This is a genomic window from Methylobacterium isbiliense, assembly GCF_022179325.1.
Taxonomy (GTDB): domain Bacteria; phylum Pseudomonadota; class Alphaproteobacteria; order Rhizobiales; family Beijerinckiaceae; genus Methylobacterium; species Methylobacterium isbiliense.
This window is the reverse complement of record NZ_BPQQ01000037.1, coordinates 1-95,681: the sequence shown is the minus strand read 5'-3', so window position 1 is coordinate 95,681 and position 95,681 is coordinate 1. Positions and strand designations below refer to the sequence as shown.

The 95,681-nt window shown below is 72.3% G+C and carries 99 protein-coding genes and 1 pseudogene; 55 read left to right on the top strand and 45 right to left on the bottom strand.

The features are described from left to right. The 5 genes from MFF61_RS16925 to MFF61_RS16900 all read right to left on the bottom strand — a co-directional run. A partial coding sequence (locus tag MFF61_RS16925) for a PAS domain S-box protein (RefSeq protein ID WP_238236360.1) occupies positions 1-1,459 on the bottom strand: 1,459 nt, incomplete at its 3' end. Positions 1,460-2,512: 1,053 nt separating this feature from the next. After that, positions 2,513-3,682: a zinc-dependent alcohol dehydrogenase gene (locus tag MFF61_RS16915; RefSeq protein WP_238236359.1), complete on the bottom strand. Its 1,170-nt coding sequence runs from the start codon at positions 3,680-3,682 to the stop codon at positions 2,513-2,515. Positions 3,683-3,696: 14 nt separating this feature from the next. After that, entirely contained in the window at positions 3,697-4,299 is a 603-nt protein-coding gene (locus MFF61_RS16910) for an SRPBCC family protein (RefSeq protein WP_238236358.1), read from the bottom strand. A 1,156-nt stretch (positions 4,300-5,455) separates the two neighbouring features. Further along, positions 5,456-6,067, bottom strand: coding sequence for a GNAT family N-acetyltransferase (locus MFF61_RS16905; RefSeq protein ID WP_238236357.1), 612 nt, complete (start codon positions 6,065-6,067; stop codon positions 5,456-5,458). Continuing rightward, positions 6,067-8,412, bottom strand: coding sequence for an Orn/Lys/Arg family decarboxylase (locus MFF61_RS16900; RefSeq protein WP_238236354.1), 2,346 nt, complete (start codon positions 8,410-8,412; stop codon positions 6,067-6,069). The genes MFF61_RS16905 and MFF61_RS16900 overlap by 1 nt, the downstream gene beginning before the upstream one ends. Before the next feature lie 75 nt (positions 8,413-8,487). Here MFF61_RS16900 and MFF61_RS16895 point away from each other — a divergent pair. After that, positions 8,488-9,042, top strand: a pseudogene (locus MFF61_RS16895) (IS630 family transposase); the annotation flags it as partial. 173 nt (positions 9,043-9,215) lie between these two features. On the opposite strand, the gene gyrB reads toward MFF61_RS16895, so the two are convergent. The 3 genes from gyrB to MFF61_RS16880 all read right to left on the bottom strand — a co-directional run bounded on the left by gyrB (position 9,216) and on the right by MFF61_RS16880 (position 13,418). Then, positions 9,216-11,642 (bottom strand): DNA topoisomerase (ATP-hydrolyzing) subunit B, encoded by a 2,427-nt coding sequence (gyrB, locus tag MFF61_RS16890; protein ID WP_238236351.1) that lies wholly within the window; start codon positions 11,640-11,642, stop codon positions 9,216-9,218. 166 nt (positions 11,643-11,808) lie between these two features. Next, positions 11,809-12,771, bottom strand: a complete 963-nt coding sequence (locus tag MFF61_RS16885; RefSeq protein ID WP_238236350.1) for an aldo/keto reductase — start codon at positions 12,769-12,771, stop codon at positions 11,809-11,811. A gap of 5 nt (positions 12,772-12,776) precedes the next feature. Next, entirely contained in the window at positions 12,777-13,418 is a 642-nt protein-coding gene (locus MFF61_RS16880) for an MBL fold metallo-hydrolase (RefSeq protein WP_238236349.1), read from the bottom strand. A 197-nt stretch (positions 13,419-13,615) separates the two neighbouring features. Between MFF61_RS16880 and MFF61_RS16875 the strand changes: the two genes are divergently transcribed. Then, the gene (locus tag MFF61_RS16875; RefSeq protein ID WP_238236348.1) at positions 13,616-14,317 is read left to right on the top strand and encodes a glutathione binding-like protein; all 702 of its coding nucleotides are present in this window, start codon (positions 13,616-13,618) and stop codon (positions 14,315-14,317) included. 19 nt (positions 14,318-14,336) lie between these two features. Here the strand turns inward: MFF61_RS16875 and MFF61_RS16870 are convergent, their stop codons facing one another. Further along, positions 14,337-14,831, bottom strand: coding sequence for a GNAT family N-acetyltransferase (locus tag MFF61_RS16870; protein WP_238236347.1), 495 nt, complete (start codon positions 14,829-14,831; stop codon positions 14,337-14,339). Then, a complete protein-coding gene (locus tag MFF61_RS16865) occupies positions 14,816-16,417 on the bottom strand; it encodes an OpgD/OpgG family glucan biosynthesis protein (RefSeq protein ID WP_238236345.1) in 1,602 nt (533 codons plus the stop codon). The genes MFF61_RS16870 and MFF61_RS16865 overlap by 16 nt, the downstream gene beginning before the upstream one ends. A gap of 650 nt (positions 16,418-17,067) precedes the next feature. On the opposite strand from MFF61_RS16865, the gene MFF61_RS16860 reads away from it, so the two are divergent. Together MFF61_RS16860 and MFF61_RS16855 are read left to right on the top strand one after the other, a co-directional pair. Continuing rightward, positions 17,068-18,234, top strand: a complete 1,167-nt coding sequence (locus MFF61_RS16860; RefSeq protein WP_283206007.1) for a type III PLP-dependent enzyme — start codon at positions 17,068-17,070, stop codon at positions 18,232-18,234. Positions 18,235-18,413: 179 nt separating this feature from the next. Further along, positions 18,414-18,977, top strand: a complete 564-nt coding sequence (locus tag MFF61_RS16855) for a GNAT family N-acetyltransferase (protein WP_238236341.1) — start codon at positions 18,414-18,416, stop codon at positions 18,975-18,977. Positions 18,978-19,011: 34 nt separating this feature from the next. Here MFF61_RS16855 and MFF61_RS16850 read toward each other — a convergent pair whose 3' ends face one another. From MFF61_RS16850 to MFF61_RS16825, 6 genes are all read right to left on the bottom strand, one after another. Continuing rightward, the gene (locus tag MFF61_RS16850) at positions 19,012-20,376 is read right to left on the bottom strand and encodes a hypothetical protein (RefSeq protein ID WP_238236340.1); all 1,365 of its coding nucleotides are present in this window, start codon (positions 20,374-20,376) and stop codon (positions 19,012-19,014) included. Positions 20,377-20,380: 4 nt separating this feature from the next. Further along, complete coding sequence (locus MFF61_RS16845) at positions 20,381-22,468, bottom strand: caspase family protein (protein ID WP_238236339.1); 2,088 nt, start codon at positions 22,466-22,468, stop codon at positions 20,381-20,383. Positions 22,469-22,597: 129 nt separating this feature from the next. Then, positions 22,598-22,762, bottom strand: a complete 165-nt coding sequence (locus MFF61_RS16840; RefSeq protein ID WP_238236338.1) for a hypothetical protein — start codon at positions 22,760-22,762, stop codon at positions 22,598-22,600. A 9-nt stretch (positions 22,763-22,771) separates the two neighbouring features. Continuing rightward, entirely contained in the window at positions 22,772-23,041 is a 270-nt protein-coding gene (locus tag MFF61_RS16835; protein ID WP_238236336.1) for a hypothetical protein, read from the bottom strand. An 83-nt stretch (positions 23,042-23,124) separates the two neighbouring features. Continuing rightward, positions 23,125-23,700, bottom strand: coding sequence for a L,D-transpeptidase (locus MFF61_RS16830; protein ID WP_238236335.1), 576 nt, complete (start codon positions 23,698-23,700; stop codon positions 23,125-23,127). A gap of 129 nt (positions 23,701-23,829) precedes the next feature. Next, a complete protein-coding gene (locus MFF61_RS16825; RefSeq protein ID WP_238236333.1) occupies positions 23,830-24,708 on the bottom strand; it encodes an alpha/beta fold hydrolase in 879 nt (292 codons plus the stop codon). Between the two features lie 617 nt (positions 24,709-25,325). Here MFF61_RS16825 and ssb point away from each other — a divergent pair. After that, entirely contained in the window at positions 25,326-25,862 is a 537-nt protein-coding gene (gene ssb, locus MFF61_RS16820; RefSeq protein ID WP_238236331.1) for a single-stranded DNA-binding protein, read from the top strand. 107 nt (positions 25,863-25,969) lie between these two features. Here ssb and MFF61_RS16815 read toward each other — a convergent pair whose 3' ends face one another. Continuing rightward, on the bottom strand, positions 25,970-27,163 hold the full coding sequence (locus MFF61_RS16815; RefSeq protein WP_238236330.1) for an MFS transporter: 1,194 nt from the start codon (positions 27,161-27,163) through the stop codon (positions 25,970-25,972). Positions 27,164-27,494: 331 nt separating this feature from the next. Here MFF61_RS16815 and MFF61_RS16810 point away from each other — a divergent pair, with 331 nt between their 5' ends. After that, positions 27,495-27,698, top strand: coding sequence for a hypothetical protein (locus MFF61_RS16810; RefSeq protein ID WP_238236329.1), 204 nt, complete (start codon positions 27,495-27,497; stop codon positions 27,696-27,698). A gap of 98 nt (positions 27,699-27,796) precedes the next feature. Here the strand turns inward: MFF61_RS16810 and MFF61_RS16805 are convergent, their stop codons facing one another. Continuing rightward, positions 27,797-28,453, bottom strand: a complete 657-nt coding sequence (locus MFF61_RS16805) for a GntR family transcriptional regulator (protein WP_238236328.1) — start codon at positions 28,451-28,453, stop codon at positions 27,797-27,799. A 371-nt stretch (positions 28,454-28,824) separates the two neighbouring features. Here MFF61_RS16805 and MFF61_RS16800 point away from each other — a divergent pair, with 371 nt between their 5' ends. After that, positions 28,825-30,234: a malonyl-CoA decarboxylase gene (locus MFF61_RS16800; protein ID WP_238236361.1), complete on the top strand. Its 1,410-nt coding sequence runs from the start codon at positions 28,825-28,827 to the stop codon at positions 30,232-30,234. A gap of 47 nt (positions 30,235-30,281) precedes the next feature. Then, the gene (locus MFF61_RS16795; protein ID WP_238236327.1) at positions 30,282-31,808 is read left to right on the top strand and encodes a malonate--CoA ligase; all 1,527 of its coding nucleotides are present in this window, start codon (positions 30,282-30,284) and stop codon (positions 31,806-31,808) included. A gap of 13 nt (positions 31,809-31,821) precedes the next feature. On the opposite strand, the gene MFF61_RS16790 is transcribed toward MFF61_RS16795, so the two are convergent. The 4 genes from MFF61_RS16790 to ubiE form a co-directional block, all read right to left on the bottom strand. Beyond that, a complete protein-coding gene (locus tag MFF61_RS16790; RefSeq protein WP_238236325.1) occupies positions 31,822-32,028 on the bottom strand; it encodes a hypothetical protein in 207 nt (68 codons plus the stop codon). Between the two features lie 93 nt (positions 32,029-32,121). Further along, positions 32,122-33,342: a bifunctional phosphopantothenoylcysteine decarboxylase/phosphopantothenate--cysteine ligase CoaBC gene (gene coaBC / locus MFF61_RS16785; protein WP_238236324.1), complete on the bottom strand. Its 1,221-nt coding sequence runs from the start codon at positions 33,340-33,342 to the stop codon at positions 32,122-32,124. 167 nt (positions 33,343-33,509) lie between these two features. After that, on the bottom strand, positions 33,510-35,063 hold the full coding sequence (gene ubiB / locus MFF61_RS16780; RefSeq protein WP_238236322.1) for a 2-polyprenylphenol 6-hydroxylase: 1,554 nt from the start codon (positions 35,061-35,063) through the stop codon (positions 33,510-33,512). 28 nt (positions 35,064-35,091) lie between these two features. Beyond that, positions 35,092-35,850 (bottom strand): bifunctional demethylmenaquinone methyltransferase/2-methoxy-6-polyprenyl-1,4-benzoquinol methylase UbiE, encoded by a 759-nt coding sequence (gene ubiE, locus MFF61_RS16775; RefSeq protein ID WP_238236321.1) that lies wholly within the window; start codon positions 35,848-35,850, stop codon positions 35,092-35,094. A gap of 134 nt (positions 35,851-35,984) precedes the next feature. On the opposite strand from ubiE, the gene mutM reads away from it, so the two are divergent. Next, positions 35,985-36,878: a bifunctional DNA-formamidopyrimidine glycosylase/DNA-(apurinic or apyrimidinic site) lyase gene (mutM, locus tag MFF61_RS16770; protein WP_238236320.1), complete on the top strand. Its 894-nt coding sequence runs from the start codon at positions 35,985-35,987 to the stop codon at positions 36,876-36,878. A gap of 93 nt (positions 36,879-36,971) precedes the next feature. Next, complete coding sequence (locus MFF61_RS16765; protein ID WP_238236318.1) at positions 36,972-37,820, top strand: tetratricopeptide repeat protein; 849 nt, start codon at positions 36,972-36,974, stop codon at positions 37,818-37,820. Between the two features lie 62 nt (positions 37,821-37,882). Here MFF61_RS16765 and map read toward each other — a convergent pair whose 3' ends face one another. From map to MFF61_RS16745, 4 genes are all read right to left on the bottom strand, one after another. Continuing rightward, a complete protein-coding gene (map, locus tag MFF61_RS16760; protein ID WP_238236317.1) occupies positions 37,883-38,635 on the bottom strand; it encodes a type I methionyl aminopeptidase in 753 nt (250 codons plus the stop codon). A 114-nt stretch (positions 38,636-38,749) separates the two neighbouring features. After that, entirely contained in the window at positions 38,750-39,469 is a 720-nt protein-coding gene (locus MFF61_RS16755; RefSeq protein WP_238236315.1) for a glutathione S-transferase, read from the bottom strand. Then, a complete protein-coding gene (locus MFF61_RS16750; RefSeq protein WP_238236313.1) occupies positions 39,466-39,753 on the bottom strand; it encodes a hypothetical protein in 288 nt (95 codons plus the stop codon). The genes MFF61_RS16755 and MFF61_RS16750 overlap by 4 nt, the downstream gene beginning before the upstream one ends. A 3-nt stretch (positions 39,754-39,756) precedes the next feature. Continuing rightward, positions 39,757-40,770 (bottom strand): WD40 repeat domain-containing protein, encoded by a 1,014-nt coding sequence (locus MFF61_RS16745; RefSeq protein ID WP_238236312.1) that lies wholly within the window; start codon positions 40,768-40,770, stop codon positions 39,757-39,759. Positions 40,771-41,007: 237 nt separating this feature from the next. Here MFF61_RS16745 and MFF61_RS16740 point away from each other — a divergent pair, with 237 nt between their 5' ends. From MFF61_RS16740 to MFF61_RS16695, 10 genes are all read left to right on the top strand, one after another. Then, complete coding sequence (locus MFF61_RS16740; protein WP_238236311.1) at positions 41,008-41,421, top strand: response regulator; 414 nt, start codon at positions 41,008-41,010, stop codon at positions 41,419-41,421. Positions 41,422-41,442: 21 nt separating this feature from the next. Then, positions 41,443-41,799 (top strand): photosystem reaction center subunit H, encoded by a 357-nt coding sequence (locus MFF61_RS16735; protein ID WP_238236309.1) that lies wholly within the window; start codon positions 41,443-41,445, stop codon positions 41,797-41,799. A 106-nt stretch (positions 41,800-41,905) separates the two neighbouring features. Next, entirely contained in the window at positions 41,906-43,009 is a 1,104-nt protein-coding gene (locus tag MFF61_RS16730; protein ID WP_238236308.1) for an ROK family protein, read from the top strand. 278 nt (positions 43,010-43,287) lie between these two features. Continuing rightward, positions 43,288-43,758, top strand: a complete 471-nt coding sequence (locus MFF61_RS16725) for a Tat pathway signal protein (protein ID WP_238236307.1) — start codon at positions 43,288-43,290, stop codon at positions 43,756-43,758. Between the two features lie 59 nt (positions 43,759-43,817). Continuing rightward, positions 43,818-44,501, top strand: a complete 684-nt coding sequence (locus tag MFF61_RS16720) for a MotA/TolQ/ExbB proton channel family protein (protein WP_238236303.1) — start codon at positions 43,818-43,820, stop codon at positions 44,499-44,501. Positions 44,502-44,606: 105 nt separating this feature from the next. Further along, positions 44,607-45,071: a protein TolR gene (tolR, locus tag MFF61_RS16715; protein WP_238236302.1), complete on the top strand. Its 465-nt coding sequence runs from the start codon at positions 44,607-44,609 to the stop codon at positions 45,069-45,071. 7 nt (positions 45,072-45,078) lie between these two features. Further along, positions 45,079-46,143 carry a TonB family protein gene (locus MFF61_RS16710; RefSeq protein WP_238236301.1) on the top strand — a complete coding sequence of 355 codons (1,065 nt, stop codon included), beginning with the start codon at positions 45,079-45,081 and terminating at the stop codon, positions 46,141-46,143. A 25-nt stretch (positions 46,144-46,168) separates the two neighbouring features. Then, a complete protein-coding gene (locus MFF61_RS16705) occupies positions 46,169-46,690 on the top strand; it encodes a metallophosphoesterase family protein (protein WP_238236300.1) in 522 nt (173 codons plus the stop codon). A 139-nt stretch (positions 46,691-46,829) separates the two neighbouring features. Next, the gene (locus tag MFF61_RS16700) at positions 46,830-47,150 is read left to right on the top strand and encodes a hypothetical protein (protein ID WP_238236299.1); all 321 of its coding nucleotides are present in this window, start codon (positions 46,830-46,832) and stop codon (positions 47,148-47,150) included. A 95-nt stretch (positions 47,151-47,245) separates the two neighbouring features. Further along, positions 47,246-47,392 (top strand): hypothetical protein, encoded by a 147-nt coding sequence (locus tag MFF61_RS16695; protein ID WP_238236297.1) that lies wholly within the window; start codon positions 47,246-47,248, stop codon positions 47,390-47,392. 34 nt (positions 47,393-47,426) lie between these two features. On the opposite strand, the gene MFF61_RS16690 is transcribed toward MFF61_RS16695, so the two are convergent. Continuing rightward, complete coding sequence (locus tag MFF61_RS16690; protein ID WP_238236294.1) at positions 47,427-47,675, bottom strand: hypothetical protein; 249 nt, start codon at positions 47,673-47,675, stop codon at positions 47,427-47,429. Between the two features lie 176 nt (positions 47,676-47,851). On the opposite strand from MFF61_RS16690, the gene flaF (MFF61_RS16685) reads away from it, so the two are divergent. Both flaF (MFF61_RS16685) and MFF61_RS16680 read left to right on the top strand, forming a co-directional pair. Beyond that, entirely contained in the window at positions 47,852-48,217 is a 366-nt protein-coding gene (gene flaF / locus MFF61_RS16685; protein WP_238236293.1) for a flagellar biosynthesis regulator FlaF, read from the top strand. 85 nt (positions 48,218-48,302) lie between these two features. After that, positions 48,303-48,506 carry a Trm112 family protein gene (locus MFF61_RS16680; RefSeq protein ID WP_238236292.1) on the top strand — a complete coding sequence of 68 codons (204 nt, stop codon included), beginning with the start codon at positions 48,303-48,305 and terminating at the stop codon, positions 48,504-48,506. A 129-nt stretch (positions 48,507-48,635) separates the two neighbouring features. Here MFF61_RS16680 and MFF61_RS16675 read toward each other — a convergent pair whose 3' ends face one another. From MFF61_RS16675 to MFF61_RS16665, 3 genes are all read right to left on the bottom strand, one after another. Next, on the bottom strand, positions 48,636-50,825 hold the full coding sequence (locus MFF61_RS16675) for a primosomal protein N' (protein WP_238236291.1): 2,190 nt from the start codon (positions 50,823-50,825) through the stop codon (positions 48,636-48,638). Positions 50,826-50,911: 86 nt separating this feature from the next. Then, positions 50,912-51,247, bottom strand: coding sequence for a DUF2293 domain-containing protein (locus MFF61_RS16670; protein ID WP_238236290.1), 336 nt, complete (start codon positions 51,245-51,247; stop codon positions 50,912-50,914). 63 nt (positions 51,248-51,310) lie between these two features. Continuing rightward, positions 51,311-51,916, bottom strand: coding sequence for a cysteine hydrolase family protein (locus MFF61_RS16665; protein ID WP_238236289.1), 606 nt, complete (start codon positions 51,914-51,916; stop codon positions 51,311-51,313). A gap of 110 nt (positions 51,917-52,026) precedes the next feature. Here MFF61_RS16665 and MFF61_RS16660 point away from each other — a divergent pair, with 110 nt between their 5' ends. The 8 genes from MFF61_RS16660 to MFF61_RS16625 all read left to right on the top strand — a co-directional run bounded on the left by MFF61_RS16660 (position 52,027) and on the right by MFF61_RS16625 (position 59,565). Next, on the top strand, positions 52,027-52,929 hold the full coding sequence (locus MFF61_RS16660; RefSeq protein WP_238236288.1) for a LysR family transcriptional regulator: 903 nt from the start codon (positions 52,027-52,029) through the stop codon (positions 52,927-52,929). A 50-nt stretch (positions 52,930-52,979) separates the two neighbouring features. Then, complete coding sequence (locus MFF61_RS16655) at positions 52,980-53,282, top strand: hypothetical protein (RefSeq protein ID WP_238236287.1); 303 nt, start codon at positions 52,980-52,982, stop codon at positions 53,280-53,282. A gap of 16 nt (positions 53,283-53,298) precedes the next feature. Further along, entirely contained in the window at positions 53,299-54,249 is a 951-nt protein-coding gene (locus tag MFF61_RS16650) for an ABC transporter ATP-binding protein (protein WP_238236285.1), read from the top strand. Between the two features lie 82 nt (positions 54,250-54,331). Further along, complete coding sequence (gene trpA, locus MFF61_RS16645; RefSeq protein ID WP_238236284.1) at positions 54,332-55,171, top strand: tryptophan synthase subunit alpha; 840 nt, start codon at positions 54,332-54,334, stop codon at positions 55,169-55,171. A 10-nt stretch (positions 55,172-55,181) separates the two neighbouring features. Then, positions 55,182-56,081, top strand: a complete 900-nt coding sequence (gene accD, locus MFF61_RS16640; protein ID WP_238236279.1) for an acetyl-CoA carboxylase, carboxyltransferase subunit beta — start codon at positions 55,182-55,184, stop codon at positions 56,079-56,081. A 254-nt stretch (positions 56,082-56,335) separates the two neighbouring features. Continuing rightward, positions 56,336-57,661 carry a bifunctional folylpolyglutamate synthase/dihydrofolate synthase gene (locus tag MFF61_RS16635; protein ID WP_238236278.1) on the top strand — a complete coding sequence of 442 codons (1,326 nt, stop codon included), beginning with the start codon at positions 56,336-56,338 and terminating at the stop codon, positions 57,659-57,661. A gap of 333 nt (positions 57,662-57,994) precedes the next feature. Then, positions 57,995-58,240, top strand: a complete 246-nt coding sequence (locus tag MFF61_RS16630; protein WP_373324719.1) for a hypothetical protein — start codon at positions 57,995-57,997, stop codon at positions 58,238-58,240. 644 nt (positions 58,241-58,884) lie between these two features. Beyond that, a complete protein-coding gene (locus MFF61_RS16625; RefSeq protein ID WP_238236276.1) occupies positions 58,885-59,565 on the top strand; it encodes a response regulator transcription factor in 681 nt (226 codons plus the stop codon). Positions 59,566-59,577: 12 nt separating this feature from the next. On the opposite strand, the gene MFF61_RS16620 is transcribed toward MFF61_RS16625, so the two are convergent. Then, complete coding sequence (locus MFF61_RS16620; RefSeq protein WP_238236274.1) at positions 59,578-59,877, bottom strand: PilZ domain-containing protein; 300 nt, start codon at positions 59,875-59,877, stop codon at positions 59,578-59,580. A 166-nt stretch (positions 59,878-60,043) separates the two neighbouring features. Between MFF61_RS16620 and MFF61_RS16615 the strand changes: the two genes are divergently transcribed. The 17 genes from MFF61_RS16615 (at position 60,044) to MFF61_RS16535 (ending at position 74,482) form a co-directional block, all read left to right on the top strand. After that, positions 60,044-60,679, top strand: a complete 636-nt coding sequence (locus MFF61_RS16615) for a hypothetical protein (protein ID WP_238236272.1) — start codon at positions 60,044-60,046, stop codon at positions 60,677-60,679. A gap of 65 nt (positions 60,680-60,744) precedes the next feature. Next, positions 60,745-62,031: a DUF1217 domain-containing protein gene (locus MFF61_RS16610; protein WP_238236271.1), complete on the top strand. Its 1,287-nt coding sequence runs from the start codon at positions 60,745-60,747 to the stop codon at positions 62,029-62,031. Positions 62,032-62,033: 2 nt separating this feature from the next. Continuing rightward, positions 62,034-62,759, top strand: coding sequence for a flagellar basal-body rod protein FlgF (flgF, locus tag MFF61_RS16605; protein WP_238236269.1), 726 nt, complete (start codon positions 62,034-62,036; stop codon positions 62,757-62,759). 3 nt (positions 62,760-62,762) lie between these two features. Next, positions 62,763-64,097 (top strand): flagellar protein export ATPase FliI, encoded by a 1,335-nt coding sequence (gene fliI, locus MFF61_RS16600; protein WP_238236267.1) that lies wholly within the window; start codon positions 62,763-62,765, stop codon positions 64,095-64,097. Between the two features lie 92 nt (positions 64,098-64,189). Then, on the top strand, positions 64,190-65,416 hold the full coding sequence (locus tag MFF61_RS16595) for a flagellar hook protein FlgE (protein ID WP_238236266.1): 1,227 nt from the start codon (positions 64,190-64,192) through the stop codon (positions 65,414-65,416). An 89-nt stretch (positions 65,417-65,505) separates the two neighbouring features. Then, positions 65,506-66,960: a flagellar hook-associated protein FlgK gene (gene flgK / locus MFF61_RS16590; RefSeq protein WP_238236264.1), complete on the top strand. Its 1,455-nt coding sequence runs from the start codon at positions 65,506-65,508 to the stop codon at positions 66,958-66,960. A gap of 5 nt (positions 66,961-66,965) precedes the next feature. After that, positions 66,966-68,012 (top strand): flagellar hook-associated family protein, encoded by a 1,047-nt coding sequence (locus MFF61_RS16585; protein WP_238236262.1) that lies wholly within the window; start codon positions 66,966-66,968, stop codon positions 68,010-68,012. 273 nt (positions 68,013-68,285) lie between these two features. Then, positions 68,286-68,633, top strand: a complete 348-nt coding sequence (gene flaF / locus MFF61_RS16580) for a flagellar biosynthesis regulator FlaF (RefSeq protein WP_238236260.1) — start codon at positions 68,286-68,288, stop codon at positions 68,631-68,633. Beyond that, on the top strand, positions 68,630-69,064 hold the full coding sequence (flbT, locus tag MFF61_RS16575) for a flagellar biosynthesis repressor FlbT (RefSeq protein WP_373324716.1): 435 nt from the start codon (positions 68,630-68,632) through the stop codon (positions 69,062-69,064). Before flaF (MFF61_RS16580) ends, flbT begins: the two co-directional genes overlap by 4 nt. Before the next feature lie 47 nt (positions 69,065-69,111). Beyond that, complete coding sequence (flgD, locus tag MFF61_RS16570) at positions 69,112-69,522, top strand: flagellar hook assembly protein FlgD (protein WP_238236256.1); 411 nt, start codon at positions 69,112-69,114, stop codon at positions 69,520-69,522. 22 nt (positions 69,523-69,544) lie between these two features. Further along, the gene (locus tag MFF61_RS16565) at positions 69,545-69,811 is read left to right on the top strand and encodes a flagellar biosynthetic protein FliQ (protein ID WP_238236255.1); all 267 of its coding nucleotides are present in this window, start codon (positions 69,545-69,547) and stop codon (positions 69,809-69,811) included. Between the two features lie 75 nt (positions 69,812-69,886). Then, positions 69,887-71,968, top strand: coding sequence for a flagellar biosynthesis protein FlhA (gene flhA / locus MFF61_RS16560; RefSeq protein WP_238236252.1), 2,082 nt, complete (start codon positions 69,887-69,889; stop codon positions 71,966-71,968). Positions 71,969-72,033: 65 nt separating this feature from the next. After that, a complete protein-coding gene (gene fliR, locus MFF61_RS16555; protein ID WP_283206008.1) occupies positions 72,034-72,720 on the top strand; it encodes a flagellar biosynthesis protein FliR in 687 nt (228 codons plus the stop codon). Between the two features lie 4 nt (positions 72,721-72,724). After that, positions 72,725-73,123: a hypothetical protein gene (locus tag MFF61_RS16550; protein ID WP_238236250.1), complete on the top strand. Its 399-nt coding sequence runs from the start codon at positions 72,725-72,727 to the stop codon at positions 73,121-73,123. Positions 73,124-73,211: 88 nt separating this feature from the next. Continuing rightward, positions 73,212-73,670, top strand: a complete 459-nt coding sequence (locus MFF61_RS16545; protein ID WP_238236249.1) for a rod-binding protein — start codon at positions 73,212-73,214, stop codon at positions 73,668-73,670. A gap of 20 nt (positions 73,671-73,690) precedes the next feature. Further along, the gene (locus MFF61_RS16540; RefSeq protein WP_238236248.1) at positions 73,691-74,026 is read left to right on the top strand and encodes a flagellar protein FlgN; all 336 of its coding nucleotides are present in this window, start codon (positions 73,691-73,693) and stop codon (positions 74,024-74,026) included. 9 nt (positions 74,027-74,035) lie between these two features. Further along, complete coding sequence (locus tag MFF61_RS16535) at positions 74,036-74,482, top strand: hypothetical protein (protein ID WP_238236247.1); 447 nt, start codon at positions 74,036-74,038, stop codon at positions 74,480-74,482. A 148-nt stretch (positions 74,483-74,630) separates the two neighbouring features. Here the strand turns inward: MFF61_RS16535 and MFF61_RS16530 are convergent, their stop codons facing one another. Beyond that, positions 74,631-75,203, bottom strand: a complete 573-nt coding sequence (locus MFF61_RS16530) for an SH3 domain-containing protein (RefSeq protein WP_238236246.1) — start codon at positions 75,201-75,203, stop codon at positions 74,631-74,633. Between the two features lie 332 nt (positions 75,204-75,535). On the opposite strand from MFF61_RS16530, the gene MFF61_RS16525 reads away from it, so the two are divergent. Next, positions 75,536-76,540, top strand: coding sequence for a 2-hydroxyacid dehydrogenase (locus MFF61_RS16525; RefSeq protein ID WP_238236245.1), 1,005 nt, complete (start codon positions 75,536-75,538; stop codon positions 76,538-76,540). Between the two features lie 81 nt (positions 76,541-76,621). Here the strand turns inward: MFF61_RS16525 and MFF61_RS16520 are convergent, their stop codons facing one another. After that, complete coding sequence (locus MFF61_RS16520) at positions 76,622-77,383, bottom strand: SDR family NAD(P)-dependent oxidoreductase (protein WP_238236244.1); 762 nt, start codon at positions 77,381-77,383, stop codon at positions 76,622-76,624. A gap of 109 nt (positions 77,384-77,492) precedes the next feature. On the opposite strand from MFF61_RS16520, the gene MFF61_RS16515 reads away from it, so the two are divergent. Beyond that, positions 77,493-78,263: an endonuclease/exonuclease/phosphatase family protein gene (locus tag MFF61_RS16515; RefSeq protein ID WP_238236242.1), complete on the top strand. Its 771-nt coding sequence runs from the start codon at positions 77,493-77,495 to the stop codon at positions 78,261-78,263. After that, complete coding sequence (locus tag MFF61_RS16510; protein WP_238236240.1) at positions 78,263-79,258, top strand: lysylphosphatidylglycerol synthase transmembrane domain-containing protein; 996 nt, start codon at positions 78,263-78,265, stop codon at positions 79,256-79,258. The genes MFF61_RS16515 and MFF61_RS16510 overlap by 1 nt, the downstream gene beginning before the upstream one ends. A 7-nt stretch (positions 79,259-79,265) precedes the next feature. Here MFF61_RS16510 and MFF61_RS16505 read toward each other — a convergent pair whose 3' ends face one another. From MFF61_RS16505 to MFF61_RS16490, 4 genes are read right to left on the bottom strand one after another with little or no spacing between them, the layout of a single operon-like run. Continuing rightward, positions 79,266-80,108 carry a methyltransferase domain-containing protein gene (locus tag MFF61_RS16505; protein WP_238236239.1) on the bottom strand — a complete coding sequence of 281 codons (843 nt, stop codon included), beginning with the start codon at positions 80,106-80,108 and terminating at the stop codon, positions 79,266-79,268. Beyond that, entirely contained in the window at positions 80,105-81,160 is a 1,056-nt protein-coding gene (locus tag MFF61_RS16500; protein WP_238236236.1) for a glycosyltransferase family 4 protein, read from the bottom strand. Before MFF61_RS16500 ends, MFF61_RS16505 begins: the two co-directional genes overlap by 4 nt. Beyond that, positions 81,157-81,561 (bottom strand): 6-pyruvoyl trahydropterin synthase family protein, encoded by a 405-nt coding sequence (locus MFF61_RS16495; RefSeq protein WP_238236234.1) that lies wholly within the window; start codon positions 81,559-81,561, stop codon positions 81,157-81,159. Before MFF61_RS16495 ends, MFF61_RS16500 begins: the two co-directional genes overlap by 4 nt. Beyond that, a complete protein-coding gene (locus tag MFF61_RS16490) occupies positions 81,561-82,520 on the bottom strand; it encodes a zinc-dependent alcohol dehydrogenase (protein ID WP_238236232.1) in 960 nt (319 codons plus the stop codon). Before MFF61_RS16490 ends, MFF61_RS16495 begins: the two co-directional genes overlap by 1 nt. Positions 82,521-82,568: 48 nt before the next feature. Between MFF61_RS16490 and mdoH the strand changes: the two genes are divergently transcribed. Continuing rightward, positions 82,569-84,398 (top strand): glucans biosynthesis glucosyltransferase MdoH, encoded by a 1,830-nt coding sequence (mdoH, locus tag MFF61_RS16485; RefSeq protein ID WP_283206006.1) that lies wholly within the window; start codon positions 82,569-82,571, stop codon positions 84,396-84,398. 36 nt (positions 84,399-84,434) lie between these two features. Here mdoH and gor read toward each other — a convergent pair whose 3' ends face one another. The 6 genes from gor to MFF61_RS16455 all read right to left on the bottom strand — a co-directional run bounded on the left by gor (position 84,435) and on the right by MFF61_RS16455 (position 89,480). Then, complete coding sequence (gene gor / locus MFF61_RS16480) at positions 84,435-85,829, bottom strand: glutathione-disulfide reductase (protein WP_238236228.1); 1,395 nt, start codon at positions 85,827-85,829, stop codon at positions 84,435-84,437. A gap of 13 nt (positions 85,830-85,842) precedes the next feature. Continuing rightward, positions 85,843-87,063: an O-antigen ligase family protein gene (locus MFF61_RS16475; RefSeq protein ID WP_238236227.1), complete on the bottom strand. Its 1,221-nt coding sequence runs from the start codon at positions 87,061-87,063 to the stop codon at positions 85,843-85,845. A gap of 4 nt (positions 87,064-87,067) precedes the next feature. Next, on the bottom strand, positions 87,068-87,634 hold the full coding sequence (locus MFF61_RS16470; protein ID WP_238236226.1) for a DUF2059 domain-containing protein: 567 nt from the start codon (positions 87,632-87,634) through the stop codon (positions 87,068-87,070). A gap of 109 nt (positions 87,635-87,743) precedes the next feature. After that, complete coding sequence (rpiA, locus tag MFF61_RS16465; protein ID WP_238236225.1) at positions 87,744-88,454, bottom strand: ribose-5-phosphate isomerase RpiA; 711 nt, start codon at positions 88,452-88,454, stop codon at positions 87,744-87,746. A gap of 131 nt (positions 88,455-88,585) precedes the next feature. Continuing rightward, entirely contained in the window at positions 88,586-89,047 is a 462-nt protein-coding gene (locus tag MFF61_RS16460) for a hypothetical protein (protein WP_238236224.1), read from the bottom strand. A 58-nt stretch (positions 89,048-89,105) separates the two neighbouring features. After that, positions 89,106-89,480, bottom strand: a complete 375-nt coding sequence (locus MFF61_RS16455; protein ID WP_238236223.1) for a hypothetical protein — start codon at positions 89,478-89,480, stop codon at positions 89,106-89,108. Positions 89,481-89,698: 218 nt separating this feature from the next. Here MFF61_RS16455 and MFF61_RS16450 point away from each other — a divergent pair, with 218 nt between their 5' ends. Beyond that, positions 89,699-90,718, top strand: a complete 1,020-nt coding sequence (locus MFF61_RS16450) for a TRAP transporter substrate-binding protein (protein WP_238236222.1) — start codon at positions 89,699-89,701, stop codon at positions 90,716-90,718. A 260-nt stretch (positions 90,719-90,978) separates the two neighbouring features. Further along, positions 90,979-92,187: an acyl-CoA dehydrogenase family protein gene (locus tag MFF61_RS16445; RefSeq protein ID WP_238236220.1), complete on the top strand. Its 1,209-nt coding sequence runs from the start codon at positions 90,979-90,981 to the stop codon at positions 92,185-92,187. Between the two features lie 6 nt (positions 92,188-92,193). Here the strand turns inward: MFF61_RS16445 and MFF61_RS16440 are convergent, their stop codons facing one another. Together MFF61_RS16440 and MFF61_RS16435 are read right to left on the bottom strand one after the other, a co-directional pair. Then, entirely contained in the window at positions 92,194-92,421 is a 228-nt protein-coding gene (locus tag MFF61_RS16440; RefSeq protein WP_238236219.1) for a hypothetical protein, read from the bottom strand. Between the two features lie 138 nt (positions 92,422-92,559). After that, positions 92,560-92,922: a PIG-S family GPI transamidase component gene (locus MFF61_RS16435; RefSeq protein ID WP_238236217.1), complete on the bottom strand. Its 363-nt coding sequence runs from the start codon at positions 92,920-92,922 to the stop codon at positions 92,560-92,562. A 339-nt stretch (positions 92,923-93,261) separates the two neighbouring features. On the opposite strand from MFF61_RS16435, the gene MFF61_RS16430 reads away from it, so the two are divergent. Together MFF61_RS16430 and MFF61_RS16425 are read left to right on the top strand one after the other, a co-directional pair. After that, positions 93,262-94,917 carry a L,D-transpeptidase family protein gene (locus MFF61_RS16430; RefSeq protein ID WP_238236212.1) on the top strand — a complete coding sequence of 552 codons (1,656 nt, stop codon included), beginning with the start codon at positions 93,262-93,264 and terminating at the stop codon, positions 94,915-94,917. Between the two features lie 109 nt (positions 94,918-95,026). Beyond that, complete coding sequence (locus tag MFF61_RS16425; RefSeq protein WP_238236210.1) at positions 95,027-95,641, top strand: Dps family protein; 615 nt, start codon at positions 95,027-95,029, stop codon at positions 95,639-95,641. Positions 95,642-95,681: the final 40 nt, after the last annotated feature.

Below are 95,681 nucleotides of genomic sequence, written 5' to 3'. Positions count from 1 at the left end.
CCTTGAGCGCGCTTGCGGTCACCAAGCCGCTCGCTTCCTCCAGATCGAGCACGACGCAGCCCGGCAGCAGCGAGCCGGCGATCGTGAGGAGGGCCTGACCGCTCGCAAAGGCCTGCACCTCGTACCCGGCGGCCTGCAGGGCGGCCGCGAGGCCGTGCCGGGCCTGATCCCCGGCTGCGACCACGTAGGCGCGCAAGGCCGTGTCGGTCGTGACGTCCTGCGCGATCCCGCCCACGAAGCGGATGTGCCCGTCGATGCCGGGGATCGGGAAGAAGGTGTCGCGGATGCGGCGCACCGCGCCGTCCGAGGCGCGCAGGACGCGGTACTCCAACACCAGTGTCTCGCCACCCCTCACCCGCTCCAGCGCTCGTGCCGCGGCGTCGCGGTCCTCCGGGTGGACGCTGGCGAGCCAACCTGCGAGGTCCGGCATGTGCCCGGCGGGCATGCCCCAGACCTGCGCGAAGGCGGGGCTGAGATAGTCGAGCTGCCCGCTCTGCAGGTCGGCGAGCCAGAGCACGTTGGCCGTATGTGCGGCGAAGCGCCGGAAGCGCTCCTCGCTCTCGCGCAGGGCCGCCTCGGCCCGCTTCTCCCGATCGATGTCCTGCATCACGATGATGGCCAACGGAATACTGCCATTGCGTTCCCGCACCGGGATGGCGCTGACGCGCATCCAGCACTCGCGTCCCTCCTCGGAGCGGTGCAGGAAGCTCATGTCCTGCACGACCTCGCCCCGCATCGCCCGCGCGAAGGGGTAATCGCGCGGACCCAAAACCCGCTCATCCGTGTCGAAGCCGGTCCACTGGGACTGCATGTCCAGATCCAGGGTGGGAGCCCTGCCGCGCGGAAGGAACCGCCGACACAGCGGATTGGCGAGCAATGCCCGCCCATCCGCCCCGAACAGGCCAGCCGCGAAAGGGAGATGCTCGATCAGTGTGCCGAAGCGCGCTTGCTGCGCCTCGATCTCCCGCAAGGCGGCTCGGAGTCGCTTCTCCGTGGAGATTCGCGTGGTGGTTTCGTACACATGACAGAGTACGCCTTGCACGCTGCCGCGTTCGTCCCGGACCGGTGAGTAGGCAAAGGTCCAGAGGGTGTCCTCCGGAGATCCGTCACGGTCCACCGTAACGGTATAGTCCTCCAGATAGCTTGGCTCACCGCGAAGCGCGCGCTCCGCCACCGGCCCGACTTGGTCCCATGCCTCGCCCCAGACCTTGGAGAACGGGCGCCCGAGCGCCTCGGGCTTAATGCCCAGGATGGGCCGGTACGCGTCGTTGTAGAAGCTGATGAGGTCGGGCCCCCAGGCGAGGTAGGTCGGAAAGGCCGAGTTGAGCATGATGCTCAATGTGGACTGCAACGCATCCGGCCACGCGTCGACGGGGCCGAGGGACGTGGAGCTCCAGTCGTGCTCGCGAATGCGGATGGCCATTCGGCCACCACCCGTGAGGAAATTTCCGGATTCCATGGCGGCTCCTGCCTGTCCCGTGGCGACGTGGCCGACCCAGGTTCCAGGCTTGAACCGGCAGCCACCGTCTTCAGTCAGGCCGCTGTGTCCAATGTGCAGAAAGATCAATTAGCCATGATACTTCCTGATGAATAAATCCAGGATTTCATTCCTAGTCAGCAATTCTCTTTGGACCAAACCTGCTGCACGCAATTTTCATGCGCTGCCCTGAAGCCGCTTCGGCATAGCGCCACCTGACCTTAGCTTTCGACATCGCGCTCTATGCCTTCGTGCCCGAGCGAGCACATGGCTAGGCTGCGCTCAACGAGAGCGGATGATTGCGCTGCATACATCGCTTTGGCGAGGCTGAACGATGGCCTGTGATCGCTTGAGCCACCACATGGGGGGCGTTTCGCCGCTCTTGAGCGAGGAGGAGCGATGCTGTCGGACGGGCTACGGGGCGAGTTGGAGCCACTCGTCGAGGCCTGTCGGCCGAAGGGCAGGACGACGCCCAGGATCGACGCCGCTCATGCGGTGGAAGCGGGCCGGCGTCGGGTTATGGCTCCTGAGCGTGGTCCAAGAGCGCGGCGTGACCCCGGTCAGGTGTTGGTTGCCCCGCTTGCCACTGCCTGTCGCCCTGTCCGCGAGCGGACGGATTCTCACGACGCACGTACCCGTTCCCCGCAGCGTGCGGTGACGGCTCCAGCATGGGGCTGGCCCGATCGGGCCTGATCCTTGCCCGACGAGGTTCGACCGTGGCTTCCGACAACCTCACCGGCGTGAAGGTGGCGAGTCCGATCGCGAACGGTTTCAAGCCGGTCGAGATGAGCAAGTAGCGCCGGGCGCTCGATGATGCGGGCGCCGATACCGAGAACGTCCCCCGCCGCTGGAGTGCGGAGTTCGACGACCAGCGTCTATCGTCCAGTCGAACCGCGCTCCCGCGCATGCGAGGGCCGCGATTGTGGTCAGGGCGCTTCAGGTTTCCATGCCTGACGTGCCACAGACGCTCGAGGCTGCGTCCTGCAGCTCAATCGACATCGGAGCCATATTGTTTCTCAAGAGGCGGCCGACTGTTCAGGGAATGAAGACGGAACGAACGCAGCCGTCATTCTTGTGCTTGAACATGGCGTAGCCACGCGGTGCATCTTCGAGCGGGAAGCGATGCGTCGCCAGGAACGACGGGTTCAGTTCCCCCTTCTGGGCATGGTCGAGCAGGCGGTCCATGTAAGCCTGCCCATGCTGCTGGGCCGTGCGCACGGTCAGGCCCTTGTTCATGATCGCTCCGATGGGAAATTTGTCCATCACGCCGTAGACGCCCAGGATCGACAGTATCCCCCCTTTGCGGCAGGCCAGGATTGCCTCGCGCAGTGCTTGGCCGCGATCCGTGTGCATGAACGCGAGTTGCTTGGCGCGGTCGTAGGCGTATTGCAGACCGGTCCCGTGCGCCTCCATGCCGACGGCGTCGATGCAGGCGTCGGGGCCCCGGCCGCCCGTCATCTCCCTGAGCACCTCCAGGACGCTGTCGACCTCCGCGTAGTTGATGGTTTCGGAGCCGACATGCTCGCGGGCCATCTGCAGCCGCTCGGGCAGGCGGTCGACCCCGATGACCCGTTCGGCCCCCATCAGGAAGGCGCTTTTCTGGGCCATCAGACCGACACCGCCGCAGCCCCAGACGGCCACCACATCGCCGGGCTGGATGTTGCAGAAGTCCGCCCCCATGTAGCCGGTCGGGGCGGCATCGGACAGAAACAGCACCTGCTCGTCCGGCAGGCCATCCGGCACCTTGAAGCAGTCGTTGTCGGCAAACGGCACGCGCACATACTGGGCGTGTGCCCCGGCATAGCCGCCGAATGCGTGGGTGTATCCGTAGATCCCGGCGGTCGGATACCCGAAGACGGGCTCTTGCAGCTCGGGTTTGGGATGCGTGTTGTCGCACAGCGAATACAGTTTGCTCTTGCAGTACCGGCACTGGCCGCAGGTGATGAAGGACGGCACGACGACCCGGTCCCCCTTCTTGACCTTCTTCACCTCAGGCCCGACGTCCTCGACCACGCCCATGAACTCGTGACCGATCACGTCACCGGCCTTCATGGTCGGGATGTAGCCATCGATGAAGTGCAGGTCCGAACCGCAGGTGGTCGACATGGTCACCCGCAGGATGCAATCACGCGGATTGACGATCTCGGGATCCTTGACGGTCTCGACGCGCAGGTCGTTGACGCCGTTCCAGATGAGGGCACGCATCAGAATCCTCCTCGTCAGCGAGGGTCGGGCCGGGCCGCCGGCTGACGCTCCGTCGTCGGGATCTCTCCGGTCTGCACGAGGGCCTTGAAGTAGTGCAGCGACTTGCTCGCAAGCGCTGCCGGCACCGTGTTGTTCAGCATCCGGGTGGCGACCCGGCCGAGCATGCCGCCGGGTGGATCGAGGCTGGCGCGCAGGACGACGACCGTGCCGCGATTGCCCGCAGCGGGGCGGAAGCGCACGGATGCCTCGCGGATGAGAGCCCCCTCCCCCTGTGCCTGCCAGCGGATGTATTCGCCGGGCTGATCATCCGCCAAGCGCATGTCCCAGGAGCCAAGATTGTGTCCGGCGCTCCAACGAGACTGGCCATCACCCTTGGATTGAATATCCGCAATGGGCGCCATGATCCGCCGCAAGGTATCCGGATCGCGCCAGCGCCGGTAAAGCTCGTCCTGAGGCACATCCTCAATCGTGATCGAGCGTTCGATGTCCGGCTCTTGCCCCGCACCGGACCGGCGGTTCGGACCCATTCTCGTCCGAGTTCCAGGCGTGCCCATTTGGGTGCCGATCAGACTGATGGCGGCCACGCCGGCAACTGCTGCAAGGGCGAGCCCCACCATGCCAAGGCCTGCATGGTCGCTGGGAGCATCCTGTCGGCCCTGTCGGTGACCCGGCCAGGACCGCGCGGCGTCCGATTCTGGCGTACGAGCCGGGCTATGGCCCCGATTCTGTGCGAAGAGCCCACCGTCTTGATCCGCCATGGCACACCTCAGAAGTGTCGAGAGGTTTCAGAAACTGTGGGAGAGCGCAGGTGGCTTACAATAGAAGCGGATTGATGCATCAGAAGGCAGGATTGTGCTTTTTATCGAGCTTAAACAGGGCGCGAAATGACAGAAATATTACGCTTCAGGAGTTCAGATCGCTGATGTCATCTATCTTCGTTCGATTATTCGAAGCAATAACATGCGTAATTCTTGTGGGCATCCCCTCTGTCGATGATGCCTTAGAGCCGCTCCGGACCCATGAGCCAGGCGACGTAGACGCGACCGGCCTGCGGCAAAGGCAACGGCCGGGACTGCACCGAGTCGAACCGGGACGAGCGGCGCCCAGTTCCTGCGGACAACCCCCTAGGACATCTCCGGTGCGAGCCGGGTTATCAGGTCGGGAGAGGACCTCCCGCGCGCGGGTCGGAACCGCGGCAAGCCCCATGCGACGCAGCGGCACGGGCCCCTCGTCATCGATCCCCGACCTGCGGTGCAGGTATCAGGCTCACGTTTGGCGTGGCCGGCACCATCATTGATGCAAGCGCTGCCTGTTGCGATCACGCGGGCCGAACGACCGATGACCTGAAGCCGCCCGCGACCATCAGCGCCAAACCCAAGACGAGGAAGATGCCCGCACTCGTGAGGGCCTTGGCGGCAAACCTGCTCAGGCGTCTCGACTTCCGGGGCGGGCGCCACTCGCCTTGCCCCCACAGCATGACGCGCTGAATTCCAGCTGAAAGCCATAGAGAGCCCACAGAATGCAGTGGGCATGAGCAAAGATGCTCAAGCCTTCAATGGAACGTACTTGTATGACGGTGCGGCATCTTGCATTCCCGCGAATTTGTCGGGAAAATGCACCAATAACAAGAGTATGTCACTGATGATGCCGATCGAGTGTATCGCTACGACGGGGGGATGAACGCGAACCACCCTGCCTTCATCGGCAGCTCGGTCCACGGCGAGGGTTCACCGCAGGGTCCGGGCGCGGCTGCGCCTTGCGGACGTGTGCACCTTAACGGTCTGACCACTCGCCGCCGTCGCGCGGAGAGGCCGGACTCCAGCGGGGAGGAGGTTGGTCGTCCGACCCGGTGCCGAGCTTGCACTGGACCATGACGCTGTCGCTCCAGCGACCGTACTTGTACCCGACCGCCGCCAGGTAGCCGACGCGGACGAACCCGCAGGCCTCGTGCAGGCGCAGCGAGGCCTCGTTGCGGGCATCGATGTAGCCGATCATCTGCCGGTAGCCGCCCGCCGCGCAGGCCTCGATCAGCGCCGGCAGCAGCCGCCGGCCGATGCCGGCGTGCAGGTGCTCGGGGTGGACGTAGATCGAGTGCTTGAGCGTGAAGCGGTAGGCCGGGCGCTTGCGGAACGGCACCGCATAGGCGTAGCCCGCGACGGCACCGTGGCGCTCGGCGACGAGGTGGGGCAGGCGCTTGCGGCGCATGGTCTTGCGGCGCCGCTTGAGGTCGTCGGGCAGCAGGCGCTCCTCCTCGAAGTCGCCGGTGTCGCCCACGCCGCGGCGGATGTGGTGCTCGTAAATCGCGATCATCGCCGCCACGTCCGCGTCGGACGAGGGCCGGATCACGACGTCCGGGCACGGGGCGGGACGCGGGACGGCCGTCATCAGGCGTCCTCGCGCGCGACGTAGGTGTGGAAGCGGACGCGCCCGTCCGGCCCGACCTCGCGGTAGACGCCCTGGATCTCCGCCTCAAATCCGGGAAACAGGTTCGCCGAGGCTTCGAACATCGTGAGGTAGTCGAGCATCGGCTTGGCCCGCTCGTCGAGCCGCTCGCCCGGCAGCACGGTGCCGATCCCCGGCGGGTAGACCAGCATCAAGGTCGTGGCGATCCGCCCCGCGGCCTCGGCGATGGGCACGTAGTCGACCGCGTTGCGGGTCAGCAGCTGCGCGGCCCGCTTCGGCGGCAGGGCCATCTCGGGCAGGTGCTCGGGCATGAACTGCCGCCGCTGCAACGCCGAGGTGCCGTGCTCGCGGTGGAAGGCGTGCAGGTCGGCGCAGAGGTCGCGCAGGCGAAGACCCCGGTAGCGGCCGGGGCGCCGCCGGACGAATTCGGGGATCGCGTCCTCCAGGAGCGCATTGTCGTCGTGCAGCCGCTTGAAGGCGACGAGGCCCGAGATCAGCGTGCCGGCCTTCGAGGACTCGACCCCCGGGGTGAGCAGGAAGAGCAGCGAGTTCAGGTCGTTCTTCTCGGCGACGATCCGGTTCTCGCGCAGGTACTGCGCGACGATCGGTGCCGGGATGCCATGCTCGGCGTACTCGCCCGTGGTTCGGTCGAAGCCGGGCGTGAGCACGGTGAGCTTGTTCGGGTCGGTCATCGCGAAGCCCGGCGCCACCTTGGTGAAGCCGTGCCACGCGGCGCCCGGTGCCAGCTCCCAGTAGCGGGGTTCGGCGGCAAGCGCGTCGGTCGGCACGGCCTCCCACAGCATCTCGGTGCCGTCCGGCCCCGTCACCGTGTCCGGCACGAAGGGGTCGAAGAACCAGCGCCGCTTCGGGTCGGTCTCCTTCTCCTCGAACTCCCGCCGGATCGCCCGCACCTTCTTGCGCCACTCGATCCCGAGCCGGATCGTGTCGTCCCACAGCACGACGCCCGAGCGGCCCTTCATCATCTGCGCGCCGACGTCCAGGGAGGCGAAGAGCGGATAGAAGGGCGAGGTCGAGGCGTGCACCAGGAAGCTCTCGTTGAACCGCCGGTGCTCGACCCGCCGGGTCTGGCCGCGGATGTGGCCGTCGCGGGTGTGGATCTGCGAGGCCTGGGAGAAGCTCGCGAGCTGCTTGTGGGTCGACTGGGTGGCAACGATGCCCGGCGAGGTCTCGTCGAGACCCGTCAGCCCCATGGCGAAGCGTCGCGCGTAGAGCGGGTGGAACTTCATGAAGCCCGCCCAGGCCTCGTCGAACAGGATGTAGTCGCACAGGTGGCCGATGCGCTCGACGATCTCCTGGGCGTCGTAGATCGTGCCGTCGTAGGTGCATTGCTCGATCACCGCGACGCGGAACGGGCGCTCCCGGCGCCACGCCTCGGGGTCGCTCACGTGCGGGTTGTTGCGGATCTTCTCGCGGATCCGCGTCTCGTCGAGGGCCTCGTGGAAGATCGGGCCGATCAGCCCGTAGGCGTTGCGGTCCGTCTCGAGGAAGATCGGGATGCCGCCGGCGACCATCAGGGCGCCGTGATGGGCAGCCTTGTGGTTGTTGCGGTCGAACAGGACGAGGTCGCCCTCGGCCACCAGCGAGCCGAGCACGATCTTGTTCGAGGCGGAGGTGCCGTTGAGGACGAAGTAGGTCTTCTCCGCCCCGAAGATCCGGGCGGCCTCCTTCTGGGCCTTCAGGGCCGGCCCCTCGTGGGTCAGGAGGTCGCCGAGATCGAGAACCGAGTTGTCGAGGTCGTCGCGGAAGATCGCCTCGCCGAGGTGCTCCACGAAGATGCGGCCGATCGGCGAACGGTTGTAGAAGATGCCGCCGTTGTGGCCCGGGCAGGTCCAGAGCTGGTTGCCCTCCTCGGCGTAGTCGACGAGCGCGCCGAAGAACGGCGTCTTCAGCGTCTCGGCGTATTGCGTGACCCGGCTGACCAGGCCGCGGGCGATGAATTCGGGCGTCTCCTCGGCGAGGAAGACGTAGCCGTCGATGAAGTCGAGCAGCTCGACCGGGATGTCTTCGAGCCGCTTGCGCCGGACCATGATGACGATGGGCATCTCGAGGCCGCGCTTGCGCATCATGTCGATCAGGGCAGCGGCCTTGCCGTCGAGCCCGCGCTTGCCCCAGTCGACGACGAGGCAACCGACGGCGGCATCGGTCTGCACGGCGATCGCCGCGTCCTCGACGCGCCTCGCGCGCACCACCTCGAAGCCGCGCCCCTCGACCGCCGCCACGATCTGATCGACGCGCGCGCCCTCCAGGTCGCCCGGGTCGAAGGTGGGTGTGCACATCAGAACGGTGAAGCGGCGGTGGAAGTCCATGAAAGCGGCACTCCGGCGCGAGGGGCTGGAAGTGCCGTTCTGGCCGGTTCGGCGACAGTTGAATGACAGCCCTCCGGTTGCGGCATCCGGAGTTGCACTCGGTCCGGTACAGCGGGCAGGCGCACCGCCGGCAGACGCAACCGGGTGCGCAGCTCCGAGCGCTCGACCGACTTCGCCTTCGCCGAGAAGGTGGAAGCCATCGTGGGCCTCTCCATGGACCCGTCTCGCCACGCGGTGGTGCTGTCCATGGACGAGAAGAGCCAGATGCAGCCCCCGGGCGCACCCGGCCCGGCCGCCCGCTCGCGTCTGGATGACCGGCTACCCGCACCCACGACACTGTGTGCGGCGCTGAACGTGCTGGAAGGCACGGTGATCGGCCGGTGCATGCAGCCTCACCGCCACGAGGAGTTCCTGCGCTTCCTCAACGCCGTCGAGGGGGTCGCCTCGGCGCTCTCCCGTCGGCGGCTGCGACGCGGCCCGTTCACCGGGATCGTCGACCGTCAGGCGGCGATCAACCGCACCAGCATCGCGGACAATGAGCGGCCCGGGCCCTTCGTCTGGGCCAAGCCCGCAGCCGCATGCTCAACGGCGAGGCTGCACCAGCCGTCTGAGTCAGTGCACCGGGCATGATCTCCGATCGGGTGACCAGCAGGCGTTTCGCCGGACACATCCTCATCGACCAGTGCAGCTAAGGCTGCACCTTCTGCGGTCATCGAACTCATGGCCCTCAGGCATTTCCATGCCTTCAAACCATGGCTCTACCAGCAATCCGGCCGCTTTATTTTCCGATTACATCAGGCGGATCAGACGTCGAGATTGGCGACGTTGAGCGCGTTCTCCTGGATGAACTCGCGGCGCGGCTCGACCACGTCGCCCATCAGCTTCACGAACAGATCGTCGGCATCGGTCGTGTCCTTGACCTTGACCTGCAGCAGCGAGCGCACGTCGCGGTCGAGGGTGGTCTCCCACAGCTGCTGGGCGGTCATCTCGCCGAGCCCCTTGTAGCGCTGGAGCTGGAGACCCTTGCGGCCGAGCGCCATCATGGTCTCGAACAGGGCGACCGGCCCGTGCAGCACCGTCTCCTCCCCCTTGCGGGAGAGAGTGGCCGGCGCGTCGTAGATCTCGCGCAGCGCGTCGGCGCGCTCGTCGAGGCGGCGGGCCTCCTGCGAGTTGATCAGCGCCTCGTCGAGCACCGCCACCTGCCGCACGCCGCGCAGCGTCCGCGACACGACATAGCCGCCGGCCGACGCCTCGCCCTCCCAGCCGCGCTCGATCTCCTCGGCGATGGCGTTGAGGCGCTTGGCGATCTCGTCGGCCACCACCTCCGCGTGGGCGTGGTTCTCGGCCACCGCCGGGCGGAGCGCCCCGGCGATCACCGCCTGCTCCACCACGCTGCGGTCGTAGCGGGTATGGAGCCCGTGCAGGATCTGGCGGACGCCGCGCGCCTCGTCCACGAGGGCGCGCAGCTGCGCCCCGCCGAACGCGACGCCGCTCGCCAGCCGCAGGCTCGCCCCCTCGATGCCGCCGTCGATCAGGTAGTCTTCGAGGGCGCGCTCGTCCTTGAGGTAGATCGCCGAGCGGCCCTTCGCGGCTTTGTAGAGCGGCGGCTGCGCGATGTAGAGGTGCCCGCGCTCGATCAGCTCGGGCATCTGCCGGAAGAAGAAGGTGAGCAGCAGCGTGCGGATGTGCGAGCCGTCCACGTCCGCATCCGTCATGATGATGATGCGGTGATAGCGCAGCTTGTCGGGGTTGAACTCCTCGCGGCCGATGCCGGTGCCGAGCGCCGTGATGAGCGTGCCGATCTCCTGGCTCGACAGCATCTTGTCGAAGCGGGCGCGCTCCACGTTGAGGATCTTGCCGCGCAAGGGCAGCACCGCCTGGAAGGTGCGGTCGCGGCCCTGCTTGGCCGAGCCGCCGGCGGAATCGCCCTCGACGAGCAGGATCTCGCATTTCGAGGGATCGCGCTCCTGGCAATCGGCGAGCTTGCCGGGCAGCGAGGCGATGTCGAGCGCCCCCTTGCGGCGGGTCAGTTCACGGGCCTTGCGGGCGGCCTCGCGGGCGGCCGCCGCTTCCGCCACCTTGCCGACGATGGTCTTGGCTTCCGTCGGGTGCTCTTCGAGCCAGGTCGACAGGCCCTCGTTGAGCACGTTCTCGACCACCGGGCGCACCTCGGAGGAGACCAGCTTGTCCTTGGTCTGCGAGGAGAACTTGGGGTCGGGCACCTTGACCGAGATGATCGCGGTCAGCCCCTCGCGGCAATCGTCGCCGGTGAGCGTGACCTTCTCCTTCTTGGCGATGCCGGAGGATTCGGCGTAGCCGGTGATCTGGCGCGTCAGCGCCGCCCGGAAGCCCGCCATGTGGGTGCCGCCGTCGCGCTGCGGGATGTTGTTGGTGAAGGGCAGCACCGTCTCGTGGTAGCTGTCGTTCCACCACAGGGCGACTTCGACACCGATCCCGTCGCGCTCGGCGCGCACCACCACAGGCTTGGAGACGAGCGGGGTCTTGGTGCGGTCGAGGTAGCGCACGAAGGCCTCGACGCCGCCCTCGTAGACGAGTTCCTCGCGCTTGTGCTCGGCGTGGCGGGCGTCGGTCAGGACGATGCGCACCCCGGAATTCAGGAAGGCGAGTTCGCGCAGGCGCTTCTCCAGCGTCGCGTAGTCGAACTCCACCATCGAGAAGGTGTCGGTGGAGGGCAGGAAGGTGACCTCGGTGCCGCGCCGCTCGCCGGCCGGACCCACCGCCGCGAGCGGCGCCACGGCGTCGCCGTGGCGGAACTCCATCGCGTGCTCCTGGCCGCCGCGCCAGATGCGCAGGCGCAGCCAGGTCGAGAGCGCGTTCACCACCGAGACGCCGACGCCGTGCAGGCCGCCCGACACCTTGTAGGAGTTCTGGTCGAACTTACCGCCCGCATGGAGCTGGGTCATGATGACCTCGGCGGCCGAGACCCCCTCCTCCGCATGGATGTCGGTGGGGATGCCGCGGCCGTTGTCCGAGACCGTGCAGGAGCCGTCCGGGTTCAGCGTGACGGTGACGAGGGTGGCGTGGCCGGCCAGCGCCTCGTCGATGGCGTTGTCCACCACCTCGTAGACCATGTGGTGCAGGCCCGAGCCGTCGTCGGTGTCGCCGATATACATGCCCGGCCGCTTGCGGACCGCGTCCAGGCCCTTGAGGACCTTGATCGAATCGGCGCCGTAGGTGTCGGTGTTGAGGTCGCGGGCGGGTTCGGCCATGTCTGTTCCTGTCGGGCGGGCGCGGATACGCGACTCGAAGGGAGCGCCTCGCCTCTCGTGTGCAGATGCTAGATAAGCATTCCGCCTTGAAATTGCATCGGTTTCGGGTGCGGCGCGCGCACCCGGTCGTCACCATGCGGCAGCGCCGCTTAAGATTCCGGAAAGCTTACGCACGCACGCCGCCGCGGCTCGCTTGGTCGAGGCGCGCGATCGCCTGCGGGTCGAGCGTCAGGCGCACCCCGGCGATCAGGTCGTCGAGCTGCGCCGTCGTGGTGGCGCTGGCGATCGGGGCGGTGAGGCCGGGCCGCGCGACGAGCCACGCCAGCGCGACTTGCGCGGGCGTGGCGCCGTGCGCGGCGGCCACCGCGTCGAGCTCCCGCAGGAGCGCGAAGCCCTTCGGGTTGAGGTAGGGCTGGACCCGTGCCTCGCGCGCCCGGCCCGCGGCGGCGCCCGCCTCCCGGTACTTCCCCGTCAGGAAGCCCGCCGCGAGCGAGAAGTACGAGATGACGCCGATCCCCTCCGCCCGGCACAGGGGCTCCAGCTCCGCCTCGTAGCCGGCACGCTCGGCGAGGCTGTATTCGGGCTGCAGGCACTCGTAGCGCGGCAATCCGGTGCCGGCGGAGACGGCGAGGGCCTCGCGCAGCCGGGCGGCCGAAAAGTTCGAGGCGCCGATCGTCCGCACCTTGCCGGCGCGGATCAGCCGCTCGTAGGCCTGCAGCGTCTCCTCGATCGGCGTGTCGGGATCGTCCGCGTGCGACTGGTAGAGATCGATGCGGTCGGTCTGGAGGCGGCGCAGCGAATCCTCCGCGGCCCGCTCCATATAGGCGGCGCGCAGGCCCTTGCGGCCCTCACCCATATCCATGCCGACCTTGGTGGCGAGCACGATCCGGTCGCGGCAGCGGCGGGCGGCCATCCAGCGCCCGAGGATCGTCTCCGACTCGCCCCCGCTGTGCCCCGGCGCCCAGCGCGAATAGACGTCCGCGGTGTCGATGAAGGTGAAGCCCTGGTCGAGCAGGCGGTCGAGCAGCGCGAACGAGGTGGTCTCGTCCGCGGTCCAGCCGAAGACGTTGCCGCCGAAGCACAAGGGCGGGACGGAGAGGCCGGAGCGGCCGAGAGGACGCAGGTCCATGGGGTTCACCGCAGGAAGGGGTTGGTCAGGCGCTCCTGGCCGATCGTGCCGGTCGGCCCGTGGCCGGGGATGAACGCCACGTCGTCGCCGAGCGGAAGCAGCTTGCGGGTGATCGAGTCGATGAGCGCCGCATGGTCGCCGCCCGGCAGGTCGGTGCGGCCGACCGAGCCGCGGAAGAGCACGTCGCCCACCTGCGCGAACCGCGCCTCGCGGCTCACCAGCACCACGCTGCCGGGCGAATGGCCGGGGCAGTGCAGCACGTCGAAGGTCAGCTCGCCGACCGTGACCGTGTCACCCTCGTGGAGCCAGCGGTCGGGCGTCACCGCCCGCGCGCCCTCGATGCCGTAGGCCGCCCCGCTCTCGGGCAGGCGGTCGAGCAGCGGCTTGTCGGCCGGGTGCGGCCCCTCGACGGGGACGCCCAGCCGCTCCTTCAGCTCCGCCGCCCCGCCCGCATGGTCGATATGGCCGTGGGTGAGCAGGATCTTGTCGATCGTGATGCCGGCCTTGGCGATCGCCGCCTCGATCCGGTCGAGGTCGCCGCCGGGATCGACCACGGCGGCGCGCTTGGTGATCTCGCACCACAGCAGGGTGCAGTTCTGCTGGAACGGCGTGACCGGGATGATCGCAGCGCGCGGCGTGCTCGGCATGGGCGTCCTTGAGGGTCGGCTGGGTCGCACGTTGTAGCCGGTTCGGCACGCGAGCGCGAACCGGCCCTTTCGCGGCCCGCCCGTCGCCGGACGCATGGCCGCCGGGGCGGCCGCTTCCTTGACCGTGGGCCGCCGCCGCACCACCTCCGCGGCGTCCTGCATGGGAATGCCCCATTCGGAATGCCCCGGAGCGGCGGATGATCGATCTCTACTACTGGACGACCCCGAACGGTCACAAGGTGACGATGTTTCTTGAGGAAGCCGGCCTTCCCTACACGATCAAGCCGATCAACATCGGCAAGGGCGAGCAGTTTCAGCCGGACTTTCTGAAGATCGCGCCGAACAACCGCATCCCCGCGATGGTCGATCACGAGCCGGCGGGCGGCGGCGCGCCGGTCTCGCTGTTCGAGTCGGGCGCGATGCTGCTCTACCTCGCCGAGAAGACCGGCCGCTTCATCCCGTCCGACCTGCGCGGCCGGGCCGAGGTGCTGCAGTGGCTGTTCTGGCAGATGGGGGGCCTCGGCCCGATGGCCGGACAGAACCACCACTTCGTCCAGTACGCCCCCGAGCAGATCCCCTACGCCGTCAACCGCTACGTCAACGAGACCAACCGGCTCTACGGCGTCCTCGACCGGCGCCTCGCCGACCGCGCCTTCGTGGCGGGCGAGGCCTACAGCATCGCCGACATGGCGATCTATCCCTGGATCGTCCCGCACGAGCGCCAGCGCCAGAACCTCGACGAGCACCCGCACCTGAAGCGCTGGTTCCAGGCGGTGGCGGAGCGCCCGGCCACGCAGGCGGCCTATGCCCGCGCCCAGGAGATCAACCAGCAGCCGACGATGTCGGAGGAGGCCAAGAAGGTGATGTTCGGCCAGACGGCCGCCAACACCAAGCGTTGAGGGCGGCCCGGCTCCGGCGTCAGCCGCGGGAGGCGGCGGCCTCCCGCGGCGCGAGCCGCTTCTCGTAGCGCCACGCCGTCGTGCCGTCCTCGTAGTAGTCCGGCACGGTCTCGAACCGCGCGTAGCCCGCGCGCTCGTAGAGGCGGATGCCAGCGCCGTTGTCCTCGCGGACTTCGAGCCGCAGGGTCTCGCAGCCGTGCCGGCGGGCCTCCGCCTCGGCGGCGTCGAGGAGCAGGCGGCCGAGGCCGGTGCCGGCCCGGCTCGGGGCGACCGCGATGGAGCTGAGGCGCGCGCGGCGGCTGTTGCGGCGGCGCTCCAGCGTGGCCGCCCCGATCAGCACCGGGCCGTCGAGGGCGACGAGGAGCGAGATCGTCGGCGAGGCGATGGCATGGCGGATCGCCCGCCGCTCCGCCCGGTCGCTCGCGAAGGCCGCCTCTTCGAGGGCCACGAGCGCGTCGAGGTCGGAGGCCTGCGCCGGCCGGACGTCCACGCTCGCGCTCACGCGGCGGTCCACGGGCAGGTCCAGGTCTCCGACAGCGTGCGCCCGGAGGCCCGCAGGAAGGCCCGCAGATCGGTCGACTGGCCGTTCCGGTCGAGGCGCACGTCGATCGCGGCGCGGAAGCCCCGCACGTGCAGGTTCGGCACCAGCGAGGTCGCGAGGATGCGGCCCTCCGTGGTCGAGGGCACGATCTCGACCGCCTTCGGGTCGGCGAGCCAGTAGGCGAGGTCGCCCCCCGAGAAGTCGATCAGGAAGCGCCGGGTCAGCGGGTCGGGCGGCGCGTCGGGCCCGCCGCTGGCGCTGGGCCGGGCGAGATAGGTGTTCACCACCCGCGCGCCTGGGTGCAGCAGCTCGCGCTCGCCGATCGCCCGCACCGTGTAGGAGAGTTCCACGGCCTGCCCCGCCGCGTAGGGCTCCTTCGGCTGCCAGTAGGCCACCACGTTGTCGTGGGTCTCGTTGGCGGTGGGCAGTTCCACGAGGCGCACCGCCCCCTCCCCCCAGCCGCCCTGCGGCGTGACCCAGTAGCTCGGGCGGCGGTGGTAGAAGGCTTCGAGGTCCTGGTAGTTCTCGAACACGCGGTCGCGCTGCATCAGCCCGAAGCCCTTCGGGTCGCGGTCCTGGAAGGAGGAGATCCAGCGCTCCCTGGGGTTGCGCAGCGGCCGCCAGATCCACTCGCCGCCGCCCGACTGCATCAGGAGCCCGTCCGAATCGTGCAGCTCGGGCCGGTAATCGTCCGAGTGGTGGCGGTCGTTCTCGCCGATGAAGAACATCGAGGTCAGCGGCGCGATGCCGATGCCGGTGATCTCGCGCCGCGGATGCAGCGAGACGCGCAGGTCCACCACGGTCTCGTCCCCCGGATAGACCAGGAACTGGAACGCGCCGGTGCAGGCCGCGCCGTCGAGGAGCCCGTACACGACCGCCCGGTCGGCGTTCTTGGGCGGCATCTCGATCCAGAACTCGCGGAACTGCGGAAACTCCTCCGGGCCGCCCGCCCCCTCGACGTTGACGGCCAAGCCCCGGGCCGACAGGCCGTAGAGCTGGTCGCGCCCGAGGAACCGGAAGTAGCTGGCCCCCAGGAAGGCGATCAGCTCGTCGAGCAGCCCCGGCTTGTTGAGCGGATAGTGCAGGCGGAAGCCCGCGAAGCCGAGATTGACCGGCAGCGGCCCCTCCAGCTTGGTGCGGCCGAAATCGAACAGGGCCGTCTGATAGGGGATCGGGGTCGGCACCCCGTCGCGCACCACGTTCACGACCACCGGCCGCCGGAACAGGAAGCCGAGATGGAAGAGCTGGAGGCGGAACGGTCCGCCCTGGTCGCTGAGGAAGGCCTTGTCCGGCCGGAAGCGGATGTCGCGCCACGCGTCGTAGTCGAGGGCGGCGAGCGCCGGCGGCAGCGGCGCGGTGCCGGGCTCGAAGGGGGCGCGGGCGAGGTCGCGGGCACGCCGGACAACGTCGTCGAACCGGAACGGGCTCGGGCCCGCGGGCGGCGCATGCGGCAGGGCGCTCGGCCCCGGCTGGGTCGGGCCGACCTGCGCGCCCGCGGGAAAGGCGGCGCCGGCGAGGAGGCCCGCGAGCAGCGCGCGGCGCGAGGTCGGATTCGTCATGCCTGAGGTCTCTCCCGTCCGGTCCGGCAGGGTGAATGGACGCTCCGGCGCCGCTTGAGAAGGGGGCGTCGCGACGCCCCCGTGACATCTGCGCCACCGGGGCAAAAATCTGCGGGAAATGCGCGGTGCGGGGTTGCGGTGCGAGGGAAGCGGCCGTATCTACCGCCTTGCCCAATTTCGCACGTGCCTGTGGCCGCGTGCCGGTTGGTGGGCATCCGGACAAGAGGCCGGACAGCCGCCAGGGGTCTTAAAGGATCGATGGTCGACAGGGGTGGATCCCTCCGGCCGGCATCCAGGTCGCAAGACCGGACCCCGACAACAACCGGCAGCCGGAGGCGAAACCGGCGAACCCCGCTCTCCACGGGGGACGCAGCTTAAAGCAACGACGAACGGGCTTTTTTGGTCTCGTCGGCCCTCCAAAGGTCGACACCGAAGAGGCTTGTTTCTCCTTGCCCCATGTGCGGTTCGGGTCATCCCGTTCCAATCCAAGGCAGCTTCCGGGTGCTCTGCGCCCGCGTCGCACGGCGTGTCTCCACAGCCCGCCCGCGCCGCGTCGCATCGCCCCCTGACGCCGGACGGCTTCACCGCCGTCTGATCTTCGACTTCGGGTTCCTGCGCGGGACCCCCTCGAACCTTTGGTGGGGATGATCATGACGGATCGCATCCGCGATTTCCTGCGCGCTCGCCGTGACCTCGGCCGTGACGAAGGCCCGGTGATGGTCCTCGATCTCGAGGTGGTGCGCGACAACTACGAAGCCTTCGCGCGCGCGCTCCCCGACACCCGGGTGTTCTACGCCGTCAAGGCGAACCCGGCGCCGGAGGTGCTGAGCCTGCTCGCCTCGCTCGGCTCGTGCTTCGACACCGCCTCGGTGGTCGAGATCCAGATGGCTCTCGCCGCCGGCGCCACCGCCGACCGCATCTCCTTCGGCAACACCATCAAGAAGGAGCGCTGCATCGTCCGCGCCCTCCAGCTCGGCGTGCGCCTGTTCGCGGTCGATTGCGGGGCGGAGGTGGAGAAGATCGTCCGCGCCGCCGAGGCGGCCGACGTGCCGGCCGGCGAGGTGCAGGTGTTCTGCCGCATCCTCTGCGATGGGGCGGGCGCCGAGTGGCCGCTCTCGCGCAAGTTCGGCTGCGTGCCGGAGATGGCGGTGGACGTGCTGGAGCACGCGCACCGCCAGGGGCTGCACGCCTACGGCGTGTCGTTCCACGTCGGCTCGCAGCAGGGCAACACCGAAGCCTGGGACGGGGCGCTCGCCTCCGCCGCCATGATCTTCCGCGAATGCGCGGAGCGCGGAATCGCGCTGGCGATGGTCAACCTCGGCGGCGGCTTCCCGACCAAGTACCTCAAGGAGGTGCCGGGCGTTGAATCCTACGGCAGCGCGATCTTCCGGGCGCTCACCAAGCACTTCGGCAACCGGATGCCGGAGACCATCATCGAGCCGGGCCGCGGCATGGTCGGCAACGCGGGCATGATCGAGGCCGAGGTGATCCTCGTCTCGAAGAAGTCCGACGCCGCCGACGAGGTGCGCTGGGTCTACCTCGACATCGGCAAGTTCGGCGGCCTCGCCGAGACGATGGACGAGTCGATCCGGTACGCCATCCGCACCGAGCACGACGAGGACCGCAAGGTGCCCTGCGTGCTTGCCGGCCCGACCTGCGACTCGGCGGACGTGCTCTACGAGAAGACCCCGTACCCGCTGCCCGTGTCGCTCTCGATCGGCGACAAAGTGCTGATCGAGGGGGCCGGCGCCTACACCACCACCTACGCGGCGGTGGCGTTCAACGGCTTCCCGCCCCTCGCCTCCTACGTGATCTGACGATCGCGTCAGCGGCGCCCGATCGAGGGCGCCGCGCCTCCCCGCTCCGTCTCGCCGGCCCGCCAGGGCGGGGAGCGGCGTGCGTCCCGCACTGAACCCCATCCATCGGTCCCGGACGGCCCGCCGTGTCTCGGCGGGTGCGAGGGCTGTTCTTTCCTGACCTTCGGGAGGGTACGGCCGTGATCCAGATTCGCGACGAGCGCACCACCGACGGCGCCGCCCGCGAGCGGCTGCTCGACACCTGCTTCGGCGAGGCGCGCTTCACCAAGACCTGCGAGCGCCTGCGCGAGGGCCGCCTGCCGGCCGAGGGGCTGGCGCTGGCCGCCGTCGAGGACGGGCGCCTCGTCGGCACCGTGCGCCTGTGGCACGTCTCGGCGGGACCGGGCCGGCCGGCGCTGATGCTCGGGCCGATCGCGGTCGCGCCCGGCCTCCAGGGCGCCGGGCTCGGCGGACGGCTGATGCGCGAGGCGCTGGCCCGCGCCGCCGATCTCGGCCACCGCGCCGTGATCCTGGTGGGCGACGCGCCCTACTACGCCCGCTTCGGCTTCTCCGCCGCGGCGACCGGCGCCCTGTGGCTGCCGGGCCCCTTCGAGCGCGAGCGCTTCCTCGGCCTTGATCTCGTGCCCGGCGCGCTCGCGGGCGCGGCCGGGCTGGTGCAGGCGACCGGCCGTCGCGCGCCGCTGCCCGACCTCGCCGCTCTGCTGGCGGCGGATGCGGCGCGCCCGCTGCCGCTCGCGGCCTAGGGACCTCGCCCGATTTTGGCCGGCCGGCGGCGTCTCACCGCACGACGATGCGCGCCGTGGCCTCGGTCACGCCGGGCGTCTGCCGGATCCGCTCCAGGAGATCGAGCACGTCTGAGGGCGCGAGCAGGCGCGCCTCCGCGTCGATCCCGGGCGCGGCCGCGAGCCAGCGCGCCTCCAGCTCCGGCGGCAGGCCGGCCTCGACGCCGAAGCAGGAGAAGAGATTCTCGAACGGCTCGGCGGCGACGATCTCCTCCAGGCCGTAGCCCCGCGGGTAGCGCCGCGCCTCTCCGGGCTTCAGCGGCGCCTCCGAGGCGGCGTTGCCGCGCACCGGGAGCGCGACGAACGCGGTCTCGTCGGCCGCGACCACCCAGCAATACAGCTTCTGACGCGCCTTCGAGTCGATGCGCAGGTCCAGGCGCTCTCCGCGGGCAAACGGCGTGGCCGCCGCCGCGACGGAGAGGCGCCCGCCATCGGTGCGCGCGGTGGCCGCGACATGGTCTAGGAAGGGCCGCGGGGTCGGATCGCAGCCGAGGCCGTCGAGGCCGATGCGGCGGCGCCCGCTCGGCGCCAGCACCGCGCCCTCGCGCTGGAACTCGACCTCCATCCAGGCCTGCCGGTCCCGGTCGGTGAGGAAGCGCCCGCTCGCCGTGAGGCCGCCGGTGCAGGCCGTGCCGGGCGGGCGCCGCCGCACCTCCATTTGGCCGCCCCTGAGGATCCGGTTCGGCGCGCGCGCCTCCGCGTCGAGCGCGATGACGAGGCGGTCGGTGAGCGCCGTCGCGCAGGTCGAATGGCCGCCCTCCGCCACGAAGGGGCAGACCTCCACCGTGCGCGCGTTCGGAACCGCCCCGGCGAAGGCCCGCACCGCGCCCTCCAGCACGGCGTCGACGTCCGAGACGCCGGCCCCGGTCCGGATCGGCAGCACCACGGGCTCGCTCGTCGCCTTGCACTCGGCCGTGCGGGTGACGGCCTGGAGGCGGAGCGCCACGGTCGCGCCTGCGCGGCTCGCCCCCACCAGGAAGACGCTGGCCTCGCCCGCAAAGGCTGCGCGGATCTGCGCCTCGGCCTCCGCCGCGGACAGACCCGTGGTGCCCTCGCGCAGGGCCTTGATGCGCACCACGTCGGCCGCCGCGGCGAGCCTCACCCGGCCGGTGGCCTGGAGCCGGCTCTCCACCGCGAGGCGCACCTCCTCGGCCTGCTCGCGCGACAGCGCGGTCTGGCCCGGCTCGACGCCGATCACCGCGAGCGTCAGGTCGCGCCGGCCCGCGCAGGCCGCGACGGCGTCGAGGAAGGGCGTGAGGGCGGCGGCGCCCGGATCGGCCCGCACCGGCGCCGGGAGCAGCGCGGCTGCCGCCGACAGGAGGGCGACCGCGCGGAGCGCGGCCACGAGGCGGCCCGTCACCCCCTCACTCCGCCTCGTTCGCCTTGGCGTACTGGTCGAGCGCCCGCACGAAGACCGGGTTGAAGCGGCCGTCGAGGGCGCCCGAGTAGTAGTCGGCCTCCTTCACGGCGCGCTGCACGCTGCGGATCGTCTCGGGCCTCAGCTTCTGGGCGGCCGTGTCGGTGGCCGAGACCGAGGCGGCGCCGAGTTCGCCGCGCTTGAGCGCCCGCATCACCATGTCGGCGGCGCTCACGCCCGGGAAGTAGCGGCCGAAGCCGTTGTCGATCAGCGTCGCCATGGTGGCCATCGCCACCGGATCGCCGCGGTCCGCCGCCTGCCGGAAGAGGTCGAACCCCTTGCGCAGGTCGCGCGGGAAGCCGTAGGCGCCGGTGGCGTAATGCGGCACCAGCTTGCTGATCGAGGGCACGTCGCCCCCCTCCGCCGCGCGCTTGTAGAGCGCCACCGCCTCGGCCTCGTTCTTCGGGATGCCGTTGCCGTATTCGAGCATCCGGGCGGCGTTGGCGAGCGCCACCACGTTGCCGCCCTCCCCCGCCTGCCGGTAGAGCCGCAGGGCCTCACCCTGCTGGCGCTTCACGCCCTGGCCGTTCTCGTAGAGCGTGGCGAGGTTGTTCATGGCCGAGACGCTGCCGTCCTTGGCCGCCTGCGAATAGGCCGCGAAGGCCTCCTTGTAGCGGTCCGCCCGGTCGTAGGCCCGGCCGAGCTGGTAGCTGAGGCGCCGCAGCGTCGGATGCGCGGCGCTGGCGGCGCGACAGGCCTCGATCGCCGCGGCGGGCTCGATGCGCCCGAGCTTCACCCCCGCCACGTCCGGCGGCCGGTCCGGGTCGTCGGTGCCGGCGGCGAGTGCGTCGCAGCGCTTGACCCGGGGATCTCCGGACGGATCGGAGCCGCCGAGATACGCCACCGCGAGGTCCCGGTAGGCGCAGACCTCACGGCAGGAATCGAGATAGGCCCGATACTTCTTCTCGGGGCCGAACCGCGCCCAGTTCTCCTGGTCGATCGCGGCCGCGTCCCGGCGCCGTCCGGCGAAGAGGCGCTCCATCGCCTGCCCGCGATAGGCGCAGGTCTCGCCGCAGGTGCCGATGTAGGCCTCGACGGCCTCGCGGGTGCCGAGGCCCTCCGCCCGCCGCCACGCCGCCTCGTCGCGGAGCGCCGCGACGCCCTTGGCGACCGCGCCCACCGGCAGCGCGGCCTTGAGCACGATCGGCGCGTCGTCGATCTCCGGGATCTGCTCGCGCCCACTCGCGCGCCGGGCCGCGGCCTCCACCTCCTGGCGCAGGTAGCGCTTCAGCTCCGGCCACGCGACCTGCCCGTCGCCGTCGCCCGTGCCGTCCTTCGCATCGGCGAGGCCCGAGACGCCCATCAGGAAGCGGCTCGTCAGCAGGCCGAGCCGGTTGGCCTCGTCCCAGTTGGCCGGCGTGGCGCCCGACGTCGCGACGAGCCGCACGATCCCGCCGCCGGTCTTCGGCCGGGCCGGCGCGAAGCCGGGGGCCGAGACGGCGAGCAGGCTCTCGCCCTTGTGGCCGGTCTCGCCGGTGAAGCAGGCATCGACCATCACGACGAGCTGCCGCTCCGGGCCGATCTTGCGCTTCACGAGGTCGAGGTTGCGGTAGAGCGTCTCCAGCAGGTAGCCGCTCTCGCCCTGGTTCGGGTTGCCGTCCTCCGGCAGCAGGAAGGGCTGGCGGGTGGCGAGGTCGGGCACGCCGTGGCCCGAGTAATAGACGAAGACGTTCGAGCGCCCCTCGCGCACGCTGCGCCAGAGCCGGCCCGATTGCGGATTGCGCTCGGTTCCGAAGACCTGGTTGAACTCGTTGAGCGTGGCGTCCTTGAGCACGAACACGTTGGTGTCGCGGTAGCCCAGGCGCTGGATCAGGTAGTCCCGGATCGCATCGGCGTCGTTGTGGGCGAAGTCGACCGGGACCGTCTGCTTGTAGCTGCGGTTGCCGATCACCACGGCGACTGATTCGGCGTTGTCGGCGAAGACCTCCGGTTCGGCTGCCTGGACGAGGGCCGGGACGAGCAGGCCGATCAGAAGTGCAAGGATCGGGACGGGACGACGTCCCATTCCCGTCCAGCCCTGGAACCGTGGTCGCATCTCCGCTCCTCCTGTGGGCGCTGGCGGCCCGCCGGTGTCGTGGTGCTGCGCGGTGTCCCCCGCCCTTGGGGCGAGAACAGGGCGGCCGGCGGGATCGGCGGGGCCTGCGCGGCCCGGGACCGCCTCCGCTCACGACGGAACGGACGCCCCTGCGGACAGGCGGGCGGGCCGCAGCGTCCGCGCCGACCCGCCCGGCGCGTCGTCGCACGAGGCTCTGGCCTGTCCGTGACCGAGGAGCGCCAGCACGAGGCCGAGCGCGAGCAGGCGCGCCGGCGAGAGGATGCGCGTCAGCATGCGCCGGCCTCAGCGCAGGTAGAGGCCGCCGCCGCAGCGCCGGAGCCGCCGCAATTCGAAGTAGCCGGTGCGCGTGTTGTAGACCTCGACGGTGCGATAGACGCAGTACCGGCCCGAGTTGCGGCCGTTGTAGGTGACGGCGCCGTTGTCGAGGTCGATGCCGAGGAATTCCGGGCGGCCCGTCTCGGGCTGCTGCTGCGCGCCGGCCGGCGCAGCGAAACCGGCGGCGAGCGCCGCAGCCAGGATGGCGGCGGGCAAGGCGGCGAGGATGCGGCTCATGGATCGTCTCCCTGGTGAGGGAGCGGCTCCGGCCGCCCCCGCCGGAGACGTGGGCGGGGCAGACGCGATTCTGCGCGGGCCCCTTAAGGCAGCACCACCACTTTCGTGCCGACCTTCACCCGGCCGTAGAGATCGATGACGTCGCGGTTCGTCATGCGGATGCAGCCGGAGGAGACCGCCGCCCCGATCGTCTCGGGCTCGTTTGAGCCGTGGATGCGGTAGAGCGAGGACCCGAGATAGAGCGCGCGGGCGCCGAGCGGGTTGTCGACACCGCCGGCCATGTAGCGGGGCAGGTCGGGCCGCCGCTTGAGCATCTGCTCGGGCGGGCGCCAGGACGGCCACTCCTTCTTCATCGTCACGGTCTTGGTGCCGGACCACGAGAAGCCCTGGCGGCCGACGCCGACGCCGTACTGGATCGCCTCCTGGTTGGGCAGGATGTAGTAGAGCCGGCGCTGACTGGTGGAGATCACCACCGTGCCCGGCTTGTAGGGGCTGTTCCAGCCGATCGTCTGGCGCGGCACGGCCTGCTGGCGGAAGACCGTCAGGAAGTCGGCGAGCGGCCCGGATTCGAGCAGGCTGACGGCGTGCGCCGGCACGGTCTGCTGCACGAGCGCCAGCAGGGCGGCGCCGCAGACCGGCGCCAGGATTCGAGGCGTCATCACTCCCCCTCGGCAGGTTGCGCCGCCCGAGAAGGCGGCGGTTCGCCGCCGGGATGGCCGATGCCGCTCCGCCCGGTCAACCCGCGCCGGGGCGGCGGCCGGCCGCGTGACGCTTTCGGGCAACAACCCTCAGGCGGGCGCCTCGGCCCCGGTCAGGAAGGCCGACAGCGCCGCGTTCACGGCCTGCGCCTCCTCGTGCTGGACCCAATGCGTCGCTTCGGGAAACCACTGCACCCGTCCGGCCGCGCAATGGCGGAGGCTTTCCTCGACGAGGCCCGGCTCGAGCGCGACGTCGCGCCGCCCCCAGAGCATCAGCACGGGCGGCGTCACCGGCTCGGGCGAGGGCCGGCGGGGCAGACGCAGGGCGCGGTACCAGTTCAGCATGCCGGTGAGCGCGCCCGGCTCGGCCCAGGCCTCGGCGTAGCGGGCGAGCGCCGCCTCGTCGAAGGTGCCGGGACGGCTCGATCCGGTCAGCGCCCGGCGCAGGAGCGCGAAGTTCCCGGTCCGCATCATCGCCTCGGGTAGCCAGGGCAGCTGGAAGACGCCGATATAGCCGCTGCGCAGGAGCTGGCTCGGCGTGCGCCGGGCATAGGCCCCGAAGGCGTCCGGGTGCGGCGCGTTGAGGATCGCCGCGCGGGCGATGCGCTCCGGATACTGGGCCGCGGCGCGCCACGCGACGAGACCGCCCCAGTCGTGGCCGACGACCTGCACGGTGGGGCGGCCGAACGCGTCCGCGAGGCCCACCACGTCGGCGGCGACCTCGTCGAGATGGTAGGCGGAGAGGCCGTCCGGCTTGCTGCTGCGGCCGTAGCCGCGCTGGTCGGGCACCACCACCCGCAGGCCCGCGGCCGCGAGCGGACCGATCTGCCGGCGCCAGCCGTACCAGAATTCCGGGAAACCGTGCAGGAGCAGGACGAGCGGGCCGTCCTCCGGCCCCGCCTCGGCGAGATGGAGCACTTGGCCCCGCACGCGGATCGACCGCGTCCCGATTGTCGGCTGTGTCGTCACGGCGGCCCCTCCTGCGCTCCCGCACACCAGGAATGCACGAGATCCGGGCTCGTTTCGACGGGCGCCGCATGGACCGAACCGCCCCTGCCGCCGCCGCTGTGGCACAGCTACATCACGGCGCGCAGAATTGCGGATTTCGACTTCCGGGTACTTGATCGGGACACGCGGAGTCCCTTATCTTTTGCATTGCAGCACGGCGATGGCGTCGCCCTGTTGCTGCCCTTTTGGGCGTTTCCTCCCTAGACTTGGGCCACACCGCGCGTGTGGCCTTTTTCTTTGGAGCCGTCGGTCCTGTCAACGGCAAGCAGGTAAATTCCTTCGGGTTACGGGTGAAGCCCGCCTGCCCGGCCCCGCGCCCGGTGCGCTTCGGCCTCGATCCCGGGCGATCCGCACGAACGCTCAGCCGACGGGCAGGAGCCGCGCGGCCAGTGCTTGCACATCATTGCGAACAAAGATAGAACATATGCTGTCCTTCCGGCGGTGTGTAGCGGGTATAGGCTGTGCGCCGCGCTTGCCGGAACGGACCCGTTCGGCCCACCTTCGCGCGCCCCATGACGGTCCGCGGTCGGGGCCGGGCGCGTGAGCCCGAGAGAGATGCTTGGCGTGAGGAGAGAGAGATGGCGGGCAGCGTGAACAAGGTGATCCTGGTGGGCAATCTCGGGCGCGACCCCGAGACCCGCCGCCTCGCCTCCGGTGATCCGGTGGTCAACCTGCGGCTGGCGACTTCGGAATCCTGGAAGGACAAGGCGACCGGCGAGCGCAAGGAGAAGACCGAGTGGCACTCGGTCGTGATCTACAACGAGAACCTCGCCCGCGTGGCGGAGCAGTACCTGCGCAAGGGCTCGAAGGTCTATGTCGAGGGCCAGCTTCAGACGCGCAAGTGGCAGGACCAGTCCGGCCAGGACAAGTACACGACCGAAATCGTGCTGCAGCGCTTCCGCGGCGAACTGACGATTCTCGACGGGCGCGGCGGGGCCGAAGGCGGCATGCCCGAGATGGGCGCCGACGACATGGGCGGCGGCCAGATCAGCCGCGGCGGCGATTTCGGCCGCGGCAACAATGCCGGCCGCTCCTCCGGGGGCGAGCGCCGGCCGGCGCCGGCCAGCGGCGGGCAGAAGCGCTACGACGACCTGGATGACGACATCCCGTTCTAGACCACGCCGTCCTGTGGGGGCTGCGGCCGTCGCGGATGGCGCGACGGCGGCGAGACGAACGCGGGCCATTCCCCTCTCCCGAACGGGAGAGGGGTTCCGAAGCGCCGTCAGGAGCGCGGCCGCCCCTCGATCAGCGGCACCAGCAGGGCCGCCCCCGCGAAAGCACCGCCCACGAGGCACAGGAGCGGCCAGCCGCCCGTCGCGAAGGCGCGGGTGCCCGCCGAGGCGCCGAGCGCGCCCCCGACGAAGATCGCCGTGAAGAACACCGTGTTGATCCGGCCCCGCGCCCCCGCGGCGAGGGCGTAGACCCGGGTCTGGTTGGCGATCAGCGCCGCGTTGATGCCGATGTCGATCAGGAGCACCCCGGCCGCGATGCCGGCGAGCGAGCGCCCACCGAACAGCCCGAACACCCCGAAGGCCAGGAGCGTGAGCGCGGCGCCGGCGATCACCACCGGCCGCGGGCTCCTGGTATCGGCGAAGCGCCCGGCCAGCGGCGCGCACAGGGCGCCGGCCGCGCCGATCAGGCCGAACAGCCCCGCCCCTGCCGGGGTGAGCCCGAAGGGCGGTCCCTCGACGAACAGCGCGAGGCTGGTCCAGAAGGCGTTGAAGGCGGCGAAGAGCAGCGCCTGGGTGAGCGCCGCGCGGCGCAGGTCCGGCTCGCTGCGCGCGAGGTCGAGCACCGAGGCCATCAGCCGGCCGTAGGACATCCGGGTCGCGGCCGGCGTGCGCGGCAGGGTGAGCCCGGCGAGCAGCGCGAGGGCCACCGACAGCCCGGCCGCGGCGGCGAACATCGCCCGCCAGCCGAACCAGCCGCCGACGAAGCCGCTTAGCGTGCGCGCGAGGAGGATGCCGAGGAGGAGGCCGGTCATCACCTGCCCGACCATCCGTCCCCGAACGGCGTCGGGCGCGAGTTCCGCGGCGAACGGCACCGCCTGCTGGGCCGCCGTCGAGAGCACCCCGATCAGGAAGCTCGCCGCGACCAGGGCGGCGAGCCCCGGGGCGGCGGCGGCGGCGAGCAGGGCCGCCGCCAGCGCGAGGAGTTGCCCGACGATGAGGCTGCGGCGCGGGTAGCGGTCTCCCATCGGCACGAGGCCCAGGATGCCGAGGCCGTAGCCCGCGAGCGTCGCGGTGGGCACGAGGCTCGACGCCGACGCCCCGAACTCCTGCGCCAGCACGGCGAGCAGCGGCTGGTTGTAGTAGATGTTCGCCACCGCCCCGCCCGCGATCAGGCTGAGGCTGAGGCGCGTGGCGGCGGTGAGGGGCGCGGGCGCGGCGGAGGCTGCGGCGGACAGGGACGGCATGCGGGATCCCGGGAGGTCTCCCGGAGAATAGTGCGGCGCACCCGACCGGCATCGCCCCGGGGGCGCGCCACGCCCGCCCGTCGGGCATGGCTGCCCCGCGCCGGCGCGTGCGGTTGCGCACCGGCCGGGCCGTCACCAGATGGGAGCGGCGCCGCGGACGCGAATTTCCGCTTGGTCCCGGCGCGTGTTGCGCCGATACTTTTCACGATCGCGACCGGTCGGGCAGCCGTCCGCGCGGAACCGTCAGTCGGACCGAGGTTCCGCGTGGGGGAAAACCCTAGGGAAGGTGGCCCCGCCGCCGACGCGATCTCCGTCTGCGAGAGGTCGGGCGATGTCGCAATACCGCGTTCTTTTCGCGAAGGAGATCATGGGCGTGCCGTTCATGGTCGGAACGGTCGAGATCACCCGTGCCCGAAATCCGGAGCGCGCCCAGCGCGCGGCCGCGATCCGCTTCGCCCGCCATCACGGCGTCGAGGATTGGCGCGAGCGCGCCGACCGGATCGAACTCAGCGCCCTCCCCGACCGGGACGGCTGAGCGATCGCCGCTGCGGAGGCGACCACGCCGCAGGAGCAGGGCCCCCGGCCGAACGCCCGCGGCGCATCCTCCTGATGCCCGTCTCCGCCTGATCCCCGTCAGGCCGCCGCGCTGTCGCGGCGCAGGCCGAGAATCAGGTCGGAGAAGCGGTCTCCCTGCACGATCACGTGCGCGCGCATGCGCTCGGCGGCCAGTGCCTCGTCGCCGGCCAGGATCGCCTCCACGGCCTCCGCATGCTCGGTGCAGGATTGGGCGAGCCGGTTGCGCGTGCGCAGCTGGATGCGCCGGAACGGGGCGAGCCGGCGGCTCAGCGCCGTGGCCTGCTCGCACAGGAAGCCGTTGCGGGACGCCCGGTAGATCACCGCGTGAAAGACGGTGTTCTCGTTGTAGTAGGCGGTGGTGTCGCCGGTCTCGGCCGCCTGCCGGCAGGCGTCGAGCGCCGCTGTCAGCTCCGCCTGATGCGACGGCGTGAGACGCCGCGCGGCGAGCCGCGCGCAGGCCGCTTCCAGCTCCGCCATCGTCTCGAACATCTCCAGCAGCCGCGCCGGATCGGGCGTGCTCACCACCGCGCCGCGGCGCGGCTTCACCTCGATCAGCCCCGTCATGGCGAGCTGCAGCAGTGCTTCGCGGATCGGCGTGCGCGACACGCCGAAGCGCTCGGCGAGCTGCACCTCGTCGAGCCTCTCCCCGGGCACCCTCACGCCGTCGACGATCTCATCCTCGATCGTCTGCCGCAGGCGCTGCGTGTGGTTCATGCGGACCGCCTCCGTTCTCCCGATCAGTATGCGCGCCGGTTGACAAAATATGCAAGAGCGCTTTCTCTGTGTGCAAGGTGGACGCGCGGCAGGGTGCTCAGCGCGGCCGGCATATCCAGAATCGCGACCCTCCGCGCCCGTTTCGGAGTCGCGATGCGGCAGTCCGGGCCTCGCCTGCCGCGTGGCGGCCAAAGATGCGGCCAAGGAGGCAGCCAAGGAGGCGGCTGATGACGGACCGAGGCGCGAAACTCTGGGGGCGGCGCACGCCTCCCCCCGCCGCCGCGGAGGCGGAGACCTATCTGTCCGGGGGCGAAGCCCCGGCAGGAGAATTGCCCGCGACGGGCAGGCGGCAGGGATGGCAGCAGGGCGACATGGTGGCGATCTCCTTCCTCGGCGACCTCCTCCAGAGCATCACGGACCGGGGCCGCGGGCTGATCCCGTTCGGCCGCGGCGAGGCGCTCTCGCGGGCCAGCGTCCCCGATCTCGTGAAGCTGTGCGAGGACCTGATCTCGCGGCGCGGCGAGGCGTCCGGCGTGGCGCTCGCACGGATCATCCTCGACCGCTACGCCACCTTCACGCCGGCCGAGCGGCACGACTTCCTGCGCCGGATCGCGGTGGATTTCGGCGCGGATGCGACCGAGGTCGAGAGCGCCATCGTCGCCTACCGCACCGCCCCGTCGCGCGCGACGCTCGGGCGGCTGCACGAGGCGGCCGAGCCGCGCTCGCAGGAGCTGATCCGCCGTCTCAACCTCGCCCGCGACGGCACGCTGGCCCTGGTGCGCATGCGCGAGGACCTGTTCACGCTCCGCGACTCCCTGAAGGCCGGCAAGGAGCACGACCCCGCCCTCGTCGACGCCGTCGCGAGCCTCGACTCGGATTTCGAGCACCTGTTCGCCTCGTGGTTCAACCGCGGCTTCCTGGTCCTGCACCGCATCGACTGGACGACGCCGGCCCACATCCTGGAGAAGATCATCCGCTACGAGGCGGTGCACGAGATCTCCGGCTGGGACGACCTGCGCCGCCGCATCGAACCCCCGGACCGGCGCTGCTTCGCCTTCTTCCACCCGGCGCTGGTGGACGAGCCGCTGATCTTCGTGGAGGTGGCGCTGACCACCGGCATCGCCTCGGCGATCGGCCCGATCCTCGCGGGGGAGCGCCAGCCGATGGCCTCGCGGGAGGCGACCGCGGCGATCTTCTACTCGATCTCGAACTGTCAGAAGGGGCTGGCCGGCGTCACCTTCGGCAATTTCCTGATCAAGCAGGTGGTGGAGGATCTCTGCCGCGAGATGCCGGCGCTCAAGACCTTCGTCACGCTCTCGCCGGTGCCGGGCTTCCGCAGCTGGCTCGACGGCGAGCGGCGCGCGGACGTGCCCCAGGGCCTCACCCGCGAGGACGTCGAGACCCTGCGACTGCTCGACCGGCCGGGCTGGCACGCCGACAAGGCGAGCGCCGAGGCGGTGCGCAAGGCGCTGATCCCGGCCGCCGCCTACTACTTCCTGCGCGCCAAGACGCCGCGCGGCAAGCCGGTGGACCCGGTGGCCCGCTTCCATCTCGGCAACGGCGCCCGGCTGGAGCGGCTCAACCACCTCGGCGACGTCTCGCCCAAGGGGCTGGCGCAGTCGCACGGCCTGATGGTGAACTACCTCTACGACCTCGCCGCGATCGAGAAGAACCACGAGACCTACGCCAATCTCGGCACCGTCTCGGCCTCGATCGCGGTCAACCGCGAACTGCGCCAGAACCTGCCGCCCGCCAAGTCGGACAAGCTCGCCGACGCGTGATGCGGCGGCCGCTGTCCGGACCTGGAACTCCCCATGAGCAACCATCCATGAGCAACCATCTCTTCGACCTCATCCGCGCCCGGCTGCCCGGCGATCCCTCCACGCGGCCCTTCCTGGAGACGCCGGAGGGCCTGCGCTGGAGCTACGCCGACCTCATCGCGGCCTCGGCCCGCTACGCCGCGGCCCTGGCGGGCCTCGGCGTCAAGCCCGGCGACCGGGTGGCCGTGCAGGTGGAGAAGAGCCCGGCCGTGCTGGCGCTCTATCTCGGCTGCGTGCGGGCCGGTGCGGCGTTCCTGCCGCTCAACACCGCCTACACGCCGGCCGAGATCGCCTACTTCCTGGGCGACGCCGAGCCGGCCCTGTTCGTGTGCGACCCGGCCCGCCTCGACGCGCTGAAGCCGGTGGCGGAGGCGGCCGGCGTGCCGCAGGTCGGTACGCTCGACGCCGCGGGCGAGGGCACGATGGCGGCCGAGGCCGCCGGCCAGACCGGCGCCTTCGTCGACGTGGCGCGCGGCCCCGACGACCTCGCGGCGATCCTCTACACCTCGGGCACCACCGGGCGCTCGAAGGGCGCCATGCTGAGCCACGACAACCTCGCGTCGAACGCCCTGACGCTCGTCGAGGCATGGCGCTTCACCGCCGATGACGTGCTGCTCCACGCCCTGCCGGTGTTCCACACCCACGGCCTGTTCGTGGCGACGAACACCGTGCTGATGGCGGGCGCGGCCATGATCTTCCTGCCCAAGCTCGATCCGCCGCGCATGCTCGCCCTGATGGACCGGGCGAGCGTGATGATGGGGGTGCCGACCTTCTACACCCGCCTTCTGAAGGAGCCGGGCCTGACGCCGGAGGCGACGCGCCGGATGCGCCTGTTCGTCTCCGGCTCGGCGCCGCTGCTCGCCGAGACCCATCGCGAGTGGCGCGAGCGCACCGGCCACGCCATCCTCGAACGCTACGGCATGACCGAGACCAACATGAACACCTCGAACCCCTACGAGGGGGACCGGGTGGCGGGCACGGTCGGCTTCCCGCTGCCGGGGGTGGACCTGCGGGTGGTGGATCCCGAGACCGGCGCGGCCCTGCGGACCGACGAGGTCGGCATGATCGAGGTGCGCGGCCCCAACGTCTTCAAGGGCTACTGGCGCATGCCCGAGAAGACGGCGGCCGAGTTCAAGCCGGACGGGTTCTTCATCACCGGCGACCTCGGCAAGGTCGACGCGCGCGGCTACGTCCACATCGTCGGGCGCGGCAAGGACCTCATCATCACGGGCGGCTACAACGTCTACCCGAAGGAGATCGAGACCGAGATCGACGCCCTGCCGGGCGTGCTCGAATCGGCGGTGATCGGGCTGCCGCACCAGGATTTCGGCGAGGGCGTCACCGCCGTGGTGGTGCGCCGGCCCGGCGCGAACCCGAGCGAGACCGAGATCCAGAAGGCCCTGGAGGCGCGGCTCGCCAAGTTCAAGCTGCCCAAGCGGGTGCTGTTCGCCGAGGAACTGCCGCGCAACACTATGGGCAAGGTGCAGAAGAACCTGCTGCGCGACGCCCACAAGGGGCTCTACGCGGCCGGGTGAAGCGGCGCGCCGGTCAGCGCCGGCGCTCGCACAGCGTCTTGACGTAGGTGGTCCGGTCCTCGCTGCGGCCGGCGCCGGCCACCAGCGTCGGCCCCATCAGCAGGCATTCCTGCGGCGAATGCGCGGGCGCGGTGATCACGTCCTGCGCGGTCTCGCGGGTACAGTCCTTCGCGGCGATCGAGGAGGCGCAGACGAGGGCGACGACGAGGATGACGGGCATGGGGCCTCCTGACGATGCCCCGGAAGCCTAAGGCCGGCCCGCTCCGCGCCAAGGCGCGGACCATGCGGTATAATGCATCGCCCCCACGTCCCGTCAGGCGCCCGCGAGGGCGGCGAGGCGCGCGACGAGGCGGCGGGCGACCTCGTCCTTGTCGAGGGTCGGCCATGTCTCCACCGAGCCGTCGCGCCCGACGAGCAGCACGGTGTTGCGGTCCCCGCCCATCACGCCGGTCGCTGCCGAGACGTCGTTGGCGACGATGAGGTCGCAGCCCTTGCGGGCGATCTTGGCGCGGGCGTTGTCCACCACCGCCTGCGTCTCGGCCGCGAAGCCGACGACGAGCGGGGGGCGCCCGGCGGCGCGCTGCGCGATGGTGGCGAGGATGTCGGGGTTCTCGGTGAGCGCGAGGCCGGGCGGTCCCCCCGGGCCCTTCTTGATCTTCTCGCCCGTCTCGGCGGCGGGCCGCCAATCGGCGACGGCCGCGGCGAAGACCGCGATGTCGGCCGGCAAGGCCGCCTCGACGGCCGCCAGCATCGCCCGCGCGGTCTCGACCCGCACCACGGCCACGCCGGGCGGATCGGGCAGGGTCACCGGCCCCGAGACCAGCGTGACGCGCGCGCCGGCTTGCGCCGCGGCGGCCGCGATGGCGTGGCCCTGCTTGCCGGACGAGCGGTTGGCGATGTAGCGCACCGGATCGATCGGCTCGTGGGTCGGCCCCGAGGTGACGAGGACGTGGCGGCCCGCGAGCGCACCCGGCGCGGTGCGGCGCTCCAGCATCGCCACCAGCGCCGCGACGATCTCCTGCGGCTCGGCCATGCGGCCCGGCCCGGTCTCGGCCTCCGCCATCGCCCCGACATTCGGCCCCACCACCGAGACGCCGTCCTGGCGCAGGAGCGCGAGGTTGCGCTGCGTCGCCGGGTGCAGCCACATCCGCACGTTCATCGCCGGGGCGATCAGGATCGGCAGCGAGGTGGCGAGCAGCACCGTCGCGGCGAGGTCGTCCGCGTGGCCCCCGGCCATGCGCGCCATCAGGTTGGCGGTGGCGGGCGCCACCACCACGGCATCGGCCTGCCGGGCGAGCTTGATGTGGCCGATATCGGCCTCGTCCTCGCGGTCGAACAGGTCGGTATGCGCCCGCTCGCCCGACAGCGCGCCGGCGGCGAGCGGCGTGACGAAGGATTGCGCCCCCTTGGTCAGCACGCAGCGCACCGCCGCCCCGCGCTCGCGCAGGCGCCGGATCAGGTCGAGCGACTTGTAGGCCGCGATGCCGCCCCCGATCACGAGCAGCACCCGCCGGTTCGCCAGCGGCAGGGTCATGCGCACCTCGGCGACCGGCACGGTCCGGACTGCATGGCGGGATCCCTCTCCTGAGGCGGGCCGACGGTCTCTGCGCAGGGGCGGGGGGTCCTTCCGGCGCGCCGCGGGTCCCTGCCCTCCGCGTGATATGTCCGGGCGCAAGGCCCGTGTCCACGCCGCCGGCCGGCTCAGCGCAGGGCGAGCAGCAGCACCGCGCCCGCGATGGCCCAGAGCCCGAGCGTCGACCACAGCGCGCGCCGCGTCTCGGCCCGGGCCCGGCGTTCGAGCCGGGCGCCCTCGCGCGGGGCGCTCTCGTCGAGGCGGATCAGCACGCGCTTGAGGCGCTGCGACAGGTCGGGGGCGTCCGCCAGCACGTCGGCCAGCGTCAGCGCGGCCCGGCCCGCCTGTTCGACCCGGCCGATCGGCCCGAGATTGCGCGCGAGCCACGTGCGCACCACCGGCTCGGCGGTGGTCCACATGTCCAGGCGCGGATCGAGCGAGCGCGCCACGCCCTCCACCACCACCATGGTCTTCTGCAGCATCACCAGTTCGGTGCGGGTGCTCATGTCGAACAGTGCCGTGACGTCGAACAGGAGCGTCAGCACCTTGGCCATCGAGATCTCGTCGGCCCGGCGCTGGTGGATCGGCTCGCCGATGGCGCGGATCGCCTGCGCGAAGTCGTCGACCGAGTGATGCGCGGGCACGTAGCCCGCCTCGAAATGCACCTCGGCCACGCGCCGGTAGTCGCGCAGGATGAAGCCGAGCAGGATCTCGGCGAGGAAGCGGCGCTCCTTGATGCCGAGCCGGCCCATGATGCCGAAATCGACCGCCGCCAGGCGGCCCATCGGGTCCACGAACAGGTTGCCCGGATGCATGTCGGCGTGGAAGAAGCCGTCCCGGATCGCGTGGCGCAGGAAGGACTGGATCACCGTTCGCCCGAGCGCCGCGACGTCGTGCCCGGCCTCCACGATGGCGGGCCGGTCGTTGAGGCGGATGCCGTCGATCCACTCGCTCGCCAGCACGTCGCGGCCGGTGAGCTCCCAGATCGGCTGCGGCACCCGGAAGTCGGTGTCGCCCTTGATGTTCTCGGCGAATTCCGAGAGGGCCGCCGCCTCCAGGCGCAGGTCCATCTCCATCGCCACCGAACGGGCCAGCGTCTCGACCACCTCGCGCGGGCGCAGCCGCTCCGCCTCCGGGCGCAGGATCTCCACCACCCGGGCCATGAAGCGCATCGCCTGGATATCGCGGGCGAAGCGCTCGCGCACGCCCGGCCGCATCACCTTGACGGCGATGGTCCGCTCGGACCCGTTCGGCTCGCGCATGCGGGCCTGGTGGACCTGGGCGATGGAGGCGGCGGCGACCGGCGCGCTGAAGGACAGGAACACGGCGGTGATCGGCCGCCCGAGCGCCTCCTCCACGGTGGCGACCGCGATCGCCTGCGGGAACGGCGGCACCCGGTCCTGCAGCCGCTCCAGGTCCCGCGCGGCGGCGACGCCCACGATGTCCGGCCGGGTCGCCAGGAACTGGCCGAACTTGACGTAGGATGGCCCGAGCCGCGTCAGGGCGGCGGGCAGCCGCGCGGTGGGCCCGAGGCCGCGGCGCTCCAGCTTGCGGCCGAGCCGCAGGAAGACCCGCAGGTGCGGCGGCAGCGCGGCGGCGTCGACGAAGGCGAGCGCGCCCTCGCGCGCCATCACCCAGCCGACCCACAGGCCCCGGACGAGGTGGATGACGGCGCTCAGCAAAGCGGGCGGGCTCCGGTCGCGCGGCCGCTCACGCGAGCTTCCAGCCCGAATGGATGGCGCAGATGCCGCCGCTGAGCCGGCGGTGCGAGACCCGGGCGAAGCCCGCCTCCGCGATCATGCCCTCGAAGGCGCCGGGCGTCGGGAAGCGGCGGATCGATTCGACGAGGTAGCGGTAGGATTCCTTGTCCCCCGCCACCCATTCGCCGAGGCGGGGGATCACCCGGAACGAGTAGGCGTCGTAGATCCGGTCGAGCCCCGGCACGTCGACATGCGAGAATTCGAGGCACAGGAAGCGCCCGCCGACCCGCAGCACGCGGTGGGCCTCCGCCAGCGCCCGCTCGATGCGCGGCACGTTCCGGATGCCGAAGGCGATGGTGTAGGCGTCGAAGGCGCGGTCCGGCAGCGGCAGCGCCTCGGCATTCCCGGCCACGAAGGCGATGCGCCCGCCGAAGCGCCCGCCCGCCCGCTCGCGCCCGACGCCGAGCATCGCGTCGTTGATGTCGAGCACGGTGACGCGGGTGTCGGGACCGCCCGCCTCCAGCGCCCGGAAGGCGATGTCGCCGGTGCCCCCCGCCACGTCGAGGAGATCGAAGGGCCGGGTGCGCGACGGGCGCAGGGTCGAGATCAGGGCGCTCTTCCAGGCCCGGTGCAGCCCGCCGGACATCAGGTCGTTCATCAGGTCGTAGCGCTGGGCCACCGACCGGAAGACCTCGTTGACGCGCCCCTGCTTCTCGTCGAGGGGGACGCGCGTGAAGCCGAAATCGGTCCGGCTCTCGTCGGCAGCCATTGCGTCGGTCCTCTCGCCGTCCTCTCGCCGCCGCCTCCATAGCGGGTGAGCGCCGGAATCACCATCTCGGGCGGAAGGTCGGCGGGTGCGGTTCTTCGCGCCTGCCGCAGCGCCCTCGTCCCTCCCGGAGTGCCATGCCCGAACTGCCCGAAGTCGAGACCGTGCGCCGCGGCCTCGAACCCGCCCTCGTCGGGGCGCATTTTTCCGAAGTGCGCCTCGCGCGGCCGGACCTGCGCTTTCCCCTGCCCCCGCGCTTCGCCGCGCGCCTCACCGGCCAGCGGGTCGAGGCCCTGTCGCGGCGCGCCAAGTATCTGGTGGCCGACCTCTCGTCGGGCGAGGCGCTGATCATGCACCTGGGCATGAGCGGGCGCTTCGACGTGGTGCTGCCGGACGGGCGCCAGGTCTCGCCCGGGGACTTCTACCTCGACGGAGCGCTGGGCCAGTCCAAGCACGACCACGTCGTCTTCGGGCTCTCGAACGGCGCCCGCGTGACCTACAACGACGTGCGCCGCTTCGGCTTCATGGACCTCGTGCCCGCGGCCGACCTCGCCACCTGCCGCCACTTCGCCGGCATGGGCATCGAGCCCCTCGGCAACGCATTGTCGGGCGAGACCGTGGCGCGCCTCTTCGCCGGCAAGCGCACGCCGCTCAAGGCCGCGCTGCTCGACCAGCGCCTGATCGCGGGCCTGGGCAACATCTACGTCTGCGAGGCGCTGCACCGGGCGCGGCTGCATCCGGAGGCTCCGGCCGGCAGCCTCGCCGACGCGGCCGGGCGCCCGACCCGGGCGGCGGGACGGCTCGCCACGGTGATCCGCGAGGTGCTCACCGAGGCGGTGGCGGCGGGCGGCTCCACTCTGCGCGACTACGCCCACACGGACGGCAGCAAGGGCGCGTTCCAGAACGTCTTCCGGGTCTACGACCGCGAGGGGCTGGCCTGCACGGCCCGGGGCTGCCGGGGCGTGGTGCGGCGGATGGTGCAGGGCGGGCGCTCCACCTTCTTCTGCGAGACCTGCCAGACGCGGGCTTGACGCGGCGCAGGCGGCACGGCGGGGTTGATCCGCGCCGCAACCTCGGCATCCTGGCGGGGTCCGGGCCCGGAGCCCGCCGCAGCCATCCGCGCCATGAGGCTCGTCAACACCCTGGTCGACCGCGTGCTGGAGCGGATCCGCTTCGCGCCGCCGCCGACGCCGCCCTGGGATCCGCTCTACGCGCGGCCGATCGCGGAGCTGATGCGGCTCGCCGAGGACGGGGACGGCGCGGCCGCCTACGTGGTCGGCGACATCTTCGACCAGGGCTACGACGGCCTGCCGTGCGACCGCCGCCGCGCCCTGCACTGGTACCGGCTCGCCGAGGAGACCGACCAGCCCGACGCCCTCAACAACATCGGCAGCATGTACCAGCACGGGCACGAGCTGCCGCGCAGCCTCGACATGGCCCGGCGCTACTACGAGCGCGCCGCGGCGCTCGGCTGCGGCACCGCGATGAACAATCTCGGCCGCTTCTATCTCACGGGCCAGGGCGGCGTGCGGCGGGACCCGGCCGCGGGCTTGGCGTGGCTGCGCAAGGGCGCCGCGCGCGGCGACACCGACGCGATGCTCGGCCTCGCCCACGCCTACGGCACCGGCACGCAGGTGCGGCGCAGCCCCCTGCGCTTCCTGTACTGGAACCGCCGCGCCGCCGCCTGCGACGACGGGCGGGCGGTCTACAACCTCGCGGTCCAGTACGACGACGGCGAGACGGTACTGCCGGATGCCGGGCGGGCCGTGCGCCTCTACGAGCGGGCGGCCTGCCTGGGCAGCGCGTCGGCCGCCTACTGGCTCGCCCGCAAGCATCTCGACGGTCGCGGCGTCGCGGCCGACCCCCGGCAGGCCTACCGGCGCTTCCGGCAGGCTGAGGAACTCGGCCACGAGAGCGCGGGCGAATGGGCCGACGACCTCCTGGAGACGCATCCGGAGTTGCGCGACGGCTGAGGCGCGGGCCCGCTCCTGGCTCATCCCCCGCGCCGGCGCAGCCGCCCCGCCCGCCCCGCTCCCTACCGGGCCGGAAGGGTGAGGATCAGCGGTCCCTTACGGGTGGCGACGACGGTGTGCTCGTACTGGACCGTGGGCGCCCGCGGCTCGCTGTAGAGGGTCCAGGGGCCGTCGCCGTCTTCGGCGAACTCGGCGCCGAGGGACAGGAACGGCTCGACCGTGAACACCAGCCCGTCCGCCATGATCCGGCGCTCGGAGGCGTCGGGCCAGGTCGCGATCTCGGTCGGCTCCTCGTGCAGCGACAGGCCCACGCCGTGGCTGGCGAGGTTGCGCACCAGCGTGTAGCCGTTCTTGCGCGCGAAGGCGCCGACCGCCTGGCCGATGCCCGCGAGCGGCTTCCCGGCCCCGACCTGACGCAAGCCCGTCCACATCGCCCGGCGCCCGTCCGTGCAGAGCCGCTCGACCGCCCGCGTCACGGGCGGCACCGCGAACGACGCCCCTGTATCGGCGAAGAAGCCGTCCTTCTCGGCGGAGACGTCGATGTTGACGAGGTCGCCCGGCCCGATCCGGCGCTCGCCCGGGATGCCGTGCGCGACCTCCTCGTTGACGCTGATGCAGGTCGCGCCGGGAAAGCCGTAGACCATCTCGGGCGCCGGCCTGGCCCCGGCCGCCTCCAGGACCTTCCGCCCGATCCGATCGAGGTCGCGCGTGGTCATGCCGGGCTCGATGGCCTTGCCCATCGCCTCCAGCGCGATGGCGACGATGCGCCCGATCTGCTTCAGCCCCGCCAGGTCGTTCTCGCTCGACACCGTCATGTCGCGTCCTTTCGCCGGATCTGATGGGATGTCCACCGGGCGGTTCCGCCATCGGGACCCGCCGACGCCCGAACCGCGGCGCCGTCGCGGCGGCGCCTCGCCTCGGTCCCGGCTCTAACCGTCGAGTTCCGGGTAGCGCCGGAAGATACCGTGTTCGTTGAAGGGCTCGCGGCGCTCGCTCGCCAAGTAGGCGGCGACGCGCGGGCGTCGGGCCACGGCGGCATGCAGCGCCGCGACATGCGGCGTGCCGGCCAGGACCCGCGCGGTCGCGGCCGGAAAGGCGTAGCGCAGCCCGTCGACGAGCTGGAACAGCGACAGGTCGGCGTAGGTGAGGCGGCGGCCGACGAGCTGCCCGGGACCGGCCGGGTTCGTCGCCAGGACGTGCTCGAACCAGCCCAGGAAGGCCGGCAGGCGCTCCGCGCGGAACGCCCCGGCGCGCCGCGCGGCCTCGGGCTTCTGCTCCTCGTAAGGGAGGCTCACGGCGATCGGGTGATGGGTGTCGTGCACCTCGTTCACCGCGTCCGCGATCGTGAGCTGCATCTGATGCGTGCGGATCGCCTGCGCGGCGCCCTCGCCCGCGAGGTCCAGGCGCGGCCCGAGATGCAGCAGGATCGCGGCGGTCTGGCCGATCAGCAGGTCGCCGTCCCGCAGGATCGGGCAGGCAAAGGCCGGGCGCGGACCGTCCTCCGCGAGGAGGTCGTGCAGGGCCTCGAACCCCCCGGCCTCGTCCGAGCGCGCGACGTCCCGGTAGGGCGCGCCCGCCTCCTCCAGGGCGAGGCGCACGAACTCGCCGCGCCCCTGGATGCCGGGCCAGTAGTAGAGGTCGTACGTCATGGCTCCGCCTCCCTCGATGGACGCGGCGCCATGGCCGCCGCGACATCCGCCTCGCTCACCTGCTCGACCGGCTTGCCCACCTTCACGGCCTCAGCCCGGAGCCCCGGCCGCAGGATCAGGATGACGGTCTCGGTCCCCGGGCAGGCCGGGTCGGCGCAGACGATCTCGTTCACCGTGAGCGCGACCTCGGAGCCGAAGCCGCCGAGGCGGCGCGCCGCCTCCGCCACGCGGCTGCGCGCGGCGCCGTCGGGCCGCGGGCGCCGGAAGGCGTCGAGGAGGCCCATCGCTCAGCGCGGCAGCGTCAGGAGGCCCGCCTGCCCGTCCGCGCAGCCGAAGACGAGGTGGTCGCCGCGGCCGTCCCAGGCCAGCGCCGTGACCCCGCTGCCCCTCACGGCCGGCCGCACCAGCAATTCGGACGCGTCCGTGAAGCGCACGAGCAGGATGCAGCCGTCCTCGTAGCCGACCGCCAGCACCGGCGCCCGCGGGTGGAAGGTGACGCGCGAGACCCGGGCCGGGCGCACGCCGCATTCCCGCGGCTGCTTGCCGGTGGGTCCCTCCTTCGTGTCGAACGGCCAGACGATCGCCGCCTCCGCGCCGCTCGTGGCGAGCCACTGCCCGTCCGCCGACCACGCGAAGGAGCGCACCTTGGCCGGGTAGCCGCTCATGCGCATGTGGCCGCGGTCCGGCTGGAGGCGCCAGCCGTGCAGCGCGTTCTCCTGCATGGTGGTGACGACGAAGCGCCCGTCGGGCGACCACGTCACGTCGATGTGCGACCCCTTCCAGCTCAGCGCCTCGGGGGTGGCGTCGAGGTTCGGGTACCAGAGCGTGGCGCCGTTGTAGTGCGCCAGCGCCAGCCGGTAGCCTTTGGGGGCGAAGGCGAGGCCGCGCACGCTGGAGGGCGCCTCGTGGAGGCGCTCGCGCCCCTTGGCGTCGCGCGCCGTCACCCGCTTGCCCGCCGCGAAGGCGACCGCCCCGTCCGGATGCAGGGCCAGCGCGTCGATCCAGGCGTGGCCCGTCGCGGTGGCCAGGGTGTCGGTGGCGCCGTCCGCCGTGGTGACGGCGATGCGCCCGTCGTCGCCCCCGGTCACGAGGCGCCGCCCGTCCGCGGCGGCCACCAGGATGCCGCCCTCCGGATGGGCCGCGACGCGCCGCGTCTCTCCTCCGGCCTCGACGAGCAGCACCGCCCCGTCGCCGAGCGACAGCGCCGCCCGCTCGCCGAGCCAGTGCGCCCCCGTCACGTGGGCGCCGGCCGCGATCCCGGTGACGGCCTCGGTCAGGGACGGGGCGGCGGTGGCGCTCATGCTCTGCGGTCTCGCGCTCGAAGGGTCGGGGCGACCGGCCTGTCACATGGGCGCCCGCGGCGCAAGGTCGAGGGCGCGGGCGGCGCGGCGCGCCCGACCGCCGGCCCCGCAGGGTTAAGGCTTCGCTCACCACATCCGCGCAATTCGACGGAGCGCCCGCGAACGGCCCGCCGGCGGAGCCGTTCTCCTCAGGCGACGGTCGAGGCGGTCGTCGCCGTCTGGAGTCGGAGTTGCGTCATGATCCAGCTTGCCTGCGCCGCCCTGGTCCCGCCCCCGGTCCCCGCCGCACCGCCCGAGACGGTGCTGGTGGTGGAGGACGAGGCGGTGGTCCGCGAACTCGCCGCAGCCGCCTTCGAGGACGAGGGCTACCGGGTGCTCACCGCCGCCGACGCCCACGAGGCCGGACGCATCCTGCAGCGGGAGCGGGTCGACATGCTGTTCACCGACATCGACCTCGCCCGCAATACCGACGGCGTGACGCTGGCCCGCGCGGCGCGGCGCCACAGGCCGGATCTGCCGGTTGTCTATACGTCAGGAGGGCGGCATAGGCTGGCCGAGGGGGAGGCTGTGGCCGATTCGGTCTTCGTGCCGAAGCCCTACCGCCCGAGCGAGATCGCGGCCCTGGCCAACCGGATCCTCGGACATTCCTGAGCCTCGGAGCCTCGACGTCCCATGCGCGCCCCCCTGGTCCTCGCCGGCTGCCTCCTCGCCCCGGCGCTCGCCGCCGCCCAGCCGGCGCCCGCCGTCTGCCCGGTGGTCGGGCTGCGCCTGGAGGAGGAGATCGCCAAGGCGCCGCAACTGCGCGAGCCCGCCAACGAGCAGACGGTGCGCGACCTGCGGACGCTGCGCGACGCCGGCATCGTGCTCGATGCCTTCGGGTATCCGGCCGAGTGCGCCCGCGTCGCCGCGATCCTGCGCGAACTCCTCGACAATCCGCGCAAGGCCATCGGCCAGGGGGGAGACACCGACGAGGACAAGGCCGAGGCGATCGAGGAAGCGCGCAGCCCGAAGGCCGGCACCAAGAAATGACAGACCGCGCACCCTCAAGCTGAACCGTTCGGCCGCTCGTCCGTTATGGCGGGGGGCCCGCCCTGCGGCGCGGGCCCGAAGGCCCTCCCGCACGGCAGCACGCCCGATGGCAGCACGCCAAGATGCAGCACGACAGGATGTCGTCGGGTCCGACTTCCCGCACGCGGCGGCCCGCCTGCCGGCGGTCGTCGTCGACAGCTACAACGTCGAGCTGCGGCAGGCCGACGACGAGGGCTTCATCGGCGACCGGGTCAGCAAGGGCGCCTTCCGCGACCTGATCGAGGATTGGCGCGAGCGCCTGCGCCGGATCGGCGAGGACCCCCTCGGCCTCGAGCCGAGCCGGACCATGACCAAGAAGACCTTCGACCGGTTTCTCCTGGAGGGACCGCCGGAGGCCGCGGGCGTGGTCCAGGGCGCGGTGGAGGACTTCGCCCAGGAACTCGCCACCGTGGTGCGCCGCTTCCTGCGCCAGAAGGGCTGGCGCGACACCGAGCGGATCGTGGTCGGCGGGGGCTTGAGCGATTCCCGGGTCGGGCGCCTCGCCATCGGCCGCGCGAGCGTTCTCCTCAAGGCGGCGGGCCTCGACCTCGCGCTGGTGCCGATCCGCCACCACCACGACGAGGGCGGCCTGATCGGCGCCGTGCACCTCGCCCCGTCGTGGATCTTCTCGGGCTACGACAGCCTGGTCGCGGTCGATATCGGCGGCACCAACATCCGGGTCGGGATCGTCGCCACGAATCTGCGCAAGGCGCCCGACCTGTCCCGTGCGGCGGTCTGGCGCTCGGCCCTCTGGCGTCACCGGGATGAGGATCCGCCGCCCGGCCGCGACGCGGCGGTGGCTCGGCTCACCGCGATGCTGGAAGACCTCATCGCCCGCGCCCTCAAGTCCGGCCTCGCGCTCGCTCCCTTCATCGGGGTCGGCTGCCCGGGCCTGATCGAGCCCGACGGGCAGATCAGCCGCGGCGGCCAGAACCTGCCGGGCAACTGGGAGAGCAGCCGCTTCAACCTGCCCCAGGCCCTGCGCGCGGGCGTGCCGGCGATCGACGGACACCCCGTGATGGTGGTGATGCACAATGACGCGGTGGTGCAGGGCCTGAGCGAGGTGCCGTTCCTGCGCGACGTACGCCGCTGGGGCGTGCTGACCATCGGCACCGGCCTCGGCAATGCCCGGTTCAGCAACCGGGCGGAGCCGGCCGGCCACGGCCGATGACGCCGCTCTGCCAGAATAACAATCTGGAATTACTCTGAGTTTCGCCGCGAGACTTGATCCCGCGCGGCCATCTCGGCTAGTGCATCCCCGCCGGCGGCCCGGGGGACGGACCGGCCGGCCCACGAACGAGAGCGGAGCGCGCTGCCGGCGTGAGAGCGGCGGACGGGACCTGCGGCCTCTTCCGGATGGGAGGGCGCGGCGCGGGAGGCTTCGTGCGTGGCGATGGCGGATGGGCGGGCCTTCCGGATCCCGGCTGGCCCGGAGGGGAGACGACAGACGTGTTCACCCAAGGGATGCCGTGGTTCCGTGCCCGGCTCGGGCATTTCGCCCTCGATCTCCTGTTCTGCCTCGCGATCTCGTTCGTGATGGTCGCGTCCGCCCTGGCTCAGGCGCCGGAGACGCCGTTGCGCGTCGAGCTGAACAAGCTCGAGACGGTGGGCGACGCCTGCCGCGCCATCCTCGTCGTCGAGAACGGCAAGGGCGGTCCGATCAAGTCGATGAAGCTCGACCTCTACGCCTTCGACACCGACGGCGTCGCGCAGAAGCGGGTGCTGGTCGAACTCGGGCCCCTCGCCGCGCGCAAGACCGTGCTGCGCCAGTTCGACATCGCCCCCGCGCCCTGCACCCAGGTCGGCCGCCTGCTCCTCAACGATGTCGTGGCCTGCGAGGGCGCCGACCTCAGCCGCGAATCCTGCCTGGAGCGCATCGAGCCGGCCTCCGCCAAGGGCGCCGCGCCGTTCGTGCGCTGAACGCCCCGCCTGCGGCCCCCCGCGCCCGCGCCCCGCCACCGCCTTCGAGGAGATCCGCGATGGATCCGACAACCGCCCCGGCCGCCCACGACCTCAGCTTCGTCGGCCTGTTCCTGCAGGCCGACCCGATCGTGAAGGGCGTGATGATCCTGCTCGTTTTGGCCTCGATCGCCTGCTGGACGGTGGTGATCGACAAAATGGTGCGGATCGCGGCGGCGCGCCGGCAGGCGAAGGCCTTCGCCGAGATGGTGGCGAAGGGCGGCGGGCTGGAGGACGGGCGCCGTGGCCTCGCCGCGCGGGTCGTCGCCGCCGCCCAGGAGGCGTGGCGCGACCAGGACCCGAGCGAGACCCGCGCCGAGCGGCGCGAGCGGATCGAGCGGGCGATGCGCGCGGCGCTGACCCAGGACCTGAAGCGGCTGCAGGCCGGCCTGCCGCTGCTTGCCACCTCCGGGTCGGCGGCGCCCTTCGTGGGCCTGTTCGGCACTGTCTGGGGCATCATGAACTCGTTCGCCTCCATCGCGAAGAGCCAGGACACCAGCCTCGCGGTGGTGGCCCCGGGCATCGCCGAAGCGCTTTTTGCCACCGCGATCGGCCTCGTTGTCGCGATCCCCGCCGTGGTGGCCTACAACAAGCTGTCGGGTGACCTCGCCAAGGTGCAGGCCGCCTTCGTGGCCGCCATCGGCACCCTCGGCAACCGGCTCGCCCGCGACCGCAGCCATCACGCCCGCAACGCCGCCGAGTAGGCCCCGCCCGGCGCAACGCCGCCGAGCTTCCTGTTCCTGCATCCGTCTCGCCGCCGGAACGGTGACCGTCGCGACGATGAATGCGCAGAGTCCGGAGACCGCCCGATGGGCATGGGACCCCTGCAGACCGGCGCGGGCGACGAGGACGACTTCGACGCCGCACCGCTCTCCGAGATCAACGTCACCCCGATGGTCGACGTGATGCTCGTGCTCCTGATCATCTTCATGGTGGCCGCCCCGCTGATGACGGTGGGCGTGCCGGTGCAGCTGCCGAAGACCGCCGCGGCCAAGACCTCGGAGAACAAGAAGCCCGTGGTCGTCTCGGTGGACAAGGACGGCCACGCGTTCCTCGCCAAGGAGGCGCTGCCCCCGGAGGGCGCGCTCGCCCGGCTGAAGGCCGTGGCGGCGGAGGATCCCGGCCAGACCGTGCTGGTGCGCGGCGACAAGGACGTACCCTACGGCAAGGTGATGGAGGTGATGGGCCTCGTGGGCCAGGCGGGCTTCGCGAAGGTCTCGCTCATCGCCAACGCACCCGGCGGCGCGGCGCTGCCGCCCCCCTCCCCCCGATAGGTTCCGCATGTCCACCCGCGCGACGACGGACGGCCCGCAGCAGCCGGGTCCGGGCCTCGCCCTGGCCTTCCTGGTCGCCCTGCTGCTGCACGCCGGCGCGCTCGGGGTGATCACCTACTGGCGCGGCGCGGCGCCCACGCCGCCAGGCGAGAACGAGGTGACGATCGACCTCGCGCCGCCCCTGGAAGCTGTGGAGGTTCCCAACGAGTCGCAGGACACGGTCTCGACCCCGCCGCCGGCCGATCTCCCCCTGGAGCAGAAGCCCGTCGAGCCGCCCGCCGCGCTGACCGAGGTCAAGCCGCCCGAGACCGTGGCGGAGGCGCCCCCGGAGCCCGTCACCGAGACGAAGCCGCCGGAACCCGTGGCCGAGGCCAAGCCCCCCGAGACGGTGATGGAAGCGCCGCCCGAGCCTGTGGCGGAGGCCAAGCCACCCGAGACGGTCGCAGAGGCGTCGCCCGAGGCCGTGCAGGCGGTGGAGCCGCCGCAGGAGCAGGTCATCACTTCGACCAGCGAGGCGGCGCAGGCGGCCGTCCCGCCACCGCCGGCCGTGGTCGCCCGCCCGGTGGAGGAGCCCAAGCCCCCGGTGGTGAAGCCGCCGCCCAAGCCCAAGCCGGTCGAGAAGCCGGTGCCGAAGCCCGTAGAGGCGAAGAAGCCCCCGCCGCCGAAGCCCATGCGCGAGGTGCGCCGCGAGACGCCCAAGCCCGCCGCCGAGCGCGCCACCGAGCCGCAGCGCCAGCGCCGCAGCACCGCCTACGCGTCGCGCCAGAGCGCGACCGGCAGCGCCGCCGCGCCGGCGGCGGCCGATCCGGGCGCCATGCGGATCTGGGGGCAGCAGATCCAGAGCGCCATCCGCGGCCGGGTGCGCAATCCGGGCGGGGGCGGCGGCACGGTGACGATCCGATTCACGGTGGCGCGTTCCGGGCGCGTGCTCGGCGCCTCGCTCATCGGCAGCAGCGGCAACGGCAGCCTTGATGCGGCGGCGCTGGCGGCGGCCAGCGGCTCCCTGCCGGCGGCCCCCGACGGCGTCACGGTGGCGCAGCAGAGCTTCTCGGTGCCGCTGCGCTTCCAGTAGGGCGCCGAGCGGGTAGGCTGCCGCCATGGCGGTCTATTTCACCAGCGACACCCATTTCGGCGATCCGCGGGTCCTGCGTATCGACCGCAGGCCCTATCCGGACCTTCCCGCGCACGACGAGGCCCTCGTGGCGCGCTGGAACGAGGCCGTGGCGCCGGGCGACACGGTCTGGCATCTCGGCGACTTCGCGCTCGGCCCGAGCCCCGAGCGCATCGCCGCGCTGCTGGCCGGCCTGCACGGCGAGAAGCACCTCATCGTCGGCAACAACGATGGGGCGGCGACCCTGGCGGCGCCGGGCTGGGCCTCCGTGGCGCATTACGCCGAGATCGACGTCGAGGGGCACCACCTCGTCCTCTGCCACTACGCCTTCCGCACCTGGAACCGCATGGGGCGCGGGGTCATCAACCTGCACGGCCACTCGCACGGCAGGCTGAAGCCCGTGCCCCGTCAGTACGATGTCGGCGTCGATGCCTGGGAGTACCGGCCCGTCGCGCTCGGCACGATCCTGACGGCGCGGCGGCGGCGCCCCGCCGCAAGCTCGGCTTGACCAACATCTGAGCAGGAATCCGCGGAACCCCTTCCGCATCGCGTCGTTTCTCGGATGCCAGTTCGAGCAGTGCCACAAGTCTCCACTGACGAGACGGAAGGCCTCGCTGCCCCATCCCAGATCTCGACGAGTATCGCCGATGTCGATTCTGTCACGTGTCGTTGTGTGTTCGCTAACGGCCGCGCTTGCCGCGACGGCCGCCGCTCCCTCTCTCGCCCAGCCGGCCTGCGTCGGCGCTCAGCGCAAGCTCGACGAGGCGGCCGCCTTCCGCTTCCAGGCCCGCCAGGACGCGCGGATCGGCGATCGCGACCGGGTCTGCGACGCCCTCGGCGACGCCGAGGATCGCTACGAGGATGCCCGCGACCGCTTCGATGAGTGCGGGCTCGGTCTCGCCGCCATCGATCTCCTGGGCGCCTTGCGCTCGGTGCGCCTGGAGAAGCGCAGCTTCCGCTGCGACTGACCGGGTGCGGTCCCGCACAGATAGCCAAGCCTGCTTCGCCCATCACTGTCATCACGCGCTGCACCGCAGCCCAGAGCTTTCAGGACCCGACGCCGATGACCCCCAGCACCGTCCGCACCGAGACCGCCGCCCGCACCGACGCTGCCCTGCCCGGCGCCCATTCCTTCACGGCCGCCCTGTGCGGCTTCCTCGGCTCCACCGCCGCGACCACGGTCGTGATGGTGCTGCTCAGCGCGATGTGAACCGGACGACCGCGGCCCGCGCGCCCATGCGGGCCTATTTCGGCGCCACCGACCAGAACCGGCGCTTGGCAAACAGCATCTCGGGCTGCCCGACGGGCGCCCCGGCCAGAATCGACGGGGCAGCGGGCGGACAGACCGGATCGGGACGCCGCGCGGCGACCACCGGCACCTCCGGCCGCACCAAGCCCAGACGGAGCTGGACGTCGTGATTGCGGACCGCCGCGATCGTCGCGATGGCGGCCATCAGCGCACCGGCGATGGTGCCGAGGATGAAGTTCATCATGGCAGGTTCAACAGGACGCACCGTCCTTGGGCCGACATCGTAGCGGTTTCAGGGCAGAGGGGCCGCGCGCGGCATCCCGCCCATCTGTCCGCGACGTAACAACTCAAGCTTAAGATTTCCGTGCGACACCGCGGCAAGCGGCGCGAGTCCGGGCGCCCGCCAGGAGACGTGCACGGATGAGCTACGCGGCCAATGCTTACGCCAAGGTCTCGCAAGCGGCGCTGTCGCCGCGTGAGGCGGAGGCCGCCGTCTTGATCAAGGCGGCCGCCCGCCTCCAGCTGATCCAGGACAACTGGGCGGACCAGCAGGCCGGACTGAACGACGCGCTCGGTTTCAACCAGAAGGTCTGGACCCTCCTCTCGACCGCCGCCACCGAGCCCGAGGCGCCGCTGCCCGCCGACCTCAAGCAGTCGATGGCGCGGCTCGGCGCCTTCGTGTTCACCCGCACCTTCGAGACGATGGTCGAGCCCGCGGCCGAGAAGCTCACGGCCCTGATCCGCATCAACCGCGAACTCGCCACGGGCCTGCGCGCGACGCCCTGAGGCGCTCCAGGGCGCCCGGCCCTTCCGGTTCCCTCGGGACCCGGAATGCACTAGGAGGCGCGGGCCGCCCACGAGGACACGCCCGATGGCCGATACGCCGCTGCCCGTCGAACCGACGCGGATCGATCCGAAGCTGCTCGAACTCCTCGTCTGCCCCCTGACCAAGGACAGGCTGGAATACGATTCGGCGCGCCAGGAGCTGATCAGCCGCTCCGCCAAGCTCGCCTACCCGATCCGCGACGGCATCCCGATCATGCTGCCCGAAGAGGCCCGGCCGCTCGCCGAGTAGCGCCGGCGCGCGCGGCACGGCCCGGGACCGTCCCGCTCAGGCGCCGAACCGGCATCCACTTCGGCGCATGATGCTCCCTTGCTGCATCATGTCCGCCGCCGAACCGGCATCCACTTCGGCGCATGATGCTCAGAGAAAGCTCTGCGGGTCGACGTCGATCCCGACGCGCACGCTCCCGCGGGCCTTCGGCCCGCGCGCCAGCCAGTCGCGCAGGTAGCTCTGGATGTCGACCTCGCGCTCCGCCTTGACCAGCAGGCGGAAGCGGTGGCGCCCGCGCACCAGCGCGAGCGGCGCCTCGGCGGGGCCGAGCACCATCACGCCCGGCGGCGGATCGGCCACCTGCGCCAGCGCCCGGCCGTGCGCCTCGGCCGCCTCCCGCTCCGCCGCCGAGACGATCAGCGCCGCGAGCCGCCCGAACGGGGGCAGGCCCGCCACCTCCCGGGCCGCCGTCTCCTCGGCATAGAAGCGCTCCGCATCGCCCGAGATCAGCGCCGCGATGACCGGATGCTCCGGCTGGTAGGTCTGCACCAGCGCCCGGCCCGGCTTCTCGCCGCGCCCGGCGCGGCCCGTCACCTGCTGGAGGAGCTGGAAGGTGCGCTCGGCGGCGCGCGGATCGCCCGAGGCGAGCCCGATATCCGCGTCGAGCACGCCCACCAGGGTGAGATGCGGGAAGTTGTGGCCCTTGGCGACGAGCTGCGTGCCCACGACGATGTCGCAGCCGCCCTCCGCCACGGTCTGCAGCTCGGCCCGCAGCCGCTCGGCGCCGCCGGGGAAGTCGCTGGAGAGCACGATCACGCGCCGGTCCGGGAAGGTCGCGGCGACCTCCTCGGCGATGCGCTCGACCCCCGGGCCGCAGGCCGCCAGATTGTCGAGGGTGCCGCAGGCCGCGCAGGCCTCCGGCCGCCGCTCCGCATGGCCGCAATGATGGCAGACCAGCGCCCGGCGGAAGCGGTGCTCCACGAGCCAGGTCGAGCAGTTCGGGCACTGGTAGCGGTGGCCGCAGGCCCGGCAGAGGGTGAGCGGCGCGTAACCCCGGCGGTTGAGGAAGAGCAGCGCCTGCTCGCCGCGCGCGTTGGTCTCGGCGATCGCCGCCGTGAGGGTCGGCGACAGGTAGCGCCCGCGCGGCATCGCCTCGCGCCGCATGTCCACGGCCGCGATCTCGGGCAGGCGCCGCCCGCCGAAGCGCTCCGGCAGCACCACCCGGCGATAGCGCCCGCGCGCGGCGTTGACCCGGGTCTCGATCGAGGGCGTGGCCGAGGCCAGGACCACCGCGGCGTTCTCGAGCTTGGCGCGCACCACCGCCATGTCGCGGGCGTGGTAGCAGACGCCGTCGTCCTGCTTGTAGGCGGCCTCGTGCTCCTCGTCGACCACGACGAGGCCGAGCGTGCGGAAGGGCAGGAAGAGGGCCGAGCGCGCGCCCACCACCACCGGGATCTCGCCGGCCGCGACGCCGGCCCGGATGCGCTCGCGCCGCCGCCCGCCGATTCCGGAATGCCACGCCGCCGGCCGCGCCCCGAACCGCGCCGCGAACCGGTCGAGGAATTGGGCCGTCAGCGCGATCTCGGGCATCAGCACGAGCGACTGTACGCCCCGGCGCACCGCCTCGGCGACGACCTCGAAATAGACCTCGGTCTTGCCCGCGCCGGTCACGCCTTCGAGGAGCGTCACGCCCCCCTCCCCGGCCGTGCCGCCGGGCGCGGGCGCCGTGAGGGTGGCGATCAGCGCGTCCGCCGCCTCGCGCTGCGGCCCCGAGAGGGGCGCGTGCGGGTGGTCGGGATCGGGCGGCTCGGCGACGCGCTCGGGGGCCAGCGCCACGGCTTCGAGCACGCGATCGTCGATCAGCCCCTCGACCACGCTCGAGCTCACGCCGGCCTCCAGCCCGAGCGCCCGCTTGCCGCGCACCGCCCCGTCCGCCGCCACCGCGATCACCTTGGCGCGCGCGGGCGTCATCCGGCTCGGCGCCGCCCCGGTCGCCCGCACCCCGATCCGGGCGACCTCGCTGCGCGTCCCCTCCTCCGGCAGGCGCAGCGCCATCGCCAGCGCCGAACCCTTCGGCGCCAGGGTGTAGCGGGCGATCCAGTCCACGAGCCGGCGCAGCGGCGGCCGCAGGCCCTCCTCCGCCACCTTGGCGGTGACGCGCCGCAGGTTGCCGCCCGAGGCTCCCTCGCGCAGCGACCACACCACGCCGACCGTCTCGCGCGGCCCGAGCGGGATCTGCACCACGTCGCCCTCGGCGAGGTCGAGCCCGGCCGGCACGGCGTAGCTGTAGGCCGTGTCGAGGGCGAGCGGGATCAGGACGTCAGCGACCGCGACACTCATGGGTTCGGCTTCTGGGCTGGGCTGCGGGATCGCGCAGGGCGCGGGAGCCCTCCCTATATAGGCTCGGCCGCGCTCGCGTGCCCGCCTCAGGCCTCCTCCGCCTCCTCGCCGATGCGCCGCCTCACCCCCCATTCCGCCAGCACGGCGTTGAGGTCGTCGAGCACGAAGTGGCGGGCGCTGTCTTGGTCGTAGCCTTCGTCGAGAAGCGCATCGTACTCGGTGAAGACGTGCCGGGCATAGGCCACCATCCCGAGCCAGGCCGCCGTCTCGGGCGCTGCGCCCCGCAGGCCCGGGCTGGCGAGCGCCCGGTCGAGGATCGCCTCGGATTCGAACTCCGGCAGCCGCGGCGCCAGGCGGTCGAGGGCGTCGGCGACCATCCGGCGGCGGTCGACGCCGTGGGGCGGCTTGCGGCTGGCGCTCATGCGGGCCTCCGTCGCGGGCGCGGTCCCGCCCATCATAGGGCCTCGGCCCGCGAGGGCGAGCGCTCAGGCGGCGAGGAGCGCGGCCGTCGTCGCGACGAGGGCGGAGCGGTCGGCGAGGCCCGCGAGCGCCGCGCGCCGCACCTCGGCCGCGGAGAGCGGCGGGCCGCCGAGCGGGTCCGGCAGGGCGCGGGTGGCGGTGGCGTCGCTCGCCACCGTCACGCGGTAGCCGAGGTCGAGGCCGGCCCGGGCGGTCGAGCTGATGCAGTTGTGGGTCATGAAGCCCGCGAGCACGAGTTCGCGCCGCCCGAGGGCCGCGAGACGCTCCTGCAGGTCGGTTCCCGCGAAGGCGTTCGGCAGCGTCTTCTCGACCACCGGCTCGCCGGGGGCGGGTGCGGCCTCCCGCCGGATCGCGCCGCCCGGGCCCTCGCGGTCGAACAGGCCGCCGCTGCGTCCCCGATGCGCCACGTGCAGCACCGGCGCGCCCGCCGCCCTGGCCGCCTCCAGGAGATCGGTGCACCGCGCGAGCGCCGCCAGGAAGCCGTAGAGCGGCAGGCCGCCGCCCGGCGCGTACTCGCCCTGGGCGTCGATGACCACCAGCACCGCCTCCGCGAGGCGGGGCGGTTCGAGGGAGGCGCCCGCCATCTGCAGCAGGGTTCTGGGTTCGCTCATCGATCGGCTCCGTTCGGGATCCGGCCAGGGTTGGCACGTGCATTTGTGCCGGACCAGCGGCAAGATGCAGGGCAAGGGCTGCATTGATGCAGGGCTGGCGGAGAGGGAGCATGGAGGATTGGGAGGCGTGGCGGACGCTGCTCGCGGTGGCGCGGACCGGGCGGCTGTCGGCGGCCGCGGCGCTGCTCGGCGTCGATGCGACGACCGCCGGGCGGCGGGTGCGGCGGCTGGAGGCGGATCTCGGGCGGCCGCTCCTCGGCCGCGCCGGCGGGCTGCTCGTCCCGACCCAGGCCTGCCGCGACCTCCTGCCGGGCCTGGAGACGGCCGAGCGGGCCTTGCGCGAGGCCGGCGCGGCCCTGCGCCGCGACCCGGAGTCGCCGGACGGCCCGGGCTGGCGCGTGGTGCGCGTGACCGCGGTGGCGGTGCTGTGCGACCACCTGCTCGCCCCCGCGATGCCGCGCCTCGTCGCCGACCGGCCCGCCCTCGGCCTCGAACTGATCGCCGAGGACCGCAACCTCAGCCTCACCCGCCGGGAGGCCGACCTCGCGGTGCGGCTCGGGCCGCTCTCCGCGCCCCATGCGGGCGCCCGCGAGATCGGCCGGCTCGACTACGGCGTCTATGCGGCGGCCGGCGCAGCGGCGCCGGAGCGTCTGCCCTGGGCCGCCCTCGACGCGGCGCAGGGCCACCTCCCGGAGGTCCGCCATGCCGAGCGTCAGGCGGGCCGGCCCGGGCCGCGGCACCGCGCCTCGCGCTTGGAGACCCTGCGCCGCCTCGCGCTGGCGGGCGGGGTGCGCAGCGTGCTCCCCGACGTGATGGCGGCCCGCGATTCCCGCCTGCAGCGCCTCGGGAACGGGCCGGCGGTGAGCCGGCCGGTCTACCTCATCGGCCACCCGGAGGATGCCGAGGCGCCCGCGGTGCGCGCGGTGGCGGCCTGGATCGAAGGGTTGTTCGCCGGTCCGGCGGGCCCGGCCGAGGCGGGGCCGCCGCTGGCCCTCAGGGCCGCAGCCCGATAGGATGCGCGCGACCGTTCCGCGGCACTCCGCCCGACGAAGACACCGAGACCATGCGTCACCTCCTCGCCACAGCCGCCCTCGGGCTCGCGGCCCTGCCGGGCCCCGTCCATGCGCAGCAGCCGACGCCCGAGAGCCCGCCGGGCCTCACGCAGCCGCCCGCCCCGGCCGCGACGGGCCGCCGCCAGCCGCGCCCTGACACCGTTCCGGCGAATCCGAGCCCGGCGCAGGCGAGCGCCAGCCGGGACGCCGCGAACAAGGAGGCGGCCGCCGCGGCCCGCAAGGCCGCCGACCGCGACAAGGCCTGGGACAAGCGCATGAAGCGCACTCTCGGCTCGATCTGCTCCGGGTGCTGAGGCGCCGCCCGCGGGCATGATCCGCTTCGAGGACGTCGCCAAGACCTATCCGGGGGTCGAGCGGCCGGTGGTCGACGGGTTCGACCTAACGGTCGCCGAGGGGACCACCTGCATCCTCATCGGCCCCTCGGGCTGCGGCAAGTCGACGACGCTGCGCATGGTCAACCGCCTCGTCGCGCCGAGCGCCGGGCGGGTGCGGGTCGCGGGCGAGGACGTGGCGGGGCTCGACCCGATCCGGCTTCGCCGCCGCATCGGCTACGTCCTGCAGGGAATCGGGCTGTTTCCCCATTACAGCGTCGCCCAGAACGTCGCGACGGTGCCGCGCCTGCTGGGCTGGCCGGCGCGGCGCATCGCCGAGCGGGTCGACGCGATGCTCGACCTCGTCGGCCTCGACCCCGCCCTCTTCCGCGACCGGCGGCCGGACGCGCTCTCGGGCGGCCAGCGTCAGCGTGTCGGGGTGGCGCGGGCGCTCGCGGCCGATCCGCCGGTGCTGCTGATGGACGAGCCGTTCGGGGCGGTCGATCCGCTGGTGCGCGGGCGCCTGCAGGGCGAGATCCGCGCGATCCTGCGCCGGCTCGGCAAGACCGTCCTGATGGTGACGCACGACATCGACGAGGCCTTGCGCATGGGCGATCGCGTCGCGCTGATGCGGGCCGGCCGCCTCGTCCAGGCCGACACGCCGGAGGGCCTGCTCGCCCGCCCGGCCGACGCCTTCGCGGCGGAGTTCGTGGGCGGCGACCGGCTGCTGCGGCGGCTGGCGCTGATCCCGGCCCGCACGGCCTGCCGGGCGGGACTGCCGGCGGACGCGCCGCCCCTGCCCGCCGACGCCTCGCTGAAGGACGCCCTGTCCGCCCTCATGACCAGCGGGGCCGCGGCGGTGTCGGTCGAGGGCGCGGAGGGCGTCCTGACCCTCGAGGGGGTCCGCGCCGCGGTGCGGGAGTCCGCCGGCTTCACCTCGCGCGCCTGATGGTGTAGCGCGGCGTGCTGCCCGGCCGCTCCGGCGGTCCCACGACGGGCCGGACCGCCCGGGACGCCCGAGGATGCATGAGATGACCACCCGCCTCGCCGACGCCTTCGCCCGCTGCCGCACGGAAGGGCGCGCCGCCCTCGTCACCTACGTGATGGCCGGGGATCCCGACCCCGAGACCTCGCTCGCCCTGCTGCGGGCGCTGCCCGCGGCGGGAGCGGACATCGTCGAGTTCGGCCTGCCCTTCACCGATCCGATGGCGGACGGGCCGGCGATCCAGGCGGCGGGCCTGCGGGCGCTCAAGGCCGGCCAGACCGTGGCCAGGACCCTCGATCTCGTGCGCCGCTTCCGGGAGGAGAACCGGGACACGCCGCTGATCCTGATGGGCTACTACAACCCGCTCTACACTTACGGCGTCGACCGCTTCCTCGCGGATGCGCTGGCGGCCGGCATCGACGGGCTCATCGTCGTCGATCTGCCGCCCGAGGAGGACGACGAGCTGTGCCTGCCGACCCGGGCGGCCGGCCTCGCCTTCATCCGCCTCGCCACGCCGACCACGGATGCGCGGCGCCTGCCGGCGGTCCTCGCGAACACCGCGGGCTTCGTCTATTACGTGTCCATCACCGGCATCACCGGCTCGGCGACCCCCGACTTCAGCGAGGTGGCGGAGGCGGTCGCCCGCATCCGCGCGCAGACCGACCTGCCGGTGGTCGTCGGCTTCGGCGTCAAGACCGGCGCGCACGCGGCGGCCATCGCCCGCTCGGCCGACGGCGTGGTGGTGGGCTCGGCCCTCGTCGATGCGCTCGCCCGCTCCCTCGACCTCGACGGCCGGGCGACCTCCGGCAGCGTCTCGGCGGTGACGGCGCTCGTGCGCGACCTCGCCCTGGGCGTGCGCCAGGCAACCAGCGGACAGGCGGCGTGAGGAGGCGGCCATGAAGGTCGAGCCGATGAACTGGATCTCGGAGGTCGTGCGTCCGAGGATCAAGACGCTGTTCAAGCGCGAGACCCCCGAGAACCTCTGGGTGAAATGCCCGGAGACGGGGCAGATGGTCTTCCACAAGGAGGTGGAGGCCAACCATTTCGTGATACCGGGCTCCGAGCACCACCTGCGGATGACCGCCCAGCAGCGGCTCAAGATGATGTTCGACCAGGGCACGTGGCTCGACGTGCCGCTGCCCGAGGTGGCGACCGATCCGCTGAAGTTCCGCGACGAGAAGCGCTACGTCGACCGCCTCAAGGACGCCCGCGCCAAGACCGGCATGGCCGACGCGTTCAAGATCGGCTTCGGCCGCGTCAGCGGCCTGCCGATGACGCTCGCCGTGCAGGATTTCGGCTTCATGGGCGGCTCGCTCGGCATGGCGGCGGGCGAGGCGTTCGTGCGCGGCGCCGAGACCGCGCTGGACAAGCGCACGCCCTACGTGCTGTTCGCGGCCTCGGGCGGGGCGCGCATGCAGGAGGGCATCCTGTCGCTGATGCAGATGCCGCGCACGACCGTGGCGGTGCGGCGCCTCAACGCCGCGCGCCTGCCCTACCTCGTGGTGATGACGAACCCGACCACGGGCGGCGTCACGGCCTCCTACGCGATGCTGGGCGACATCCATCTCGCCGAGCCCGGCGCCCTCATCGGCTTTGCGGGACCGCGCGTCATCGAGCAGACGATCCGCGAGAAGCTGCCGGACGGGTTCCAGCGCGCCGAGTACCTGAAGGAGCACGGCATGATCGATCAGGTCGTGCACCGCCGGGACCTGCGCGCGACGATCGCGCGGCTGTGCGGGCTGCTGATGCAGGCGCCGGCGGATGCGGCGGTGGCGGCGGAGCCGCTGCCGGCGTGAGGGAATGAGGACCGCCGGAGACGACGCGGCAAGGGGCGGGTGCGTGACCGCCGAGGAACGGAAACGTCGGACCGCGGTGCACGACGAGAGGACGACGCTGACGGCAGAAGCGACCGGCACGACGGTCGTGGCCGCCATTCGCCGGCCGGCCGCATCCACGCCCTCAGGTCGGGCTTGCTGAAGGGGGGCAAGTCTGTTCCGTTCGGCAGGACGACTGCTACGCGCACCCCGATAGCTGCGAGACAGACCGACCGATGGAGTCCTCCGACGCGCTCATGGCGCGCTTCCTGGCCCTTCACCCGCGCACGATCGACCTGTCGCTCGGCCGCATCCAGCGGCTGCTCGCGGCGCTCGGGCACCCGGAGCGGCGGCTGCCGCCGGTCATCCACGTGGCGGGCACCAACGGCAAGGGGTCGACCATCGCCACCATGCGGGCGATCCTGGAGGCGGGCGGGCTGGCCGCCCACGTCTATACCTCGCCGCACCTCGTGCGCTTCCACGAACGCATCCGCCTGGGCCGGGTCGGCGGGGGCCGCTTCGTCGCCGAGGACCGGCTCGCCGAGGCCTTCGCGCGCTGCGAGGCGGCCAACGGGGGCGAGCCGATCACCGTGTTCGAGATCACCACCGCGGCCGCCCTGCTGCTGTTCGCCGAGTGCCCGGCGGACGTGCTGCTGTTGGAGGTCGGGCTCGGGGGACGGGTGGATGCCACGAACGTGATCGACACCCCGGCCGCCGCCGTGGTGACGCCGATCGGGCGCGACCACGCCGAGTATCTCGGCGACACGGTCGAGGCGGTCGCGACCGAGAAGGCCGGCATCTTCAAGCGCGGCTGCCCGGCCGTGATCGCCCCGCAGGACTACGCGGAAGCCGACCGGGTGCTCTGCGCCCGCGCCGAGGCGGTGCGGGCCGGGCCGGTGCTGGTCGGCAACCAGGACTTCTCGGTGCACGAGGAGCGCGGACGGCTCGTCTACCAGGACGAGGACGGCCTGCTCGACCTGCCCCGCCCCCGCCTCGCCGGACGCCATCAGATCGTCAACGCGGGCACGGCGATCGCGGCGCTGCGCGCGGCCGGGTTCGGCGATCTCGGCACCGCGGCCTACGAGACCGGCCTGACGCAGGTGGATTGGCCGGGTCGCCTGCAGCGCCTGAGCCGCGGACGCCTCGCCGGCCTGATGCCGGCCGGCGCCGAACTCTGGCTCGACGGCGGCCACAACGTCGATGGCGGGCGCATCCTCGCCGCCGCGATGGCCGACCTGCAGGAGCGGGGCGATGCGCCCCTCGTCCTCGTGACGGGGCTTCTCGGCACCAAGGATGCGGAGGGTTTCCTGCGCAACTTCGTGGGCCTTGCCCGTTTCGTCGTCGCGGTGCCGATCGGCAGCCAGATCGCCGCCCGCCCGGCCGAGGAGGTCGCGGCGATCGCCGCCTCCGTCGGCCTCGCGGCGGAGACCGCCCCCAGCATCGAGGCCGCCCTCGTGGCCCTGGAGAACCGGGCCTGGGAGCGCCCGCCCCGCGTGCTGATCTGCGGCTCGCTCTACCTCGCCGGTGCGGTCCTGACCGCCAACGGCACGCCGCCCACCTGACGGCCCCGCCCCGCGACGCATGAACCGCCCCTCCATCCGCCTCAACCCGGCCGCAATGGCACGGCACGGCTCGGGGCGCAGGGAAGAATCGAACCGAGGGATCGGGCCGTGGCGGCGCGTCCTTTGTGCGTATGGCGTACCGCCCGCTGCTGCCCTAGGGTGATGGCGGGGGTGAATGCGAATCGCATGGCTTCGCGGCGGGACCGGGCGCCCTCAGTCAGAGCCCGTTCAGCCAGTCGGGGCTAGACTGCACAGCCGGATGAAAGAGAGCCGATGATCTCCCTGTTGGGCCGCAAGCCGAAATCTCCCGCGCCGTTCCGCGCCTCCTGGGCGATGGGCGGCTTCGACCCGGTCTACTATCTCGACACCTATCCGGACGTTGCGGCGCACGGCTGCGACCCGCTGGAGCATTATCTGGTCTTCGGCTGGAAGGAGGGGCGCGACCCCTCGGCGCAGTTCAGCACGACGGGCTATCTCTCGGCCAATCCGGACGTGGCGGCGGCGGGCATCAACCCGCTGGTGCACTACCGCATGCACGGCCTCGGCGAGGGCCGAAGCGGCTGGCAGAAGACGCCCTGATCGGGCCGCGCTTCGCCTCTCACGTCCGTTCCTCTCCCGGCAGCCGCGTCCGCACGGGCGCCCCTCGCGAGCCGGCACCATCGCGGCAGGCCGCATCCCTCCCCCTCGCGCCTTGTCTCCCACCGGCTGCGATCGGATCGCGGTCGTGCGGCCTCGCCGACCGGACGACGGGTGCGCTCGGCGGCGCATGAAGAGGCGACCTTGCGCGGCAAGATTCCGCCACTCCTAAGCCTCCTGATCTAAGTCTTTCGGCGCATGCGACTGGGCCTAATGCGGTCTCGATACCAATCGATGCGTCTGCTTGTCCCGCGCTGCCTATCCGGATCCACGGGCAGGCGCCGTCCCTGCGTCAGATCGGCGGCATCTGCTGGTGGCCCCGCGGCACCGCGCAGCCACGGGACTGCTGTTCGTCGCGGCCGTTAAGCCCGCCGCCACAGCGTTAACCATTAATTAACCACGCCACGCGAAACAGGGAAGCGTCGCGCTAACCCGCGCGCCGCCGCCCCTCCTGAAGGTTTCGACAGGTGCAGGCCGGCATCGGAGCGGGTCCGCGCGTCGTCCTTCCTCCGGACCCATCAGCGCCGAACAACAGGCGAGGATCCGGAGACTTCACAAATCTCGTCGATGCCTAGGGGGCAGCGGGAATGTACATCGTCGTCGATGAGCGGCAGGGTGTTGCCGCTGAATACGTGGCGGGCTTCAGCGAACAGGGCGTGGCGTCGCGCGGCGTGGGCGCGGGCGAGTTCGGCGCATGGCTCGGCGAGCATGCCGAGAGCGACATCGGGGGTGTCGACGGGTTCCTGCTCGGCGAGTGCGGTGAGCGCGCCGCCCACACGGCGACGATCCGCCGGCTGAGCCAGGCCCCGATCATCGCGCTCAGCGAGACGCGCTCCCTCGCCCAGACCCTCGACCTCTTCACCGCCGGCATCGACGACGTGGTGCGCCGCCCCGTGCATGTGCGCGAGATCCTCGCCCGGGCCGAGGCGATCCGCCGCCGCATGAACCGGGCCGAGATGCGGGCGGCGGCCCCGCAGCAGGCCGAGCGCCTCGTGGTCCATTTCGACGGCCGCGACCCCGAGATCGACGGCAACAGCATGATGCTGCCCCGGCGCGAGCGCCACATCCTCGAATACCTCGCCCGCAACCGCGGCCGCTGGCTGACCAAGAGCCAGATCTTCGCGGCGGTCTACGGCGACCTCGCGAGCGACGTCGAGGAGAGCGTGGTCGAGGGCCACGTCAGCAAGCTGCGCAAGAAGCTGCGGATGCGGCTCGGCCGCGACCCGATCGATGCCAAGCGCATGGTCGGCTACAGCTTCGTCGGCTGACGCCCGGTGCTCTCAGGCTCCGCCTTCGGCCGGTTCCGCGAAGGCCACGCCCGCGAAATCCCCCCGCCGCCAGCGCAAGGCCGCCGAGACGCTCCGCAGATCGTGCCCGGCGATGTAGAGGGCGAAGCGGTCCGGCAGCGGCAGGTCGCGGTCGATGCGGATCTTGGCCCCCGCGCGGGACAGGTCGCGCACCACGCACGGGAGCAAGTGATCGGGGCCGACCTGGGCGCGGCCCTGCAGCATCACCCGGTGGCGCCGCCCGGCCAGCGGATCGCGCCCCGTCTCCGTCCTCTGTGTGGTCGCCGCGTCCATGCCCGCCCGCCGTGCTGCGCGCCGCGGCGCTTGCCCCCTGCCGGCGGGCTGCCCTCAGCGTCGCTCGCCCCGAGGCGTAGCCGCGCAGGGTTAACGCAACCTTCATCCGATGCGCTCATCCCTCGCTGATCCCCAGCTTCATCCCCGCGCCACGGTCCCGGCGGCCATGTCCTCACCTCCGCGCTCCCCACGGCGCCCGCTCCGGCCCCAGCCCCGCCCCTCGCCCCGGGCGGCCAAGCCGCAATCGGCCAAGCCGCAATCGGCCAAGCCGCGATCGGCCAAGCCGCAGGCGGCCCGAGCCGTCGCGCCGGAGCGCGACTCGGCGCTGACCGCCGCCGCGATGCTGCGCCGCGCGCGCGATGCGGCGGCGGAGCGGACGGCCTTCGCCCTCGTCGTGGGTCTCGCGCTCGTCTCGGGCAGCTTCGCGGCCGTGACCATCGCCGGGGGCGTTCGCCCCTACGCGGTGCGGGCCGTGGTGCCGGCCGGCGTGGGGCCGATGGCCTGGAAGAAGGGCGTGCCCGCCGCGGACGAGCCAGCCGATCTCGACCCGATGATCACCGGCTCGCTGCCCGAGGCGCCGCCCACCGCTCCTCTGCCGCGCGGCGATGCCGGACCGGCCGGGCACGGTTACCGGCTGAAGGGCGTGGCGGGCGGTGTCGCGCTGATCGAGGGCGGCGAGGGCACGCTGCAGGCCATTCCCGGCACGCTGCTGCCCGGGGCCGGACGCGTGCTGTCGATCCTGCCGGCCGGGTCCGGCTGGGTCGTCGTCACCACGCAGACCATCATCGCGGCCGGGCCGTGACGGCCCTTGCCCACCACAAGCCTGAGGCAAGCGTGGCTTCCTAAGCCCGCTCCAGGAGCGCGCGCATGCCCTCGACCCTCACCAACTATCAGTTGATCACCCGCGATCTCGGCGCCTCGCTCAAGCGCAAGGCCGCCGATCCGATGATCGCGCGCGAGACTGCCTACTTCCAGGCCACTATCGGCAAGGTGAAGTCGATCGACGACTTCATGAAGGACACGCGTCTCTACACCTTCGCGATGAAGGCGTACGGCCTGGAGGAGATGACCTACGCCAAGGCGTTCATGCGCAAGGTGCTGACGGAGGGCGCCGCCTCGCCGGCGAGCTTCGCCAACCGCCTCGCCGACGCCCGTTACGTCGCCTTCGCGCGGGCCTTCGACTTCGCCACGGGCGCGAGCGCGACCGGCGCCGGCCCGACCGTGTCGGGCACCATCGCGGCGGAGGCGAGGCTCGTCGCCGCCACGCCCGCCCAGCTCAACGGCGCGTTCGCCCTGCCGGAGACGCTCGACTTCTCGGGCCCGAACGAGGTGCGATTCGCGCTCGCCTCGCAGGTCGACGCCGCCTCGACCAAGTCGGCGACGATCGTGCTGAACAAGGCCTCGCTCGCGGCCTCCGTGCAGAATCTCGCACAGGTGACGCCGACCGAGATCGTCGCGGCGATCAACGCGCAGGTCGCGGCCTCCGGCGAGGCCGGACTCAAGGGCAAGGTCCAGGTCGGCCTCGGCGTGGCCGGCAGCCTGTTCATCGAGACCACCGCCTTCTCGGGGCTCGGCGCCGACGGGGCGGTCGGCGGCAGCGGGGACTACGCCGACGTCGATTACGCCGCGGGCGGCGCCACCCGGACCCTCGCCGTGCGCAACCTGCCGCTCTCGGGTCCGGGGCAGACCGCCCTCGACATCGGCTTCGGCATCGGCCTCCCGCCGGACGCGAAGGCCAAGGCCGTCACCGACGCCTACCTGCGCCAGACCCTGGAGACGGATGCGGGCGCGGAGGATACGGGCCTGCGCCTCGCCCTGTACTTCGCGCGGCAGGCCTCCGGACTCACGAGCGCCTACGACATCCTGGGCGACCCGGCACTCAGCCAAGTCGCCAACACGGTGATCGGCCTGCCCGCCACGAGCGGCGCGGCGACAAGCGAATCCCTCGCTCGGCGCGCCGCGCTGATCTCCGCCAAGATCGACATCGCGAGCTTCAAGGAACCGGCCAAGGTGGAGGCGTTCGTGCGCCGCTTCGCGGCGATCTGGGACGCGCAGAACAACGCGGGCGACTCGCCCGCCGCCGTCCTGTTCTCGGGGGGCGGGAACCAAGCCGCGCTGCTCCTCGGCCTGCAGCGCAGCCGGGCGGGATTTTAGCCATGCAGACCGGCCTCTACGTCGCGCTCTCCGCGCAGATCGCTCTGGAGAAGCGCCTCACCACCGTGGCGCACAACGTCGCCAACGCGGCGACGGCGGGCTTCCGCGCCGAGGAGACCAAGTTCGAGCAGGTCCTCGCCAACGCCAAGACCGGCCCGGTCGCCTTCGCCACCACGGGCGAGAGCTACATCTCGCGCCGGGCCGGCCCGACGATCCGCACCGACGCCCCCCTCGACGTGGCGGTGCAGGGCGAGGCGTGGCTCAGCGTCCAGGGCCCCAAGGGGCCGCTCTACACCCGCGACGGGCGCATGACGATGGACGCGAACGGCCGCCTGCGCAGCGTGGCCGGCCTGCCGATCCTCGATCCGGGCGGCTCGCCGATCCTGCTCGATCCCCAGGCCGGTCCCCCGGTGATCGGGCGCGACGGCAGCATCCAGCAGAACGGCAACCAAGTCGGCGCCGTCGGCCTGTTCACCATCGATGCGGCGAGCAGCCTGACGCGCGCGGCGAGCGGCGCGGTGGCGTCGAGCCTGCCGGGCCGGCCGGTGCAGGACTTCACCCGGCTCGGGGTGATCCAGGGCCATATCGAGGGCGCCAACGTGAACCCGGTGCTCGAACTCACCAAGCTGATCGGCATCCAGCGGGCCTTCGACAACGCCGCCGCGACGGTCACCGAATCCGAATCCTCGCTGCAGAACGCCATCCGCTCCCTCGGCTCGGCGAGCTGACGCATGAGCGCGCCTCCCGACCCGCTCTCGCGCCTCGACGCCGCCCTGGCCGCCGCCCGCACCGAAGGGGCGCTCGTGCGGATCGGGGGCCCGATCCGCGAGGTCACGGCCAGCGCCTGCCGGGTCGGCGGGGTCGCGCCCTTCGTGCGGCTCGGCGACCGCATGGGCTTCGAGGCCGGCGGGCGCATCCAGATCGGCGAGGTGGTGCGGGTGGACGCCGGGGGCGCCACCCTCAAGCCCTTCGAGGCCCGCATCGAAGCAGGAATCGGCACCCGCGCCTTCCGGCTCGGGGCCGCGGCCCTGCGCCCCGACTCCTCGTGGAAGGGCCGCGTCATCGACGCGCTCGGCCGGCCGATCGACGGGGCAGGCCCTCTCGTGCCGGGGCCGTGCCCGGTCCCGCTCGACGCCGACCCGCCCGCCGCGATGGGCCGGGCGCGGCTGCGCCAGCCCCTGCGCTCGGGCGTGCGGGCGATCGACCTGTTCACGCCGCTCTGCGCCGGCCAGCGCATCGGCATCTTCGCGGGCTCCGGCGTCGGCAAGTCGACCCTGCTCGCGATGCTGGCGGGCGCCGAGGGCTTCGACAGCGTCGTGGTGGCGCTGGTGGGCGAGCGCGGCCGGGAGGTGCGCGAGTTCCTCGACGGGCCGCTCGCCGCGAGCCGCGGGCGCGCGGTGATCGTGGTCTCCACCGGCGACGAGAGCCCGATGATGCGCCGACAGGCCCCCAAGCTGGCGATGGCGGTGGCCGAGCATCTGCGCGACCGGGGCGAGGCGGTGCTGCTGATCGTCGATTCGGTCACGCGCTACGCCCACGCCGCCCGCGACGTGGCGCTGGCGGCGGGCGAACCCGCGGTGGCGCGGGGCTTTCCTCCGAGCGTCTTCTCCGACCTGCCGCGCCTGCTCGAACGGGCCGGCCCCGGCGGCGAGGGCCAGGGCAGCATCACCGGCATCTTCTCGGTGCTGGTGGACGGCGACGACCACAACGACCCCGTCGCCGACAGCATCCGCGGCACGCTCGACGGCCACATCGTCCTCGACCGGGGCATCGCCGACCAGGGCCGCTACCCGGCGATCGACCTGCTCGGCTCGATCTCGCGGCTGGCCGAGCACGTCTGGTCCCCCGAGCAGCGGGAACTCGTGCGACGCCTCAAGGGGATGATGGCGCGGTTCGAGGAGACGCGGGACCTGCGCCTGATGGGCGGCTACCGCGCCGGCACCGATGCCGAACTCGACCAGGCGGTGGGCCTCGTGCCGCGCATCTACGAGGCCCTGCGCCAGGAGCCCGGCGGGACGCCGAGCCGGGACGCCTTCCTCGAACTCGCCCAGGCGCTGCGGGCGTGAGCGCCCGCAGGCGCGCTCGGTCGCCATCTCAGCCCCGCGCAAGCCACCTTGCGTTTAGTGCGTCCCAACGCTCCCACCCTTGAGGCAACACGATGAGTCTCTTCGGCGTGCTCCGGACCGGCGTGTCCGGCATGAATGCGCAATCGAACCGGATCGGCACCATCTCGGAGAACGTCCAGAACTCCAGCACCACCGGCTACAAGCGCACCTCCACCGAGTTCTCCTCGCTGCTGATCGAGGGCTCCGAGAGCGGCGTCTACAACTCGGGCGCCGTCGAGACCGTGCTGCGGCGGTCGATCAGCGAGGACGGGCCGGTCGCGGTCACCAGTTCGGCGTCCGATCTGGCGATCCAGGGCAACGGCTTCTTCGTGGTGCAGGACGCCAACGAGCGGCCCTACCTCACCCGCGCGGGCAACTTCGTGGTCGACGGTCCCACCGGCAACCTCGTCAACACCGGCGGCTTCACGCTGATGGGCTACAGCCTCGCCAACGGCGAGCCGACCCCGACGCTCAACACCTTCGACGGTCTCGTGCCGGTGAACGTGACGTCGCTCGGGATGCAGGCCCGGGCCACGGCGACGGGCGAGATCGCCGGCAACCTCCCGGCCGACGCGACCCCGGTCGCGGCCGGCACGGCGCCGCCCGCCGGCGCGGCCTTCAGCAAGAAGACGCAGCTCGCGACCTACGACCCGCAGGGCCGCAAGGTCCTGCTCGACGTCTACCTCACCAAGACCGGCGCCAACACGTGGTCGGCGAGCGTCTACGAATCGACCAACGCCACAAGCTTCCCGGCCACTCCGCTCGGCTCGCTGGCGCTGACCTTCGGGGCGGACGGCCGGCTGACCTCGCCCGGCACCGCCACCCTCGGCCTCGGCGGCCGCACGATCGCCCTCGACATGTCGGGCGTCACCCAGCTCGCCGCCGCCTACGACCTGAAGGGCCAGGCGGACGGCAACGCGGCGAGCGCCGTCAAGGGATCGGAGTTCGCTGCCGACGGCACCGTCTACGCGATCTACGAGGACGGCAGCCGGGTCGCCGCCTTCAAGGTGCCGCTCGGCGACGTGACGAGCCCCGACAACCTCACGCCGCGGGCCGGCAACGTGTTCGAGACCACGCCCGAATCCGGCACGGTGCAGATCGGGTTCGCCACCACGGGCGGGCGCGGCGCGATCAAGTCGGGCGCGCTCGAACAGTCGAACGTCGACGTCAGCGCCGAACTGACCGCGATGATCGAGTCGCAGACCGTCTACACGGCGAACTCCAAGGTGTTCATGACGAGCAACGAGATGCTCGACACCCTGATGAACCTGAAGCGCTGACGCGCCGCGTCCGCGCGAGCCGGCGAGGCTCGCGCGGGCCTCCCCGGCACCCGTCTCCCCTTGCCCTCGTCCAGTCGCGGAACCCTCCGATGGGCCTCTCCCTCGCGCTCACCACGGCGCGGTCCTCGATCCAGGCCAATGCCGCCCAGATCGCGGTCGCCTCCCGCAACGTCGCGGGCGCCTCCGACCCGTCCTACTCGCGCAAGATCGCCGCGGTGGTGACGCTGAACGGGGGCGTGCGCGTCGCGGTGGCGCGGGCGAGCGACGTGGCCCTCTACACCCGGATGCTCGGGGCGACCTCCGACCTCGCGGGCCGCGATGCGGTGCTGAACGGACTCCAGACGCTCCAGCGCACGCTGGGCACGGCGGAGAACGCCACCTCGCCGGCCGCCAGCCTCGGCGCCCTCGGGACCGCCCTGCACTCGGCCGCCAACAAGCCCGACGATCCGGCGCTGCTGCGCGCGGCGGTGGAGCGGGCGCGCGACCTCGCCCGCAGCCTCGCCGACGGTGCCGCTGCCGTGCAGGCGGTGCGCCAGGAGGCGGACGGCGCCATGACCGAATCGGTGGCGCGCATCAACGGCCTGCTCGGCCAGTTCGACATCGCCAACCGCGCGGTGATGACCGGGACCGCGCTTGGCCGGGACGTCACGGACGACCTCGACACGCGGGACCGGATCCTGGCCTCGCTCTCGGAGGAGATCGGCCTCACCACGCAGGTGCGCGAGGGGGGCGACGTCGCGATCTACACCGATTCCGGCCTGCCCCTGTTCGACCGCGGCCCCCGCCGGGTGAGCCTCGCGCCGACGCCCGCGCTGGCCGCCGGGGTCGCGGGCGCCGCGGTGATGATCGAGGGCGTGCCGGTCACGGGGGCGGGCTCCCCGATGCCGCTCCAGGCGGGCCGGCTCGCGGGCCTGAGTCAGCTGCGCGACGAGACCGCCCCCGCCTACGGGGCGCAGCTCGACGAGATCGCCCGCGGCCTCGTCCTGGCGTTCCGGGAGCGCGCGGCCGACGGCACCGAGCGGGCCGGCCTGTTCACGAATGCGGGCAGCGCCCTCCTGCCGGCAGGCCCGCCCGCCACCGGCCTCGCGGCGGCGCTGCGCCTCAACCCGACGGTCGACCCGCAGGGCGGGGGGAGGGTCGACCTGCTGCGCGACGGCGGCATGGCCGGCGGCGCCTATCGCTCCAACCCGGCCGCGGCGGGCAGCGGCACCGCCTATCCCGACCGGCTGCGGGCGCTGGCCGGCGCGCTCGCGCAGGCCCAGAGCTTCGATCCCGGGCCGGATCTGCGCGGAACGGCCTCGCTCCAGGACTTCGCCGCCTCGTCCGTGGGCTGGCTGGAGGCGCGCCGCAAGGAGGCGTCGGAGGATTCGGACGCGCACGCGACGCTCCTGTCGCGCGCCTCCGAGGCCCTGTCGAACGCCACCGGCGTCAATAACGACGACGAGACGGCCCAGACCCTGAAGCTCGAACAGGCCTACGCCGCCTCCGCCAGGCTGATCGCCCTCATCGACGAGATGCTCAAGACCCTGATCAACGCGGTGTGAGCGCCATGAAGACGAGCTTCATCTCGACCCAGAGCCTCTGGAACGCGCCCCGCACTGGGGCCGCGCGGCTGCAGGCGGAACTCGCCAAGGCGAACGAGGAGGTGGTGACCGGGACCCATGCGGATCTCGGCCTCGCGCTCGGCAGCCGCACCGCCGTGAGCGTGGCGCTGCGCCGCCAGCGCACCGATCTCGACGCGATCACGCAGGACAACGCCCTGACGAGCCTGCGCCTCGACGCCACCCAGGCCGCCCTGCAGACGATGCGGGAGGGCGTGGACAAGACCCTGAAGGAACTGCTCGCCGCCACCGTCGAGCAGCGCGGCACGCTGGTCGCCGCCGCGGCGGGCGAGCGCCTCGGTGCCCTCGCCTCCACCCTCAACGGGTCGAGCGGGGGGCAGTACCTCTTCGCCGGGCTCAACGCCCAGGAGGCGCCGCTCACGGCCTATGCGGGCAGCCCGCCCTCCCCGGCGCGCACCGCCGTGGAGACGGCGTTCCGAACCGCCTTCGGGGTCGATCCCGGCTCGGCCGGCGCCTCGGCGATCACCCCGGCCCAGATGGCCGCCTTCCTCGACGGCGCCTTCGCGAACCTGTTCGCCGAGACCGCCTGGACGGGCACGTGGTCGGACGCGTCGAGCCGCACCATCCAGAGCCGGATCGCCCCCGACGAGACCGCCGAGACCTCCGCCACGGCCAACGCGGCGCCGTTCCGCACCCTGGCGATGGCCTACGTCATGGCCGCGGGCCTTGGGCTCGCAAGCCTCTCGACCGAGACCCAGGCGGTGGTCACCGACCGGATCGCCGCCCGCCTGCGCGAGGCCGGCGCCGGCCTCGCCGGGATCGAGGCCGGGCTCGGCACCAGCCAAGCCCGGATCAAGGACGCCGAATCCCGCATGGCGGCGCAGAAGACGCTGCTGGCGGCCCGCCTTGGCGAGCTGGAGGGCGTCGATCCGGCCGAGGCCAAGACCCGGATCGACCGCCTCACCACGCAGATCCAGATGTCGTACTCGCTGACCGCCCAACTCCGTCAGCTCAACCTCGTGTCTTACCTATAGTTTTCAGCCGGTTGCGTCGCAGCGGATCGTGTACCAGCGACAGCTGGCAGGTCGATTTTCGAACATTACTTCATTTGTGAAGGACACGGGAGCTCATGCGGTATATCGGACTGGCTCTAGTCTGGGAAACGAGCGACGTTAACCGTATGCAAAAACTTCCCTGGGAGAGTTGAGCCCGGCCGGGTGCGGTCGCGTCGAGCCCCCGACGGGGGGTCGGCGCGACCGCTGCTCCGAGCCCGGCCGGTCCGTGAGTCACGCGAGGCATCATCGACGATGTACCGATTTTCCTATTCCGAGATCCTCGAGGATGCCCCCGACATCTGCCGCGAGCGGGAGCGAGCCGCCTTCGACCGCGCGCTCGCGCTGCTCCGGAAGGCGAATGCGGCGGAGGCCCAGTTCGAGGAGCGGGGCGAAGCGGTGACCTTTCTCCAGCGCCTGTGGGACGTGCTGATCGAGGACCTGCTCAGCCCCGAGAACAGCCTCCCGGACGCCCTGCGCCACGATCTCGTGTCGATCGGCCTGTGGTGCATGCGGGAGGCGAGCGAGGCGCTCGGCGCGCCCGGCCGCAGCCTCACCCCGCTCATCGACGTCAACACGGCCATCCGCGACGGCCTGCGATGACCCGCGCCATGCACCTCTCCCTCCGGGCCGGCGAGCGGGTGTACGTCAACGGCGCGGTGCTGCGCGTCGACCGCCGGGTCTCGCTCGAACTCCTGAACGAGGCGACCTTCCTGCTGGAGCACCACGTGCTCCAGCCCGAGGAGGCGACGACGCCGCTGCGGCAGCTCTATTTCGCCGCCCAGATCATGCTGATCGATCCGTCGAAGGCCGAGGAGGCGCGCGGCCTCTACGGGCGGCTGCACGAGGGGCTGATGGGGGCGCTCGCCAACGCGGAGATCCGCGCCGGCCTCGACGCGGCCCTCGGCCTCGTGGCGGGCGGGCGTCCGTTCGAGGCGCTGAAGCTGATCCGGGGTCTCTACCCGGCCGAGGATGCGGTGCTGGCCCGCGTGCCCGCCCCGCCGCCGCGGGTGCCGGCGCGCCGGCGCGCCTGAGGAATCAGCCGGGCAGCGAGCCCGGCCAGTCGAGAGAGGACCACGCGATGGACGTCAGCAGCATCTCGCAGGGAACGGCCCCGTCCGGCCAGACCGCGACCAAGAAGACCGGCTCGGGCTTCGCCTCCTCCGTCAATGCCGACGCCTTCCTGAACCTCCTCCTCACGCAGCTGAAGAACCAGGATCCGACGAAGCCGATGGATTCGACGGATTACATGGGCGAACTCGCCACCTTCTCGGAGGTGGAGCAGAGCACGAAGACGAACCAGAAGCTCGACGCGATCCTGTCCTCGAACTACCTCTCGCAGGCCGACACGGCGATCGGCCGCACCGTGACCTCGTCGGACGGCAGCATCTCGGGCACGGTCGCCTCGGTGAAGATCACCACCGACGGCCCGCTGGCGCGCCTCACCGACGGCCGCGAGGTGCTGCTCGGCAACGGCGTCGTGATCGGGTGACGCCCCGCAGAGGAGCGACCGCGTGAACGAGATCGACGCCCTCGAACTGGTGCGCGCCGCGATCTGGACCATCATCATCGGCGCCGGCCCCTCGGTCGCCGCCGCGATGGCGGTGGGCATCGCGGTGGCGCTCGTGCAGGCGCTCACCCAGATCCAGGAGGTGACGCTCACCTTCGTGCCCAAGATCGTGGTGATCCTGCTCGTGATGCTGGTCACCGGCTCGTTCATTGGCACCCAGCTCTACGCCTTCACGGAGGCGACCTACGGGCGGATCACCTCCGGGTTCTGATCCGCCCCGGCCACCCTCGCGCAAGCTTCAGGCCCGACAACCCTCCCGGGTGACGGCCGAGGACGGGGAGCCGCGATGGCGTTGGTCGAGGCAATCGGGCTGGAGCGCAGGACGCAGCGCGATTTCGGCTTCGCGGCGGGCATCGTCGCGATCCTGGCGATCCTCTTCCTGCCGATCCCCGCGGTCCTGATCGATATCGGGCTCGCCTTCTCGATCGCGCTCTCGGTGCTGATCCTGATGGTGGCGCTCTGGATCCAGAAGCCGCTCGAATTCTCGTCCTTCCCCACCGTCCTGCTCATCGCGACGCTGCTGCGCCTCGCGCTCGGCATCGCGACGACGCGGCTGATCCTCTCGCACGGCCAGAACGGCGTCGGGGCGGCGGGGCACGTCATCCAGGGCTTCTCGCAGTTCGTGATGAGCGGCGACTTCGTGATCGGCATCGTGGTGTTCGCGATCCTGATCACGGTGAACTTCCTCGTCATCACCAAGGGCGCGACCCGCATCGCCGAGGTGGGGGCCCGCTTCACCCTCGACGCGATCCCCGGCAAGCAGATGGCGATCGACGCCGACCTCAATGCCGGGCTGATCGACGACAAGGAGGCGCAGCGCCGCCGCCGCGAGCTGGAGGAGGAGAGCGCCTTCTTCGGCTCGATGGACGGCGCCTCGAAATTCGTGCGCGGCGAGGCGGTGGCGAGCCTCATCGTCATCGCGGTCAACATCTTCGGCGGCATCATCATCGGCACGACCCGGCACGGGATGCCGCTGTCCACCGCCGCCGACGTGTTCACCAAGCTGTCGGTGGGCGACGGCCTCGTCTCGCAGATCCCCGCCCTCGTGGTCTCGCTCGCCGCGGGCCTGCTCGTCTCCAAGGGCGGCACGCGCGGCACCGCCGAGCAGGCGGTGCTGGGCCAGCTCGGCGCCTACCCGCGCGCGCTCGCGGTGGCGGCGGCCCTGATGCTCCTGTTCGCCCTGGTGCCGGGGCTGCCCTTCCTGCCCTTCGTGGCCCTGAGCGCGCTCCTCGGCTCGATCGCCTACGTGATCCCGCGCCGGGCGGCCGAGAAGCGCGCCGTGGAGGCCGCCAAGGCTGCCGCCGAGGAGGAGCGCAAGCAGGCCGCCAGCCGCGACTCGGTGAAGGATTCTCTCAAGACCCCCGAGATCGAGCTGTGCCTGGGGCGCCACCTCTCGGCGCAGGGCCTCGGCGGTCAGGCGGAGCTGAGCCACCGCGTCGCCAAGATGCGCCGCAAGTTCGCGGTCCAGTACGGGTTCGTGGTCCCGGACATCAAGCTCTCCGACAGCCTGTCGCTGCCGCCCAAGAGCTACCAGATCCGCATCCACGGCACCGCGGCGGCGACCCAGGAGATGCGCCCCGGGCAGGCCCTGGTGGTGGTGGGCGAGGGACCGGAGCCCGACGTGCCGGGCGAGGAGGTGCGCGAGCCGGCCTTCGGCATGCGGGCCCTGTGGGTGATGGACAGCTACGCGGCGGAGGTGCGCCGCGCCGGCTTCGAGCCGGTGGACGGGACCTCGGTGCTGCTCACCCACCTGTCCGAGGTGATCCGCAACAACCTGCCGCATCTCCTCTCCTACAAGGACATGCGCGCCCTCATCGACCGCCTGGACCCCGAGTACAAGCGGCTGCTCGAAGAGATCTGCCCCTCGCAGATCTCCTATTCGGGCCTGCAGGCAGTGCTGAAGCTGCTGCTCTCCGAGCGGGTCTCGATCCGCAACCTGCACCTGATCCTGGAGGCGATCGCCGAGATCTCGCCCCATGCGCGCCGGGCCGAGCAGATCGCCGAACACGTGCGGATGCGCATCGCCCAGCAGATCTGCGGCGACCTCGCGGAGGACGGCACCCTGAGCGTGCTGCGCCTGGGCAGCCGCTGGGACCTCTCCTTCCACCAGAGCCTCAAGCGCGACGCCAAGGGCGAGGTGATCGAGTTCGACATCGACCCCCGCCTCGTGGAGCAGTTCGGCAGCGAGGCCGCGGAGGCGATCCGCGCCCGCCAGCGCGAGACCCACGTCTTCGCCCTCGTCACCGCCCCGGACGCGCGTCCCTACGTGCGCATGATCATCGAGCGCATCTTCCCGACGCTGCCGGTGCTCTCGCATCTGGAGATCGCCCGCGGCGTCGAGATCAAGTCCCTCGGGACGATCTCGTGACCCGGCTGACGCCCGAGACCTTCCTGGCCGTCTTCCTGATCTTCTGCCGCATCGGCGGCTGCCTGATGGTCGTGCCGGGCTTCTCCAGCGCCCGCATCCCCGCGCAGGTGCGGCTGTTCCTGGCGCTCGCCGTCACCTTCGCGCTCTCGCCGCTGCTCCTGTCCCTGTTCCAGGGCCGGCTCGCCGACCAAGCCCCCGCCACGACGCTCGGCTGGATCCTCACCGAGAGCCTCACCGGGCTGCTGATCGGGCTGCTCGGCCGGATCTTCCTGTTCGTGCTGGAGACCGTGATGACCGCGGTGACGATGGCGGTGGGCTTCTCGGCCATTCCCGGCACCGTCGTGGAGGGGGCCGAGCCCCAGAGCGCCCTCGTGGCGCTGATCGCGATGGCCGCCACCGCGCTCCTGTTCGCCGCCGACCTGCACTGGGAGCTGTTTCGCGGCCTGGTCGATTCCTACATCCGCATCCCGCCGGGCGAGGGCGTCGGCGCCCAGGCGGCGCTGGTGCAGATCGTCGACCAAGCCACCGCGGTCTTCGTGCTGGGCCTGCGCATCACCTCGCCCTTCATCGTCTACGCGGTGGTGGTCAACGTCGCGGTGGGCTTCGCCAACAAGCTGACGCCGACGATCCCCGTCTACTTCGTCGCCACGCCGTTCGTGATCTTCGGCGGCTTGATGCTGCTCTACGTCCTGTCGAGCGAGTTCATGATGCAGTTCCTCGGCGCCTACGCGCAATGGCTGCGGCGGGGGTGAGGCCATGCGCAAGCCCAAAGCCATCGCCCGGGCCGAGCGCCTGATGGACCTGCAGGCGCAGATGCGCCGGGCGGCCGAGTGGGACCTCGCCGAGACCCGCCGCCGGATCGGCGCCCTGGAGGGGAGCCAAGCGGAGCTGCTGCGGGCGCTCGGCGACGGGGCGGGCGGCCTGTTTCTGGAGGCGGCGGCGCGGCGCCTGCGCGGGCTCGCGGGCGAGGCAGCCGATCTCGGCCGCACGGCGGAGCAGCAGGCGGAGGCCGTGCGCGAGCAGGCGCTGGCGCAGAAGCGCTCCGAGCGCCGCCTCGCCCGGCTCGGCGCCGAGCACCGCCGCGAGGAGGAGCGGCGCGAGCTCCTCGCCCAACTCGACGCGCTGGCGGCCCGCAGCGACGCAAGCCTGCCGTAAGCCAGCGGGTCTATGGCTCTGCGACGGTCCGGCGTGGCGAAGGGCCAAGGGACACCAGCCAAGCGACAACGGCCAAGAGACGTCTGCGATGAGCATCAAACCGCCCTCCGACATCGTGCTCGACGTGGCCCGGGCCGCCGACCCGGCCCGGCTGCAGGAGGCCGCCGCCAAGCTGCAGGCGCCGGGCGCACCCGTGGATCCGGCCGCCTTCGCGGACGCGGTGCGGGCCATCGGCCCCTCGACGCACATGCCGCTGGATGCCCGCGGGGCGGTGACCGCGGCCCAGACAGACACCGCCGTCTCGGGCGCCCGCGGGGCCGGCCCCTATCGGCAGTTCGAGGCCTTCGTGATCCAGCACTTCGTGGAGGCGATGCTGCCGCAGAAGGCCGGCTCGGTCTACGGCAAGGGCATGGCCGGCAAGTACTGGAAGTCGATGCTCGCCGAACAGATCGGCGGGCAGATCGCCAAGGCCGGCGGCCTCGGCATCGCCCGCACGCTGGCCGCCGCCCAGCCCGACCAGACCGCCGTCAAGAAGACCGAACTCTGACACCCGCCGGAGCATCCCCCATGCTGCTCGCTTCCCTCACCCGGCTCGAAGCCACCATCGACGCGGAGACCGAGGCCCTGTCGGCCCACGCCGCCTTCGACCAGGACGCCTTCAACCGCCGCAAGAGCCAGAGCCTGCTCGAGCTCACCCGCCTCGCGCGGCGGGAGGACGCCCTGGCGGATCCCGAGGTCGCCGCCTGCCTTGCGCGCCTGCGCGACAAGCTCGCCCGCAACCAGCAGGTCGTGGCCCTGCATCTGCGCGCGGCCGAGGAGGTGTCGGACGTGGTCGCCCGGGCGCTGCGCGCCGCGGAATCCGACGGCACCTACACGGCCGCGCCCCGGATCGCGGCGCGCTGAGGCCCTCCGATGCGCGTCATCATCACGGGCATCTGGATCTGCGCCGCCACGGTCCTGTCCTGCTACGGCATGGTGACCTACGGCGCCGGCCTGTTCGCGCCCAAGACGGAGCCATACCTCGAAGGCCTGCAGTACCAGAAGCTGCGCGCCATCAACGTGCCGATCATCGCCGACGGCGCGGTCCAGGGCTACATCGTGACGACGCTGGTCTTCACGGCCGACGCGAAGCTGATGCATGCCCTCCCGGTGCCGCCGAACTCCTTCGTCATCGACGAGGCCTTTCGCCAGATCTATACAGACACCGACCTCGATTTCCGCCGGCTCAAGAAATACAACGTCACCAAGCGCCTCGCCGAGATCCGCCAGAAGGTGAACGAGCGGCTCGGCGCCGACGTGGTCAAGGACGTGCTGGTGGAGGACTTCAACTTCGTGTCGAAGCGCGACGCCAAGTCCTGAAGGCGACGCTTCGGTCCCGGCGCGCCCCGACCGGATCGCGCACGGACCGACACGCCGCCGGTCCGTGGTGTCCGCTGGGTCCCGGCGCCGGACGGCGCGATGCCCGAGCGGCCGGGATCCGTCCGGCGACGCTGCCGCGATCCTGCGCCTACTCCACCTTCTCGTTCGGATAGACGCCCCAGAGGCGGTCCTGGCGCAGGTAGCCGTCGACGTCGCCGCGCTTCTGCGGCAGGGCGACGACGAGGCGGCACCACGCGCCGGTGCAGGACTTGATGCTGCCGATCACGCCGGCCTGGAGCTGGGCCACCACGCCGCCGCGGCCGTCGGGCTCGGCGTAGAGCGGCACCGGCGCGGTCTTGTCGCCGGGCGCCAGCACCACCGCGGTGCGCCGCCCCGAGAGCAGCGAGTGCAGCACCCAGCCCTCGGTCCCCTCGGAATCGCGGATGCGCCGCCACGTCTCGAACTCGGAGATGATCTCCACCGGCAGCCCGGCGCGCTGGAACACCCACAGGGTGCGGTGGTCCTTGGACGGTCCCTCGCGCAGGTTCACCCGGTCGGTCTTGAGGCTGACGTAGCGGGGCAGCGGCAGCTTGGTGACCGGGCCGAGCCCGACCTCCGGGGCGCTCGCCCCCGCGGCCGGAGCGGCGCGGGCGGTCGGACCGGCCGCGACGGCGGCGACCGAGAGGGCGATCAGGAGGGCACCGGCGCGCGCGGTCGGCATCGGAATCTCGTCTCCGTCATCGGGTCCCGGAACCGCATCACTTTTTGCGGCGCGGCGGTAGCCACTGCGCCGTTCGATGCGTAGAGAGGCCGGCGGAGACGACGCCGCGCGGCGCCGGGCCCAGGCCGGTTTCCCCATCCCGTGTTTCGCCGGAAGAGGGTTAACGGAGCGTAGCATGCGAGGGACGGGCGGTCCCGGACTTGCTACTCTGGGAGGCGTGGCGGTGCGGCGTCCGATCGCCTATCGTGCGCCCCGGACAGGGCCGGACCAGGACCCGGGCGGAGCAGCCGGGCGCCGGTCTCGCGGGTGCCAAGCGGGGACGGGGAGGGTTCATGTCGTCGTTGAAGCGCAAGCCGCTCGTGGTGGTGACGCGGCGTCTGCCGGACGTGGTGGAGACGCGCATGCGCGAGCTCTTCGACACGCGCCTGAACCACGACGACAAGCCCCTCTCGGCCGCCGCCCTGGCGCAGGCGGCGCGGGAGGCGGACGTGCTCGTTCCCACCGTCACCGACGAGATCGACGCCTCCGTCCTGGCCCAGGCCGGGCCGAACCTGCGGCTGATCGCGAATTTCGGCAACGGCGTCGACCACATCGACGTCGACTCGGCGCTCCAGCGCGGCATCACGGTGACGAACACGCCGGGCGTGCTGACCGAGGACACCGCCGACATGACCATGGCCCTGATCCTCGCGGTGGCCCGCCGCGTCACCGAGGGCGCGCGCATCATCCCGGACGACGCGTGGTCCGAGGGCTGGTCGCCCACCTGGATGCTCGGCCGGCGCATCACCGGCAAGCGCCTCGGCATCGTCGGCATGGGCCGCATCGGACAAGCCCTGGCCCGCCGCGCCAAGGCCTTCGGCCTGTCGATCCACTACCACAACCGCCGCCGCGTCTCGGGCCGCACCGAGTCGGAGCTGGAGGCGACCTACTGGGAATCCCTCGACCAGATGCTGGCGCGGGTGGACATCGTGTCGGTGAACTGCCCGCACACGCCCGCGACCTACCACCTGCTCTCGGCCCGCCGCCTCAAGCTCCTCAAGCCCGAGGCGGTGGTGGTCAACACCGCCCGCGGCGAGATCATCGACGAGACGGCGCTCGCCCGCCTGATCGAACTCGGCGAGATCGCCGGCGCGGGCCTCGACGTGTTCGAGCAGGAACCCGCCGTGAGCCCCCGTCTGGTCAAGCTCGCCAAGGCCGGCAAGGTGGTGCTGCTCCCGCATATGGGCTCGGCCACCCACGAGAGCCGCGTCGACATGGGCGAGAAGGTCATCATCAACATCAAGACCTTCCTCGACGGCCACCGCCCGCCGGACCGCGTCCTGCCCAGCATGCTGTGAGGCCCGGCGCACGCGGCGATCCGCTCCCACGCGCGACAGGGGCGAGAGGGGATCGCCGCGGCTTGGTCCGCGGCGGCCCCGCTACTTCGGCTGCATGCGCAGGGCGCCGTCGAGGCGGATGACCTCGCCGTTGAGCATCGGGTTGCCCACGATCGCCATCACCAGGGCGGCGTATTCCTCCGGCCTGCCGAGGCGCGAGGGGAACGGCACGGCGGCACCGAGCGAGTCCTGCACCTCCTGCGGCAGGCCGCGCAGCATGGGCGTCTCGAAGATGCCCGGCGCGATGGCGCAGACCCGGATCCCCACGGCGGCGAACTCGCGGGCGGCCGGCAGCGTCAGACCCACCACGCCGGCCTTCGAGGCGGCATAGGCGGCCTGCCCGATCTGGCCCTCGTAGGCCGCCACCGAGGCGGTGGAGACGATGACCCCGCGCTCGCCCCCCGCCAGCGGGTCGAGCGCCTGCGCCCCCGCCGCCACGAGGCGCATCAGGTTGAAGCTGCCGATCAGGTTGACCCGGATCACCGTCGCGAAGGCGTCGAGCGAGGCCGGGCCGTTGCGGCCGACGATGCGGGCGGCCGGCGCGATGCCCGCGCAGTTGACGAGGATCCGGGCCGGGCCGTGCGCCTCGGTCGCCCGGGCCACGGCGGCTTCCGCGCTGGCGGCATCCGCCACGTCGCAGGCGAGCGCGAGCCCGCCGATCTCGTCCGCCACCGCGGCTGCGGCCTCCTGGTTGAGGTCGAGGAGCGCGACCTTGGCGCCCGCGACGGCAAGCGCGCGGCCCGTCGCCGCTCCCAGACCCGATCCGCCCCCGGTGACGATCGCTGCGACGCCCTGAACCTGCACGTGATCCTCCCGTGTCGTTGCCGCATCCGCTTAGCAGATGCGCCCGCGCCGCGTGAACCTCGGCGGCAGGTTCGCCGTTGAGGAGGGGCCACCGCAGGACCCTGCCCGTTTGCTCCGCCTCATCACCTACAACGTGCGCCGCTGCCTCGGAACGGACGGCCGGCTCTCGCCCGCCCGCATCGCCGAGGTGCTGGCCCATTGCCGGCCCGACGTGGTGGCCCTGCAGGAACTCGACGTCGGCCGCGAGCGCTCCGGCATGGTCGATCAGGCCCACGCCATCGCCGGCCACCTCGGCATGAAGGCGCATTTCCACGCCTCCCTGCAGGTGATGGAGGAGCAGTACGGCAACGCCATCCTGACCGCCCTCCCCTCCCGCCTCGTGCGGGCGGAGGCGCTGCCGGGTCTGGCGCACCGGCCGCACCTGGAGCCGCGCGGCGCGCTCTGGGCGGCGGTCACCCATGCGGGCGAGGAGGTTCAGATCATCAACACGCATCTGGGCCTGCGCGCCCGCGAACGGGCGGCGCAGGTCGAGGCCCTGCTCGGGCCCCGCTTCCTCGGCGATCCGGCCTGCCGGGCGCCCCTGGTGCTGGTCGGCGACTTCAACGCCGTCTCGCGCTCGCGCGCCTATCGCCTCATCGCCGCGCGGCTGCAGGATGCGCAGCGCATCCCCGGCCACCGCTCGCACTGCACCTTTCCGTCGCGCTGGCCGTTCCTGCGCCTCGACCACGTCTTCGTCAGCGCCGGGATCGCGGTGCGCCGGGTGCAGGCGCTGCGCGGCCCGCTCGCCCGCATCGCTTCCGACCACCTGCCGCTCCTCGTCGATCTCGACCTCGTGGCGACCGAGGCCGGCCGTCCCGCCGCACGGGTGGAGGCGGCCTGATGGGGCAGGAATCCGGTTCCGCCCGGCAGGAGCGCCGCGAGACACGCCGCCGCTGGACCCTGATCACCACCGTGCTCAGCGTCGCGCTCGGCGGCTACCTGCTCTATCGCACGCTGAGCGGCTACAGCTACGGCGACCTGCGGAACGCCGTGGCGGCCATCCCGGGGAGCCGGCTCGCCGCGGCGGGCGCCTTCGCGGCGGGAAGCTATCTCTGCCTCACGGTGGGCGACTGGCTGGCCCTGCGCGCCATCGGGCGTCCGCTCGCCTACCGCTACGTCATCCTGGCCGCCTTCGTGGCGCTGGGCATCGGCCACAGCATCGGCCTGTCGGGCCTCAGCAGCGCGGCCATCCGCTACCGCTTCTACGCGCGGCGGGGCCTGACGCTCGCCGAGAGCGCCAAGATGGTGGTCTTCTGCGGCCTCACCGTCGCGCTCGGCCTGATGGCGCTGGGCGCGGGCGCGCTCCTGCTCGAACCCGGCCTCGCCCAGGAGATCACGGGGCTCGGCCGGCCCGCCGTGACGGCGGTGGCCCTGGCCTGCCTCGCCGGGGTCGCCCTCTACCTCGTCGGCGCGGCCTTCGTGCGCAAGCCGCTCACGATCCGGCGCTGGTCGATCGAGTTCCCGCGCCTGCCGCTCGCCGCCGCGCAGGTGGCGGTGGGCTCGGTGAACTTCGCCCTCGTCTCGGCCTGCCTGCATCAGGTGCTGACCGCCGTCTCGGACGTCGCCTATCTGGGCGTCGCCTCGGTGTTCGTGATCGCCAACGCGGCGGTGCTGGTCACCAACGTGCCGGGCGGCGTCGGCGTGATCGAGAGCGTGGTGGTCCACCTGCTGCCGAAGACCGACGTCATCGGCCCGCTGCTGGCCTTCCGGTTCGTCTATTTCCTGGTGCCGCTCGGGCTCGGGCTCGCGCTGTTCGCAGCCGCCGAGATCGCCTTCCGCCGCAAGCCGTCCGCCCCGCGCAGGCAGGAGCTGCGGGCCCGCGAGAGCGCGACCTGATCCGGCCTCACGCGCCCGGCAGCGCCAGCAGATCGATGTGGCCGATCACCGCTCGCGTCTCAGGGGCGCGGCGGGCTTCCGCCCAGGCCTGGGCCACCTTGGGGGCGACCATCCCGGTCTCCGCCGCCGCCGCGGCCTTGCCCTCGGCCAGCGCCGCGAGAAGCGGACCGGCGCCGAAGCGCCACGGGCTCTCGGCGTGGCGGGTGCGGTAGCCGAGCGCCCTGAACGCCCGTTCCAGGGCTTCGCTCGCCGCCGGCCCCGCGGCCGGGCCGAAGCCCTTGTCGCGCGTCTGATGGGCCAGGAACGCCGCATGGAGCGCGGCGTCGGCCGGGTGCGGCGGAGTCCACTCCTCCTCGCCGTCATAGGTCAGCACGGTGTGGAACACGGAGCCTGAAGCGGCGACCGCCCGGGCGGCCCGTTCGATCCACTCTTCGGAGACGAGGTCGAACAGGGCCGCGGCGGTGACGAGGTCCGGCCTCTCGTCGTCGAGGAGGCCGCCGAGACCCACAGCGAGGTCGTGACGGCGAAACGCCACCGTGATCCGCCGGTCGCCACGGCGCAGGCGCAGCGCCTCGCCGGCCGCCTCGGCCGCATCGGCCCAGTCCGCGAGCGCCGCGCGGGCGGCGCCGAGGAGCGCCGGGTCGTGATCGACGAGGCACCAGTGCTGCTCAAGCGGCAGGTGGGGCGCGAGGGCGCGCAGGTTCGAGCCCGCGCCGCAGCCGAGATCGACCACGCGCAGGCCGTCACGCTCCGCCAGCGCCCCGGCGAGCGCGGCCGTCAGGCCGGGATCGCGGGCGGCGTGGTCGGCGGGCTCGCGCAGGGCGAGCCATGCGGCGGAGAAACCGGTCATGAGGCGCGTGCCTCCTTCAGGCAGGCGGCGATGAGGGACGCGGTATCGGACCAGCGCGGCAGGCGCAGGCCGGCCGCATGGGCGGCCTCCGCGGCGCGCGCCCGCCGGGCCGGATCCTCGATCAGGCTGCGCAACGCCGCCGCCAGGGCCGGCACGTCGCCGGGGGGCACCGTCAGGCCCGCACCCGGCGGCACGGTGTCGGCGGCCGCGCCTCCGGTCGTCGCGACGAGGGGCAGACCGCGCGCCAGCGCCTCGGCGAGCGCCATGCCGTAGCCCTCGAACAGCGAGGGCGACACCACGAGGTCGGCTCCGGCATAGAGCGCCTCCAGCGCCGATTCCGCCACCGCACCCGCGAAAGTGATGCGGTCGGCCAGCCCGGCCGCACGGATTGCCTCGCGCAGCTCCGCCGCGCAGGCGGGCGCCCGGTCGAGCGCGCCCGCCACCGTCAGGTGCCAGTCGCGGTCGGCGAGGCCGCGCAGGGCTTCGACCAGCAGGCGGTGGCCCTTGCGGGGCGTGACCGCGCCGACGGTGAGGAGCGAGACCGGACCCGCGGCCCGCACCGGCACCCGCGCGGCCGGCTCCGTGCCGGGTTCGGCCACGACGATGCGGCGCGGATCCACGCCGAAGTCGCGGGCGAGCAGGCGCGCGGTGAAGCGGCTCGTCGCCACCACGCGGCGGGCGAGGGCGAGTGCCGCTGTCTCGCTCGCCATGAGCGTCGCGGCGCGCGCGGGGGTGAGGCCCGCCTCGAGGCCGAGGGGATGGTGGACGAGCGCCACCACCGGGCGCTCCCCCGCCTGCGCGATCGCCGCGGGCGGCAGCGCCCCGTAGGCGAGGCCGTCGACGAGGAGCACCGCACCGGGAGCGGCTTCCGAAAGGAGGCGGCCCGTCAGGGCCACGTCCTCCGGCGTCGGATCGGGAAACGAGCCCGGCAGGGGCAGGATCGCGGCGCGCACGCCGTGGCGGGCGAACTCCGCCAGGAGCCGGCGCGCGTAGGCGTAGCCCCCGGTCGGCGCCCCGAGGTCGCCGGGGATCGCGAAGGCGACGTCGATCACGGGTCGAGCGGAGCCTCGCACCACGCCCGGGCGAGGTGCGATTCGTGCAGGGTCACCCGCAGCCGCGTCACGCCCTCGCCGCCGGGGCCGAGATCGCCCGCGCGCAGCGCCGCCGCCATCGCCCGGTGGATGTGGCCGCACAGGAACTCGGTGGTGGTGTTGATCCCCGCGAACTCGGGCAGATCGTCGAGGTTGCGGTAGTTGAGCGGCGCCAGGATGCGCTTGAGCGCCTCGCCCGCCCGGCCGATGTCGACCACGACGCCGTCCGCCGTCAGGTCGTTGCGGAAGAACGCCACGTCGACCACGAAGGTCGCCCCGTGCAGGGCCTGGGCCGGGCCGAACAGCGCGCCGCGGAAGCTGTGGGCGATCATCACGTGGTCGCGGACTTCGACGGCGTACATCAGCATTCCTCGGGCAGGTAGCGCACGGCGGTGCAGAGGCCGGGGGCCCGCGGGTGCAGCAGGTCCGGCAGGGCGGCCGGCAGATCGCCGAAGGCGACCTCGCCGGTGATGAGCGCGTCGAGGCGGGGATCGCGCAGGAGGTCGAGGGCCTTGAGCAGGCGCCGCCGGAACGTCCAGCGGGGCAGGCGCGCGGGCGGCAGATGTCCGACCTGGCTCGACACCAGCCGCAGGCGGCGGGGATGGAAGTCGAGCCCGAGCGGAACCGGCACGGTGCCGGCCCCGTACCAGCTCAGCTCGGCGATCGTGGCCTCGTCGCCGGCGAGAGCCAGCGCCAGCGCCAGCCCCTCCGCGCTGGCGCTCGCATGCACCACCACGTCCGCCCCGCCCTCCGCGTCCTCGGGCGGACGGAAGGTCGCGCCGAGCGCCTCCGCGACCGGGCGGCGGGCGGTGTCGCGGTCGACCAGCGTCACCTCGGCGCCGGGCAGGCCGGCGGCGAGCGCCGCCACGAGGAGCCCGACCACGCCCCCGCCGACCACCGCCACGCGGTCGCCCGGGCCGGCGCCCGAATCCCACAGGCCGGTGAGGGCCGTCTCCATATTGGCGGCGAGGAGGGCGCGCCGGGCCGGGACGCCGGCCGGCACAGGCGCCAGCGCCTCGCGCGGAGCGTTGAAGCCCTCCTGGTGCGGGCGCAGGGCGAAGACCAGCGTGCCCTCCCCGGCGATCCGCCCTACCGCGCAGTAGCCATACTTGACCGGGAACGGGAAATCCCCCTCTTGGGCCGGGGCGCGCATCCGGTCGCCAAGAGGCTCGGGCACACGGCCCTCGAAGACCAAGCGCTCGGTGCCGCGGCTCGGCGCGGTCCAGATCGTCCGCACCCGGACCTCGCCGGGGCCGGGAGGGAGCAATGTCTCGTCGCGCAGTTCCGCCCGGCCGGGCGCCGCGTACCAGAGCGCGCGCACGCGGTCCCGTCCGCCCCGTTCTCCGCTCAGCCCTTCGGATGCCGAACGATGCTGCACCCTGACCCCCCGGCGCCGGCCGGGGACGCCCCCGCCGCACGCGCTCCTCTCACGACGCCGACGGGGCTGCAAGCCCGCGTGACCCTGCGTCGCCGCCGGATCCTCGTCGTCCTCCTCTGCCTCGCCACCTGTGCGGTCTTCGCCGCCGGTCTCGTCCGCGTCCTCGGGGCGGGCGGGTGGAGCGCCCTCGACGGGCTCATCCTCCTCTGCTGCCTCGTGGCGCTGCCCTGGACCGTGCTCGGGCTGTGGAACGCGGTGATCGGCTTCCTGCTGCTGCGGGCCGGGCCTGCGGGCGTGGCGTCGGCCTGCCCGGTCGCCACGGCGGGCGACACGCCGGAGCCGCTGCGCCTGCGCACCGCGGTGGTGATGACGCTGCGCAACGAGCAGCCGGAGCGGGCGCTGGCGCGCCTGCGCCTCGTGGTGCAGGGCCTGGAGGCGACCGGCGAGGGTGCGTGGTTCAGCGTCCACGTGCTGAGCGACACCGACGATCCTGCGCTGGCGGCGCGCGAGGAGGCGGCGATGGCCGCGTGGCGGGGGGCGGTCCCCGGCTGGGCGGCGCGGCTCCACTACCGGCGGCGGCGCGACAATGCCGGCTTCAAGGCCGGCAACCTGCAGGAATTCTGCGCCCGGGCCGAGGAGGCGCTGATGCTGCCCCTCGACGCCGACAGCCTGATGAGCGGGGGCGCGATCGTGCGCCTCGTGCGCATCATGCAGGCCCATCCGCGCCTCGGCATCCTGCAGGGGCTGGTGGTCGGCGCCCCGTCGATGAGCCCCTTCGCGCGCGTCTTCCAGTTCGGCATGCGCCACGGCATGCGGCCCTACACGATCGCGATGGCGTGGTGGACGGGCGAGTGCGGCCCGTTCTGGGGCCACAACGCGCTCGTGCGCATCGCGCCCTTCGCCGCGCATTGCCGCCTGCCGGCCCTCGGGCCGGGACCGCTCGGCGGGCCGATCCTCTCGCACGACCAAGTCGAGGCGGTGCTGATGCGCAGGGCCGGCTACGAGGTGCGGGTGCTGCCGGTCGAGGAGGCGAGCTTCGAGGAGAATCCGCCGACGCTCCTCGACCATCTCGGGCGCGACCGGCGCTGGTGCGAGGGCAACCTGCAGTACCTGCGCCTGCTCGGCCTGCCCGACCTGCTGCCGGTGAGCCGCTTCCAGCTGGTCTGGGCGATCCTGATGTTCCTCGGTGCGCCGGCCACGGTGCTGGTGCTCCTCCTCCTGCCCCTGAAGGCGGCGACTGCGGAGCCGGACCTGCCGGTTCCGCTCGCGGCCGGCCTCTACCTCGCGTGGCTCGGCCTGTCGCTGGCGCCCCGCATCGCCGGCTATGCCGAGGTGCTGGCGCGCCGGGCCGCGGCCGCCTATGGCGGCACGGGGCGCTTCCTCGCCGGCACCTTGATCGAGGCGGTGTTCAACATCCTCCTCTACGGCATCACGATCGTGCGGCTCAGCGTGTTCATGGCCGGGCTGGCGCTCGGCCGCCGGGTCGCCTGGGGCGGCCAGAGCCGGGACGCGGCGGGCGTGTCCGTCTCGGCCGCCGCGCGGGCGCTGCCGGACGTCACCCTGTTCGGCCTCGGCGTGAGTGCCGCCCTGGCAGCCGTGGCGCCGGGCCTGCTGCCCTGGCTCGCCCCGCTCCTCGCCGGACCTGTCTTGGCGGTGCCGCTCGCGATGCTCACGGCCTCACCGGCGCTCGGCCGCTTCATGGCCCGCCACCGCCTCTGCGCCTCGCCGGAGGAGATCGCGCCGCCGCCGGAGATCAGGGCCCTGCGGGCGGGCGCCCCGCCCCGTGCCGCCGATGCGGCGCTGGCCGGGACCGTGCCGTAGCGGGGACACCGGCAGGGCGCCGCGCGGGACGGCCCCCTACCCCACGCCCACCGGCCGCTTGACCACCGCGGGCGTGCGCATGGTGACGAGTTCCTCGCCGGCGGTCGGGTGCACCGCGATGGTGCGGTCGAAATCGGCCTTGGTGGCGCCCATCGTCACGGCGATGCCGACCGCCTGGATGATCTCGCCCGCGTCGTGCCCGAGCACGTGGACGCCCACCACCTTGTCGCTGGCGCGGGCCACCACGAGCTTCATCAGCACCCGCTCGTCGCGGCCCGACAGGGTGGCCTTCATCGGCCGGAAGCGTGCCTCGTAGACGTCGACCTCACCGTGGATCGCGCGCGCCACGTCCTCGTTGTGGCCGACGACGCCGATCTCGGGCGTGGAGAACACCGCGGTCGGGATCAGGTCGTGGTCGACCGCCCAGGGGCGGCCGCCGAACACCGTGTCGGCGAAGGCGTGGCCCTCGCGGATGGCGACCGGCGTCAGCGCGGCGCGGTTCGTCACGTCGCCGACCGCGTAGATCGACGGCACCGCACTCTGCGAGAAGCGGTCGACCGGAATGGCGCCCGCCGCGTCGAGGGCGATCCCGACCCGCTCCAGGCCGAGCCCGGCGACGTTCGGCCGCCGGCCGGTGGCGGCCAGCACCTGATCGACGAGCAGCTCGCTGCCGTCGTTGAGCGTCGCCAGGATCGCGCCGTCGCGCCGGTCGAGGCGGTGGACGGTGCTCGACAGGCGCAGGTCCATGCGCTTGGCGTAGGCCTCGCCGAGCGCCACGCGGATCTCGTCGTCGAAGCCCCGCAGGAGCTTGTCGCCCCGGTGGAGCAGCGTGGTCCGGCTGCCGAGCGCCGCGAAGACGCCCGCGAACTCCACCGCGATGTAGCCGCCGCCGACGACCAGGATGCGCTCGGGCTGGCGCTCCAGCTCGAAGACCTCGTTCGACGTGATGGCAAGCTCCGCCCCCGGGATCGGCGGCTCCTTCACCGGATGCGCACCGACCGCGATCAGGATGACGCGGGCGCGCACCCGCTCGCCGGAGCGCACCAGCCGCACCGTGTGGGCGTCCTCGATCACCGCGCGGTCGGCCACCACGTCGACGCCGGCCCGCATCAGGTTGGTGGCGTAGATGCCCTCCAGCCGCGTCACCTCCGCGTCGCGGTTGCGCTTGAGCGTCGCCCAGTCGAAGCGCGGCGGCTCCAGGCTCCAGCCGAAGCCCGCCGCGTCCTCGAACTCGTCGGCGAAGCGGCCGGCATAGACCATCAGCTTCTTGGGCACGCAGCCGCGGATCACGCAGGTGCCGCCGACCCGGTACTCCTCGGCGAGGCACACCCGGGCGCCGTAGCCGGCCGCGATCCGCGCCGCGCGCACGCCGCCCGAACCGCCCCCGATCACGAACAGGTCGACGTCGAAGCCCGAGGTCTCGTCCGCCATCGTGCCGCACTCCTCACCCTGATGATGGTCCGGGACTATGCCGCATCGCCCGCAGCCACGCGACCGCGGCCCCGAGGCTCGCGATCCACCAGCCCTGCCACGCCCCGTGGCCGACGAAGGCCACGGCGGCCGCCCCCGCGATGAGCGCGAGCGCGGCGGCCCGCGCGGGCGGCGGCCAGCCGGCGAGGGCGCGCAGGCAAAGCGCGATCACGGTCGCGGCGAGGCAGGCCCCGACGAGGCCCAGTTCCGCCCAGACCTGCAGGAAGCTGTTGTGCGGGTGGCCGACCGCCAGCATCGCGCGGAAATCCGGGTCGAGCCGCTGCGCCGTCGGCACGGCCTCGAAGCGCCCGCTGGTGCCGAACCCCGCCCCGCGCCAGGGGTCCTCCGCCACCGCCGCGCCGAAGGCGCGGGCGATGGCCACCCGCGCGTGGCTGCTGCTGCCCGAAAGGCGCTGGTGCAGCGCCTCGGGCATCGCCCGGGCCAGGAGATCGCCCTCGACGGGCGAGAGGGCGAGCGCCCCGAGGAGCCCGAGGCCGGCGAGGGCGAGCCCGGCCCGCGGCAGCACGCGGGCCATGCCATAGGTGAGGGCCGCGACCACGAGGCCGAGCAGCGCCGCGGCGCTCGCCGCCCGGGTCACGGCCGCGGCGCCCGCGACGAGCCCGACGAGGGCAAGCCCCCGCAGGCCGCGCGCCCAGGCGAGGGCCGCGAGCGGGACCATGACGACGAGGAGCGTCACCGACGTGCGATTGAAGATGAAATCCGCGACCCGCAGGCCCAGTACCCGCTGCACGATCAGGTCGGCGGCGATGTCGGCGACCACGTAGGCCCCCGCTGCCGCGAGCAGCCAGAGGGCGGGACGCAGGTCGGCGCCGAGATGGGGCGGAGCGAGGCGGGCAACGAGAGCGGCGCCCGCAAGCGCCGGCAGGAACTCGGCGGCGGTGCGTCCCCAGAGCGCCGGCTGCGAGGTCCAGGCGAGGCTGAGCCCGCACCAGCCGAGGAAGGCGAGGCTCGCGAGGCCGAGCGGCGTCGCGAGCGGCCGCAGCAGGCCGATGGCGGCCGCGCGCCCCTCCACCGCGAGCGCGGCCGCCAGGAAGGCGAGGCCCGCCACGCCGACGACGAGCGGACTGGACCGGTTCGCCGCCGCCATGAACGCGGGCAGCGCCGCCAGCAGGAGGGCGCCGAGCCCGGCAAGGGCGCGTGCGGGCGCGGCGGGCAGGCGCAGCGCGTCGGGCATGGCCCTACTGCATCTGGTGGCCGCGCTTGCCCATCTCGGCCCGCACCCGGACCATGATGTATTCCGAGACCTCCTGGGTCCAGGTCTGCATGGCCTGCACCATCTCGTCGAGGACCAGGGGCTGGGTCTCGACGTAGCGCTTGCCCGAGGGCGAGCGGAAGAAGGCGGCGATGTCGCGCAGCTCCGCCTCGGACAGACGCTGCGCGTAGATGCGCGACGCGGTCTCGATCATCCGCTGCTTCTGCAGCTCCATCTCGGGGCCGAGCTTCAGCAGCACGTCGTCGAGGTCCTTCGTCAGGTCGGGGCGCGTCACGGCCGCCTGTTTGATCTGGTCGCCGAAGACCGGGATGATCGAATCGAAGGAGCGGCTGATGCCGGAATTGAGCATCACCTCCTTGGCGAGCGCGAGGTGTGACGGCGAGATCGCGGCGGCGGCCGGCGCATTCGGCGCGGCCGGGGTCTGGGCAGGCGCTGCGGGCTTGGTCTGGGCCGCCGCGGGACAGGCGGTCGCCGCGACGGCGGCTGCGGTCAGGAGCCCCGCGAGGAGCGGCTGGGAACGACGCGAGGACATGGTCAGGCTCCGAAGCAGGATGGGCGGCGCCGGTCTCGGGGGCGAATGCGGCGCGGGCGAGGAGGCCCCGCGGGATCCCGCGCGGGGCGCCGGGAGTCCGGTCCGATGCTCAGACCGTCCCGAGGGTGACGAGGCGCGCGCCCGCGGACTCGTCCGCGGCCAGGATCGCGCCGGTGCAGAGACCGAGGAAGAGGCCGTGCTCGACCACGCCTGGCAGGGCCGCGAGGGCGGCGGCCAGCGCCTCCGGATCGGGGATGCGGCCGGGATGGGCGTCGAGGATCAGGTGGCCGCCATCCGTGAGGAAGGCCGCCCCGTCCGGGCCGGTCCGCAGGGTGATCTCGCCCGGGCAGCCGGCCCGCGCCAGCGCCTGCGCCACCGCCCGGCGGGTGGCGCCGAGGCCGAAGGGCACCACCTCGACCGGCAGGGGGAAGCGCCCGAGCGTGGCGACCTGCTTGGTGCCGTCCGCGATCACCACCATGCGCCGGCTCGCCGCCGCCACGATCTTCTCGCGCAGGAGCGCGCCGCCCCCGCCCTTGATGAGCCGCAACTGCCCGTCGATCTCGTCGGCGCCGTCCACCGTGAGGTCGAGTTCCGGGGTCTCGTCGAGGGTGGTGAGCGCGATGCCGGCGGCCTCGGCCGCACGGTGCGTCGCCTCGGAGGTCGGCACGCCCACGACCGAGAGCCCGTCGCGCACCCGCGCGCCGAGGAGTTCGACGAAGATCGCGGCGGTCGAGCCGGTGCCGAGGCCGAGCCGCATGCCGTCCTGAACGAGGTCCACCGCGCGGGCGGCGGCGGCGCGCTTGAGGGCGGCGGCGCTCACGCCGGGACTCCGGCGGTGCGGGAGGACGGAATGGCGGCCAGCATGGCGGTCGACTGTCTCTCGGGGACCGGGATGCGCCGTCGGGCGGCGCAGCGCCGGCCCTAGCACGCCGGCACCGCCGCGTGGAAGCGTCAGGGGCGCGGCGGCTGGGCGGTCGCGACGTTCGCGCCCGGCCGCGCGGTCGCCGTGGCCCCGGCGCTCGCCTGTGGCGTGCAGACCACCGCCTCGTCGAGCACGTAGCAGATGCTCATCGCGCCGGTGCGGTGGTTGACGCGGAAGACCCCCGCCTCGCGCAGGTGGCGGGAGGCGACGAGGCCGTATTCGGACGGGGCCTGCGGTCCGGCGCCCTCTCCGGGACCGAAGCAGAGCGTGCTCCCGATCGTGCCCTCCTGCAGGCCGTACTGGCAGGAGGTGACCTCACCGGTTGCCCGGTCGACTCGGTAGACCCGGTTGAGGTCGGCCTGCGGGGCCGGCACGAACTCGAAGGACGCGGCCTGGGCCGCGGCCGCGGCGGCGAGAAGGGCCAGCGCGGCGAGCCCGGCTGGCGCGAAAAGTCCTGGCGCGAGGAATGTGGTGCGGATGGTTCTGCGCATGGCCCGCCGTGTCCCGGTGTGGGGCACGCCCGCAATCGAGGGGCGCACCCGCGCTCGTTCAACCACGGCTTGCTGGTGCGGACCTTGCCGCATCGCGGCCCGCACGGTCGTCGCTCAGACCGACCACGAGGAGCTGCGCGGCCCCGATCAGGCCGAGGAGCAGCCGGTCGCCGGGCCGCGCGCGCCGCATCAGCGCCGCGGCGGCCAGGAACCCGAGGGCGCCCGCCGTGTCGCAGGCGAGGTGGGTGCGCAGGCCGATCACCGGCACGAGCCCGCCCTCGTAGGCCGTCACCACGGAATAGGCGCAGTTCCAGGCCGAGACGCCGGTCATCGTCGCGCGGGCGCCCCGGCCGCGCCCCGGCGCGGCCGCGAGGGCCAGCACGGCGGCGGGTACCGCGTAGTCGAGGGCGGCGTGGGTGCGGGTGCCGATCATGCGGGGCTCCGACGGGAGCGGGCCTGCCCCCGCGCGGTCATCGCCCCCGCCGGTCCGCGTGTTCCCGCCGCTCGGTCGCTCCAAAGGGTTCCAGCCGCGCGATTTCTCCCGGTGTCGGATAGGCCGAAACGTGCTTTAAGCGCGGCGCCGGACCCGCGCCGCAGGCGATGCGTCCGCCCAACAATGCGGCCCGCGCCGCAGGCCCTCAGGAGGACGCCATGACCCCGATCTCGCGCCGCCGTGCGCTGCAAATGTCCCTCGCCGGCGCCGTGGCGGCGCCCGCCGTGCTGCGCATCACCGCCGCGCATGGGGCGGAGTTCGACCTCAAGGTCGCCAACAACAGCCCGGTCACCCACCCGCTGACGATCTACATGATCAAGGCGGCGGACGGGGTCCGCCAGGAGACCGGCGGCAAGGTCGACATCAAGGTCTTCCCGAACAACCAGCTCGGCGGCGACACCGACATGCTGAGCCAGCTGCGCTCGGGTGCGCTGGAGTTCTTCACGCTCTCGCCCCTGATCCTCGCGACCCTGGTGCCGGCCGCGGCGATCAGCGGCGTCGGCTTCGCGTGGTCGTCCTACGACAAGCTCTGGCCGGCGATCGACGGCGAACTCGGCGCGCATGTGCGCGACAAGATCAGCAAGGCCGGCCTGTTCGCCTTCGACAGGATCTGGGAGAACGGCTTCCGCCAGACCACCTCCTCAACCCGGCCGATCCTCACGCCCGACGACTTCAAGGGTTTCAAGATCCGGGTTCCGCCGAGCCCGATGTGGACGTCGATGTTCAAGGCCTTCGACGCCGCCCCGATGACCATCAACTTCGCGGAGGTGTACTCGGCCCTGCAGACCAAGATCGCCGAGGGCCAGGAGAATCCGCTCGCGCTGATCGACGCGGCCAAGCTCTACGAGGTGCAGAAGCACCTCTCGAAGACCAACCACATGTGGGACGGCTTCTGGCTGCTCGCCAACGGCAAGATCTGGCGCGGCCTGCCGGACGACGTGCGCACCGTGATCGCCAAGCACTTCAACACCCAGGCGGTCGCCCAGCGCGAGGAGACGCTCAAGCGCAACATCTCGACCGAGAAGGACCTCGCCGCCCGCGGCCTGACCTTCCACAACGTCGATCCCAAGGCGTTCCAGGCCAAGCTGCAATCGGCCGGGTTCTACAAGGAGTGGAAGGGCAAGTTCGGGGACGACGCCTGGGCGCTGCTGGAGAAGCACACCGGCCCGATCTCCTGAGCGGGCACCCGACCCCGTGAGCGGGCGGGGGGCCGGGTCTTCTGGCGGGTGCTGCCGGATGGCAGGACAGGCCAGAAGCGCCGGCCGGAGCCTCGCTCCTGGCGCTCAACCTAGCGCCTCCCGGCGGCGCGGCCATCACCTGGGTGAAACGCCGCCGCAGAATGCCGGATCCGCGCGGATCACCGCCGCGCGGGCGAAGACGGCGGCGACGGGTCCCCGCGCCCGCACGCCACGATCAGCCCCGAACCCGAGGCCCCGCCATGGACTTCACGCTCTCCCCGACGGTCGAGGATTACCGCGCCCGCATCGCCGCGTTCGTGGCCGACGAGATCCTGCCGGTCGAGGCGGACCGGGCGACGTTCGATCCGCACGAGAACATCCGGCTCGACGTCCTCGACGCCCTGCGCGCGAAGGCGAAGGCGGCGGGCCTGTGGTGCCTCCAGCTCAAGCCCGAGACCGGCGGCCAGGGCCTCGGCAAGGTCGGCATGGCGGCCTGCTACACCGAGATGAACCGCTCGATCTTCGGCCCCGTCGTGTTCAACTCGGCGGCGCCGGACGACGGCAACATGATGGTGCTGGAGGCGCTCGGCACGCCGGAGCAGAAGCGGCGCTGGCTCGACCCGATCGTGTCGGGGGCCGTGCGCTCGGCCTTCGCCATGACCGAGCCGCATCCCGGCGGCGGTTCCGACCCCTCGATGATCGAGACCCGCGCCGAGCGCGGGCCGGACGGGCGCTACCGCATCTTCGGCCGCAAGTGGTTCATCACCGGGGCGGAGGACGCCGCGCACTTCATCCTGATCGCCCGCACCTCGGACGATCCGCGCACCGGCCTCACCGCCTTCCTGTACCACCGCGACCAGCCGGGCTGGCACATCGCCCGGCGCATCCCGATCATGGGGCCGGAGGAGCATGGCGGCCATTGCGAGCTGATCTTCGACGGGCTGGAGATCGCGCCCGAGGACGTGCTGGCGGGCGAGGGCAAGGGCCTGAAGGTGACGCAGGTGCGCCTCGGGCCGGCGCGCCTCACGCACTGCATGCGCTGGCTCGGGCTGGCGATGCGCTGCGTCGAGATCGCGCAGGGCTACGCGGCCGAGCGCAAGGGCTTCGGCGTGCGGCTGGCCGACCGCGAGAGCGTGCAGCTGATGCTGGGCGGCCTCGCGATGGACATCGAGATCGGACGCCTTCTCGTCATGCGGGCGGCCTGGGAGCTCGACCAGGGCCGCTTCGCCCGCAAGGAGGTCTCGATGGCGAAGGTCCACGTGGCCAACCTGCTCCACCGGGCGGCCGACATCGGCATCCAGATCAACGGCGCGCGGGGCTATTCCAAGGACACGGTGCTGGAATGGATCTACCGCTACGCGCGGCAGGCCCGCCTCGTGGACGGGGCCGACGAGGTGCACCGCATGGTGCTCAACCGTCACCTGGAGAGCGAGGGGCGGGGCTTCTTCGCGTGGCCGGTGGCGCCGTGAGGCGCCTCACAGCGCCGTCACGGTCCCTTTGACCGTGCGCAGCAGGTAGGGCACCTCCGCCGCGGACAGGCACCGCTCGACCGCCGCCCTGTCCGCCTCGGGGGAGAGATCCACCCGGACCACCGGGTGACCCTGGCTGTCCCAGGCGATGCCGATGCTGTCGACGCCGTGGATCCCGCGCAGCCCGCTCCGCGCCTCGCGCTTGCCGGCGGTCGCCGTCATCGTCTTTGCCACACCGCGCCTCCGTCACGACAGCATCGCAAAAATGGACGCCTCAGGGATTTGAGGTACCCGCGATAATCATAAAATGTCAGAACGTCCTTTGTATAAAATTTTTTGTGCATAATTCTGCTGGCCACAGAACGATGTCTGCTACTCACCTTTGTAGACATACGGGACCATAAATGAGAAAACGTCGACTAGAGTCGAAGTGATGCGTCCATCCAGTTCCCAGCCGAACGGTCGATGCCCCATGGCGAGAACCCACAGGATGAAGGCGATCACAGCCAGCAAGGTGCCGCCCCACTGCACGGATGCGAAGGATCCGGTCGCGTTCCGGGTTCCCAGAATACGCGAGACCAGAAGCAGGAGAATGCCGATCGCGGGCAGGTAGTCGACGAAATTGTCTGCAGGCTGTCCGCCAGTAGCAGTTGTTTCTGGTCCAAGCCAGAAGCCTCGAATCGTGAGATAGACCCCGAGCGCCTCGCCCGGTATGAGCCTGATCAGACGATCCATGTAATCACTTAGGGCATTTGGGGTTGAAGTGTCTGCCGCAACCGTCGCAGCCGGCTTTTTGACACGGGCGAGATATCTGGCTCTGCGCCCACCCTTTGCCACGCCGGTAGCCGCTTTCTCTATCCGGAACGGACCTGCTTTCATACTTACCAGCTGAAATTACTACCGGCAGACACAGCAAGGTAACCGACTGTACTTGCAACCGGCGTCGATGTCAGCAAATCCAGGGTTGAGCATCCGAGGACGAGCTCGGCTGTGGGGCTGTTTGCGCCGGCGCGTCAGCACTTCCGTAACCCTAACCGGGCGATCCTCCGGCCTCGTTCGTTCGTGAGGCCGGCGATGGTGCTGCGTCAGGTTGCCTTCCCGTCCGGCCCCCGCGCGCCGGCTCTCTCCGCGGCGGTGGCGCTGTGGCTGCTCACGGCGGCGGCGTCCGCCGAGACGGTGCCGGTGCCTCAGGCCCCGGTATCGGCAGCCGCCGCTCCCGCGGACGCACCGCGCCCGACCGAACCCGCCAAGCCCGAGCAAGCCAAGACGGAACCGGGCAAGACGGAACCGGTAAAGACGGAACCGGGCAAACCCACCCCTACACCGCCGGCTCCGCCCACGGCGGAGCCCGCCGAGCCGTCCCCGGCCAAGCGCGTCTCGCGCGAGCTGCCGCCAGTGGTGCTGGCGCGGATCTCGCAGGATCCGACGCCGACGCTCGCGCCCTCGACCTTCCTCGACACCTTGCGCATGGCCGACCGCTACCAGGCGATCGTGCAGGCGGGCGGCTGGCCGGGCGTGCCGGCAACCCTCTCGCTCAAGCCCGGCGAGCGGCACCCCGCCGTGCCGGTCCTGCGCCGCCACCTGACCCTGACCGAGGATCTCGGCCCCGACGCCCCGGCTTCCGATCAGATGGACGAGGCGCTGGTCGCGGCGCTCAGGCGCTATCAGGTGCGGCACGGCCTGCCCGATACCGGCCTCCTCGGCCCGATGACCGTCAAGGCGCTCAACGTGCCGGCCGCCACCCGCCAGCGCCAGCTCGCGGCCTCGGCGGCGCGGCTGATGGGCTCGCGCTTCGCCTTCGGCGAGCGCTACGTGGTGGCCAACATCCCCTCCGCCACCGTGGAGGCGGTGGAGCGCGGCGCGGTGGCGCGCCGCTACGTCGCCGTGGTGGGCAAGCCCGACCGCGCCTCGCCCGCGGTCGAGACGCGGATCACCAACGTCAACTTCAACCCGACCTGGACCGTGCCGGTGTCCCTGATCAAGAAGGACATCATCCCGCACATGCGCAAGGATCCGGGCTACCTCGCCAAGATGCACATCCGCATGCTCGACGGGCAGGGCAACGAGGTGCAGCCGACCGCGATCGACTGGTCGACCGAGAAGGCGGTCAACTACACGCTGCGCCAGGACCCGGGCTTCGACAACTCGCTCGGCCAAGTGCGCATCGACATGCCGAACCGCCACGCGGTCTACATGCACGACACGCCCTCCAAGGGGCTGTTTTCCCGCACCGCCCGGTTCCATTCGTCCGGCTGCGTGCGGGTCGCCGAGGTGAAGGGGCTGGTGGCGTGGCTCCTCGAAGGCACGCCCGGCCCCGGCGGTCCCGGCACGGTCTGGGGGCCGATCGAGATCGAGACCGGCATCGCCACGGGCGAGCGGCGCGACATCAAGCTCGTGAAGCCGGTTCCCGTGGCCTTCGTGTACCTGACGGGCTACGCCACGCCGGACGGGCGGGCGCATTTCCGCGACGACGTCTACGGGCTCGACGCGGAAGCCCCCGCCAAGGCTAGCCCCGACGTGCCGACCACCGCCTCGATCGGCCCGCGCGCCCCCGCCCCGGCGGTGAAGCCCGCTGCGGCCGCCGGCGCATCGGCGCTGGTGGGGAAGGCGGCGAAGGACAGCAGGCCGGCGGACATCAAGCCGCCTGTAGCGGAGGCGAAACCGGCCCCGCCGGCGAGCGCGCCGAAGCCGGAACGGGTCCTGCGGCCGGAGGCGTCCCCCCGGACCTGATGCCGCAAGGCAAACCCTGACGAGACCGTGACGGGAACAATCCGGCCTCGCTCGACTTTCCGAGCGAACGGCGCGCCGTGCGAGGCGCCCGACGATCCGGAGATACTTCATGGCCCGTTCCACCAAGGCCGCCCCGGCGGTCCGGACATCGCGCGGTCGCGCCGCGCAGTCCGAGGCCGCGCAGCCCAAGGTCGCCGCCGCGGATGCCCGCGTGCGCGTGCCGGCGGAGCGTCTGAACACGCCGTCCGACCTGTCCCCCGAGGCCTCGAAGGAGATCTCCGAGGGGCTGACGGTGCTGCTCTCGGACTTCCTGGCCCTCTACCTCAAGACCAAGAACTTCCACTGGCACATCAGCGGCCCGCATTTCCGCGACTATCACCTGCTGCTCGACGAGCAGGCGGCCCAGATCCTGGCGGTCACCGACGACGTGGCCGAGCGCGCCCGCAAGATCGGCGGCACCACGCTGCGCTCGCTGGGCCAGGCGGCCCAGAAGGCGCGCATCGTCGACAACAACGCCGACTACGTCGATCCGCTCGACATGCTCGCCGAGCTGCGCGACGACAACAAGGTCACCACGACCCACATGCGCGAGCTGCACGACCTCTGCGACGAGCACAACGACGTCGCCACCGCGAGCATGCTCGAAGAGTGGATCGACCAAGCCGAGGAGCGCACGTGGTTCCTCTACGAGGCGAGCCGCCGGGGCGACGCCACCGGGCACTGACCCGGGCTCTCCCCCGCACACGTGTCCGCCGCGCGAGACC

Coding starts and splice junctions, on each gene's coding strand:
- MFF61_RS16545 (WP_238236249.1), top strand. CDS start 73,212: ATGAGCATCAAACCGCCCTCCGACATCGTGCTCGACGTGGCCCGGGCC.
- MFF61_RS16740 (WP_238236311.1), top strand. CDS start 41,008: ATGATCCAGCTTGCCTGCGCCGCCCTGGTCCCGCCCCCGGTCCCCGCC.
- map (WP_238236317.1), bottom strand. CDS start 38,635: ATGACGGTGTCGAGCGAGAACGACCTGGCGGGGCTGAAGCAGATCGGG.
- MFF61_RS16655 (WP_238236287.1), top strand. CDS start 52,980: ATGCGTCACCTCCTCGCCACAGCCGCCCTCGGGCTCGCGGCCCTGCCG.
- MFF61_RS16835 (WP_238236336.1), bottom strand. CDS start 23,041: ATGAGCCGCATCCTCGCCGCCTTGCCCGCCGCCATCCTGGCTGCGGCG.
- MFF61_RS16675 (WP_238236291.1), bottom strand. CDS start 50,825: ATGAGTGTCGCGGTCGCTGACGTCCTGATCCCGCTCGCCCTCGACACG.
- MFF61_RS16505 (WP_238236239.1), bottom strand. CDS start 80,108: ATGACCGGTTTCTCCGCCGCATGGCTCGCCCTGCGCGAGCCCGCCGAC.
- fliR (WP_283206008.1), top strand. CDS start 72,034: ATGGTCGTGCCGGGCTTCTCCAGCGCCCGCATCCCCGCGCAGGTGCGG.
- MFF61_RS16875 (WP_238236348.1), top strand. CDS start 13,616: ATGATCGATCTCTACTACTGGACGACCCCGAACGGTCACAAGGTGACG.
- MFF61_RS16885 (WP_238236350.1), bottom strand. CDS start 12,771: ATGGACCTGCGTCCTCTCGGCCGCTCCGGCCTCTCCGTCCCGCCCTTG.
- MFF61_RS16905 (WP_238236357.1), bottom strand. CDS start 6,067: ATGACGGCCGTCCCGCGTCCCGCCCCGTGCCCGGACGTCGTGATCCGG.
- MFF61_RS16455 (WP_238236223.1), bottom strand. CDS start 89,480: ATGATCGGCACCCGCACCCACGCCGCCCTCGACTACGCGGTACCCGCC.
- MFF61_RS16695 (WP_238236297.1), top strand. CDS start 47,246: ATGACCCCCAGCACCGTCCGCACCGAGACCGCCGCCCGCACCGACGCT.
- MFF61_RS16550 (WP_238236250.1), top strand. CDS start 72,725: ATGCGCAAGCCCAAAGCCATCGCCCGGGCCGAGCGCCTGATGGACCTG.
- MFF61_RS16720 (WP_238236303.1), top strand. CDS start 43,818: ATGGATCCGACAACCGCCCCGGCCGCCCACGACCTCAGCTTCGTCGGC.
- MFF61_RS16445 (WP_238236220.1), top strand. CDS start 90,979: ATGGACTTCACGCTCTCCCCGACGGTCGAGGATTACCGCGCCCGCATC.
- MFF61_RS16630 (WP_373324719.1), top strand. CDS start 57,995: ATGGGCGGCTTCGACCCGGTCTACTATCTCGACACCTATCCGGACGTT.
- MFF61_RS16860 (WP_283206007.1), top strand. CDS start 17,068: ATGACGGATCGCATCCGCGATTTCCTGCGCGCTCGCCGTGACCTCGGC.
- flgD (WP_238236256.1), top strand. CDS start 69,112: ATGGACGTCAGCAGCATCTCGCAGGGAACGGCCCCGTCCGGCCAGACC.
- ssb (WP_238236331.1), top strand. CDS start 25,326: ATGGCGGGCAGCGTGAACAAGGTGATCCTGGTGGGCAATCTCGGGCGC.
- MFF61_RS16910 (WP_238236358.1), bottom strand. CDS start 4,299: ATGGTGGGGCTCGCCCTTGCAGCAGTTGCCGGCGTGGCCGCCATCAGT.
- MFF61_RS16430 (WP_238236212.1), top strand. CDS start 93,262: ATGGTGCTGCGTCAGGTTGCCTTCCCGTCCGGCCCCCGCGCGCCGGCT.
- MFF61_RS16845 (WP_238236339.1), bottom strand. CDS start 22,468: ATGCGACCACGGTTCCAGGGCTGGACGGGAATGGGACGTCGTCCCGTC.
- MFF61_RS16730 (WP_238236308.1), top strand. CDS start 41,906: ATGGCAGCACGCCAAGATGCAGCACGACAGGATGTCGTCGGGTCCGAC.
- flaF (WP_238236260.1), top strand. CDS start 68,286: ATGTACCGATTTTCCTATTCCGAGATCCTCGAGGATGCCCCCGACATC.
- MFF61_RS16755 (WP_238236315.1), bottom strand. CDS start 39,469: ATGACGTACGACCTCTACTACTGGCCCGGCATCCAGGGGCGCGGCGAG.
- MFF61_RS16530 (WP_238236246.1), bottom strand. CDS start 75,203: ATGCCGACCGCGCGCGCCGGTGCCCTCCTGATCGCCCTCTCGGTCGCC.
- MFF61_RS16690 (WP_238236294.1), bottom strand. CDS start 47,675: ATGATGAACTTCATCCTCGGCACCATCGCCGGTGCGCTGATGGCCGCC.
- flbT (WP_373324716.1), top strand. CDS start 68,630: ATGACCCGCGCCATGCACCTCTCCCTCCGGGCCGGCGAGCGGGTGTAC.
- flgF (WP_238236269.1), top strand. CDS start 62,034: ATGCAGACCGGCCTCTACGTCGCGCTCTCCGCGCAGATCGCTCTGGAG.
- MFF61_RS16460 (WP_238236224.1), bottom strand. CDS start 89,047: ATGCGCAGAACCATCCGCACCACATTCCTCGCGCCAGGACTTTTCGCG.
- tolR (WP_238236302.1), top strand. CDS start 44,607: ATGGGCATGGGACCCCTGCAGACCGGCGCGGGCGACGAGGACGACTTC.
- MFF61_RS16495 (WP_238236234.1), bottom strand. CDS start 81,561: ATGTACGCCGTCGAAGTCCGCGACCACGTGATGATCGCCCACAGCTTC.
- MFF61_RS16625 (WP_238236276.1), top strand. CDS start 58,885: ATGTACATCGTCGTCGATGAGCGGCAGGGTGTTGCCGCTGAATACGTG.
- MFF61_RS16830 (WP_238236335.1), bottom strand. CDS start 23,700: ATGACGCCTCGAATCCTGGCGCCGGTCTGCGGCGCCGCCCTGCTGGCG.
- MFF61_RS16705 (WP_238236300.1), top strand. CDS start 46,169: ATGGCGGTCTATTTCACCAGCGACACCCATTTCGGCGATCCGCGGGTC.
- accD (WP_238236279.1), top strand. CDS start 55,182: ATGAAGGTCGAGCCGATGAACTGGATCTCGGAGGTCGTGCGTCCGAGG.
- MFF61_RS16660 (WP_238236288.1), top strand. CDS start 52,027: ATGGAGGATTGGGAGGCGTGGCGGACGCTGCTCGCGGTGGCGCGGACC.
- flhA (WP_238236252.1), top strand. CDS start 69,887: ATGGCGTTGGTCGAGGCAATCGGGCTGGAGCGCAGGACGCAGCGCGAT.
- MFF61_RS16425 (WP_238236210.1), top strand. CDS start 95,027: ATGGCCCGTTCCACCAAGGCCGCCCCGGCGGTCCGGACATCGCGCGGT.
- MFF61_RS16900 (WP_238236354.1), bottom strand. CDS start 8,412: ATGGACTTCCACCGCCGCTTCACCGTTCTGATGTGCACACCCACCTTC.
- gyrB (WP_238236351.1), bottom strand. CDS start 11,642: ATGGCCGAACCCGCCCGCGACCTCAACACCGACACCTACGGCGCCGAT.
- MFF61_RS16435 (WP_238236217.1), bottom strand. CDS start 92,922: ATGGATCGTCTGATCAGGCTCATACCGGGCGAGGCGCTCGGGGTCTAT.
- MFF61_RS16815 (WP_238236330.1), bottom strand. CDS start 27,163: ATGCCGTCCCTGTCCGCCGCAGCCTCCGCCGCGCCCGCGCCCCTCACC.
- MFF61_RS16525 (WP_238236245.1), top strand. CDS start 75,536: ATGTCGTCGTTGAAGCGCAAGCCGCTCGTGGTGGTGACGCGGCGTCTG.
- MFF61_RS16615 (WP_238236272.1), top strand. CDS start 60,044: ATGTCCTCACCTCCGCGCTCCCCACGGCGCCCGCTCCGGCCCCAGCCC.
- fliI (WP_238236267.1), top strand. CDS start 62,763: ATGAGCGCGCCTCCCGACCCGCTCTCGCGCCTCGACGCCGCCCTGGCC.
- flaF (WP_238236293.1), top strand. CDS start 47,852: ATGAGCTACGCGGCCAATGCTTACGCCAAGGTCTCGCAAGCGGCGCTG.
- MFF61_RS16635 (WP_238236278.1), top strand. CDS start 56,336: ATGGAGTCCTCCGACGCGCTCATGGCGCGCTTCCTGGCCCTTCACCCG.
- MFF61_RS16595 (WP_238236266.1), top strand. CDS start 64,190: ATGAGTCTCTTCGGCGTGCTCCGGACCGGCGTGTCCGGCATGAATGCG.
- MFF61_RS16650 (WP_238236285.1), top strand. CDS start 53,299: ATGATCCGCTTCGAGGACGTCGCCAAGACCTATCCGGGGGTCGAGCGG.
- MFF61_RS16765 (WP_238236318.1), top strand. CDS start 36,972: ATGAGGCTCGTCAACACCCTGGTCGACCGCGTGCTGGAGCGGATCCGC.
- MFF61_RS16665 (WP_238236289.1), bottom strand. CDS start 51,916: ATGAGCGAACCCAGAACCCTGCTGCAGATGGCGGGCGCCTCCCTCGAA.
- MFF61_RS16450 (WP_238236222.1), top strand. CDS start 89,699: ATGACCCCGATCTCGCGCCGCCGTGCGCTGCAAATGTCCCTCGCCGGC.
- coaBC (WP_238236324.1), bottom strand. CDS start 33,342: ATGACCCTGCCGCTGGCGAACCGGCGGGTGCTGCTCGTGATCGGGGGC.
- gor (WP_238236228.1), bottom strand. CDS start 85,829: ATGGCGGACGAGACCTCGGGCTTCGACGTCGACCTGTTCGTGATCGGG.
- MFF61_RS16475 (WP_238236227.1), bottom strand. CDS start 87,063: ATGCCCGACGCGCTGCGCCTGCCCGCCGCGCCCGCACGCGCCCTTGCC.
- MFF61_RS16535 (WP_238236247.1), top strand. CDS start 74,036: ATGCGCGTCATCATCACGGGCATCTGGATCTGCGCCGCCACGGTCCTG.
- MFF61_RS16810 (WP_238236329.1), top strand. CDS start 27,495: ATGTCGCAATACCGCGTTCTTTTCGCGAAGGAGATCATGGGCGTGCCG.
- MFF61_RS16620 (WP_238236274.1), bottom strand. CDS start 59,877: ATGGACGCGGCGACCACACAGAGGACGGAGACGGGGCGCGATCCGCTG.
- mutM (WP_238236320.1), top strand. CDS start 35,985: ATGCCCGAACTGCCCGAAGTCGAGACCGTGCGCCGCGGCCTCGAACCC.
- MFF61_RS16585 (WP_238236262.1), top strand. CDS start 66,966: ATGAAGACGAGCTTCATCTCGACCCAGAGCCTCTGGAACGCGCCCCGC.
- MFF61_RS16805 (WP_238236328.1), bottom strand. CDS start 28,453: ATGAACCACACGCAGCGCCTGCGGCAGACGATCGAGGATGAGATCGTC.
- flgK (WP_238236264.1), top strand. CDS start 65,506: ATGGGCCTCTCCCTCGCGCTCACCACGGCGCGGTCCTCGATCCAGGCC.
- MFF61_RS16795 (WP_238236327.1), top strand. CDS start 30,282: ATGAGCAACCATCTCTTCGACCTCATCCGCGCCCGGCTGCCCGGCGAT.
- MFF61_RS16790 (WP_238236325.1), bottom strand. CDS start 32,028: ATGCCCGTCATCCTCGTCGTCGCCCTCGTCTGCGCCTCCTCGATCGCC.
- mdoH (WP_283206006.1), top strand. CDS start 82,569: ATGCTGCACCCTGACCCCCCGGCGCCGGCCGGGGACGCCCCCGCCGCA.
- MFF61_RS16915 (WP_238236359.1), bottom strand. CDS start 3,682: ATGCGTGCCCTCATCTGGAACGGCGTCAACGACCTGCGCGTCGAGACC.
- MFF61_RS16470 (WP_238236226.1), bottom strand. CDS start 87,634: ATGTCCTCGCGTCGTTCCCAGCCGCTCCTCGCGGGGCTCCTGACCGCA.
- ubiE (WP_238236321.1), bottom strand. CDS start 35,850: ATGGCTGCCGACGAGAGCCGGACCGATTTCGGCTTCACGCGCGTCCCC.
- MFF61_RS16750 (WP_238236313.1), bottom strand. CDS start 39,753: ATGGGCCTCCTCGACGCCTTCCGGCGCCCGCGGCCCGACGGCGCCGCG.
- trpA (WP_238236284.1), top strand. CDS start 54,332: ATGACCACCCGCCTCGCCGACGCCTTCGCCCGCTGCCGCACGGAAGGG.
- MFF61_RS16670 (WP_238236290.1), bottom strand. CDS start 51,247: ATGAGCGCCAGCCGCAAGCCGCCCCACGGCGTCGACCGCCGCCGGATG.
- MFF61_RS16610 (WP_238236271.1), top strand. CDS start 60,745: ATGCCCTCGACCCTCACCAACTATCAGTTGATCACCCGCGATCTCGGC.
- MFF61_RS16680 (WP_238236292.1), top strand. CDS start 48,303: ATGGCCGATACGCCGCTGCCCGTCGAACCGACGCGGATCGATCCGAAG.
- MFF61_RS16510 (WP_238236240.1), top strand. CDS start 78,263: ATGGGGCAGGAATCCGGTTCCGCCCGGCAGGAGCGCCGCGAGACACGC.
- MFF61_RS16880 (WP_238236349.1), bottom strand. CDS start 13,418: ATGCCGAGCACGCCGCGCGCTGCGATCATCCCGGTCACGCCGTTCCAG.
- MFF61_RS16540 (WP_238236248.1), top strand. CDS start 73,691: ATGCTGCTCGCTTCCCTCACCCGGCTCGAAGCCACCATCGACGCGGAG.
- MFF61_RS16710 (WP_238236301.1), top strand. CDS start 45,079: ATGTCCACCCGCGCGACGACGGACGGCCCGCAGCAGCCGGGTCCGGGC.
- MFF61_RS16735 (WP_238236309.1), top strand. CDS start 41,443: ATGCGCGCCCCCCTGGTCCTCGCCGGCTGCCTCCTCGCCCCGGCGCTC.
- MFF61_RS16800 (WP_238236361.1), top strand. CDS start 28,825: ATGGTGGCGATCTCCTTCCTCGGCGACCTCCTCCAGAGCATCACGGAC.
- MFF61_RS16700 (WP_238236299.1), top strand. CDS start 46,830: ATGTCGATTCTGTCACGTGTCGTTGTGTGTTCGCTAACGGCCGCGCTT.
- MFF61_RS16865 (WP_238236345.1), bottom strand. CDS start 16,417: ATGACGAATCCGACCTCGCGCCGCGCGCTGCTCGCGGGCCTCCTCGCC.
- MFF61_RS16840 (WP_238236338.1), bottom strand. CDS start 22,762: ATGCTGACGCGCATCCTCTCGCCGGCGCGCCTGCTCGCGCTCGGCCTC.
- MFF61_RS16745 (WP_238236312.1), bottom strand. CDS start 40,770: ATGAGCGCCACCGCCGCCCCGTCCCTGACCGAGGCCGTCACCGGGATC.